This window comes from Limnohabitans sp. DM1 (assembly GCF_001269385.1).
GTDB lineage: Bacteria > Pseudomonadota > Gammaproteobacteria > Burkholderiales > Burkholderiaceae_C > Limnohabitans_A.
This window is the reverse complement of the sequence record NZ_CXOO01000023.1, coordinates 1-84,721: the sequence shown is the minus strand read 5'-3', so window position 1 is coordinate 84,721 and position 84,721 is coordinate 1. Positions and strand designations below refer to the sequence as shown.

Here is an 84,721-nt window from a genome sequence, read left to right as displayed (position 1 = left end):
TGTGGTTTTGGGTGGTGTGGGTGTTTCTGTCTAGTCCCGATATTGGGGCCCTTTATAGCTGGCCCAGTTGTTCTGGACATCGCCACGCATGGCATTAATTTTGGCTTGCAGAGCGACCCAAGGTTTCGGGTTGACTTCAAAGCTTTGTGTGGGCGCAGCAACGCCCATGGCTTGCCAGACGCTGTGGTTTGCGGCGTAGGAGGGGCTGGCGGGGGTGTATGTGCAACCGTCACAGTTACTGCCCGACTCTGGGAAAAAAGCGTCGGGGCCATCGTAAATGGCTTTGAATTTGACATCGCCATAAGCGCTGCTGCGCAGCACCAAAACCTCGTTATTTACGAACCTAAAAAACCCATCTTGGACTGCGGGTCGCCAACCCACATCTTTGCTGTCAACAATGCCTTTGTCGGTGGTGTATTGCGACACCGTCTGCGAGGCAAGCGGCTTGAGTTCATAGGTCAGGCTGCTGGCCAGGTTGCGAACGCTTGCAGCGGTGATCTTGAGGTCGCTGCCCGCTTCCAGGGTGGCACTGTCGTTGAGCACGTCGTTGGCCCGGCCTGTGGCCTGCCAGTTGGCGTCCAGCGTTCCACCAATGTTGATGGAGGCCATGCTGTAGATCAGGGCATTGTTGGTGTTTTTCAGATCCCTGATGCCTATGTCCAATCTTTCGCGTGCAGCGATGGTGGCAGCTTTGGTCACACCGTCGATGGTTTCGTCCGTGTTGTTCAGGGTGTTGGCACCCATGGCCAGCCGATCACCATAAATACGCCCAGTGCCCAGATTGCTCAATGTGTCGGCCCGCAGTTGGGTGTCCGCGCCGTCGATCACCCCCCGGTTGGTCAGTTGATGGTTGGCCAGCAACCGTGTGGTGCCTGTGCTGATGAATTGACCATTGCTGTTGTTCAATATGTTTTGCGCCTGCGCCGTGAGGTGACGCCCAGCTTGCAGCAGCCGATCATTGCTCAGGGTGCCGGTCACCTTGAGACTCATGTCTCGCCCGGCTTGCAAAGTCCCATCGGTGCGGTGGTCTCCCTGCAGGTCCAGAATCACATCTCTTTTGGAGATGACCTGACCTGAGGCGTTGTTCAGTTGGCCAGCCCGGATGTTGACCTCGCTGTTGCCCACCACCAGACCACGGGTGTTGTTCACGGCCAGTTGTGGCGCGCTGGCTTGTCGGGCACCCATTTGCAGTTGTGCGCCAGCGTTGAGCAAACCGTCGGTGTTGTTGATTTGACCGTCGGACAACAGGGTCAAATTGTTGGCTGTGCGAACGGCCCCTTGCGTGTTGTCTATCTGGTCGCTGACCAGCTTGACGTTGTCAGCCTCAATGCCTTGATCGACGCCCGTGGTCTGGGTGTTTTGGATGCGCGAGGAGGTCACGCCCAGTTCACTACCCGCACGGAGCAAACCTTTTGTATTGGTCACTGTGTCGCTGGCCTGGAGGGTCAATGCACCGACGGCCAGGATTTTGCCGCCGTTGTTGTCCAGATTGCGCAATGTCAAGGTGCTGTCTTTGGCACTGAAAATCAAGGCGTTGGGCGCATTGTTGCCCACGTCATTGGCTTGAACATTGAGGGTGCCTTGCGTTTGAATGAGGCCGCTGCGGTTGTTGATGTCTGCCGCCTGGATGCGCAGGTCGCCCGTTGCAATCAGCCCCAGTGGACGCGTGCCGTCGTTGCTGTGGCTGTCTTGGTTGGTCAGGGTTTGGCCATGGGTGTCGATATGCAGTGCGCCACCTGTACTGATCAGGCCAGCGCTGTTGTCCAGCGCGCCTGAAGAGATGTGTGCCTGTCCGCTGATCGACTGGATTTTTCCGCCCGTGTTGCGCAAACTGTTGCCGTTGCCCTGCAAGGTCAATGTCAGATCTTTGGCGAGCTGGATACGCCCATCTCGGTTGTCCAAACCGCCTTGTGAGGTGGACAGTTGCAAATTGCCTTGTACTGCAGCCAGGGTGCCTTGTTGGTTGTCAATACTCCAGGCCTGGATGTCCAAGTCTTGTGCAGCGGCCAGGAGGCCTTGATTGCGTAGCGTGTTTGCGCTGACCGTGACCTTGCTTGTTTGGCTCTGGATACCGGTGGCGGTTTTGAGCGTGCCGCTGCTGGTGTTGACCAGGTCTGCGCTGCTGAGGCTCAGTTGGCTGGTGGCCGAGAGCAGGCCGTCTGCATTGGTGACGTTGCCGCTGCTGCGGATGTTGACGGACCCGTTGCCCACCCATTGGCCCCGGGTGTTGTCCAGGCTCGCCACGGTGGCGCTGAGCGTGCCCGTGCCTGCGTGCCCGATGCGGCCATCGGTGTTGTTGAATGCGCCGGTTTGCAGCGTCAAGTCCTGGGCGTTGGTGGTGATGCTGCCCCCGGTGTTGTTGAGCGCGCCGGTGCGCAGGCTCAGTGGGGTGGTGCCTGTTTGTTCCAGCGTGCCTCGTGTGTTGTTGATTTGCCCCACGCTGATGTCCAGTTGCCGGGCGCTGATGTGGCCTTGGGTGTTGTCCAGGGTTTGCAGGGGCGTGTTGTTGGCCGTGATGCGCAGTTGGCCTGGGGTGCTGATTTGGGCCAGAGCTGTGCGTATGTCGCCGCTGCTGGCGGCCAGGCGCACATCGGCGATGGTGCTGCCTGTGGTGCTGCCGCTCAGGTCCAGGCTGGCGCCGTTCAGCTGCACCAGGCCTGTGGCCAGGTTCTGGCCTGCGCTTTGCAGTGCGCCTGTGGCGTCGACCGTCAAGGCACCCGTGCCCGTGAGCTGGCCATTGGCGGCCATGCTGGCGGCCAGTACGCCGGTGCTGCTGCCACTCAGGCTGGCGGTGCTGATCGTGAGGTCTTTGGCTGCGGCAATGGTGCCGCTGTTGCTGAGGGCTTTGCTCAGCCTCAGGCTTTGCTGGCCGGCTGCATAGAAGCTGCCTGCGTTGTTGACGTTTTGAGCGGTGGTGCGCAAGTCTTGGGCGGCATAGATGCTGCCGGTGTTGCTGAGGTTTTGCGCATTGAGCTCGACATGGCTTGTTTGGCTCTGGATGCCGGTGGCGGTTTTGAGTGTGCCGCTGCTGGTGTTGCTCAGGTCTGCGCTGGTGAGGCTCAGTTGGCTGGTGGCCGAGAGCAGGCCGTCTGCATTGGTGACGTTGCCGCTGCTGCGGATGTTGACGGACCCGTTGCCCACCCATTGGCCCCGGGTGTTGTCCAGGCTCGCCACGGTGGCGCTGAGCGTGCCCGTGCCTGCGTGCCCGATGCGGCCATCGGTGTTGTTGAATGCGCCGGTTTGCAGCGTCAAGTCCTGGGCGTTGGTGGTGATGCTGCCCCCGGTGTTGTTGAGCGCGCCGGTGCGCAGGCTCAGTGGGGTGGTGCCGGTTTGTTCCACATGGCCTGCAATGTTGCTCCAGTTGCTGGCGAGCAGATCGAGTTGTTGGGTTTGAATCTTGGCGCCGTCTGTTTGCAGGGTTTGTGGCGTCATCAATTGCAGGGTTTGGGCGATGTTGATGTCACTGCCGTTGGCCCGAAGATCACCTTGACTGGCTTGTAGCTGTGCTTGCTGTGCAGTGATTTTTCCTTGAGAAACATCTACGGCTGCACCGTTGATTTGCAGTTGCTTGGATGCCAGTGTTTGGCCATTGAGTTGGACCTGGCCTTGGGCTTGTATTGTTAAATTTTGTCCTGCGACGAGGACGCCATCCGTCTGGATGCCTGCGGCAATGAGTGCTTGCCGCGTGGATTCAATGCGGGTTCCAGCTTGCACAAGGACCTGACCCAGGGCTGCGGCTGTGCCGCTGTGTTGCTGATCTGTGCCACTGGCAAGTTGCAGTTGGCCGCTGGCGTACACGGTGCCATTGTTGCTCAGCGTTTGCCCCGTTTGCACGACCACATCACCGCTGGCCTGCAAGGTTCCGCTGTTGCTCAGCCAGCCTTCATGGTTGAGGGTGAGTGCCCCGGCGTTGGATTGCACCGACCCGGCATTGCGCACCCCCACGCCAGCCTCGGTGCCCAGAAGATGGATCTTGCCTGCGTACATGCCGCCGAGTTGGGCCACATCAAGCGCATAGCTTGGCGCAGCGCCCGCACCATCAATTCGGCTGGTTTGTGGTGTGCTGTCTGGCCCGAGACTACCGGCCTGGATTTGGTTGGCACCGGTGACCACTTGCAGCTGTTGCGCCCAAATGCCTGCATTGACCTGGAGTGCTCTGCTCAGGATGGCGGTGTACGTCATGCCTCTGGTGTCCAAGCCTTGTCCGTCAATTTGGATGGCTCCGCCTTGGACGCGATAGCTGTCCAATGATCCCGCGTTCATGATGGGTGTGCCGGTTGTCAGGGTGACTTTGCTGGCATTGATGAAGCCGCCCCCGTTGACAGCAATGCCTGCCGGGTTGGCCACAATGACTTCGGCTTTAGGGCCTGCGACCTCCACATAGCCTTGCAGGTAGCTGGGTTTGGTGGAGTTGACTTCGTTCAGGATGACCCGCGCACTGCCTGTGGCCAACCAGGGGTTTGCTTGCACCCATCCGCCTTGTTGGGTTTGCACGCTGGTACGGCTGTTGTTCAGGATGGCACCTTCACGTCCCACATCGAATTGACTGTACGTGTTACGGCTGACACCTGCAGCGCTGGGTGTCTGAATGTCAACTTGCACCGTGCCATTGGATGTGCGCACCACGGTTGCTTGCTGAGCTCTGTTCGCATTGGGGTCTGCTGCAATGCGTGTGGCCACGGTTTGTGCGTGCATAGGCGTTATCCACATGAACGTCCCCAGCAGCAGTCCGTAACTCATCCACTTTGAGGCCATCGCTATGTCACTGAACGACTTCATCACGCTAACGTGTGACACGGTGACTTTGCGGCGGCTGCCCGTGCATTCCCCTTTCGCACTTTTGCCGTTGGATGTGGTGGCCTCGGCCACAGCCATTAAGCAGCCCCTGGCTGCATTGAAAATGATGCGGTAGGTATTCTTGTTCATGCCCTTATCCCCTTGTTGTCACTGTCAAATAGTCAATTCAATGGCGAACGCGAATTTCGTGTTCGCCTTAAAAAATGGATGCCGTCACCGATGCTTGTCAAAAACTCAGGCTGGCATTGAATCCCGCCGTATAAGACGCAGAGTTGAATTGCTCTGGTTTTGACAAGGGTTGGCCAATGAATGCGTCGTACTGGAGTTTGTGGAATTGCCCTCGCAAACCCAGGACAGCGCCTGTCAACCGAGTACCGACCAATTTGTCTGCCGTTGCGCCACCGACTTGTCCGTGATCAATGCCCAGATAAAACTGATGGCCTCGGACAAGGGGGGTGACCATTTCGTTGCGCAGCACCCAGCCGCGCTCAGCACTGAGCACGCTCAAGCCATCAAACCCGCGCACGCTGAATCGACCACCAATGGCCATGCGGTCTTGCGGGGTGAGGGGGGTGTTGTTGTATTGGGCGCGCAACTGGCCGTTGTAGTTCCAGGCTCTGCCGCCCAGCATGAGTGGGTGCTGCAAAGTGCCTTCTGCCAGCCAAAGCCGCATGCGTGAAGTGCCTTCACCAAAAGCTTCTTCTGGCGCCGGCAATGAACCCCAGTCGCCTGTGCCCTGTCGGTAGCTCAAGCTGCCTTCTGCACTGCCTTTTCCGATGGAATGCTTATGACCCAAGCTCCATTCAAAGCCACCCACAACACGTCGCTGAACCTGGACTTCTGTGTCGTCAATGAAGTTTCTTGATTGACGCTGAAATCCTTTGACACTGATTGTGGTTTTTCCCACCGCGTCGCGATGAATGATGCGAGAAAGTTTGACTTCAGTGTTTCGACTGGTTCCGCTGTACAGGTAATCCTGTTGAGCGCCTGCAACGGTCTGGTGATAACGGTTGTAGCTTTGGGTCGTTGAGAAAAGCCAATAGCCCAAGGGCAATGAGTAATGCACGGTGTATCCCTTGGTGCCGCGTGCGCCAGGCTCCGCCCCACCGAGATCACGGTTCAAGGTGACGTAAAACAAATCACTCAGGGTCCACCAGTTGTCGTAGCTGAGGGTTGTGCTGCCTTGGTATTTGCCTGTGCTCGGCATGCCGCTGTCATCGGCAGAGATGTTGAGGCGAAACGGAAAGGGCTGGCTGTGTTGAATGCGAATATCGCTGTAGCCGGGTTCTGAAGCAGGTGCAATTTGTATGTCTGCTTCGGCAGTTGGGACGCGCTTGAAATTCTCCAAAGCTTGCTCGATGTCTCGCAAGTTAAGAATGTCACCGGGTTGTATGGGAACCGTATTCCATTGTGTGGCTCGGTGTTGGGCACCCGCTTGAGGGTCTTGCCACTGGATGCTGTTGACCTTGCCATAGACCAATTGAAGTGCCAACGTGCCGGTTTGCAGATTTTGCGGGCTGGCCAGAATGCGGCTGGTCACAAAGCCTTTGGCGATCAATTGGTTTTGAAGTCGGTCAATGATCAGTTGGATGCCTTTGGCACCTATGCAACGCCCCACCGGGTTATCCGGCACGCCATGGGCGGTTTTTTCAAGGCCATGCATCAAGCTCAATGCAAGTGGGTCCAGCCCGGCATCGAGGGTGATGAGTTGAATGTTAAAGCAGGGACTTTCATCTGTCGGCAACAACGCCTCTGGCAATGACGCTGGAGCAGGGAGCTTCACATCCCTTGTTTTTTCCTGGGCCTGCCTTTGTTGCGTGATTCGGTCTTGTGCACGCCGCTCTTGTTCGGTCGATAAATCATTGACTGCAGGGGGAGCTATTTGCGCATGGGCCCAAATGCAGTGCAAGGTCAAGAGCGCCGAGCTTGTTAATTTTTTTGCCGCTGAATTATTTTTTGTGTGCTTGATTCGCATTGCTTACTCTTCGTGATTTCTGACCAAACGTCTGCCAGAAAATGGAAAGATGGTAACGAAAAAAATTACAAAAAAAATCTAAATTTTAATTAAAAATTAATTTAAATGTTTACATTAGAAAAGCGTAGAACGCGTATCGCCTGAGATGTTTGATGGGCTTGCGCAGTCGACGTCTTCACCTTGTCGCATGGACAAGCATGGCGCCTTGACTCAAGGATGTTCGTCATGGCAACGCGCCTTTCCCGTCATTGCTCAGCCACTCGCGTCATTGAGATCGAAGCGTGTAAATCCAGTTGATGTGGTCGATTGGTCACCCAAGTGTTTGGCTGCAGCAATGGGCAAAAACCAAACAAGCCTTCATCGACGGAAAGCCCAAAACCGGCTGAAGACAAAGGTCTGTCCTGCCGCGATCACCATGGCCAGAAACAACGCCAGCAGTGAAGGCCAGTTCAGCAGTCGGTAAAACAGCACAAAGGCGGCTTCATTGCAGGCAAAACCCGCCAGGGCCGTGAGCGCAAAGCGGCGAAAGCTTTGCCCCAGGGTGGTGGCGCTGCCTGCAAAGCTGAGCCAGCGGTGGCCTACAAAGCTCAGGCCAAAAGCCACCACAAAGCCCGCCACATTGGCCAGCTCGGGCCACCAGTGATGGCGCAAGAGCGCAAACACGCCCATGTGGGTCAGGGCGGCGCCGGCACCCACCAGCCCAAACCAAACGCCCGAGTGCAGCCCATCTCGCCTCACGCCGCGTCCTGTCCAGGGGGGGCCTGCAAGCCAGCGCCTGTGCGGTCCTTGAGTAAATAGTTGGGGCGGCGCTTGACCTCGTCATAAATGCGCCCCACGTATTCGGCCATGAGGCCCAGCGAAAACAGCTGGATGCCGCTGAAAAACATGACGCTGACCACAATCGTGGCGTAACCTGGCACCCGTATGCCCCATAAAAAATACTCGGCCACCACCCAGGCGCCATAGCCCATGGCCGTGAAGGCCAAAATCAAGCCCACCGTGGTCAGCAAGCGCAAGGGCACCGTGGAAAACGCCAGCATGCCCGTGAGCGCCAGCGAAAACGCCCCGCGCAGGCCAAAGCTGCTTTGCCCGGCTTGACGCGGCAGGGGCTCGTAATCGACCGCCACACTGGGAAAGCCCACCCAGGCATAAAGCCCCTTCATGAATCGGTTGCGCTCGGGCAAGGCATTGAGCGCCTGCACCACCCGCTGGTCCATGAGCCGGAAATCGCCCGCATTGGCCGGAATCTCGACCCGGTTGCCCCAGTTGATCAGGCGGTAAAACCAGCCGGTCAACCAGCCATGCAAAGCCGATTGGTCCTCGCGGGTACGGCGCACGGCATAGACCACATCCAGGCCTTCGCGCCACTTTTGCAGCATCAGGGGCACCAGCTCCACTGGGTGCTGGCCGTCGGCGTCCATCAGCACCACCACGTCGCCACGGGCCGCTTCCAGCCCGGCAGTCAGGGCCGCTTCCTTGCCAAAATTGCGCGACAAGTCGAGCAACACCACCTCGGGCCATTGGGCACACAGGTCTCGGGCCACCTGGGCCGTGTTGTCACGGCTGCCATCGTTGATGAGGATGATTTCGACCCGCGCCGCCAAGGTCTTGAGCACTTGCAGCACGGCGGGCACCACCTGGGGCAAGTTGCGGGCCTCGTTGTAGGCGGGCATGACGCACGACAGCGTCAGCGAATCTTGGGTGCGGGCCAGACGGGACATGCCACATTTCTCCAGAATTGACAAAAGACCGAACGGCGCCCGTTTCCACCAGAAACGAACCCCATTGAACGCCGCAAAGCATAACCCCAGAACGCCGACGCAAATGCCAGGGTCTTTGACCACAGACAAATACCACCCCGTAGGTCGGCACTCGAAGAGTCCGACATTACCGGATACCGCCACACGCCCCGTAAAATGGCCGTCTATGCTTTCTGTCAAACAACATCTGCTCGCCGCTTTGTCGGCTGAACTTGAAAAACTCCAAACCGGTGCCGGTTCGCGTGCCGCCTTTGAATCTCCCAAAGTGGCCGCCCATGGCGACCTGGCCTGCACCGCTGCCATGCAGCTGGCCAAAGCCCTGAAGCAAAACCCCCGGCAACTGGGCGAAACGCTGCGTGCCGCCTTGCTAACCACCCCCGCCTTTGAGCGTTGGGTGGAAGCCATCGAACTGGCGGGTCCGGGCTTCATCAACATCCGCCTGAAAAACACCGCCAAGCAGGCCGTGGTGCACGAAGTGCTGCAAGCGGCCGACTGTTTTGGCCAGCAGCCCGCTCAATCGGGCAAGGTGCTGGTCGAATTTGTATCTGCCAACCCCACCGGCCCTTTGCATGTGGGCCACGGCCGCCAGGCGGCATTGGGCGACGCCATCTGCAACTTGCTGGCCACGCAAGGCCAGCAGGTTTACCGCGAGTTCTATTACAACGACGCGGGCGTGCAAATCGGCACGCTGGCCAAGAGCACACAAATGCGCGCCCGTGGCGTCAAGCCCGGCGACGATGGTTGGCCAATTGACCCCGAAAACCCCGAGAGCAAAGCCTTCTACAACGGCGACTACATCCAGGACATCGCTAACGACTTTCAGGCCAAAAAGACCGTCAAGTCCGACGACCGAGAGTTCACCGCCAGTGGCGATGTGAACGACCTGGATGGCATGCGCCAGTTTGCCGTTGCCTACCTGCGCCACGAGCAGGACCTGGACCTCAAAGCCTTCGACGTGAAGTTCGACAACTACTACCTGGAGTCGAGCCTGTACACCAGCGGCAAGGTCGACGCGGCCGTGCAAAAACTCAAGGACGCAGGCAAGACCTACGAGCAAGACGGCGCCCTGTGGCTCAAATCGACCGACTACGGCGACGACAAAGACCGCGTCATGCGCAAGGGCGACGGCACTTACACCTACTTTGTGCCCGATGTGGCCTACCACATCACTAAGTGGGAGCGCGGCTTCACCCGCGTGGTGAACATCCAGGGCACCGACCACCACGGCACCATCGCCCGCGTGCGTGCAGGCCTGCAGGCGGCCCATGTCGATATTCCCGAGGGCTACCCCGATTACGTACTGCACACCATGGTGCGCGTGATGCGTGGCGGCGAAGAAGTCAAGATCTCCAAGCGCGCAGGCAGCTACGTGACCTTGCGCGACCTGATCGAGTGGACCAGCAAGGATGCGGTGCGTTTTTTCCTGCTGTCGCGCAAGCCCGACACCGAATACATCTTCGACATCGACCTGGCGCTGGCGCAAAACAACGACAACCCGGTGTATTACGTTCAGTACGCCCACGCACGCATCTGTTCGGTGCTGAATGCCTGGGGGGGGGACACCGCCAGCCTGACGCATGCAGACCTCTCTGCCCTGCAAAGCCCGCAAGCCCACGCGCTGATGCTGGCCCTGGCCAAGTACCCCGAGATGCTGACGTCTGCCGCCAACGACTTCGCGCCGCACGACGTGACCTTCTATTTGCGCGACCTGGCCTCACAGTACCACAGCTACTACGATGCCGAGCGCATTTTGGTGGACGACGAAGCGGTTAAAAAAGCACGTCTGGCGCTGGTGGCGGCCACCGCGCAGGTGCTGCGCAATGGTTTGAAGGTTTTGGGCGTGTCTGCGCCCGTCAAGATGTAATTCACGATGAACACACACACTCAACGCGGCGGTACTTTTCTGGGCTTCATCATGGGCCTGGTGCTCGGTCTGGGCCTGGCCCTGGCCGTGGCCATTTATGTGACCAAGGTGCCCACGCCCTTTTCCAGCAAAAACCAGCCCCGCACCACCGAGCAGGACAACGCAGAAACCCAGAAAAACAAGGACTGGAATCCCAACAGCGTATTGCAGCCCAAGCCTCCGGCTGAGGTGCCCGCCACACCGGCCACACAGCCCCCTCGCGCCGAAGACAACCCCAGTGACAAAGCGGCCGAAAAACCCGTGGAAAAAACAGCAGACAAATCGGCAGAAAAATCTGCTGACAAGCCCCACAGCGACAGCGCCAAAGGAGAACCCCGTCCAGCCGTTACCGCTGACCCGCTGGGCGATCTGGCCAAATCCAAGGCAGGCTTGTCCACACCTGCGGCGACCAGCACGCCTGCCAACGATCCTTTTGACTATTTCGTGCAAGTCGGCGCTTACCGCACCAGTGGCGACGCCGATGCCCAAAAAGCCAAACTGGCCCTGATGGGGCTGGACGCCAAAGTCTCTGAACGCGATCAGGCAGGACGCACCGTGTACCGGGTGCGCTTGGGCGCCTTTGCCGACAAAAATGCTGCTGAGCGCGTGCGCAAGCAGCTCGACGGCGGTGGCATTGAAAACACCTTGGTGCGCGTTCAGCGCTGATTTCCGTAGAGCCCCTTCATTTTTTTGGAGCCCCCCATGAAACGCCGTCTCTTTTCTTCCGCCCTGTTCGCCGCCGGCACAGCCCTCAGCACCTCTATCGCCTGGGCGCAAGCCGCCTTGTTCAAGTCGGGCAAGGACTATCTGACGCTGGACCGCCCACTGCCTACCGAAGTGGACAAAGGCAAGATCGAGGTGATCGAGTTTTTCTGGTACAGCTGCCCGCACTGCCATATGTTTGAGCCCAGTTTTGCCCAATGGGTCAAAACCGCCCCCAAGGACGTGGTGGTGCGCCGCATCCCCGTGGCTTTTCGGGAAGACTTTGCCCCACAGCAACGCCTGTTCTTCACACTCGAAGCGATGAACCTGCTCGATAGCCTGCACGCCAAGGTGTTTGTGGCCGTGCATGCTGAAAAGCAAGCCCTGAACACGGACGCCAGCATCCTGGCCTGGGTCGAAAAACAGGGCGTGGACAAAGCCAAATTCAGCGAGATTTACAAATCTTTTGGCGTAGCCAGCAAGCTCAAGCGTGCCGTCCAGCTGCAAAACGATTTCAAGATAGAAGGCGTGCCTTCGCTGGGTGTGGCCGGCCGCTACTACGTGGACGGCACCCTGGCCGGCAGCATGGAGCGCGCACTGAAAGTGGCCGAGTCCCTGATCGCGCAGACCCGTCAGGCGCGCTGAGCCCCTGGTTTCAGGCCTCAAGGCCTGTGCGCTGTGCGCAAAGCTGCTGCAGGGTGGGCTTGTCGGTCGGCACTCGAAGAGTCCAACGTTGCTGGCTTCGGCACACGCCCCTTGTCGGGGTCTTCGACCGCCGACCTACGAAAATGACGGGCTTGCCTAGTCGGTCGATGGCTTCAGCTCCGACATACCTGGCTTTTTTTCGGCTCCGAGCCCCTCTGAAGGCCTGAATCCAGACCCTTGCGCCTACAATCAAAAATTGTCACGAGCAAGATTCATGCCCTCAAAGTCCACCCTCCACCCCATGTGCCTCCTGGCCTTGAGCCTCGGCCTGCTGTGTGCGCCCGTCTGGGCCGAAAAGGCCGACCGGGACAAGCCCATGCACATTGAGGCCGACACCATGCGCCACGATGAAACCAAGCAGCTGACCCAGTTCAATGGCGGGGTGGTAGCGGTCAAAGGCACGCTGGTGCTGCGCGCTGACCGCATGGAAGTGCAACAAGACACCCAAGGCAAACAAGTCGCCAAACTCTGGGCTGCACCCAATGAACGGGTGTTTTTTCGCCAAAAACGCGAAGGCCTGGATGAGTTCACCGAAGGTGAAGCCGAAATGGCCATCTATGACAACCAGGCCGATGTGGTGACCCTGATCCAGCGCGCCGAAGTGCGCCTGTTGCGCGGCGCCCAGTTGGCCGACCAGATCCATGGCGAAAAAATCGTCTTCAACAACACCACCGAAGTGATGACCGTGGACGGCCAGAAACAGGTCCGCCCCACAGCTGGACAAACGGCCGGGCAAGCGACCGAGCGCAACCAACGCGTGCGCGCCGTGCTCACCCCGCGTCAAAACGCCGCCACACCACAGGCAGCACCCACAGCGCCCACCGCACCCACACTGCGCACCAGCCCGAGCGTTGGCGAAAGCAAAAAACCATGAGTGATACCGCCCCTGCCAGCCGCCTGGAGGCTCGCCATCTGAAAAAAGCTTATGGCAGCCGCAAAGTGGTTCACGATGTCTCGCTGCAAGTGGACAAGGGTGAAGTGGTCGGCTTGCTGGGCCCCAACGGCGCGGGCAAGACCACCTCGTTTTACATGATCGTGGGCTTGGTGCGCGCCGACGGCGGACAGATCCTGATCGACGGACAGGACGTGACGCATTTGCCCATCCACAAACGGGCACGCATGGGCCTGTCTTATCTGCCGCAAGAAGCCTCGATTTTTCGCAAGCTGTCGGTGGCTGACAACGTGCGCGCCATCCTTGAATTGCAAACCGACGCCCAAGGTCGCCCCTTGAGCGGCGACGCCGTGGAACAACGCCTGAGTGAATTGCTGGCCGATTTGCGCGTAGACCATTTGCGCGACTCGGCAGCGGTGGCCCTGTCCGGGGGTGAGCGCCGCCGGGTCGAAATCGCCCGGGCGCTGGCCACTGACCCGCGTTTCATCCTGCTCGACGAGCCTTTTGCAGGCATCGACCCGATTGCCGTGATCGAAATCCAGCGCATCATCGCCTTTCTCAAGCAACGTGGCATTGGCGTGCTGATCACCGACCACAACGTGCGCGAAACGCTGGGCATTTGCGACCACGCCTACATCATCAGCGAGGGCCGGGTGCTGGCCGAAGGCACACCTGACGAGATCGTGGCCAACGCCGATGTACGCCGGGTGTACTTGGGTGAACACTTCCGCATGTGATGCCCGGCATGCTGTGTCCTGACATGAAAGCCCCGGCATGAAACCCAGTTTGTCGCTGCGCATGTCCCAGCACCTGGCGCTTACGCCCCAGCTGCAACAATCCATCCGCTTGCTGCAGCTGTCCACGCTGGAGCTGTCGCAAGAAGTCGACCAGATGCTGGACGACAACCCTTTTTTGGAACGCGCCGCAGAAGAAGCACCGCAAGAGGCCTTTGGGATTGACCAGGCCGATGCGCGGGTGAGCCTGGGTGACCGCGTGAGCGAAAGTGCCAGCACCGCCAGCAGCAGCGATGACAGCGCCAGCGAAACCCGTGACGAAGCCGTGACCGACGTGGCCGAAAGCTGGGACGGTGACGGCAGCGTGGACATGCGCCCCGACGACAGCGAATGGGGCGGTGACGCCCCCGCCCGCCACAACAAGGGCGAAGAAACCGCCGACGCCGTCGAGCTGGCTCGCAACACGGGCTCACTCACCGACTTTTTGCACCGTCAGGCCTTGTCATTGCGCCTGTCCGAGATTGACCGGGCGGCGCTGCGCTTTTTGATCGAATCACTCAACGACGATGGTTATTTGACCGACTCCTTGCCCGAGTTAGCTGCCAGCCTGGCCGGTGAAGAAGACGTCGAACAACGCGATGAATTGGTACACCGCTTCACCGTGGCCCTGGGCTTGCTGCAATCGCTCGAACCGGTGGGCGTGGGCGCCCGCGATCTGGCCGAATGCCTGCGCATCCAGATCAAGGCCCGGCTTGCCGACGAACCCGGGGAGGAAGTGGCCCACACGGCCTTGGCCGTTTGCACACACCCGCTGGAATTGCTGGCCAAACGCGACTTCAAACGGCTGGCCGTCTTGTGCGGTCTGAGCGAAGCGCGCATCAAAACCGCCATCACCTTCTTGGCGCGGCTCGAACCCAAACCGGGCAGGCCGTTTGCGCTGGCCGAGCAAAACATCATCATCCCGGACGTGCTGGTGGTGAACACCCGCAAAAGCGGTGCCCCCCAATTTCGCATCCAGCTCAACCCCGACGTGATGCCCAAACTGCGCGTGCACGACATCTATGCCAACGCCCTGCGCGGCGGCAAGGGCGACAACCATGCGGGCTTGCAGCAGCGCCTGCAAGAGGCCCGCTGGTTCATCAAGAACATTCAGCAGCGCTTTGACACCATCTTGCGCGTGTCCACCGCCATCGTGGAGCGACAAAAGAACTTTTTGACGCACGGCGAACTGGCCATGCGCCCGCTGGTGTTGCGCGAGATTGCCGACGAGCTGGGCATGCACGAGTCCACCATCAGCCGGGTGACCACGGCCAAATACATGACCACGCCGCAAGGCACCTTCGAGTTGAAATATTTCTTTGGCTCGGGCCTGGGCACCGACAGCGGCAGCGCCGCATCCAGCACCGCCGTGCGGGCCCTGATCAAACAGTTTGTCGCGGCCGAAAGCACGGCCAAACCACTGTCCGACAACCAGATTTCGGAAATGCTCAAAGAGCAAGGCATTGACTGCGCTCGCCGCACCGTGGCCAAGTACCGCGAAGCCTTGCGCATTGCCCCGGCCAATTTGCGCAAAAGCATGAGCGGCTGAAACCGTCAGGGTCTTCGACCCCCGACCTACAACGGATGCGCCTGGGTAGACATCCAGGGTCAGTGAAAGTGCCCTTCAAAGCAGTGCCGAACCTCATGGCCTAACACTTCATACGGGGCATGCGGCTCGGTAATGATGGTGCAGACATTGGTTTTGACATTCCACACGGCGCACGCCTGACTCATGCGGGCGCCCGTGGACAAGTCACACAACAAACGGCTGTTGGCCATGCGCCGGTGCTCGATCTTTGGTGCAGCCAACACGCGGTCTACTGGCGCAACCGGAATAAAACTCTTGTGCGGTAAGAGTAGCGGATTGTCCACCGCACAGCCCATCAGGCTCGCGCAGCAGCACAGTGCCCATTTCTTAAGCACGCAAGCCCCGCTGACAGGCTGAAAAAAGAACACCCAACACATGGTGCGAGGCTTTGTCCGGTTTGGTGACCAGCGTGCAGCGCCGCTCTTGCTGCACCCAGTAGCTGCAGGCATCGGCTTCTGTGTGCGTACCATCTTTGCTGGCCCGCGCGCACAAACCGGCGGGATTGTCATTCAAAACCCAATTGAATTGCGGCCCCTTGGCATCAAAAGGGTTCTGCGGCGTGTCTTGTGCCAGCACAAGCCCTGCCGACAAGCACAGCGCCAGCAAGGCGGCCATCACCTCGCAAGCCAACCGTCCAAACAGAACCACTGTGCGCCGTGTCACCCATTGGAATGTGCCGCTGGACATGAATCAACCTTTTTTGAGTCATTTGATTTTCAAATGTAACCTTTATTTGAGTGCTTTTTAACTTATGGTGAACCATGAGATTTGCAAAACAATCACGTCTCTTCGTCAATCCGGCACCAGTAGAGGAAAATCACCGATTCTTTTCTCGTTTGGACTGCTTTGAACGCCTTGACACTTTTTCTTCCCTGCGCCGCCGGCATCGAGGGCATCCTGGCCGATGAGGTCCACCACATCACGGGCCTGACGGGCCACGACCTGATGAGCGGCCGAGGCGGCGTGATGGCCCGCGCCTCGTGGCGCGACGCCCTGCGCATCAACCTGCACAGCCGCCTGACCCAGCGCGTGCTGGTGCAGCTGTCGGTCACCGATTACCGCAATGAGAACGACCTGTACAACGCCGCCAGCGAAGTGGCTTGGGAAATCTGGTTCACGCCCAAGCAAACTTTCAAGATCGACATCACGGCGCAGCACAGCCCGCTCAACAGCCTGAACTTTGCCGCGCTCAAGATCAAGGACGCGGTGGCCGACCGCTTTCGCGCCAAACGCGGCGAGCGCCCCAGCGTCGACACCGCCTGGCCCGATGTGCGCATCTACGCGCACCTGACGCCCGAAACGGCCACGCTCTACATCGACACCTCGGGCGAGCCGCTGTTCAAGCGTGGCTGGCGCACCGACAAGGGTGACGCGCCTTTGAAGGAAACCCTGGCCGCCGCCATGATCGCGGCCAGCGGCTGGGACGCCACCGTGCCCCTGTACGACCCCTGCTGCGGCAGCGGCACCATCCCGATCGAAGCGGCGCAAATCGCCTGCGGCATCGCGCCCGGTTTGCAGCGCCGCTTTGGCTTCGAGAAATTACTACCCTTCCAGAACCACGTTTGGCAAGGCCTGATCGAAGAAGCCCGCGACCACGAACACGAACCCACCGCGCCGATCTTTGGCAGCGATGTGGCCTTCCGCATGGTCGACTTTGCCGAGCGCAATGCCGAACGCGCAGGCGTGTCGGGTGTGATCGAGTTCCGGGGCGGCGACGCGCTGCAACGCATGCCCCCCAGCGAGACACCAGGCGTGATGCTGCTCAACCCGCCTTATGGCGAGCGCATTGCCGCAGCGGGTGTGGCCGGGCGTGGGCGTGACAACTTCCAGCCGGGTGCCCTGGCCAGTTCCCGAGCTGCCACCCCAAGCCACCACCGCGAGACTGCCCAGACCGACGACGGCGGCGACTTCTTCGCCCAACTGGCCAGCCACTGGAAGAAAAACTACAGCGGCTGGAGCGCCTGGATGCTCACGCCCGACCTGAAGCTGCCCAGCAAAATGCGCCTGAAAGAATCGCGCCGCGTGCCCATGTGGAACGGCCCCATCGAATGCCGCCTGTTCCGCTTTGACATGATCAAAGGCAGCTTGAAGCGCGTGGCTGGCGACGGCACGAGCAGCCCAGCGGGCACGCCCGGCACCGACACATCGGGAACATCTGCACCATGAGCCTGGAGGTGGGCGCTCAGGGGCGCATGGAGGTGGCCGCGGCCTTGAATGAAGGTCCGGGCGCAGACTTGGCCCAAGCCCCCGTGCGCCGCGTGCTGGACACCAACATCGTGCTCGACCTGTGGGTGTTTGACGAGCCCCAAGCCGAGGCCCTGCGCACCAGCGTGGAGCTCGGCAGCACCCAGTGGCTGGCCACAGCCGCCATGCGCGAAGAACTGGCCCGCGTGCTGGCCTACCCGCAAATCGCCAAACGCCTCATGCACCGCCAATTGCCCGCCAGCGCCGTGCTGGGCCACTTTGACCGCTGGGCCCAACTGCAGCCCGACGCGCCCAAAGCCCCCTACGCCTGCAAAGACGCCGACGACCAAAAGTTCATCGACCTGGCCGTGGCTCACACCGCCACCCTGCACAGCAAAGACGCGCAAGTGCTCTGCATGAAAAAACGCCTGGAGCGCTGCGGCGTGGTGCTGAACCCCCACCTGCCATCCCTGGCTTAACCCCTCTGTCAGTCTCAACCGGATCAGGGGGCCATGCCTTCGGCTGTTGTGCCCCCCCATCTTATTGATTCGGCCCTGAGAAGTTTTCAAGGCTCAACAAAGATGTTGTAGGTCGGCGGTCGAAGACCCCGACATGAGCCTGCGGCGAAACCCATCATGTCGGACTCTGCGAGTGCCGACCTACGAGATGACATGTCGCACACATTTCAAACTTCAGCGTGCCGGATCAATAGTAGCCCCTCACGCCGCCACCCACACCACAAAGCGCTTGCGGCCCGCCGCCAGTTGCGGGTACCACACGTCCCAATAGCGCACGCGGCAATGGGGCTGCAAACCTTCGCGCCATGCGGTCCACACTACAGACTGAAGGTTGAAGCCGCCCGGCGCATGCACGCGCACGGAACGCACGCCATCCCACGCCAAGGCTATGCAGGTGTCGCGCACCGCCCGAACTGAATCGATCTGCCCCATCGGACCCTCCTGAAAATGAAAGGCCGCTCACCCGAGCGGCTCAATACGATTTTCAGAATGCCCAAGACATCTTGCGTCGCAGAGGGGCAAGTTCACATGGCGTGTCTGGAACTTATTGGCCAGCCTGCGTGGCTCAAGATGCCGGAGCGATGGAAATTTTCAGGCCCGTGGCTTTGAGCACAGCGGCCAAAGTTTTGATGGTGGGATTGCCCCGGGCTGACAAGGTGCGATAAAGCGTTTCTCGCGACAGCTGCGTCTGCGCAGCCAACGCCGTCATGCCACAACGCGCCTCCACCACCTTGCGCAAAGCGGCCAAATACGTCTGGGGATCGTCATCCTCATTGGCCGCATTCAAATACTCGGCAGCAAATTCGGCATCCTGGAGCTGGGCAAAAAGCCAGTCATCATGTTTTACGGGTTGGATCATTCGAACTCCTTGTTTGCCAGTCAATCCATCGCTCCACGGCCCGGTCGATATCGGCTTGCTGCGAGCGCTTGTCGCCGCCTTCGCAAAGCAGCACCACTTTTTTGTCTGCCAATGCGTAATAAACACGGTAGCCAGGGCCCCAATCGATACGCAGCTCCCAAACACCCGCCCCCACAGGCTTGCAATCGCCAAAATTCCCGTTTTGCAATCGCAGCATGCGTGCCGAAACTTTGGCTCGGGCTTGTTTGTCGCGCAGCGCATTCAGCCACAAACCAAACAAGTCCACCCCCTGTGGGCTGACATAGTGCTTCAATAGAAACATGTTGATTGTAGCTTTAAAGCTACCCTCCTGATGTATTTTTATCCCGCCAAGTGAGCCACTGAATGCATCAAATATCAAGCCCTTGATGAATCGGGCCGCTTGGCCTGTCTAGGCAAAGCCAACCTCCGCGCATACAGCCCATCAAACACCCCATCCAGCCCCGGGTGCACGCCGCGCAGGCCTGCGACCACGGCGGCGGCCCAGTCGAAGTAAGCCTGTTTGCGCTCAGGCGACCAATCGGCGGGTGGCGAGGCCAGGGTGTCGCGCACATTGCTGATCTTGTCGGCCAGCTTGACCAACTGGGCCTGGGGCGAGATGTGCGGCGCGTGCTCGATCTGCAGCTGCTTGCGCAGCAGCACAGCCACGCGGGTCATGTCGCGCTTGAGCTTGTCGGCACTAGGCAGCGAAATTATGGGTTTGACAGGCTTAGCGGGAACGGGGCACATCACAAGCTTGACGCTCTCTGTCGTGCGCTTGTTTGAAAAACGATTGAATCATGTGGATGAATGACCAAGATACCGACCCAGACCAGCAACACCAACAAATTTCATTAATTGGTTGTTTTTAACGAATTGCATCAAAAATAAGATGCTTTTAAGCCGAATATAACAACCAGAAATTGCAATAATGTGTACAGAAAATCACAAAAAAACTTACCGGAAATCACGCCGCAGCGCCCAAGCGCTGCACCGTTTTCAGGTCATCACTTTCAACCCATTTCCAAGCTGCTTACCCCATGTACTTGACCGTCAAACAAGCCTGCACTCTCAACGAAGGCGCATTGCACATCCGCATCAACGACGCCATTGAACACATCGGTCAAGAAACACTGCAAGAAGAAGAGGGGCGCAAATTCCTCAAGCAGTCTTACCTCACACACGGCATGCAAGAGCTGGTCAAGGAAGGCTTCAAGCGCTTGTCGGGCACCAAAGGCGGTCACCCGGTGTTCAGGCTCAAGCAGGCCATGGGCGGCGGTAAAACCCACCTGATCAAAACCATGGCCTTTCTGGCCCGCCACCCGGTTTTGCGGTCTGAGTTTTTCAGCGCCACCACCAGCCAGTACAACTTTGGCGCGGCGCAGGTCACCTTTTTTAACGGGCGCGAACAACCCAACGACTTCTTTTGGGGCCGCATCGCCAGCGAGCTGGGGCATCCGCAGTTTTTTGCAACTGGCGCACAAGCGCCCGGCCTGAACCACTGGAACGAGCTGTTTGCCAAACTCACCGGCCCGGCGCTCATCATGCTGGACGAAATGCCGCCGTATTTCGCCTACTACCGCACCCAACAAGTGGGTGCAGGCACCATCGCCGACGTGGTGCAAACCGCGCTGTCCAACTTGATGGTCGCCGCACAAAAGTGCGCCAACGTCTGCGTCATCATCACCGACCTCGACGCCTCACACGCCGACGGCACGGCCATGATCAACTCGGCCCTTGAGAACGCCAAGCTGGAGCTGGGCCGCACCGCCTTCAACATCACCCCGGTGGACCTGGCGGGCGACGAAACCTACGCCATTCTGAAAAAGCGTTTGTTTGCCGAGCTGCCCGACGAAAACCAGGTTCGCAACCTGGCCCAGCAATTTGCCAAAAGCGTGGAGCAAGCCCAGCGCTCGCGCCAAGTCAACCAGCAAAAAACGCCCGAGCAAATCGCCGCCGAAATTGAGCAGACCTACCCGTTTCATCCGCAGATGAAACACATCTTCTCGCTGTTCAAAGAGAACAAAGAATTCCAGCAAACCCGGGGTCTGATGGAGCTGGCCTCGCGCCTGCTCCATTCGGCTTGGACCCGCAAGGCCGACGACGTGCTGCTCATTGGTCCGCAGCACTTTGACTTGTCCATCGAAGAAGTGCGCAGCAAAGTCTAGCAAATCTCCCGCCTGGAGATCGCTGTCTCCCGCGACATCTACGGCACCGACGGCAGCGCCCATGCCCAAATCATCGATGCCAACACGGGCAACGACGCCGCCACCCAAGTCGCCAACCTGCTGCTGATCTCCAGCATGTCCACCGCGCTCAACCCGGTCAAAGGCCTCACCAAATCCGAAACGCTGGAATGCCTGGCTGCCCCCAACGTGGACCTGAGCTTTTTTGAAGCCGCGCTGGAAGACCTGCAAAAGTCGGCCTGGTACATGCACAAAACGGGTGAAGGCCGCATCTACTTCGACAAGCTCGAAAACCTCACCAAGATGCTGGCGGGCTTGGCCGAACGTGCACCCGACCCCAAAGTCAACGAGCTGATCGCCAACCGCTTGACTCAGATGTACGAGCCTCGGCGCAAATCGGCCTACAGCAAAGTGCTGGCCCTGCCCAAGATCGACGAAATCCAAGCTGCCGTGGCCACGCACCGCGTACTCGCCATCGTGCCGCCCAACTCCAACCTGCCGCCCGAAGAAATCGGCAACATCTTCAGCGACGGCATCACCCGCCGCAACAACCTGCTGGTGCTCTCGGGCGAGCGCTCGTTTGAAATGGGCAAACTCCAAGAATCTGCCCGCATGGTCTACGCCGCCGAGCAAGCCATTGCCCAGCGCAAGATCGAACCCACAGGCCCGCAGTGGGCAGACTTTCAGGAGCTGCAAAAACAGTTCGAGCTGAGCTTCACAGGCGTCATCAAAACCCTGTTTGACAAACTGCTCTTCCCATTTCAAGTGGGCCAAGGCAAACCCATGCTGCAGGCCAAAAACCTGGAGCAGGCCGAAAACTCCAGCGACGGCGAAGCCCGCGTTGAACTCACCCTGACCAAAGACCCCGTCAAGCTCTACCTCGACTGGCAAGATGCGACCAAATTCAACGCCGTGCGCAGCCGCATCGAGCGCCTGTTTGGCCAGCAAGACGAAGCCTCCTGGGCCGACATCAAGGACAAAGCGCAGACCGATTGCTCCATGTACTTTTTGCCTGCGGGTGATCTGGAGCGCATCAAAACCCGTGCCTGCACCGAAGGCAAATGGGAAGACCTGGGCAACGGCCATGTGACCAAAAAACCCAAGCCCAAGCAAGCCAGCGTGCAAGTCAGCCCCGTGGGCCGCATGGACGACCAAGGCGTCACCACCTTGTCGGTCAGCGTGTTGAACGCCAAAGCCGCCACCACCCGCATCCACTACGCCGAAGACGGCGAAGTCTCCGACGCCAGCCCGCGCCTGACCGACGACACACTCAAAACCAGCGCGTTGCGCGTGGCCTTCTTGGCCATAGACAGCTCTGGCCAGTGCCCATCAGCCCCGCCCTACATCTGGACCAATAAGCTGAACATCCAGTGGCACTTGTCGGAACCCGTGCAAGGCCAGCGCACCGTCACCCTCAAGGCGCTGCCACGCACCGACGCGCTGCGCTACACCCTCAACGGTGTGGAGCCACGCAACGGCACCGACTACAGCGCCCCCTTCCAGGTCGGTGCCGAAGGCTGCAAGCTGCTGGTGTTTGCGCAGGCCGACAACATCGAAGCCAAAGGTGACTTCACCATCCCCAAACTGCACACGGGCACTGGCACCGACACCACAGAGACAGACACCCTGCCGCTCACGCAGCCCGTGGCCTGGCCCACCCAAAACAACGCCCAATTCAACGCCCGCGACAAGGTGTTCGCCGCGCTCGACAAAGCCAAAGAGCGAAACATCGTCTTCACCGAGGTGGAACTGCGCATCAGCGAAGGCAACGCGTTTGGCCAGTTCGCCATCGCGGGCCAAGACCTCAGCGCCGAGCAAGTCACGCAGGCGCTGCAAAACCTGGTGCAAAACTTCCAGCCCACCACCGCCATAACCATGGGCTTCCGGGCGCAATTCCAAAGCGGCCAAGACCTCAAAGACTTTGCCCAGGCCTTTGACTTCAACTACACCGGGCAGTGCAGAGCCATATGAACACCCCCACCAGCAGCACCCACAGTGCCGGCCTGCAAGCCCCGGCCCCCTTAGGGCGAAAAATCCTCACGGTGCGCAAAGTGGCCAAAACCCAGCCAACACCGACCACCACAACAGTGGCAGCCCCCAAGGCTGCGACCACCACGGCACAAGCCAGCCAAGGTGAACCTGCTGCCAACAAAATCGCCACCCCGCGCAAAACCACCGTGGCCCCCACCATCAAGCTCACAGGCTTTGGGGCCAGCGCCGCCTTTGGTGCGCATGTGTTCAAGTTGGACCTGCCCGCAGGCAATGCGGGTGATGTGGTCCTGACCGAAGAATTTGGCTACCTGGCGGGCCTGAACGGCATGCCCGAGCGCGAAACCCGCGCCTGCTTTCCCCGCAGACACTGGAAGCCCTTGGGTGAAGCTGCGCTCAAAGACTTCAACGCGCGATTGCGTGAACGCAAGGCCAGTATTGGCAAATGGAACATCGGCGAAACCCTGCTCGACCGCATGTTGGGCAAAGAGTTGTGCGTGTTGCTATGGGCTGCCGAACACGCGCATCCAGAACAACTTGATGCCATCTGCCTGCGGTGGACTACGCTGCGCCCCGAAGAACGCTGGTGGTTGTACGCCATGACCGCCGCCCAAGGCGGCCAGGCGCAAGACGGCGAACGCGGCTGGCGCAAAGCCTTGTTCCACGCCCTCTCCGACATCGGCATGAGCGGCCAGCGCCAGCTCATGGACACGCCGCAAACCTTCAGTCTTTTTGACACGCCACGATGAACACCCAAGCCAGCCCAACGCCAGCCGCGCACAACGTCACCCCCTTCAGCCTGCAACACGCCCCCGCCCTGATCGAACAGCTGCTGCCCGTGCAGCGCTTGTCCATCGACGTGTACAAAGAGCGCATGGCCGGATCGGGCCAAACGCTGACCGCGTTGGGCTCTTACTGGAAAGGCCGCAAACCCCTGGTACTCAACCGTGCCTGCGTGCTGGGTGCCCTGTTGCCCGCCACCGACAACCCCAAAGCCGACCTCGAAATTTTCGAGCTGCTCATGGCCATGGACGACACCAGCTTGTCTAAACGCAATGGCCTGCCCAAGCCCAAAGACATCGTGGCGCAACTGGACATCGACGATGTCTGGCAATGGTTCACCACCAACCCCGAAGAGGCCCGCAGCGGCCTACCCACATCAGCGCCCTTTGATCTGGACGATTACGAATACGAAAACGACAAAGGCAAGACCGTCCCCATCCGCTTGAGGTGGCGCAATGACCTCACCGAAGACCAAAAACACGCCCTGGCAGTCCAGCTGTTGCCCCAGCAGCCTTACCGCCAAACCGCCAGCAACGTCCTGCGGGCCGAAGAAATCGCCGACACCGTGCACACCCACATTTGGCCCCACGTGAACGCTCACTTGGGCACACAGGCCAGCAACTTCCCCGAGTTGGTGGAGCAGCTGGGCATCATGCGTTTTGGCCGCCGTCCCAAGGTGGGAGACACCTTTTCGGGGTCTGGCCAAATCCCTTTTGAAGCCGCCCGCCTGGGCTGCGACGTGTACGCCTCCGACCTCAACCCCGTGGCCTGCATGCTCACCTGGGGTGCCTTCAACATCGTGGGGGCCAGCCCAGAAAAGCGTCTGCAAATCGAAGCCGGGCAAAAGGCCCTGGTCAAAAAAGTCAAAGAAGAGATCGACGCCCTGGGCATCGAGACCGATGGCGCACCAAAAGGCAAAGGCTGGCGTGGCAAGGTGTACCTGTATTGCCTGGAAGTCACCTGCCCCGAGACGGGCTGGAAGGTGCCCGTGCTGCCCACCTTGGTGGTGAGCAAGGGCAAACGCGTGGTGGCCAAGTTGGTGCCCGACGCTGCCCACAAGCGTTACAAGATTGAGCTGACCAGCAACGCCAGCGATAAACAAATGAAAGCCGCCGAGAAAGGCAGCTACCAAGATCAGTGCGTGGTGCACACCGTCGATGGTGTGGAGCACCGCACCAAAATCAGCACAATCCGGGGCGACTACAGCGAAGTGGTGGACGGTGTGCGCGTCAACAAAAACCGCCTTCGCCAGTGGAGCGTGTCAGACGTGGTGTTCCGCGACAACGACATCTTCAACGAGCGTCTGTACGCCGTGCAATGGATCAAGGACGACGGCAGCAGCCGCCCCGAAACCGAATTCCGCAGCGTGACCCCCGAAGACGAAGCCCGCGAGGCCAAGGTCACAAATTACATACAAAAGCACCTAGCCGAGTGGCAAGCCAAGGGCTGGCTGCCGGACATGCGGATTGAAAAGGGGGATGAAACCGAACGGCTCTATCGGGAACGCGGTTGGACGCATTGGCACCATTTGTTCAATCCAAGGCAGTTGTTGCTTGCAAGCTTAATCAATGCAAACAGTACTGCAATTGAAAAAATCAGCATGGCTAAGAGCCTCAATCAAAACTCAAGACTAAGCCGATGGGATAACGGTAGCGGCGGTGGTGGCTGCGTGCAAGCGGTTTTTGACAACCAAGCACTCAACACGCTTCTAAATTACGGAACACGCTCAAGCACATACACACTGAATAGTCTTGCAAGCAAAACAGCAAATTTTCCTACTCTATCGGAACATTTCATCAAACCACTGCCAGCAGCCAATATTGACTTCAATGCCGATATTTTTGTAACTGATCCGCCATACGGTGACGCTGTTAAATATGAAGAAATCTTAGAGTTTTTCATTGCATGGCTTAGAAAAAATGCACATCCTGAATTTGCCAATTGGGTGTGGGACAGCCGGCGCAGCATGGCCATCAAAGGCGAAGACCATGATTTCAAAATCAGCATGGTGGACGCTTACAAACGCATGGCCGAGTGCATGCCCGACAACGGCTTGCAGATCATCATGTTCACGCACCAGTCCGAGTCGATCTGGGCCGACATGGCCAACATCGTCTGGGCCAGTGGCCTGCAGGTCACGGCCGCTTGGTACGTGGTGACCGAAACCGACAGCGCCCTGCGTGATGGCCAGTACGTGAAAGGCACCATCTTGCTGGTTCTGCGCAAGCGAACCCAGGCGCAGGACACCGCCCGCGACGAACTGGCCTACGAGCTGGCCGACGAGGTGAAGAACCAGGTGGCTTTGCTAACTGGCCTGAGCAAGGACGTGAAAGACCTCTACCACGACGAAAACCTGTTTGAAGATGCCGACCTGCAAATGGCCGGCTACGCCGCCGCGCTGCGCGTGCTCACCCGCTACCAGACCATCGACGGCAACGACATGCCCAGCGAAGCCCTGCGCCCCCGCATCAAGGGCCAGAAAACCATGGTCGATGACCTCATCGAGTTTGCGGTGGACATCGCCAACGGCTACCTGCTGCCCGAGGGCATGAACGCCCGGGTGTGGGAAGCCTGCACAGGCATCGAACGCTTCTACCTCAAGATGCTCGACATGGAAGCCAAGGGCCTGCATGTGCTGTCCAACTACGACAACTTTGCCAAGGCCTTCAAGGTGCGCCAGCGCGACGAAGTCATGGGCGAAGTGCGTGCCAACAAAGCCAGCCTGAAAAGCGCTGCCCAACTGGGCCAGCGCGGTATGAACGCCACCGACGAGTTTGGCCCCACCGTATTGCGCAGCGTGCTGTATGCCGTGCACCTGCTGCAAGCAGGCAAGGTGGAACCGACAGACGTGTTGCACCAGCTGCGCGATCTGGTGCCCCGCTTCTACCCCGAGCGCGACCGCATGGTGGCCATGGCCGACTACATCAGCCAAAAAACCGCCGCCCTGCGCCCCGAAGAAAGCAGCAACGCCCGCGTGCTGCGCGATTTGATCCGTCAAGAAGGTACTTAAAGGAAAACCATGAGCAGCCCATTTACAACAAAACTCTTTGCACCTTCTGGTTCGTCGGATGGTGTCATCGTGGCTTCACGCGACGATTGGACAGGTCGCGCCATCATCTTCCCGCGTGAACTGGTGGGTGAAGTCAAAGGTCGCAAGGAATACTCGGAACCTGCCGTTTACCTGCTGGTCAGCGCCCGCAAGATGTACATCGGCGAGGGCGACCCTGTGGGTGCACGGATTGATAGCCATGTGGCCAACAAAGATTTTTGGCGCCGTGGCTTGATCTTTACGGCTGAAGGTCGGCGTCTGAACAAGGCGCACATTCAGCATCTCGAAAGCCGCCTGGTCAGCTTGGCCAAAGAAGCGGGCCGTGTTGAGTTGATGAACGGCAACCAGCCCAAGCCACCTGTGCTTTCTGAAGAGGAACTGGCATTTTGTGAAAACTTCTTGCAGCAAATGTTGCTGACTCTGCCGCTCCTCGGCTTTTGGCAATTCAGAAATGAATTGGAAGTGGATGAGGATGAAGAGGAGGCAGCAGCAATTCAAGAGGAAAAAGCGCTGGCCGAGGCATCTGTTGGTAAACGTGCTCAGCTTTATGCCAGCTTGCCACAGGGAATTCAATTCAACTTGAACACTAAAGGGATTAAGGCCAAGCTGGTTACCACCGAAAACGGTGTCACCGTCTTGAAAGACAGTCAAGCCGTGAATGACATCACTGCCAGTTTTGAGCTGCACAACCCAAACTACGCTGCGCTTAGAAAGCAGCTGCAGGATGCTGAAATCCTTGTTGTGATAAATGGTCAATTGACTTTTTCGCAAGACCAATTTTTCTCGTCTGGTTCGGCCGCCGCTGCCATCGTGCGTGGCGGTGCCAGCAGCTCAGACTGGTGGAAAGCGGATGTCGGCAGTAAAACCCTTGGCGATTACATCCGGGAAGTCAAAGATAAACCGTGACTTCCATTCAGCGCTTTTCTTCGTTGCGCCAGCCTCTGGGCAAGGTGTTTCTTGCCGATCGCTTGCAAGGTGCCAAGTCCTACAAGCGCATCGCGGGTTATTTCCGCTCGTCTATCTTGGAGTTGGTGGGCGAGCAGATTGAAAACATCCCCGACGTGCGCATCGTCTGCAACAGCGAACTGGACCCGCAGGATGTGCTGGTCTCGCAAGCGGCCCGCGACGTGGCCCTGAAAGAACGCTGGAACCAGGAGCCGGTTGAAGGCGAGGCGTTCTTTCACGCCGAAAAGTACAGGCGCCTGTACGCCTTGCTGACCAATGGCCGGGTGCAGATTCGGGTGGTCCCAAAAGACAAGGTGTTTTTGCATGGCAAGGCGGGCGTGATCACCCTGGCAGACGGCAGCCGCACCAGCTTTTTGGGCAGCATCAACGAGAGCAAGTCGGCTTTTTCCAGCAACTACGAAATCCTTTGGGAAGACACCTCGCCCGCTGGGTGCGACTGGGTGGACGAGGAGTTTGAGCTGCTGTGGAAAGAAAGCATTCCGCTGCCCGATGTGATCATTCAGGAGATTGGCCGCATTGCCGAGCGGCAGGTGGTGACGGTGGCGCAGGTGCCTGCCGCCGATGTGCCCGCTGCGGCCATGGTGGAGTCGCCCATTTACCGGGGCGGCGAGCAGTTGCAACCATGGCAGCGTTCGTTTGTGTCCACGTTTTTGCAGCACCGCGAGATCTACGGCAAAGCCCGCTTGCTGATCGCCGACGAAGTGGGTCTGGGCAAAACCCTGTCGATGGCGACGGCGGCGCTGGTGGCCTCGCTGTTGGGCGATGGCCCTGTGCTGATTTTGTGCCCAGCCACATTGACCCTGCAGTGGCAAACCGAACTGAAAGACCGCTTGGGCATTCCGAGCGCGGTGTGGGTGAGCAACCAAAAGCTTTGGCTGGACCCAGAAGGCCGCAAGATCATGACGCGGGGAGCAGAAGACATTGCCCGTTGCCCGTATCAGGTGGCGATCGTGTCCACGGGTTTGATCGTGCACCAGTCGCCCGAAGCCCAGGTGCTCAAAAAACTGCGGCTGGGCACTTTGATACTGGACGAGAGCCACAAGGCCCGGCGCAAAGGGCAGCTGGGTGCACAGACGCCGCCGCCCAACAACTTGCTGGCCTTCATGCTGGAGATGGCACGCAATGCCCAGCATGTGATTTTGGGCACGGCCACGCCGATCCAGACGCAAGTGAGTGAGCTGTGGGATTTGCTGGCCATCCTGAACCAAGGTGCCGACCATGTGATGGGCCGCGACTCGGCTTCGCGCTGGCGCTTTTGCGATGAGACGCACCCATTTGTGACTGGCGAAGCCAAGCCAGCGGATGAGTTTCTGGCTTGGGATTTGTTGCGTGCGCCCTTACCCGCCAAAGACACGCCCATGATGGACGCGGCTTGCAACCAACTGGTGCGCAGCGTGCGCAACGAACTGAACCTGGCCGACAAAAAGTTTCTTGTGACCGAATCGGTGACCAGCCTCGGGCCATTCACCCGCCGGGATGTGCAGCGCACTACGCAGACGGATTTTTTCAGGCGCAACAACCCCTTTGTGCGGCATGTGGTTCTGCGCAAACGCCGTTCGCTGGAAGACTTGAACCTGCTGGACCGAATAGCAGTGAATGTGCACCCGGACCCGCAGTTACCGCTGGGCAGCTACAGAGGCGTGACCTTTGAGGGCAAGGGCTTGATGACCAACGCCCCCTTTCGTGTGGCCTACAAAGAGGCCGAGCACTTCATTGAGCTGCTGAGCCAGCGGGCACGCGGTGCGCAGTTGCTGCGCTCGGTGTTTTTGCAGCGCATTTGCTCGTCCTTCATGTCGGGCCTGATGACGGTGGAGCGCATGCTGGAGCGGCGCGTGGATGACACCGCCGACGATGAGCAGGCCGAGAAGCTGGAGCTGGGCGTGCTGCAAACCTTGACGGACGACGAAGTGGAGTGCCTGGAAGCGATCCGCGATGAGCTGGCCCGCAAAGCGCTGGTGGACCCAAAGCTGAACGCCGTGCGCTGGTTTTTGAGCCAGTACGAAAGCGATGGCAAACCCTGGCACGAGCTGGGTTGCATCATTTTTTCGCAGTATTACGACACGGCGCACTGGGTGGCGAGTGAGCTGACCAAGGACTTTCCGGACAAGGTGGTGGCGCTTTACGCCGGTGCCGATCGCAGCGGCATGTTCCGAAACGGTGTGTTTGAAAGCTTCAAGCGCGAAGAAATCAAAAAGCGGGTGAAAAGCCGCGAAGTGCAACTGGTGGTGGCCACCGACGCAGCCTGCGAGGGCTTGAATTTGCAAACGCTGGGCACGCTGATCAACATCGACCTGCCGTGGAACCCTTCTCGCCTGGAGCAACGTCTGGGCCGCATCAAGCGCTTTGGCCAGGCCCGCACCAGCGTGGACATGCTGAACCTGACCTACCACGAGACTCGGGACGAGGACGTTTACAACACCTTGTCAGAGCGGATGCAAGACACCTACGACATCTTCGGCGGGCTGCCCGATTGCATTGATGACGACTGGATCGAAGACATCACCGCCTTCCAAACCATGGCGCAAACCCACCTGCACATGCGGGACTTAACCGGCAACATTTTTGACGAGACCTGGGGCCGAACTGTGACCGACGCCACCCCAGTTTGGGATCAATGCACGAGAGTGCTCTCGCGCAAGGACATTGAGTTGGTGATGGCTAAACCTTGGCGAGGGTGAGCGCGTGGACTGATTTCATAAGGAGGAATCAATGGCGGTTTTGGTTGAAGGTATTTCGGTCATCGTGCGTATCGATGCGATAGACACTTTGCTCCACGGCGGGTGGGATCATTTTTTAACACTTGTGCCCAATGACACGCTGTGCCATGACGATCATTTGGCACGGGTCGGATTCATGGCTTCCGCTGATGTAGAGCGATTTGTCATTGAACTGCAGTCTTGCGGATTGAAGTTCATTGACGCGGGCAAAGCTGTGCACATGGTTGTCGTCGATCAACACCAGGGGACTACGGTGCCAGCCAACTGGCTGCAATTTGCGCGATTCAAATTGGAATCCCCGCCAGTTTTGGTTTCCACTTGTTGGCTGGTGACTCCGAATCTTTTCTCCAACAAGCCTCCACACAATCTGTTTGTGGATGTTGTGACGCCCGACAACTGGGAATACGCCAGTTCGCTTTCCTCCAGCTCTAATTTCATCCCAAATCAACAGATTTCTGAAAATCTGACTTTTGTTCGGCATGAGAACGGCAATGACTTTTACATAGATCAACGTACTGGCCATGAAGTCGTGATCTCCAGGTCTTGAGCGCCCAAATAATGCACTAATAACTTATCAATACAAAATGACAAATAATATTAAATGGGATAAATTAAGAGAACTTCAAAATAAGAGCAAGCATGGAATTGATCCAGCTTTAGATGCACGCTTAACCTTGGATCAATCGAGCGCGCAATACTGGGACCACGGGGGTGATTGGTGGGCAAATAGAATTCACATGGCCGATCAATGGATCGACATCATTGATACAAGAATAATTCAGTTAAATAAACGTGAACTTGGCCAAGTTATTCCAATTTGGCAACATGATAAAAACAAAGCCTCCCACACAAACCGAAAGCAATCAATTTCATTAGACAGCTGGCTTGTCAAGTACACCAATAAAGTCAAGGGACTACAAATAAAATGGAAGAGTTTTAAAAAGACAATTTTGTTTTCAGAAACATCTCAAGATAAAATAAATCAAGGCAAAAAAGAATTTTTAATCATATACAAGCAAAGCCTTGATTTAATTTATGGCCCCGAAAACCAATTTGAAAAACACATTTTTTAATAGTACTCGGGGGCCAAAATAAGCGGTTTACTCCCACCGCTTACGCAGTGTGCCAATTCGTGCGTCCGACCTAAGCGGCTGCTTGTCTGGGCCACAAAGTTGAACCGAGCCTTCTGGTAGGCCAAAGATGGTTTCAATCGTTTGCCGTATAGTGCCCACTGAAGCCGTCTTTCTGGCCGCACGCATGCGCAAAGGTCGTGTCACTTTTTGTATTTCAGCGATATCCCCTTCGTCTTCTAAGTCTGCATGATATTCGTCATCGGCTTGGAGGTCATCAGCTGTTTCAACCTCTTGATTATTTTCCGCTGAGCCTAGTGACTCCAATTCATTAATGGCCATCCAGACGCCATCCCCCTCATATTTCCAAATATCATCTTGTTCAAGGTGGATCATTTTTTTGGAATGACTTGCAGGAATAAATTCGCCAAGCCGAACTTGCACATCTTGTATTTTTCTAAAGTGTGCAAATAGTACATCCAATGCATTAATCGGACCTGCCACCCCAATAAACAACGAATTGCAACAATCCCCAAAATTAATGCTGACGGACTCTCTCAAATAGACAGTAATTTGTTTTTTCGTAGTTCTTTTGAACTTCAATGCTTCACAAATTTCATCCAGGTAAAAGTTTTTTCCAGCTTTTTCCAGGCTGTCCAAATTTACTTCGACTGTTGGGAACATACCATTGCCTTGCACAAATGACAATTCGTTTTCCATTTTGGTTTTTTTATCCATACTTTCTCCTTTTATAGGTTAATAAATGCTTCAAGGCGATGTCAAGCGTCCATCGGAACTTTTTCGACGTGTTGAATTTGCCCACCAAAGCTGTTGATCCGCAGCGTATGCACCACGGCGGCGGTGATGTGGTTGCCGTCGTCGTCGTAGCGGGCCCCGTCAAAGTCGGGGCGCGCGAAGGTGAGCGTGCTGGCCTTGGCGCTGTGGTCGCGGTACAGAGCCATGACGCGGTGTTGTTGGCGCTCTTCTTTGGCCTTGGTTTGCTTATCTTGGTTGAGGTTCATGGTTCCACCTCGTTCAAATCACCGTCATTCACATCCAACGCCAAACCATCACGCCCCGTCCAGCCTTGCAGACGTGCAGCAATTTGCTCAGGGCTGGGCAGGTCGGACTGGTAGCTGGCGGGCAGTTGCGGGGTGACGGTGTAGGTGGCAATGCCCAGTGCATGGCTGGCTGTGCGCAGGGCGTACTCGACCATGGTTTTGGTTTTGCTGCGGCAAATGACGATGCCAATCGGCGGGTTTTCACCTTCCAAGCGGTGTTGTTGGTCCAGCGTGTCCAAATAGAACTCGATCTGGCCTTTGTGCTCGGGTTTGAAATCGCCAATCTTCAACTCAATGGCCACCAGGCAACGCAAGCGACGGTGAAACAGCAGCAGGTCAACGAAATAGTCTTTGCCATCCACCTCCAGCCGGTACTGGTTGCCCACAAAGGTGAACGCGCCCCCCATTTCAATCAAAAAGCCGCGCAGGTTGCGCACCAGGGCTTGCTCCAGCTCGCGCTCGGAGTGCTGTTCGGACAGACCTACAAAATCAAAGGTGTAGTGGTCTTTGACGGCCAGCATCGCCTGGGCCTTGATGCTGTCGGGCACAAGCGCGTCAAAGTTGGTCTGCCCCAGCAGGTATTGGCGGTAACTGTGGTTGTCCAATTGGTGCTGCACCACACTTTTGGACCAGCCGAAACGGGCGGTGGCCCGCAGGTAAAACTCGCGCTCCAGGTCGTCTTTGCAGCGGGCCATGATGAGCAAGTTTTTAGACCAGCTGATTTCTCTAACCAGTGGTTGGAGTTTTGGCTTGTCACGGTATTCGTTGTAAAACTGGCGCATGAACCACAGGTTTGGGGCTGAAAACCCGTTGCGCCCCGGGAACTCTGCTTGCAGGTCTCTTGCCAGGTTTTCGACCACGGCCTTGCCCCAGCCGAGTGCGTTTTGTCTTTGGCTGATGTTTTCGCCCAGCCACCAGTAGAGCGCCAACAGTTCGTTGTTGACAGCTCGCAGGGCCTGGAGCTGCCGCTGGCGTATCTGGGTTTTGACTTCTATCAGGAAGTCGGTGTAGCCATTTGGAGCCAGTGAAGCCGTTTTCTGCTCAACACTCATTCCTCACCCCCCTCGGTTTTTTGGATCTGTCTTTTCAAGAGACCGGACAACTGTCGTGGCTGAGGTGGAGGCTTCGATGTGCGCCCCCACGGCTTGCGAGTGGTCGTGCATGGCTTCGGCCTCGGTCATGCGCCCGCCGGAGTTTTTTGCATGTTCTGGATCTGCCCACCAAAGCTGTTGATCCAGCGGTTGAGCAGCAGCGTTTGCACCACGGTGGCGGTGACTTCGTAATGGGTGTCTTTGTCCACCACGGTTTGGTCGGCCGACAGGGGTGACTCCAGCAGGTGCAGGCCGGGGCGTTTTTCGATCTGAAAGCTCAGACGCACCTTTTGGCCGTCGCCCACGCCAAAGCGACCGTCGGCGTCGTAGCGGGCCAGGTCGAAGTCGGGGCGCTCGAAGGTGAGCGTGCTGGCCTTGGCGCTGTGGATGCGGTGCAGGGCCATGCTGCGTTCGTTGTCGTAGCCCTCAAAGCGGCACACCAAATAGATGCGCGGGCCTTGCTGGGCCAGGCCCAAGGGCATGACGCGGTGTTGTTTGCGCTCTTCTTTGGCGTTGGTGTAGTCCAGCTCCAGCCATTGGTTGTTGTAGAGGGCTTGGCTGGTTTGTTCCAGTACGCCTTCGGCAATTTGGGGCGGCAGCAGGGGCTGGGTTTCGCTGACGACGCGCACTTTTTGGAGCCACTGTTTTTCGAGGGTGGCGTTTTGGTGCGGGGCGAGGTTGGCACGGGCTTGTTCAAAAAATCCGTTCATCGATTGCATGACGCTGGGCGGCAGCAGGGGGCGCAGATGTTGCTCGGCCAGCGTGAGCATGAGAGATTCTTGTTTGCTGAGGGCGGGCAGCATGAAGCCGGCAGCTTTGCTTTTCCATTCGTAGCCGAAGGGGATGCTGCGCTCGTCGCGGTCGATGTCGAATGCCTCGCTCAGGGTTTTGAGCAGGCGCTGGATGCTGCGTTCGTCGCGCTCAAAGCCTTCGGCGGCCAGGGCTTCGCGCAGTTCGCGGCTGTTGACTTTGCGCCCACGCGGGATGCGCCGCAGCAAAGCCAGGGCCAGCAGCGTGGTCTCCATGGTTTTGGGTTTGGTCTTGGGGCTGGTCATGGTGGGCGGGCGGTTAAAAAAGCAGTGACAAAGTATCACTTGCAAATGTGTACTTCCTGGGGATGGATATCCCTTATTTGATGCAATTTGGACTTTTTTATGGGCGGGAGTGGGGCGTGTGCCACGCCCTTTCGCCCACGGGCTGGGCTCCTACGAGGAGGGGGACCCGTGGGGGAATGGGCGCGGCTCAGGCGATGAAGCCGATGCTGCGGGTTTGTGCGCCGGGTTTGAGGGCGCACTCTTCGGCCAGGGCTTGCACCATGTGGCTGGCGCTTTGGATGGGGCGCAGGCGGCTTTGGCGCACCACGGCAGCGTAGTCTCCGGGGGTGAGTTGGCCCAGCGAGGCCAGGGCCTGGCGGTCTTGGGGCGTGGGTTCGCCCAGGCCCATGTGTTGGCAGTGGCGCTGCAGCAGTTGCAGGGCTTGCGGGGTTTTGAGGTAGTCAAACTTGAGCTTGAGGTCAAAACGGCGCAGCGCGGCGCTGTCGAGCCCGGCCATCAGGTTGGTGGACGCGATGAACACGCCGCCAAAGCTTTCCATTTGTGTGAGCATTTCGTTGACTTGGCTGACTTCCCAGCTGCGCTGGGCGCCTTCGCGGTTTTGCAAGAAGGTGTCGACCTCGTCAATCAGCAGCAAAGCGTCGGCTTCTTCGGCCTGGGCGAAGGCTTTGGCCAGATTTTTTTCGGTCTCGCCCACCCACATGCTGATGAGGTCAGAGGCGCGTTTGACGTGCAGGGGTTTGCCCAGTTCTAGAGCCAGCCAACGGCCGTAGGCGGTTTTGCCTGTGCCGGGCGGGCCGTACAGGCAGATGCGCCCGGTTTGGTGTTGGCGCATTTGGGCGGCCATGGCCAGAAGGTCGGTGTCGGTGTTAACGAAGGCGGGGTCGTACACCTCGGGCAGGCTGTTGGGGTTGTGGCGGGCCAGTGTGGGGTGGCTTTGTGCTTGCAGGGTTTGGTTGATGAGCAGTTCCAGGGCGGGGGTGACCTGACCATCGGGCAGTTGCGTGGCGATGCTTTGGATGACGCGGCTGGTGCGCGTGACCACAGCAGGGGCCAGGGCTTCGGATTGGGCGATGCGCTTGACGGCGGCTTCGCTCAACAGGCCACCACTGGCGCTGCGGATGATGCGTTCGCGCTGGGTCTGTGGGGGCACGGGCATTTCCAGCACCACGTCGAAGCGGCGAATGAAGGCGGCGTCCATGCCCATGAGCGAGTTGCCGATCCAGACAGTGGGCAGTTGGTTGGTTTCGAGTAGGCGGTTGATCCAGCCTTTGGTTCGGCCGGGGGAGCGCTTGAACATGTCGCTGAGCTTGGTGTCTGTCTCATCGGGGCTGTTGAAGGCATCTTCGATTTCGTCAAACATGACGAGCGCTTGACGCCGCGCAAACAGGCTGTGCGTGGCGCTGAGGGCTTTGATGCGTTTGCGCCCCGAGATGGGTTCCTCGTCTTCGTCTTCGGTGGTGACTTCAAACAGCTCGCAGCCCAGGTCTTTGGCCAGCAGTTTGACCAGCTGGGTTTTGCCTGTGCCGGGCGGGCCGTACAGCAGCACGTTCACGCCGCGCTGGCCTTGGTCCAGCGCCTGGCGCAGGTAGGGGCGCAGCACCTGCAGGGCTTTGGCGCAGTGGACGTAGTCGTCAAAGTCCAGGTGGCCGGGGCCGCTGGGCACGATCATGTCCTTGAGCCAGTCGGTGGGCTGCATCTCGGACTCGATCAGGCGGTGAGGCAGTTTGTTGCAGAGCAGGTCAAATTTGCAGTCCAGCGAGCGGCCGGACCGCATGTCCACCGTGACCAGGCCCGTCTTGGCGAGCAAGCCGTCGCTGCGCAGGGCCTGACGAATGTCTTCAGAGCTTTGACCCAGAATGACGCCCAAGGCGTGCGCCAAGCTCGGGGTGTCGAGGTTTTTAACGTGTTCGCAGGCTTGGTTCAAATGCTGGTTGCCGCGCATGAGGAGGACAAACTCCAGCACGCGGCACTCGACATCCGACAGGCCAACCAGCGCGGCGATGCGGGCCACGTTGCTCGCCAAGGTGGTCGGCACTTGAATCTGATGGACGCGGCGCTCGGCCTGCGCCAGCATGCGGGTCAGGGTGAGGCGGGTTGGCGTGGGTTTTGGGGCTTCGTCCTCTTGCTCTTCGGTCAAGGTGTCGAGCAGCCCAAGCCAACGGGCCAGCTCTTTTTCGTCGAAGCCGTAAGGCGTGATGAAGGTGCGGTGCCCCTTGAGCGTGACCAAGAGGCGCAAGACCCACAGCCGCGCGATGCTGAAATCTGCGTCGTAGTGGTCGGTTGTGCTGGCGTGGGTGGGGGTGTTGAGGCGTGTTTGGGTTGACATGTTTTCCTCCTTGTTGTGAAGAAAAGATTGTCCGGATCAGAGCGACAAATGGTGTCGTGGTGGCGCTCCAGTCAGGGCAATTTGAGGCTCTCAAGCTGAATCCTGCGCGCTTCGACACTGGCCCTATGTCGGGGCTGAAGCCACCCACCTACAATCTCGGCCTGCAAAACAGGAACACCCCATGAACACGACCGCTGGCTTGGAAGCCGAAGACTTTGACACCCTGGACAACATCCTGGACGACCTGCGCGAGCGTTTTGAAGAGACGCCGCAGTGGGAATTTTGTGAGGGCTTCATGGCCGCGCTGGTGTGCTGCCGCCGCGCCATTCCCGACAGCGAGTGGCTGCCCATGCTGCTGGGCGTGGATGAGGACGAAGAAGGTGGCAGCTTTGCCGACGACGCCCAGCGCCAGCAGTTCATGGCTTTGTGGCAGCGCCGCTTTGACGAAATCAAGCTGGCTCTGGACACCCCTGTGGAAGCGCTGGACGACGACAAAGCCTATGCCCCCGAAGTGATGGACGTGCGCGGTGCGATTGCATCGCTGCCCCCCGAAGAGCGCGAAGAAATTGAAGACAGCGAGATCCCCTCGTTTGCGCAGGTGTGGGCCTTGGGCTTCATGTTCGCGGTAGAGAACTGGCCCGACGAGTGGGCCACGCCCAAAGACAAAGACGCCGCCAAGTGGCACGACTTGTCGCTCGAAGCCATCGTGGCCTTGACCGAAGACGACACCGATGAGCCCACCTTGTCGGCCCTGGCCGAAGACGGTCCACCCAGCGTGAGCGAAGAGCGCCTGAACGCCTTTGGCGAGGCGCTGTGGGCGGTGTACGACCTGCGCGAGATCTGGCGCAACATCGGTCCGCGTGTGGCGCAAGTCATCAAAGCCGCCACGCCCGGCCGCAACGATGCATGTTCTTGCGGCAGCGGCAAAAAATACAAAAAGTGCTGCGGGGCCTGATCACCCAAGGGGTGGGCTCGACATCCGCCGACTATTGATCAGGCACGCTGAAGTTTGAAATGTGCGAGGAGTGTCATCTCGTAGGTCGGTACTCGCAGAGTCCGACATGAGGGGTTTCGCCGATCGGCCCATGTCGGGGTCTTCGACCGCCGACCTACAACATCTTGAGCCTTGAAAACTTCACAGGGCCGAATCAATAGGCGGGCGTTTGTGTTCTAAATCCGAGCCCGTTTCAGCGCCCGGTGATGTGCAGCACCACGCCTTGCACGCCGGTCTTCACGCCCGGCAGTTCCACCTGAAAATCACCCGCTTGCTTTTGCGCCGAACCGGTTTTGGAAATGCGGGCCACCAAGCGCACTTGCGCCAGCGATGACAAGACCGGCGGTGCGCCCATGCCCATGCTGTCGCTCAATGCAAAGCGCACCGGCCACGATGTGGGCGTGCCGCGCCAGATGGCCACGGGGCGGCGCGAGCCCTCTTCGGCCAGGGCGTAAACAAACAGGGTCGAACCTGCCGCGATTTGGCTTTGCACCTCGGGCGAGACACGGACCTCGCCCTGAATCAGGGGCTTGGCGTCGCCCGCCGGCGTCGCCGCCGACAAGGGCCCGGCCCCCGCTGCTGCGGTTGCTCTAGGTGCCGCCGCCATCGCGGCCACCATCTCGGCCGCTTTCGCCAGCGCCTGCTGCAGGCCTTGGCCCGCCTCACTGTCAGCAGGCACCAAAGCCAAGGCACGCTTCCAGTAGTCTTGCGCTGCGGCGTGCCGTTTTTCAGACAAGGCTGCGCTGCCCGCGAGCACCAGCGCATTCAGGTGCTGGGGCTGATCGCGCAGCACGTCTTGAATCCACTGCCAAGGCTCTCCGGCGTAGACGCCGCCTGCACTCAAGGCTTTCATCTGCGCCCGCTCGATCCACAGATCGGGCTCGGGCGACAAGGCCAGCACACGCGCCAGGGCCTGCTCGGCCGGGGCATGGGCGTTTTGGGCGGCGTGCAACCGCGCCAAGGTCAACCAAGCCTGGGCATCCTTGGGCCGCTCTTGCGTGGCTTGTTGCCACACGCGGGTTTGCGCGGCCAATTGCTCGGGCGTGGTGGCGCTGATCTTGACCTGCTGGCTCAAGGGCACAGGCCACCAGCTTTGCGGTGCGCCCAGCTGCCAATAGCTCAGGCCACTGAGCAAGACCAAGGCCCCCACCAGCCAGGCCCACCGCACCTTTTCCAGACCCTCAGCCCTTGCCTGATCACGCCTGGCGCCGCCAGCCTTTGCGTGCACCACGGGTGTTTTCTCATCGGGCTGCGCCAGCGCCGCATCCTCCAGCACAAGGCGCATCAACTCGTCACGGGCCGCTGCATGTTGTTGGGCATTCAAACGGCCTTCGGCCAGGGCGCGGTTCAGGTCGGCCAGGTGCTGCTGGTGAATGCGGCGGTTGGTGCGGGATTGAACATCGACGCCCAAGCCTTGGGCTGACGCAGCAGCCAAGGGCTCATCCGGCAGGGCTGACGCATGATTTTTCAGGCCACGCTTCAAGACCCCCGCCGCCAGCGCCCCCAAGGCCAGCAGCACCCACAACAAACCCAGCCAAGGCGGCAAAAAGGACATCAGGACTCCAGCAATTGGCGGGCGCGCTCGCGCTCGCGGTCGGTCAAAGGCGCGAGCGCGGCAGTCGTGCGGCGCATCAGGCGCAGCGCCAGGGCCAACGCGCCCAACAACAATACAAAAGGACCGAACCACAACAGCCAGGTCACAGGTTTGACCTCGGGCTTGTAAAGCACAAAGTCACCGTAACGGCTGACCAGAAAGTTGCGGATGTCGGCATCGCTTTGGCCCTGCTCGATCAGGCTGCGCAGCTCGCGGCGCAAGTCCAGTGCCAGCTCGGCATTCGACGAAGCCAGGGATTCGTTTTGGCACACCAGGCAACGCAACTCGGCCGCGATGTGGTCCCAGCGCGCCTGCACAGCGGCCGACATGGGCGCATCGGTTTGGAGTGCGGCTGCGGCCTGAACCGCTGGCAATGCAGCGGGTGCCGAGCCCGACACGGCTTGCGCAAAGGGGCTTGCTTGAACGGCTGTTGAGGGACTTTGAATGGCGTTGACCGGCAAGTTGGGCGAGGCCACCGCCGCCCCCGTGACCAGGACAGCCATACCGATCGGAACCCAGGCCCACACCAAGGCGCGCAGTGCCATGTGAGTGTCAGTCATGCCACCGTCCTTGTCCCTGTAGGAGCCCACCCCGTGGGCGATGGGCGTGGAACACGCCCATCGCCCACGGGGTGGGCTCCTACCAAAAATGTCGCGCGCATCAGTTCACCCCCCGCAGCAAGGGCAGCAGTTTTTGCTGCACCACATCGGGCGTCAAAGCCCCTGCGTGCTTGAAGCGCACCACACCTTCGCGGTCAATCAAATAGGTTTCGGGCAAGCCGTACACGCCAAAATCCATGCCCACCCGGCCGTCCATGTCCAGCAGGTTCACGCCAAAAGCCTGGCCGTGTTTTTGCAACCAGGCCTGGCTGCGGGCCGTGGCTTTTTGCACCGATTCGGCGCTCAGCGGGTCTTGGCCCGGCAGCTCAGAAGCCTGCAGTTCTTTGTAGTTGATGCCCACCATCTTCAGGCCGGGCTGGCGGGCCAGCGCCATCAAAATCGGGTGCTCTTCTTTGCAGCCCGCGCACCAGGTGGCCCACAGGTTGACCAGGGTGCGCTGCCCCTTGAACTGCGCCGCGTTGAACACGCCCGGCCCGCCCACCACCGGCAATTCAAAAGCCGGTGCGGGCCGCCCAATGAGTGGCGAGGGGATCTCTTGCGGGTTGCGCGTGAGGCCCACCGCCAAAAACACCACCATGCCCAAAAACAGCGCCAGCGGCACAAACACCCAACGCGGCATGCGGCGGCTTGGGGCCTTGGCAGACAGCGCGCTCATGACACAGCACCTTTGACCACAGACACAGGCGCTGCAACTCGCACACCAGACGCACCCATGCCCATGTCAGCCTGAGCGCCAGGCGCACGCGCTGCCGATGGCACCTGCCGATAGCGCCGATCAAACGCCGCCAAGCCACCGCCCAGCACCATGAACACCGCACCCAGCCAGATCCACGACACAAAAGGCTTGTGGTAGACCCGGAAACTCCACTGCGGCGGCTCGCCCGCCAAGGGCTCACCCAAAGACACATAGCGGTCACGCCACAGGTTGCGGTCAATCGCCGCCTCGGTCATGGGCATGGCGCTCGACACATAGCGGCGTTTTTCAGGCTGCAGGGTGCCCACCTGGCGCTCGTCGCCAGGCTCGCCTTCAAACATCTTCATCTGGGCACGCAAGGCGAGGTAGTTGGGCCCCAGGTGCTGGTCCACGCTGAGCAGTTGGTAACGCACACCGGCCACTGTGACCGAGTCGCCCAAGCCCAGACGCACATCGCGCTCGACCTGAAAGGACTTCACGCCCGTGATGCCCAGCACCAGCACCGCCACGCCCCAGTGCGCGACCTGCATGCCCCACCAGGCCAATCCCGGCGATCCGGGCAGGCGCAGGCGCTGCACGATTTGCCAAGCGCCCGACAGCACGATCCAGCCGCCCAGCGTGCAGCCCATCACCGTGAGCCAGCCGCCAGCCGTGGTCGTGCTGCCCTCCCCCATGGGTGCCCCGCCCCAAGTGGCCCAAGCACTGGCCAGCAAAAGCGCCAAAGCCCCTGGAACCAGCACCGAGCGCACCGCCGCCCAGCGTGCCACATGCCAGGGCACCACCGTGCCCGGCACCATGGCCAGGAGCAGCGGCACCATCAGGGGTACGAACACGCGGTCGAAATACGGCGGGCCCACCGAGAGCTTGCCCAAGTTGAGAGCGTCGATGATCAATGGGTACAAAGTGCCCAGCAGCACCGCCGCCATGGCCACCACCAACAGCACGCTGTTGAGCAGCAAAAACGATTCGCGGGAACCGGCCACCGGCTGCGATGCATTGGCCCAGTGCGGCGCGCGCCAGGCAAACAAGGCCAACGACACACCCACCACCACGACCAAAAACAGCAAGATGAACACGCCCCGCCCCGGGTCGGTCGCAAAGGCGTGCACCGAAGTCAGCACGCCCGAGCGAACCAGGAAAGTGCCCAGCAAACTGAGTGAAAACGCGCCAATGGCCAGCAGCACCGTCCAGGCCTTGAACTGCCCGCGCTTGTCGGTGACCATGAGCGAATGGATGAGCGCCGTGGCCACCAACCAGGGCATGAGCGAGGCGTTTTCCACCGGGTCCCAAAACCACCAGCCGCCCCAGCCCAATTCGTAATACGCCCACCACGAACCCAAAGCGATGCCCAGCGTCAAAAAGCCCCAAGCCGCCACCGTCCAGGGCCGCGCCCAACGCGCCCAGGCGGCATCGAGCCGCCCTGACAGCAGCGCCGCCATGGCAAAAGCAAAGGCCACCGACAAACCCACATAGCCCATGTAGAGCATGGGCGGGTGGATCACCAAACCCGGGTCTTGCAACAAAGGCGTCAAATCACGGCCCTCGGATGGAGCCGGAAACTGCCGTGCAAACGGGTTGGACAACGTGAGGATGAAGGCCAAAAAACCCACCGACACTGCGCCCATCACGCCCAGCACCTGCGCCACCAGGGCCTGCGGTAAACGTTTTGAAAACGTGGCCACCGCCAACGACCACAGCGCCAGCATCAAGACCCACAAGAGCAGCGAGCCTTCGTGCCCAGCCCAGATGGCGGACAAACGGTAGGGCGTGGGCAGCAAGGTGTTGGAGTGGTGGGCCACGTACTTGACGCTGAAATCGTGCACATAAAACGCATGCCACAAAGCGCCAAAGGCCAGCACGATCAGCGCCAATTGCAAGACCGCCAAAGGCCTTGCCAGCGCTTGCCAGCCCGCACGCCGCGCCGACAAGCTGCCCCACAACGGCAGCACCGCCTGCGCCAAGGCGACCCAGGCCGCCATGATCAAGGCCAAATGGCCAGCTTCAGGCCACATAGACAGCTCCGATCCATTCGTTCTCGCGACCGTGCCCATTTGTCGTTGGCACCTCAGGCATGCCACGGCACTGGTCCTTGTAGGAGCTCACCCTGTGGGCGAAGGTTTGCAGGGCGTGTGCCACGCCCAATCGCCCACAGGGGTGGGCTCCTACAGGAAGAGGGTTCAAGGCAGCTTCGGACAGATCGTCAACCGTCCTGGTGTAGGAGCCCACCCCGTGGGCGAGGGTTTGCAGGGCGTGTGCCACGCCCAATCGCCCACAGGGGTGGGCTCCTACAGGAAGAGAGTTCAAGGCAGCTTCGGAAAGATCGTCAACCGTCCTAGTGTAGGAGCCCACCCCGTGGGCGATGGTTTGCTTCATCGCACCACCGCCGCGCCCATGCGGGCTTTGGCCGCCTCGTCCAGCGCGTGCTGGGCTTCGGGCGGCATGTAGTTTTCGTCGTGCTTGGCCAGCACCTCGCTGGCCACAAACAGGCTGCCTGCGTCCAGGCGGCCTTGCGCCACCACGCCCTTGCCCTCTTTGAACAAATCGGGCAGCAGGCCCACATAGCGCACCGGCACCTCGCGCTGCGTGTCGGTCACCACAAAGGCCACCGCCATGCCGTCGCGCTGGATGCTGCCTTCCTTGACCAAACCGCCGACACGAAAGTGCCCCTCTTTGGGCGCTTCGCCCGCTGCCACTTGCGTGGGCGTGAAGAAAAAAACCAGGTTGCTCTGGAAGGCATTGAGCACAAAAAACAGCGCACCACACACGAGCAGCAAGCCCAATGAAATGCCAAATAGTCGCTGATGGCGGCTTTTCATGACGCAGCTCCTGGGGTGAAATGAACGGGGCGCGATGGCCGGGCTGGGCTGGCCTGTAAAGCGCCTGGGGTTTCGGTATCCAGGGCTTGGGCGTCCATGGCCTCGCACACCGCGTCCAGCGCTTGTCGCCTGCCCACGCGTGCGAGCAGCACTTCCAAAGCCAGCAAAGCCGCACTCACGCCCATGCTGCCCCACACGAAAACGCCATAGCCGCCCATGGCCCAAAACTCGGCAGCGCTTGTCCACATCATGCGGCACCTCTCAATGCGCTTTGCGCGCGGTGCGCCAACACTTCGGGCAGTTGATGCACCCAAGCGGCGTGGCTGTCGCGCACCAAAATCAAACTGCGCACGCGCCACAAAGCGATGGCCGCCGCGTAGAGCCACACCGCCAAGCTCATGAGCAGCATGCCGGTCAGCATGATGCTGGCCATGCGCGGCGACTGGGTGAAGGACACCGAGGCGCCTTGGTGCAAGGTGTTCCACCACTTGACCGAAAAATAAATGATGGGCACGTTGACCGCCCCCACCACCGCCACCAAGGCGCCGGCCCGGTCCGAGCGGCGCGGGTCTTCGATGGCCGAGGTCAAGGCGATGTAGCCCAAATACAAAAACAGCAAGATCAGCATTGAGGTCAAGCGCGCATCCCACACCCAATAAGTGCCCCACATCGGCTTGCCCCACAAGGCCCCGGTCCACAGCGACAAAAACGCCAGCAAAGCCCCGGTGGGCGCAAGCGCACGGGTCATCAGACCCGACAAACGTGTGTTGAACACCAGGCCCAGCACGCTCCAGAACGCCATGGCCAGGTAAATGATCATGGCCATCCACGACACGGGCACATGGATGTAAATGATGCGGTAGGCCTGGCCCTGCTGCGCGTCAGACGGCGCGACCATGAAGCCCACCCACAAACCCGCCAGCGCCAGCACCGTGGCCAGCAGCGCCAGCCAAGGCCAGATGCGCCCGGCCAAGGGGTAAAAGTGCTGCGGCGCGGCGTAGTGAAAGAGCTTCATGGTCCGTTCCTCTTCATTCCAGCGCCAAGCGCAAAGCCGCTGCACAGGCCCAGGGGCTGAGCGCCGCCGAAGCCAGCAAGAGCGCCAACAAAATGGACACATGCGCCTCGGCCCCGAGGCCGCGCATCTGCGCATCGACCGCGCCCGTGCCAAACACCAGCACCGGCACATACAAAGGCAAGAGCAAAAGCGACTGCAGCACCCCGCCGCCGCGCACGCCCAAAGTGAGGGCCGCGCCAATCGCGCCCAGCAGTGACAGCACGGGCGTGCCGATCAAGAGCGTGAGCGCCAGCATGGACAAGGCCTCTGGCCCCAAACCCAACTGCAGCCCCAAGAGCGGCGACAGCAGCACCAAGGGCAAGCCCGAGATCAGCCAATGCGCCAGCAGCTTGGCGCTGACCAGCCAAGGCAGGGGCGCGGCCGACAGCGCCAGCTGCTCCAGGCTGCCGTCCTGGTGGTCGGCTTCGAACAAACGGCCCAGGCTCAGCATGCTCGCCAGCAAGGCCGCCACCCACAACACCCCCGGCCCGATCAGGCGCAGCGTGCCCGGCTCGGGGCCGATGGCCAGCGGAAACAAAGCCGCCACCAACACAAAGAAAAACACCGCACCCAACCACTCGGCCTTGCGCCGCAGGGCCAAGCGCAGGTCGCGCCGCAGCACGCCGCCCATGGCTTGCCAAGGGCTGGGCAGCATGGGCTGAGCCGCAAGCGCTGACACAGGGACGGTCATGGCGGGGGTGTTCATGCGCGGCCCAACTGCAAGCGTGCACCCAGGCCTTGCAGGCCCACGTCGTGGTGGCTGGTCATGACCACAGCGCCACCCGCATCCACATGCGACTGCAGCAAGGCGCGGGCCGTGGCGGTGGCCTGCACGTCCAGGCCCACCAGGGGCTCGTCCAGAATCCAAAGCCGCGCCGGGCTGGTGCGCAAACGCGCCAAGGCCACGCCTTGCCGCTGGCCTTGCGACAAGACCCGCACAGGCAAATGCGCCCGGCTTTGCAGACCCTGCGCGGCCAGCGCTTGCACGGCGTGCTCGCGGCTGAGCGCCAAGCCGCTGACCTCGGCATCGGCGCACAGGTTTTCACAAGCGGTTAGTTCAGGCTTGAGGCCCAGCGCGTGGCCGATGTAATGCAGCACCGAACGATCGGGGCGCGAAAGCGAAGAAGAAGAAGAAGAAGAAGAAGAAGAAGAAGGCCACAGCACCTGGCCGCGTGCCGCCGGGGACAGGCCGCACAGGATGCGCAGCAAACTGGTCTTGCCGCAGCCGTTGCCGCCTTCGATGTGCAACCAGCTGCCTTCGGGCACGGAAAAGCTCACGCCCTCGAACAAGGTCCGCTGGGCCTTTTGGCAGGCCAGGTCCATCGCTGTGAGCACCCAAGACGCCATAAAAGGGCTTTCCGGTCGGTTGAAGACAAGGCAAAGTGTAACGATGGATTGACACTTTGTGTGTTCAAAGCCTTGATTCAGACTGGTAAATCAGGGTATGCCCTGAGTTTGGGGTCGGAAATGGGCGCAAAAAAACCGCCCGACGGCGGTTTTGGGGGTCTCAGCGGGGTGAACCCCGCTGGGATCGACTGGACATTAAGCCTTTTTGGCCCAAGCAGAGCACCAGCCCTTGGCGGCCACTTGCTTGCTTGCAAACAAGGGGCAGCCACCGGCGGCAGCACCGGCCTTGGCCTGGAACAGGGCGCAGTTGGCGCAGTTTGAACCGGCTGCGAACTTGGGGTTCTTGGCTTTGTCGACCTTGCTGGCGTCGGCCTTGTAAGCCAAGCCCACAGCTTGCGGGTCTTTTTCATCGACCATGGCCTGAGCGGAGGCCTGGCTCATCACCAGCAAGGCGGTAGAGGCAGTGGCCACTTGCATCATGAACACACGGCGAGTCGAAGACTGGGAGGAAAAACGTGACATGGGGAGCTCCTTGAAGAGATGGTCAGAAAATACTGAGTAGTTCATTGTGCGCCACAACAGTCACCTTGTCATGCGGCCTGGGATACTTGAGCAAATCACACAGGAAAGCCCTGGTTTTTGAATGTCAACCGCGATGGACATGCCCGTGTCAGAATGCGGCTCAAACTCACACCTCACTTGCAAAGGTTTAGACATGCTGCAACTGCTGATCGGCTTGGCACTATTTTTAGGCATCCACTCTCTGCAAAGCCTGGCCCCGCAGATGCGCCAAAACGGCATGGCCCGCTGGGGTGCGTTGGGCTTCAAGGCTGTTTATGCAGCGGTGGCGGTCCTTGGCCTGTACCTGCTGGTTCAAGGTTACGGCCAGGCAAGGCTGGACCCGGTGGTCCTGTGGACACCACCTCGCGGCATGCAACACGCCACCATCTTGCTGATGTGGGTGGCCATGGTTTTGCTGGTGGCCACCTATGTGCCTGGCAACCAGATCAAAGCCAAACTGCGCCACCCCATGACCTTGTCAGTCAAGGTCTGGGCGCTGGGGCATTTGTTATCCAACGGCAACCTGGCCGATGTGCTCTTGTTCGGTGGTTTCCTGGTCTGGTCGGTACTGGTGTTCCGCGCCGCCCGCAAACGGGACCGCCAAAGCCTGCACTCCGCGCCCGAAGGCAAGCTGCTGGGCACTTTGCTGGCGGTGGTGGTGGGCACCGGCGTTTGGGCGGCTTTCCTGATGGGCGGCTTGCACGTCTGGCTGGTGGGCGTCATGCCTTTCACCCGCGCTGGTTGATGGCCGACTGACGTGCAAGCCACTGGCTCGCCTTCATCCTTAACGGCTGCTGCTGCGGCACCCGCTCGCAAGCTCTGCACCGACTGCGGCCTCTCGCGCACGGATGACCCCAAACGCTGCGGCCAGGCCTGTCAGTTCATCCAGCCCGATTACCCGGGCTTGGAGCAGCGGGTCCACGGCCGCGTGCGCCGACAGGGCAGTGCCACGCACCCAGCCCAGCCCGACGAGTTGTTCTTTGGGCCTTACCAACAGATCCTGAGCGCACGCCTGGACCTGCCCACCCAAGGCGCGCAGTGGACCGGCATCACCACCCGCCTGGCCGAGGTGCTGCTCGAACAAGGCCTGGTGGACGCCGTGATCGCCATGGCCGCCGACCCGCACGACCGCTGGCGCCCGCGCCCGGTGCTGGTCACCCGCGCCGAGGACATGGCGCAGTGCCGGGGCATGCGCATGGGCTACGCGCCACTGCTCAGCCTGGTGGAGCCCGCGCTGGCCCAAGGCCACAAGCGCTTGGCGGTCATCGGCATCCCCTGCCAGATTTACGCCCTGCGCGCCATCCAGCCGCAGCTCGAACGCGAGCAAGGCCTGGAGCAGCTCTATGTGATCGGCACGCCGTGTTCGGACAACACCACCACCGAAAACTTCCACCAGTTTTTGGGCCTGATTTCGGACCGCCCACAAGACATCAGCTACGTCGAATTCCGCGCCGATTACAAGGTCGAGGTGCGCACCGACCAAGGCGACCAACGCCTGATCCCATTTTTGAACTTGCCGCTGTCCACCCTGCCGCCCGACTTTTTCCCACTCACCTGCCGCACCTGCGTGGACTACACCAATGTGCTGGCCGACATCACCGTGGGTTACATGGGCGGGCACGGCCAGCAGTGGTTGCTGGTGCGCAACGCACGCGGGCAAGCGGTGCTCGACGGCATTCAGGCGCAATTGGTCACCAGCGCGCCCATCAGCCAAGGCAAACGGGATGGCCCGGTGCGCGGCTTCATGGCCAACACCGAGCGCGCCGCCGGCGGCCTGCCGCTGCGGCGCATGCCCGCCTGGATCAAGCCGCTGGTCAACTGGCTCATGCCGCGGGTGGGCCCGCGGGGCCTGGAGTTTGCGCGCGCCCGGGTCGAGATGAAGGCCATCGAGTCCATCTTGCACCTGCGCCGTGAGGCGCCAGCGCGCATCAAAAACATGCTGCCGCAGCATGTTTGGGATTTGGCGGCGCGTTACGGCCTGAAGCCGGAAGCACGACCCGAATCTGACCCAGTGGACAGCGCCACACGCAAAAGCTGAACGCAAGAGTCCATTTAAAGTGTAAATTTAACTTGACACTTTGACTCGTCTTTTGGATGATGGGCCGAGAACAGTTTTCGGAACGCCCCATGGCATTGACCTTCCCTTTCGCGGCCATCGTTGGTCAAGATGAAATGACCCTCGCCATCCAGGTGGTGGCGGTGGACCCGTCCATTGGCGGTGTGCTGGTCTTGGGTGACCGGGGCACCGGCAAATCGACTGCTGTGCGGGCTCTGGCCGACCTGCTCCCTCCTATCCAGGTGGTCAAAGGCTGCCCTTACCGCTGCGACCCGGCCAAGCCAGCAGGGGCCTGCCCAGTCTGCCAAGCCCGCGACCCCAAAGCCAAAGTCGTGACCGAGCGACAGCCCGTGGCCGTGGTCGACCTGCCTTTGGGTGCGACCGAAGACCGCGTGGTCGGCGCACTCGATTTGGAAAAAGCCCTGTCGCAAGGCGTGAAGTCCTTCGCCCCAGGCCTGCTGGCCCAGGCGCACCGGGGCTTTTTGTACATCGACGAGGTCAACCTGCTGGACGACCATTTGGTGGACCTGCTGATCGACGTGGCCGCCTCGGGCGAGAACCTGGTCGAGCGCGAAGGCCTGAGCGTGCGCCACCCGGCGCGCTTTGTGCTGGTGGGCAGCGGCAACCCCGAAGAAGGCGAGCTGCGCCCGCAACTGCTGGACCGTTTTGGCCTGTCGGTGCAGGTGCGCACGCCGCAAGACCTGGCCTTGCGGGTGAGCATCATCAAACGCCGCGATGCCTTCGACAAAGACCCCGCCGCCTTCAAAGCGCTGTGGCACAAGGACAACCAAAAGCTGCAAAAACGCATCCTCAAAGCGCGTGACCTGTTGGACGAGGTCGAGGTGAGCGACGACATGCTGATGCTGTGCGCCCGCCTGTGCCAACAGCTGGGCACCGACGGCCTGCGCGCTGAACTCACCCTGCTGCGCGCTACCCGCGCTTATGCCGCGCTGCAAGGCCACAAGGCGGTGAAGGCCGAGCACCTGCAAAGCATGGCCCCGCTGGCCCTGCGCCACCGCCTGCGCCGCAACCCGCTGGACGACACCGACTCGGGCGCGCGCGTGCAGCGCAGCTTGCAAGAAGTGCTGGCCGCCTGAATTGGCTGCACGCATGGCCCGCGAAGCCCCAACACCGTCCACGCCTTCGGACCCGCTGGAGCGCTGGAACGATGCGCTGACGGCGCTGCAACTGTTGCAGCTCGACCCCTTTGGTTTTGGTGGTGTGTGCTTGCGCGCACCGCACGGGCCGGTGCGCGAGCGCTGGCTGCAAGCGCTGGCGGGGCTGGGCATTGGCTTGGTCAAAGTGCCTGGCTCGGTGGACAGCGAGCGGTTGCTGGGCGGCATCGACCTGGCCCACACCCTGCAAACCGGCCAGCTGCACAGCCAAGCGGGCTTGCTGCAACAAGCCGACCAAGGCTTGGTCTGCCTGCCCATGGCCGAGCGCCTGTCGCCCGCCCTGCTCGCGCCTTTGGTGCAAGCGCTGGAACAAGGCCAGGTGCCCCCCACCCGCCACAACGCAGCCCCCACACCCACCCGCTTTGGCGTGGTGGCACTCGACGAATCCTTGCCCGACGAGCCCGGCGTGGGCGCGGCCCTGGCCGAGCGCCTGGGCGTGTGGCTGGACCTGCACGAACTCTCACCCAGCGACATCCACGCGGCGTGGCAGGGCGACAGCGAATCGGACGGCCTGCAGATCCGTCTCAGCCCCGGTGCTTTGGCCCGCGCCCGCGAACAGCTGCCGCAAGTGCAAGCGAGCGACGAACACATGCAAGCGCTGTGCGCAGCCGCTTTGGGTCTGGGCATTGGCTCATTGCGCGTGCCCAGCTTGGCGCTGCGTGTGGCCTGCGGCCATGCGGCGCTGAACGGTCGCAGCACGCTGGACGCCGACGATCTGGGCTTTGCAGCGCGCTGCGTGCTGGCGCCCCGCGCCACACAGTGGCCGGCCGAGCCGACTGCGCAAGAATCAGAAGCAGCGCCACCGGAGGACGCCACACCACCGCCAGATCCGCCAGAACCCCCAGAAAATTCTGGCGAAGCACCTGACAACGACGCTGAAAAAGACAAGGAGCCGGACACGGCTCCACCACCCGAACAGAACGCCGAACAGAACACTGAACCGAGTGCCGAAGACCTGCAAGAGATGATGGTCGCCGCCGCCCTGGCCAGCTTGCCACCGCACATGCTCGACGCGCTGATGACGCGGCAGGGCGCGGCCAGCCACAACACCTCGGGCCGCAGCGGCCAAACCCGCACTGGTTCACAGCGCGGCCGCCCCCTGCCCCCACGCCCGGGCCGCCCCGGCGGTCAGGCGCGCCTGCATGTTCTGGCCACCTTGCGCGCCGCCGCGCCCAAACAGCGTTTGCGCCAAGCGCACAGCACCGGCCGCGTGGCCATCCGCGCCGAAGACTTCCACATCCAGCGCTACCAAGAGCGCGCCTCCAGCTGCCTGATCCTGGCGCTCGACGCTTCGGGCTCGGCCGCTTTGCAGCGCTTGGCCGAGGCCAAAGGCGCGGTCGAGTTGTTGTTGCAGCAATCCTATGCCCGGCGCGACAGCGTGTGCATCGTGGCCTTTCGGGGCGCACAAGCGCAATTGCTGTTGCCCATGACGCGTTCGTTGGTGCGCGCCAAACGCGCCATGACCGGCCTGCCCGGCGGCGGCGGCACGCCCTTGGCCCTGGCCCTCAAAATGGCGCACGAACAAGCGGCGCAGCTGCAGCGCCAAGGCGTCACGCCCATCTTGGTTGTGCTGAGCGACGGCCGCGCCAACGTGACGCTGCAAGGCCTGGGCGGCCGCGCCCAGGCGCAAACCGATGCACAAAACTGGGGCATGCAGTGGCGCGCCAGCGGCCACCGCGCCTTGTGGATCGACACCTCGATGCACCCCGACGCACAAGCGCAGCAACTGGCGGCCACCATGGGCGCGAGCTACCTGCCCATGCCGCAGGTGCAGTCGCAGCGCATGGCGCACGCCATCGAACGCGTGCGCAGCCCGCAGGCTTGAGCCGCCATGTTTGAACACTTTTACCCCGGCATGGCTTGGACCGAGCACCAAGCCACTTGGCCACACGCGCAGCACAGTCGCTTCGTGCAAGCAGGCGGCATCCAGTGGCATGTGCAGCAAATGGGTCAAGGCCCGTGCATGCTGCTGCTGCACGGCACGGGATCGGGCAACTTCAGCTGGCGTGGCTTGCTGCCAACTTTGGCCCAGCACTTCACCATGGTGGCGCCCGACCTGCCCGGCCACGCCTTCACCAGCCGGGGCCCCGAAGGTGCGCTGTCGCTGCCCGGCATGGCCGAGGGCTTGCGCGCACTGATGCTGCAACTCAATCTCACGCCGCAGGTCATCGTGGGCCACTCGGCAGGCGCGGCCATTGCCGCGCACATGGCGCTGCACTTTGACAGCGCCTCGCGCAGCACCCTGATCGGCCTGAACCCGGCCTGGTTGCCGCTGCCGGGCGTGGCGTCCTGGCTGTTCGGCCCGGCGGCCAAACTGGCGGCGCTCAACCCGCTGTCCGCCTGGGCCACCGCCAAGCTGGCGGCCAAACCCGGTGCGGTGGCCGAGTGGATCGCACGCACCGGCTCCACGCTCGATGCGCAAGGGATCGATCTGTACACCCGCGTGCTGTGCGACTCCGGCCATGTGCACGGCGTGTTGTCGATGATGGCAGCATGGCGGCTCAAGCCCCTGGCCGCTCGCCTGCACGACATCCGCAACCCGGTGTTCATGCACATCGGCGCACAAGACAAGACCGTGCCCCCGGCTTTGGCCAACGACGCCTGCCAGCGCTTGCCGCAAGCGCGCCTGCACCTTCAAGCGGGCCTGGGCCATCTGGCCCACGAACAGGACCCGGCGGGCACGGCGTCATTCATCCTGCGCAGCTGCGGCATTTGACGCAAATCCACACGCGCTTTGCGGCGCCGAGCCTGTGGTAGCTTCAATGCATGGTGTTGTCGCTCGATTTTTTGTCTTTGCCTTTGTTGGCGGCTGCGGCGCTGGTGTTCATCAGTGTGCTGGCCGGGGTGTTTTCCGCCCGCATCGGCTTTTCTTTTCTTCTGATTTTTCTGGTGGTCGGCATTCTGGCGGGCGAAGATGGCCCGGGTGGCCTGGCTTTTGATGACTTTCGCTTGAGCTTTTGGGTGGGCAACGTGGCGCTGGCCGTGATTTTGCTGGACGGCGGCTTGCGCACGCAGATGAGCACTTTCCGCACCGGATTGCGGCCCTCGCTCTGGCTGGCCACGCTGGGCGTGCTGCTGTGCACGGCCATCACGGGCTTGGCTGCCCATTGGCTGCTGGATTTGTCCTGGCCTTTGGCCTTGCTGGTGGGGGCCATCGTCGGCTCAACCGATGCGGCGGCGGTGTTTTCCCTGCTCAAGTCCTCCGGCGTGCAACTCAAGGAGCGCGTGGCGGCCACGCTGGAAATCGAGTCGGGCATGAACGACCCCATGGCGGTATTCCTGACGATGACCTTCATTGCAATGGCCTTGTCTTCAGGAACTGCGCACACGCTGGAGGCCCAAGACGTGGTCTTGTCACTGGTGCAACAACTGGGCTGGGGCAGCTTGCTGGGTCTGGGTTGCGGCTGGGGATTGGCCGAAATGCTCAAGCGCTTGGGCCGTGGCGTGGATGGCGGTGGCGGCATCCGGGCGCTGCTGGTGGTCTCCGGCGGATTGACGGTGTTCGCATTCACCACATGGTTTGGCGGTTCAGGGTTTTTGGCGGTTTACCTCATGGGCGTCGTCGTCGGCAACCGCGCTCGGCTTCAGGTGCGCGCCATCCTGTCGGCCATGGATGGTTACGCCTGGCTGTCGCAAGCGAGCATGTTCTTGTTGTTGGGTCTGTTGGTCACACCGACCGATATGCTGCGCACGCTGTGGCCTGCGATCGGCGTGTCTTTGGTGTTGATGTTCGTGGCGCGCCCGCTCTCGGTATGGGTTTGCTTGGCACCGATGCGCTTTTCCGGGCGGGAAATTGCGTTCATTTCCTGGGTGGGTTTGCGTGGCGCGGTGCCGATTGTGCTGGCCGTGTTTCCGGTCATGGCGGGGGTCGAGGGCGCGCGCATCTACTTCAATGTGGCCTTCGTCGTGGTGCTGACTTCATTGGTGCTGCAAGGCTCCACCATCGCCTTGAGCGCACGCCGCCTGCATGTCGTTGAAAACGATCAAGGGCCCGATCAATAAGTGGAGCGAACCAAACGCTTGACGGCGCCCACGGCCTCCCGTGCATCCGTGAAGATGCCGTCCGCGCCCAGTGTTTGTGGACTGAATTCCTGCAGCAGGAAAATGGGTCCACCCAGCACCACCCGCACTTGCGGGTTGCCCGAACTGGCGCGCAAGTGCGCAATCAAGTCGGGCAAAGTTTGCAACTGCGCCTGCAGGGCGACCGAAATGCCCACCACGTCAAACCACTCGTTGGCCACCGCCCGCAACAACTCGGACTCGGTGGAGGAGATCTCGAGCACCACTTCTGAGCCTGCTTGTCGGAAAAAATCGGCCACGATGGTCAGGCCCAAAAAATGCTGCGAACCCGGTGCACAGGCCAACATGACCCGTTCACGCTCGCCCACATCAGGCTGCCCGGCGGGCGACTCATAACCCAGCCGGTAAATCATCTGGTGCATCATGGCCAAGCCGCAGGTGACTTGGGTGAAATCGCACAAATCCTGCTCCCACAAGACCCCCAAATGGCGGGCCGCAGGGGTGATCAGCTCCAAAAAAATTCGGTCATGTGCCAAACCCCTGTCACTCAAGGCATCCACGATCTGGTTGGCCTTCAAGGCATCACCACTGAGGCAGTGCTGAGTGAAAGCCTTGAATTCAGGCTGCTCATCGACAGACTCGGTTTCGCTTCTGGCCAGAGCCTTTTGGGCCTTGACTGGAAAAAATTGCTGCACATTGAGCAATCGGGGAATGATCTGCTTTTCAATCACGGCCAGCAGGGATTCTTTGCAATCCTCCGGCAGACTGTGAGTCCGCTTCAACCCATTCGATGGACCACCCAAGTCATTGAACTCAGACATGCACATTCCTGGCAACACGAGCGTGTCACCCTTTTGGAAGGTGAAAACCGGGGCGTCAATTCGCCAGCGACATAGCTTGCCGGTCCGCTGTTGCTGTTGGGTTTATAAATTCATTGACTTGCATCAACAAGCCTGAGAAACCCTAGGATTGACACGCTTGGAATTCTTTTTTTGGTTTGTGGGGCTCGCCCCACGCCCATCGCCCACAGGGTGGGCGCCTACCCCAAGATGGCCCAGAGGCCTTGCGCGCACGCCATGAGGCCTCGTTCATTGGGTGTCAAAACATCACAAAACCCCAGTAAAAGGCCCATTGAGTTGTACGGTTTGCAGGTTCAAAACTGCGGCGATGCTGACCCAGACCCAATAGGTGAGCAATAGCAAACTGGCCCAACGCGACAGCCGCCACAGGCCCACCATCAAGGCCAGGATGGACAGCCACAAAAACACCACCTCCAGCAGCGCCCAGTCCGGGCGCTGCAATTTGAAGTAAAGCGCACTCCAAAAGATGTTGAGCACGGCATTCACGCCAAACAACCACGCCACGCGCATGCGCAACACGCGGGTGTGAGCCGCTTGCCAGGCCAGCCAGCCGCTGATGGCACACAAGGTGAAGATCGTGCTCCAGATCACACCAAAGGCGGCGTCGGGTGGCTTCCAGGGCGGATGGCGCAGCGCAAAATACCACGGTCCCAACTCGGTCAGTGCGGCGCCAATACCAGCGGTGGCGTAACTCAGCACGAAAGCGACAAGCAGTCGGCTCAGGGCTTGCGGTATCCGGGGAAGATTCATGGACTTGATTGTCCGTCAGGCCTGAGCGCGGACTGTGCAAGCGCACGCACAGAAAAAGTGCACGGCCTTCGGGTTCGCAGTCTTCAGGTGCGCCATCTTCACGTTCGTGCCAAGCCCAGCAGGTGGGCCATGTCCTTGATGAAGATACGCACATGGGCCATCGGGTCCTTACGAGCGAGTTCCTTGTTCATGTAGGACTCAAACGTCAAGCGCTGCACATCGCGGTCTTCGCAGATCTTGACGAACTTTTCGCGGCGTTTGTCGTTTTGGTACCAGAAGTACTGCATCACGCCCAAGATCCAGAACACGCGGCCGTGCTGCTTCATGAAGCTCTTGCGGCCTTGCTTCAGGCAGGCGCTGTTGCCGGTTTTGAGGGCCTCATGGGCTGCCTTGGCCACGCGCCGGGCACAGTCCATGGCGTAGTAAATGCCTTCGCCCGACGACGGCGCCACCACGCCTGCAGCGTCGCCAATCACCACCACGTCGCGGCCGTTGTCCCACTGGGGCAAGGGCTTGAGCGGGATGGGTGCACCCTCGCGGCGCAAGGTGGGCGCATGGGTCAGTCCCGCAATCTCGCGCAAGCGCGCCGTGGCACTGCGCAGCGAATACCCTTTGTCGGCGCTGCCCATGCCCACGCTCATGGTCTTGCCGTGCGGGAAGACCCAGCCATAAAAGTCTGGCGAAACCTCGCCTTGGTAATACACGTCGCATCGCGCCGCGTCGTAGCCGGGCTGGCCCACAGGCGACTCGATGATCTCGTGGTACGCAAAAACATACTTGGTTTTGTGCGCATTGGGAATGGCTTGGCGCGCCACTTCAGAGCGCGCACCGTCGGCCCCCACCACCATGCGGGTCGACACCTTGACGGGTTGAGCGTGCTCCAGCGCCGCGTGTTCTTTGGGCGTGACCGGGGTGTAGTGCACCCACAACTGGCCGCTGTCGTCGTGCTGCAGCTTGTCAAAAATCGCCTGGCAACGCACCGCACCCGACTGGGCGGCGCGATCGCGCAAGTACTCGTCGAATTCGTCGCGGTCCACCATGCCGACAAAGCCGTTGTCGATCGGGATGTCGACTTTGTTGTCGGTGGGCGAGATCATGCGGGCACAACGCACCTTGGCCACCAGCAGGTGGTCGGGAATGTCAAAGTCCTGGATCAGGCGCGGCGGGATCGCGCCGCCGCAGGGTTTGGTGCGGCCCTGGCGGTCGAGCAACAACACGCGCCAGCCTTGGCGCACCAAATCGTGTGCGGCGGTCGCGCCCGAAGGCCCTCCGCCCACCACCACAAAGTCGTAATCGGTTTGGTTCATGAGCTTGACCCACCTTTGAGCAATACGGGACCGTCAAAACGCAAAGGCGCTCGCTGCCTTGCTGGCCCGGTGCGCAGGCGCGAAGCCACCGCCGCCGAGACCGCAAACATGAGCGCTTGCATGCCAAACACGGCTGCATAGGCCGTGCGTTGTTCCCCCAACAAGGCATGGGCCAGGTCGCTGGCAGCGGTGCCGAGCAATCCCCCCAAACCAAAGGCCGCAGCTTGCGCAGCGCCCCACAAACCCATGCGTGTGCCTTCACGGCCCGGGCCGCCTTCACCGGCCAGGCGCATCATGGTGGCAATCGCCGCGATCGAGAACGCGCCGTTGGCCACACCCAGAAACACCACATTGGCCTTGAGCGGCCAATCGACCGACAGCGCCGAGCTGACCAAACCCACCGTGGCCAGCGCCGACACGAGGCACCCGCCCACCATCCAGGCCTGCACCGAGCCCAAGCGCCCCGCGACCCAACGCGAACCGGCCCCGGCCACCGCCAGCATGCCCACCAGCACGCCCATGTGGTGCCAGCCCGACAGCTGCGTGGTCTGCCCCGGCGTGAAGCCGTGCACCGCGCCCGCGAAGGGCTCCAGAATCAAATCCTGCGCGCTGTAAGCCAGCATGGACATGAACACAAACACGGTGAAGGTGCGCGCCGCAGGCTCGGCCCACACCTCTTGGAAGGCCTCTTTGAAATTTTGTTTTTGCAGGCGCTCGGTGCTCACGCTCGGCGCCACGGCCCCTGAGGGGTCGCCGTCTTTTTCCAGGCCCCACAAACACAGGGCCGTGATGCAGGCTGTGACCAGGCTCAGCCCCGCCGAGACCTGCAGCAGCACCTGAGGGCTGTAAGGATCGATCAGCTTGCCCACCACCCCGGCAGTGACGGCAAAGCCCACAATCATCATCAGCCACACGGTGGTGGCCGCGGGCGCCCGGCGCTCATCGGGCACGCGTTTGGCCATCAGCGCCAGCAGCGATGTACCGCAGGCGCTCACGCCCAAGCCAATCAGGCTGAAAGACAACCAGGCCAGCAGTGCGCCATAAAAAGGCTGAGAGGCCATCCACACCGTGGCCCAAGCGGCCATGACGCCGCCCACACCCAGCACCAGCATGCCGCCCATCATCCAGGGCGTGCTGCGCCGCCCCTTGTCGGAACCAAAACCCATGCGCGGGCGCACCATTTGCACCGCGTAATGCCAAGCCACCAAAAAACCCGGCAGCAAGGCGGGCAGCGCCAGCTCGACCACCATGATGCGGTTGAGCGTGGACGTGGTCACCACCACCACCGCGCCCAAACAGGCCTGGATCAGCCCCAAGCGGATGATCTGGAACCAGCCAAAAACCTGTGCGTTCATCGGTGTGTTCATAGAACCCCCACGCTGCTGTGCAAGCCGCTCAACTGGCGCAAGCCCCAGGCGCTGACCATCATGCCGCTGACGAACAGCGGCACACCAAAGGCCGAGACATGCAAGGCACGCTCAATGGGTTGGCGCAAAAATTTCAGCATCAAAGGCCCTTGCAAGACCGCCAAAGCCAAGACAGCTGTGGCGTGCCATGGCAGCTGCCAGTTGAGCAACAAAACCGCCACCACCCCCTGCGGCACCAGCATGAACACACAAGCCATGCGCGCTGCACCGTGCGCACCCAGCTGCACCGGCAGCGAGGCCACGCCCATACGCCGGTCGCCCTCGATGGCCTTGAAATCGTTGAGCGTCATGATGCCGTGTGCCCCCACGCTGTAGAGCATCGCCAGCGCCACCGAATGCGACCCCGGCCAAGCCCCACCCAGCATCACGGCCGTGCCCGTGAGCCAGGCCAGTCCTTCGTAACTCAGGGCGCAAGCTGCGTTGCCCCACCAGCCGTTGTTTTTCAAGCGCACGGGTGGCGCGCTGTAGGCCCACGACAGCGCAATGGCCAGAGCGCAGGCCACAAAGCCCCAAGGCCCCATGAGCGTGGCCCAGAGCAGCGAGAACGCGGTCCATGCAATGGCAATGCCCAAACCCCAGCGACCAGGCATGCGGCCCGAGGGGATGGGGCGGTTGGGTTCGTTGATGGCATCCACATGCCGGTCAAACCAGTCATTCACCGCTTGGCTGCTGGCGCACACCAGCGGGCCGGTCAACACCAAACCCAAAAGCAACAAAGCCCAATGGGCACCGATGTCCTGGCCCGAGGCCACCACGCCGCAGGCAAAAGCCCACATGGGCGGAAACCAGGTGATGGGTTTGAGGAATTCGGCCACCGTGCGCAAAGCAGGCCGGTTCAGCGGTGGTGCTGTGGCCTGGGTGTGTGGCGAGTGGGCCAAGGGTGGGGTGTCCATGCCCCCATTGTGAAGAGAGTTTTTGAAATGTCAATTGGGATTGACACTTAATGTCAATCCAGCGTGACAACCCTCAAGGCGCGTCGGCTTCGGCCTCGGCCACCATGCCAAAGCGGCGCAGCTTGACGTACAGGCTCTGACGCGACAAACCCAGCATTTCCGCCGCCGAGGCGCGGTTGTTGTGGGTCAGCTCCAGGGCCGCTTCGATGCACAGGCGCTCGATGGTGTCCACCGTCTCGCCCACAATGTCCTTGATCGGGCGACGCCCCACCAACTGCGACAGGTCGGCAAACGGGTTGCTCTGGCTTTGCGCCACCGAGGCCCCGCCTTGCAAACGGCGGTCCATGTCGCGCACAAAAAAGGCGTACATCGGCTCGGGGCGCGCCAGGCACACGGCCGACACCTCGACCGGCAAGGTCATGCCCGACAGGGTGCGCACTTCGGTGGCGAAATTGCGCACCGGCAATTGCTGGCGCAAGCTGGTGTTGAGCACCCCCCAGTCCACCGCACCGCGCAACAACCAGCGCTCCAGACTTTGGCCCACCACTTGGGACGAGGCCGTCAGGCCCAACAAAGCCATGCCCTCTTCGTTCACGCTTTTGATCAAGCCCGAGGTATCGGTCAACAGCCAGCCATCCGGGAAGCGCTCCATGGCCTCGCTCAAAGCGGCTGAAGATCCGGCATCGTGCAGCGGGGCCGATGCAGCCTCGCGGGTGACCAGGCGCACCAGAAACTGTGCCCCGCCCTCCTGACGAAACACCGTGGCCGACACCGTCCAGGCCGAGGGCAAGCCCGCCACGCGGGCCGAGCACATCTCGATGCGGCCAGTGGCCAGCGCCATGCGCAGCAAAGACTGCACTTCGCCCTGGCTTTCGCCTTCAAAACATTCGCGCACATCGCGGCCCACCAGGCGTTTGCCCGCGTCTTTGAGCAAGGCTTGTGCGCCCACATTGGCTTCGAGCACGCGCTGAGTGGCGGCATCCACCATCAAGACAGCCTCAGACGAGGTATCAAACAGGACGCGGTAACGTGCCTCGATGTGGCGCAAGCGCAGGTAGTCACGCTCCATGGATTGCTGGGTTTCCACCAGGCGGCGCTGCAATTCAGCCAGACTTTCCAGGTCGCGGCCCATGGCCAGCAATTTGCCCCCGCCCAGCGGCAAGACCACATATTGCAAAGCCACCTCGCTGCCCAAAGCGGACAGATGGTTCACATGCCGCCAGCGCATGACGTCGGACACGCCTTGGGACTGCAGCATTTCCTGGATCTTGATGCGGCTTTCGCTGGTCACGGTGTCGATCCAGCGGCGGCCCACCCAGGCCTGGCAGCCCAAAGCGGCCAAGGTGTCTCGCCCGGTTGACACATCCTCGATCACACCTTGCGGGTCCATGACCAAGGTGAGGTCCGACACCACCCCCAGCAATTGGGAGAATGTGGACGGGTCCAGAGAGGGGAGCTTCATGTTGTAAAACAAACGGGTTGGATCATCAGGAAGTTGACACTTTAATTTGTCAAATAAGTATAGGGCGATGTCTGCCTGACAGCCCCAAAACCCCGGGAATTAAATGTAATAAAAGTATCTGAATTGTCATTTTATGTCACGCTTGCGGATCACAAAACCAGCAGTTGTGTGACACAGGCCACGGTTTTGGGCGCATCTTCGGCCACGAGTTGGGCGGCCAAGCCCTTGAGCGAATCGGGGGCCATGAATGCCATGGGGCCGCCCACGAACACCTGCAAATTCAGGTTATCCGACGCCTCACGCAATGGTGGCAACAGATGGGTCAGTGTCTGCAAGTGCCTGTCGGTGGAAACAGAAATACCGGCGGCATCGAACCAGTCCGACAAAAACAGATGTTTGAATTCGGCCACATCCTGAGGGACACCCACCGTCACAGCCCAACCGGCACGTTTGAAAAACTCGCTGAGCATGAACAGTCCCATGCTGTGCTGAGCGCCGGGCTCGGTCAATAACAGCAGACTCAGACCATTGCGCTGCTGGGGCGATTCCAGCAGAAACTCCGCACTGAAATCGTGCAACAGCTGCTGTAAATGGGACGACGCGATGGTCGTCATGGCGAAATCCAGCCGATCCGAACACCACCATTGGCCCAGCAAACGTGCACACGGGGTGATGCCCTGCAGATAGATGTCTTCGAGCGATTGCCCCTGGCGCTGCCAGCCAAACACCACGCGCCTGGCGGCGTCCAGCCCTTGCAAACAGGCCTGCGCCAAGTGCTGCACCTGGGCCAGGTCAAGCGCAGACTTGCCCGCGAAAGAAGTTCCGCCGACCAAACGGGGCCCAACAGGCACGCCCCGCCTCAAGGCTTCAGGCAACTGCGTCGCCAATCCGGCCGCCTGCGGTGGGAACTGGGAGTTTTCGACATTGAATTGCGCCATGACAAGCACCGATCATCTGTGGGATACACCAGCGGCAGGCTCCAACAGCTCGGAGTGTTCGTCGCAAGAGTTGCATTGAGCGGGACATCGCAATGCGCCTGCAAAACACAAACTTGAGTGTGCAGGGAATTCAATATCTTGCCTTCAGTGTAAACCCTTGAATCAATAAAATATGTCAATTTATGTTGACACACAGCAGGGCGCCCACTTACATTCATTCCAAGACGTCCACACCACAAGGTCCTCATGCCCGCATCCAGCCCCCAGGTTTTGTACACGCCAGCGCAACGCGCCCGGCGTGACGCGACCGCCTGGACGATGGTGCAAGGCATATTGGCCCCGGTGCAGTTCCTGATTTTTGGCATCAGCCTCTATTTGGTGATCAACAGCTTGCACACCGGCGAGCACACCGACTGGGCCCTGGCCTCGGTGGTGCTCAAGACCGTGGTGCTCTACGCCATCATGGTCACCGGCGCCATCTGGGAAAAAGTGGTGTTCGGCCAATACCTGTTCGCCCCCGCCTTCTATTGGGAAGACGTGGTCAGCATGGGGGTGATGGCCTTGCACACCGCCTATGTCTGGGCTTGGTGGCAAGGCGCTTGGAGCGCCAACGACTTGCTGTGGCTGGCCTTGGCCGCTTATGGCAGCTACGCCATCAACGCCGCGCAATACATCCGCAAGCTGCGCATGGCGCGGCTGCAAAAAACCGAAACCCCATCATTGCCCGAAACGGGCGCACAGGCCAGCACATGAGCACTGTCATCCCGATCCGCGCAGAAACATCCGCGCAAACCGCTGGTTGCACCGACGTCGTGCCCTTGGTCGAACGCGGCCAGCGCGAGGTGTTTTGCGGCTTGACCGGCATCATCTGGCTGCACCGCAAAATCCAGGACGCCTTCTTTCTGGTGGTGGGCTCACGCACCTGCGCCCACCTGATCCAATCGGCCGCGGGCGTGATGATCTTTGCCGAACCCCGCTTTGGCACCGCCATCATCGACGAGCGCGACCTGGCGGGCCTGGCCGATGTGCACGAAGAACTCGACCGCGTGGTCGGCCAGCTGCTGGCGCGCCGCCCCGACATCCGCTTGTTGTTTTTGGTGGGCTCTTGCCCGTCGGAAGTCATCAAGCTCGATCTGTCACGCGCCGCCGAGCGCCAAAACCAGATCCACCACCCCAAGGTTCGCGTGCTCAATTACTCGGGCAGCGGCATCGAAACCACCTTCACCCAGGGCGAAGACGCTTGCTTGGCGGCCATGGTCCCCGGCCTGCCCGCCAGTTCACCCGACACGGCCCCCGCCCTGATGGTGGTCGGCACCCTGGCCGATGTGGTCGAAGACCAGATGCGCAGCTTGTTTGATCGCATGGGTTTGCAGGTCAGCTTCTTCCCGCCGCGCAACAGCCAGGCCATGCCGGTGGTCGGCCCGAACACCCGCTACTTGTTGGCCCAGCCCTTCTTGGCCGACACCGCCCGGGCGCTGCAGTCGCGCGGCGCTCAGCATTTGCCCGCGCCCTTCCCGCTGGGCGTAGAAGGCACCACCGCCTGGCTGCAAGCGGCCGCCGCCGAGTTTGGCGTGGCCCCCGAGGTGTTTCAACAAGCCACCGCCGCGCCGCGCCAGCGCGCCGAAAAAGCCCTGGCCGTGCAACGCCAGATGCTGCAAGGCCAACGCATCTTTTTCTTCCCCGACTCGCAGCTCGAAATTCCGCTGGCGCGCTTTGTGCACCGCGAACTGGGCATGGATTTGGTGGAAGTGGGCACGCCCTATTTGCACCGCCAGCACATGGCCGCCGAACTCGCGCTCATCCCCACAGGCACCCGCATCAGCGAAGGCCAGGACGTGGACCTGCAGCTCGACCGCTGCATCGCCGATGCGCCCGATCTGGTGGTCTGCGGCCTCGGTTTGGCCAACCCCCTGGAGGCCCAAGGCATCACCACCAAGTGGGCCATTGAACTGGTCTTCACGCCTATTCAAGGCTACGAACAAGCGGCCGATTTGGCCGGCCTGTTCAGCCGCCCCCTCAAACGCCGCCTGAAGCTGGCGGCATAAGGCGCAGGAACACCCCATGCAACTGACGCTCTGGACTTACGAAGGACCGCCCCATGTGGGCGCGATGCGCGTGGCCACCGCCATGACGGATGTGCACTACGTGCTGCACGCCCCACAAGGCGACACCTACGCCGACCTGCTTTTCACCATGATCGAGCGCCTGCCGCGCCGCCCGCCCGTCACCTACACCACCTTCCAGGCGCGTGATCTCGGCGGCGACACGGCCGAACTCTTCAAAGACGCTGCACGCCAAGCCATGGCGCGCTTCAATCCTGCGGCCATGTTGGTGGGCTCGTCCTGCACGGCGGAGTTGATTCAGGACGACCCGGGTGGTTTGGCCCAAGCTTTGAAGCTGACCATTCCCGTGGTGGCCCTGGAGCTGCCCTCTTACCAGCGCAAAGAAAACTGGGGCGCGAGCGAGACCTTCTACCAACTTTGCCGGCACCTGGTGCACAAGCCTGCCGATGACACCGCCAAGGCAGCCAAGGCCAGACCCACTTGCAACATCCTCGGCCCCAGCGCCCTGGGCTTTCGCCACCGTGACGACGTCAAAGAAATCACCCAACTGCTGAACCTACTCGGTGTGGACGTGGCCGTGGTCGCGCCGTTGAGCGCGAGTGTGGCCGATGTGCAAAAGCTGGCCGAGGCCGACTTCAACGTGGTGCTCTACCCCGAAATTGGCCTGGCCGCCGCGCAGTGGTTGCAGCGTCAGTTTGACCAGCCTTACACCAAGACCGTGCCCCTGGGCAGCCACGCCACACGCGACTTCATCGCCGAAGTCTGCACGCTGACCGGCCTGCCCCAGCCCGCACAAGACCCGAGCAACGCCCACGCCCATTGGTACGCCAAGTCGGTCGACTCGACCTACCTGACCGGCAAGCGGGTCTATATTTTTGGCGACGCCACCCACGTGGTGGCCGCAGCCCGCATCGCCAGCCAAGAGATGGGTTTTGAGGTGGTGGGCATGGGCACATACAGCCGCGAATTTGCCCGCGAAGTGCGCGACTGCGCCAAACGCTATGGCGTCGAAGCACTGATCACCGACGACTACCTGGAAGTCGAAACCCAGATCAACGCGCTGCAGCCCGAGCTGATTTTGGGCACACAAATGGAGCGCCACATCGCCAAGCGCCAGGGCATTCCCTGCGCGGTGATCTCGGCCCCTGTGCATGTGCAGGACTTCCCCGCCCGCTACGCGCCGCAAATGGGTTTTGAAGGCGCGAACGTGCTGTTCGACACCTGGGTGCACCCCCTGATGATGGGCCTGGAAGAACACCTGATCGGCATGTTCCGCGAAGACTTCGAGTTCCATGCCGGTGCTGCGCCCTCGCACCTGGGCAGCACGCGGCCTGCGGCTGAGAACGTGGCACCTGCAGTGGCCGCCCCCGTTGCTACACCCGTTGCCTCACCCGTTGTGGTTTCAGCAGCGGCTCCCGCCCCCACCGACACACTGACCACCGACAGCGTTCAAAAGGTCGCCGCCCCAGCCCAAGCCGCTTCGAACCAGGCCACCTGGAGTCCCGAAGCCGAAAAGGAGCTGGGCAAGATCCCGTTTTTTGTGCGGGGCAAAGCGCGCCGCAACACCGAGCGATTTGCCCAAGACCTGGGCGTGGCGACCATCACCGTGGAGACGCTCTACGATGCCAAAGCCCACTTCAGCCGGTAAGTCCAGCAACACACCAACACCGCGCATGAGCGTGGTGCTGCTGACCATGGACAGCCACCTGGCCAGCGCCGCCGAGAGCGCAGCCGAGCGCCTGGCCCGCGACCTGCCCGGCCTGCACCTGCAAACCCACAGCGCCTCGGCCTGGCGTGACAGCGACAAGGCCCTGGCCGCGTGCTTGGCCGCCGTGGCGCAAGCCGATCTGGTCATCGTCACCATGCTTTTCATGGAAGACCATTTCCTGCCGGTGCTCGACGCCCTGCAGGCGCGCCGCGAGCATTGCGACGCCATGGTCTGCATCATGTCGGCCCCGCAAGTCACGCAGCTCACCCGCATGGGCAAGCTGGTCATGGGCCGCGAGTCGAGTGGCCTGATGGCCTTGCTCAAAAAGCTGCGCCCCAGCGCCAAAAACAAAGACACCGGCTCTGACACGGGCGCACCGTCCAGCGCCGGCGCCAAGCAAATGGCCATGCTGCGCCGCCTGCCCAAGCTGCTGCGCTTCATTCCCGGCACCGCGCAAGACCTGCGCCTGTTCTTCTTGACCATGCGCTACTGGCTGGCGGGCTCCGAGCACAACATCGAGCACCTGGTCAAAACCCTGGTGCACCGCTACGCCCAAGGCCCACGCGAGCCGCTGCGCGCCTTGGCCCAGCCCGAAGACCCGATCGAATACCCCGAGGTCGGCCTGTACCACCCGCAGATGAAAAACCGCATCAGCGAACAGCTGAGCGACCTGCCAGGCCACGGCCGCAAAGACCAGCCCGCCGTGGGCTTGTTGCTGCTGCGCTCGTATTTGCTGGCCGGCAACACCGCGCATTACGACGCGGTCATCCATTCACTGCAAGCGCGCGGCCTGCGCGTCATCCCCGCCTTTGCCAGCGGGCTGGACGCCCGCCCGGCCATGGACCGTTTCTTCAAGCAAGGCACGGGCTCAAACATCCAATCCTTGGTGTCCCTCACCGGTTTTTCATTGGTCGGTGGCCCGGCCTACAACGACGCCAGCGCCGCCGAAGTGGCCCTGAGCGAACTCGATGTGCCGTACATCGCCGCGCACCCGCTGGAGTTCCAGTCCATCGAGCAATGGGGTGACTCCACCCGTGGCCTGCTGCCGGTGGAAAACACCATCATGGTGGCCATCCCCGAACTCGACGGCTCGATCTTGCCCATGGTCTACGGCGGCCGCCCCGGCCCCGCCGGTCAAACCTGCCACGGCTGCGACAAGCGCTGCACCTTCCCCAGCGGCCCGCGCAGCCAGGACATGTTCACCTGCAGCGAGCGCACCGAAATGCTCACCGCCCGCGTCGAGCGCCTGGTGCGCCTGCGCGATAAACCACGCGCCGAGCGCAAGCTGGCCATCGTGCTGTTCAACTTCCCGCCCAACGCAGGCAGCGTGGGCACGGCCGCTTACCTCTCCGTCTTCCAGTCGCTCTTCAACACCTTGCAGCGCTTGTCGCTCGAGGGCTACCAAGTGACCTTGCCGGACAGCGTGGACGACCTGCGCAACCGCCTGTTGCACGGCAACGCCAGCCAGTACGGCACGCAGGCCAATGTGCTGCACGCCATCGACACCGGCCACCACGTCAAACACGAGCGTTGGTTGAACGAGATTGAAGCGCAGTGGGGCCCCGCCCCCGGCAAGCACCTGACCAATGGCCAGTCCATCTTTGTGCTGGGCGCAGACTTTGGCCAGGTGGTGGTCACGGTACAGCCCGGCTTTGGCTACGAGGGCGACCCGATGCGCCTGCTGTTTGAAACTGGCTGCGCCCCCACCCACGCCTTCAGCGCGTTTTACCGCTACCTGCGCGACGACTACGCCGCCGACGCGGTGCTGCACTTTGGCACGCACGGCGCGCTCGAATTCATGCCCGGCAAACAAACCGGTCTGTCGGCCCAGTGCTGGCCCGACCGCCTGATCGGCGCACTGCCCAACGTCTACCTGTATGCCGCCAACAACCCGTCAGAAGGCGCATTGGCCAAACGCCGGGGCGCGGCCACGCTGGTGAGCTACCTCACGCCCTCGCTCACGCATTCGGGCCTGTACAAAGAATTGGTCAGCCTGCAGCAATCCATTGAGCGCTGGCAGCAAATGGGCCCCGACCAAGCGCAGGACCGCGAGAGCCTGACCACGCTGATCCGCGAACAAGCGCAGAGCATCGACTTGTCCGTTCCAGCCCATCAGGCGGCAGATACCACCGCCTGGATCGAGCAGCTGCAAAACCAGCTGCTGGAACTCGAATACGCCCTCATCCCCGAAGGCCTGCACGTCATGGGCCAAGCCCCCACCCGCGAGCAGCGCTTGGGCACCCTCAAAGTCATGGCCGATGCCATGGGTTTGACAGCCGCCCAAAACGCCGCTTTGATGGAAGCCTTGGTCGACGGTGCCAGCGAAGCGCAACTGAACGCACAGTTCAGCACCGACTTGCCCGCTGGCGACAAAGCCCAAGCCGAAACCCTGCGTCAGCTGGTGCGCAGCAACCGCCTGCTGGGCGAAGACCACGAAATGCAAGGCCTGATGCGCGCCCTCGACGGCCGCTACCTGCAACCCGCCCCCGGCGGCGACCTGATCCGCAACGCCAACGTGCTGCCCACCGGGCGCAACCTGCACGGCCTCGACCCCTTCCGCATGCCGTCTGCCTTTGCGGTGCGCGATGGCATGCGCCAGGCCGACAAACTCCTGGCTCGTTACCAGCAAGACCACCAAGCCCTGCCCGAGACCGTGGCCATGGTGCTGTGGGGCACCGACAACCTCAAGACCGAAGGCAGCCCCATGGCTCAAGCCCTGGCCTTGATGGGCGCCGCGCCTCGCTTTGACAGCTACGGCCGCCTGGCAGGGGCCCAATTGATCCCCTTGGCCGAACTCGGCCGCCCCCGCATCGACGTGGTCATCACCTTGTCGGGCATCTTCCGCGACCTGCTGCCCATGCAAATCCGCTTGCTGGCCGAAGCCGCGTTTTTGGCCGCCAGCGCCGACGAACCGGTGGAACAAAACTTTGTGCGCCAACATGCCTTGGCCTACCTGGCCGAGCACGAAGGCAGCAACATGGAGTGCGCCGCGCTGCGCGTGTTTGGCAACACCGAAGGCGCGTACGGCGCGAACGTGAACCACCTGATCGACAGCAGCTGCTGGGAAAACGAAAACGAACTCGGCGACGCCTTCACCCAGCGCAAAGGCTTTGCCTATGGGCGCGAAGGCCGCCCGGTGCGCAACACCACCGTGCTGCAAAGCGCGCTGGCCAGCGTCTCGCTCACCTACCAAAACCTCGACTCGGTCGAGCTGGGCGTGACCAGCATCGACACCTACTTCGACACCCTGGGCGGCATCAGCCGCGCCGTGCTGCAGGCCAAGCACCAGCGCGACGGCAACGCCGCCGAAGCCCCGCCTGTGTTCATTGGCGACCAGACCCAGGGCGAGGGCGTGGTGCGCAGCCTGACCGAGCAAGTGGCGCTGGAAACCCGCAGCCGCATGCTCAATCCCAAGTGGCACGAAAGCATGCTGCAACACGGCTACGAAGGCGTGCGCCAGATCGAAGCCCACCTCACCAACACCATGGGCTGGTCGGCCACCACAGGGCAAGTGCAGCCCTGGGTCTACCAGCAACTGGCCCAGACCTTTGTGCTGGACCCTGCCATGCGCGAGCGCATGGCCCAGCTCAACCCCACCGCATCGGCCAAAGTGGCCAACCGCCTGCTGGAGGCCACCCGCCGCCAGTACTGGCAACCCGACGCCGAAACCATGTCAGCTTTGCTGCGGGCCGGTGAAGAACTTGAAGACCGCCTTGAAGGCATACACGAAGGACTCCCAGCATGATCGAAACCACCAGCATCCCGGTGAACAGCATCCAGAGGGTACGCGGCGCAGACGGAGAAGGCAGTGTGCAGTTCCAGATGGACCCCACCGTCAAGATTGGCACCGCCAAGGTGTTTGCGGTCTACGGCAAGGGCGGCATTGGCAAGAGCACCACGTCTTCCAACCTGTCGGTGGCCTTCAGCAAGTTGGGCAAGCGCGTGCTGCAAATCGGCTGCGACCCCAAGCACGACTCCACCTTCACCCTGACCAAAAAGCTCATGCCCACCGTGATCGACGCGCTCGAAACGGTGGACTTTCATGCCGAAGAGCTGCGCCTCGATGACTTCGTCTTCAAAGGCTACAACGGCGTGATGTGCGTCGAAGCCGGTGGCCCACCCGCAGGCACCGGCTGCGGCGGTTATGTGGTCGGCCAGACTGTGAAACTGCTGAAAGAACACCATCTGCTCGAAGACACCGACGTGGTGATTTTTGATGTGCTGGGCGATGTGGTGTGCGGCGGTTTTGCCGCCCCATTGCAACACGCCGACCGTGCCCTCATCGTCACGGCCAACGACTTTGACTCCATCTTTGCGATGAACCGCATCGTGCAAGCGATTGGCGCCAAGGCCAAGAACTACAACGTGCGTTTGGGCGGCGTGATCGCCAACCGCAGCGACGCGACCGACCAGATCGACAAATACAACGCGGTCACGGGCCTGAAAACCATGGCGCACTTCCCCATGCTTGACGAGATCCGCAAGAGCCGTTTGCAAAAGTGCACCTTGTTTGAGCTCGAGCCCACACCTGCCGTCAAAGCCGTGCAAGACGAGTACATGCGCCTGGCCGCTGCCCTGTGGCTGGGGGCCGACCCGCTGCCGTCCATTCCCATGAAAGACCGCGACATTTTTGACCTGCTGGGTTTTGACTGATCCGCACGCCAAAACTCGCACAGAAAGCACGCCATGAATACCACCGCCTACGAACAACGCCGCAGCCAGATCGAGCACTACTTTGACCGCACCGCGGCCGATGCCTGGGCGCGCCTGACCTCGAACGAGCCGGTGGGCCGCATCCGCGCCACCGTGCGCGCCGGGCGCGACACCATGCGCGAAACCCTGCTGTCGTGGCTGCCTCAAGACCTGCGCGGCCTGCGCGTGCTGGACGCCGGTTGCGGCACCGGCGCTCTGGCCCTGCAAGCGGCCCTGCGCGGGGCCGAAGTGGTGGCGATTGATTTGTCACCCACCTTGGTCAAGCTTGCTGCCGAACGCATGGCCGCAGAGCACCCCTCCCTGCCCGGCTCGGTGGAGTTTTTGTCAGGCGACATGCTCAGCCCCGACTTGGGCCACTTCGACCATGTGGTGTGCATGGACTCGCTGATCCACTACGACAGTGACCAAATCGCCGAAGCGCTGGCCGGTTTGGCCCAACGCACCCGCGGCTCCATGGCCTTCACGTTTGCGCCGCGCACACCCCTCTTGGCCCTGATGCACAGCGCGGGCCGCCTGTTTCCGCGCAGCGACCGCTCACCGTCACTCTCGCCCGTGGCGCACGCTGATTTGCTGCAGCGCATGCAAAACCACCTGGATTTGCAGGGCTGGCAAGGCGCGCGCATGCAGCGCGTGGCCAGCGGCTTTTACACCTCACAAGCCTGGGAGTGGACCCGCTCATGAAACTGCGTGTCCCCATGCCCCGCTGGTTCACGGCCTACGGCACGCGCTTCATGCCGTTTGCCGGCGCGGCCTCGCCTGAGCTGCCGATGGCGCGCTTGCTGCGCCTGTCGCTGTTCCAGGTGGTGATCGGCATGGTGACAGCGCTCTTGGTGGGCACACTCAACCGGGTCATGATCGTGGAGCTGCAAGTGCCCGCCTGGTGGGTCGCCTTGGCGGTCGCCATCCCCATGGTTTTTGCGCCGCTGCGCACCTTGATCGGTTACCGCAGCGACACGCACCCCTCGGCTTTGGGGCTGCGCCGCATTCCGTATTTGTGGACCGGCACCTTGCTGCTGTTTGGCGGCCTGTCCATCATGCCGTTTGCCTTATTGCTCTTGTCCGAACCAGAAGCTGCCAACCTGTGGGTGGGTCAGTTGGGTGCTGGCTTGGCTTTTGTGATGGTGGGCGCGGGCATCCAGGTCACGCAAACCGCTGGCATGGCGCTCGCCCACGACTTGGCCACAGACGACAAACGCCCCCGCGTGGTGGCCTTGCTCTACAGCATGCTCTTGGTGGGCATGATCGCCAGCAGCGCAGTGTTCGGCCTGGTGCTCAGTGACTTCAGCCCGCAAAAACTCATCCAGCTGGTGCAAGGCTGCGCGGTCATGGTGGCGGTGATGAACCTGGCCTCGCTGTGGAAACAAGAGGCACGGAGCGCCAAGCGCGGACGCCGCGAAGCCGGGGGCTTTGCCAGCAGTTGGAAAGACCTGATCGCCCAGCCGCAAATGCGCCGCTTTTTGTGGACGCTGGCTCTGGGCACTTTCGCCTTCAACATGCAAGACATCGTGCTGGAGCCCTACGCTGCCGAGATTTTGAAACTTGACGTGGGCGCCACCAGCGCCCTCACGGCCTTGAGTGCCGGTGGCGCTTTGTTGGCTTTCCTGGTGTCAGCCCGCTGGTTGTCAGGCGGCATGCACGCCTGCCGCCTGGCCAGTCTGGGTGTGCTGCTGGGCTTGCCCGCTTTTGCCATGGTGATTTTTTCGGGCCCGCTCGAAGCGGCCTGGATGTTCCGCATCGGCGTGGGCCTGATCGGTTTCAGCGGCGGTTTGTTTTCGGTGGGCATGCTGGTCACGGCCATGGGTATGGCGGCGGACGGAAGCCCCCTGGGCCACCTGGGCGGTCTGGTCATCGGCACCTGGGGGGCTGTGCAAGCCACCAGCGCGGGCGCGGCAATGGCACTGGGCGGGGCTTTGCGCGACAGCGTGTCGGTGCTGGCCATGTCCGGCGCTTTGGGCGAGGTGCTGGTCACCCCCATCACCGCCTACAGCTTCGTTTACCACCTGGAAATGTATTTGTTGTTTGTCGTGCTGGTGGCCCTGGGCCCCATGCTGCGCGCGAGCCGTTTGGCCGCACGCGCAGAAGTCCCAAAAACCGGCCCCCCCCAACCCTTTGGCCTGGCGCAACTGCCGGGCTGATGCACCGATTTTTTGAAGGAGAACAGCCATGGAAACAGGCGCAATCACCCAGTACATCGATGTGGCCCAAATCGTGTTGTACATGTTTTGGGCATTCTTTGCGGGTCTGATTTACTACCTCTTGCGTGAAAACCACCGCGAGGGTTACCCCATGGATTCGGGCCGCGAAAACGGTCCCAAGATCGAAGGCTGGCCACCCGTGCCCGAACCCAAGACGTTCAAAACACAAGACGGCCACACTTACTTGTCGCCCGATTTGGCACGACCCGATGGTGAGTACAGTGCGCAGCCCACCCACGGCTGGAATGGCGCACCGCTGGAACCCGTGGGCGACCCCCTGCTGGCAGGCGTGGGCCCAGGCGCCTGGGCCATGCGCGCCGACATCCCCGATGCGGACCCACACGGTCACCCCAAAATCGTGCCCCTGCGCGTAGCGGCTGACCATTCGGTGGCCAAACAGGACGTGGACCCGCGTGGTTTGCCCGTTTGGGGCGCTGACAAGGTGGTGGCGGGCACCGTGGTGGACCTTTGGGTTGACCGCATGGAGATGATGTTCCGTTACGCCGAAGTGCAACTGGCAGGCTCAGATAAACGCGTGCTGCTGCCCATGACGTTTGCGCGCATCAAAAAAGACGGCACGCATGTGCAGGCCATTTTGGGCCACCAGTTTGTGAATGTGCCGCAAACCAAATCGAACGAGCAGATCACCTTGCTCGAAGAAGAAAAAATCACCGCCTACTACGGCGCGGGCACCTTGTACGCCACCCCTGAGCGTCAGGAACCCATCATATGAAAGCCACCCACGAACACGAGTGGGAAGCCGCCCCAGGCCTGCCCAGCGCCCTGCCCCCGGGCGAGCGCGTGGTCTGGCAGGGCGCACCCGACTGGAAGCGCCTGGCCATCCACGCCTTCCATGTGCGCAAGGTCGCGCTGTACTTCGCGCTCATGCTCGCGGTGCAGGCCATCAACCTCACGGCGCCCGAGGGACGGGTGGATTGGAAACCTCTGGTCGTGGCCGCCAGCCTCTATGCCCTGGCCTTGGCGCTCCTCTTGGGCACGGCCTGGATGTCGGCGCGCAGCACGCTCTACACCCTCACCAACAAGCGCGTGGTCATGCGCATCGGCATCGTGCTCACGCTGACCTTCAACCTGCCCTTCAAACGCATCGCGGGTGCATCACTCAAGACCCAAGGCGCGGGCACGGGAGACATCGCGCTGGCCTTGCACCCCGAAGACCGCATCGGCTGGGCCCACCTGTGGCCACACCAGCGCGCTTGGCATGTGACACAACCCCAGCCCACTTTGCGCTGCGTGCCGGACAGCCAACAAGTCGGCGAGCAACTGCTGAACCTGTGGCGTGCCGAACGTGCGGGCCAAAGCCTGCACTTGGGAGACGTTCCCGTCAGCACCACCCATACACCCAAGCACGGCATGCTGGCATGAACACCCTGCCCCAACACGACTGGCAGCCCAGCCGCAAAACGCCTCAGGCCCAGGGCCTGAACCGGCCCATGGCCTGGATCGGCGTGATGCTGCTGGCCATGCTGGTGGCCGTGGGCCTGGCCCGCTGGTCGGGCCTGGACCCGCGCACACCCGACGCTGCCGTGCAGTGGCAGCGCGACCTGCAGTTTCGCGACCTGCCCAGTGGCGACATCGCCGTGATGGACCACCGCACCGGGCAAAAAGTGGCTGTGTTTTCTGGCGAGCAAGGCTTTTTGCGCAGCACCTTGCGCGCACTGGCCCGTGAACGCCAGCGCGAAAGCCTGGGCAAAGAAGCCCCCTTTTTGTTGATCGGCCGCACCGATGGCCGCCTGACCTTGCAAGACCCCAGCACCGGCCAGCGCATTGACCTGGAGTCCTTTGGGCCCAGCAACGCGGCGGTGTTTGCCAGTCTGAGACTGGCCGGCCCAACAGCCCCCTGACCTTGAATTTTTCTGCACCGGAGAACCCCATGACCGCCACCGTTGTCCACACCATCGAAACCGCTGAAGACGCCAACAAAAAAGCCGTGCACGACGACATGATCAGTCCGCGCTTTTACACCACCGACTTCGCTGCCATGGACCGCATCAGCGTCGAGCCGGTGCGCGCCGAATGGGACAGGATGATGGCCGAGTACGAGGGCGACAACAACCACGACCACTTCCAGCGCGACGAAGCATTTGCGGGCGAAGTCGCCTCTGGCATGGCCAGCCTGTCACCCGAAATGCGCCAGGAATTCATGGACTTTCTGGTCAGCTCCCTCACGTCGGAGTTTTCCGGTTGTGTGCTTTACAACGAGATCCGCAAGAACGTCACCAACCCCGACATCAAGCAGCTGATGACCTATTTGGCACGCGACGAATCGCGCCATGCGGGCTTCATCAACCTGTCGCTGCGCGACTTCAACTTAGGCATCGACCTGGGCAACTTGAAGCGCACCAAGAAATACACCTTCTTCAAGCCCAAATACATTTACTACGCGACCTACCTGTCGGAAAAGATCGGTTACGCCCGCTACATCACCATCTTCCGCCAACTCGAAAAGCACCCCGAAAAACGCTTTCACCCCATCTTTCGCTGGTTCGAGCTGTGGTGCAACGACGAGTTCCGCCATGGCGAATCGTTTGCGCTGATCATGCGCGCCAACCCCAAGTTGCTCAGCGGCGGCAACAAGCTCTGGATTCGCTTTTTCTTGCTGGCCGTGTACGCCACCATGTACGTGCGTGACCACACCCGACCCATGCTGCACGAAGCCATGGGCCTGGATTCGAGCGAGTACGACTACCAGGTGTTCCGCATCACCACCGAGATCACCAAGCAGGTCTTCCCTTTGGCGCTCGACACCGACAAACCCGACTTCCGCCGGGGTCTGGAGCGCCTGTTTGCCCTGTCGCAAGCCATGGCCAAAGCCAAGACCCGCGGCGGCGTGGTGGGTAAATTGCAGCAAGGCGTGTGCGCTGTGAAAGCCGCCGCCACCTTTGCCCGCCTGTACTTCATGCCCGTGATTGCCCAAGACCTGTCGCCCCAGGTGCGCATGGAACCGGCATGGTGACTGAAGTCGTTTGGGCCTGCGTGTTCACGGCCCTGTGCTGGTGGCTCGGCACGGGCGTGATCCTGTGGCTCGACCGGCTGCCTGCGCGCAGCTTCCGTTTCAGCCTGGCCGGCTGGACGGTGCTCTTGGCTTTAAGTTTTTGGGGCGTCGCCCACAGCATGCAAGAGGTCAGCGTGTTCAACGCCTACCTCGCCTTTGGCAGCGTGATTGTCATGTGGGGTTGGCACGAGCTGGCCTTTTTGACCGGCTGGATCACCGGTCCGCGCAAAACCCCATTGGACCCCGGAACCACGGGATGGCCGCGTTTTGTGCAATCTGTGCAAGTCATGCTCTACCACGAGCTGGCCTTGCTGGCCAACTTCGCCGTGCTCTGGTGGATGCAAGAGCGTCAGCCCAGCCATGTGGCCATTTGCACCTTTGCGCTGCTGTGGTGCATGCGCCTGTCGGCCAAACTGAATTTGTTTTTTGGCGTGCCACAAAACGGCGCGCAATACCTGCCCGATCACCTCAAATACCTCGCCAGTTATTTCCGAACCACCAGCGGCATGTCGCTGTGGTTCGTGCTGTCGATGGGCGTGGCCATGGGCACCTGGTTCTGGTTGGTTTGGCTGGCGCAACAAGGCGCGGTGGCCATCACCACCGGCTGGGTCATGCTGGCCACTTTGCTGGGCCTCGCGATCGTTGAACACATCATCATGATTTTTCCTTGGCCACTGGAGCGGCTGTGGGGTTGGGCCATGGGCCAGACCACCAAACCGGCTTTGACCACACCCCCTTGAAGGCCCACCATGAACACCATCACACACGCTTACCGCTCTGAAGGTTTCGGCATTCCAGCCGCACCCACGGGCACGGATCTGAGCACACCCTCCACGCTGCGCCAGCGCCCGGTGGCGGTGGTCATTGGCAGCGGTTTTGGCGGCCTGGCTGCAGCGATTCGCCTGAGCGTCAAAGGCTACGAGGTCAAGGTCTTTGAAAAACTCGACGCCCCCGGTGGCCGCGCCTATGTGCACCACCAGGACGGCTTCACCTTTGATGCGGGCCCCACCATCATCACCGCGCCTTTTTTGCTTGAAGAGCTGTGGGCGCTGTGCGGCAAAAGCTTTGCGGGCGACGTGAAACTGGTCGCCATGGACCCGTTTTACCGCGTGCGATTTTCTGACGGCACTTGGTTCGACTACAACGGCGACCCCGAGCACATGCGCGCCGAAGTCGCCCGCTTTGAACCCGATGACCTGCCGGGCTACGAACGCTTTTTGGAAGAAGCCGAGCGCTGCAAGACGCTGGGTTTTGAAGGCATGGGGGACATGGCTTTTGACAAAGTCAGCGACCTGATGGCCGCCATCCCCGACTTCTTGCGCATGGGCGCTTGGCGCAGCCTGTACAGCCTGGTGGCCAAGCACATGCGCAACGACAAGCTGCGCATCGTGATGAGCTTTCACCCGCTGCTGATCGGCGGCAACCCCTTTGCCGTGACCTGCGCCTACGCCCTCATCAACTCGCTGGAACGCACCTGGGGCGTGCACTCGGCCATGGGCGGCACTGGGGCGATTGTCAAAGGATTGGTCGGCCTGCTGGAAGAACGCGGCGTGCCGCTGCGTTGCAACGCACCCGTCACGCAAATTCGCATCGAAAACGGCCGTGCCTGTGGCGTCGAACTGCAAAGCGGTGAGTTCGTGCCCGCCGACATCGTGGTCAGCAACGGCGACACCGCCTGGACCTACAAAAACCTGGTGGCCCCCCAGCACCGCCGCGTGTGGACCGACCGCAAGATCGCCAACGGCAAGTACTCCATGGGCCTGTTCGTTTGGTACTTCGGTACCTCCAAGCAGTACAAAGACGTGCCGCACCACATGATGGTGCTGGGCCCGCGCTACAAAGGCCTGCTGCAAGACATCTTCAACAAGCACAAACTGGCGGACGACTTCAGCCTGTACCTTCACCGCCCCACCGCGACCGACCCCTCTTTGGCGCCCGAAGGCTGCGACACCTTTTATGTGCTCTCGCCCGTGCCGCACCTGGACAGCGGCACCGACTGGCCCGCCTTTGCCGAGACCTACCGCGCGGCCATTGCCGAGAGCCTGGAGGCCAGCGTGTTGCCCGGTCTGCGCGACTGCATCGTGACCAGCAAGGTCAGCACACCGCAAGATTTTCAGGACAACTTGTGGTCTTACAAAGGCGCAGGCTTTGGTCTGGAGCCTTTGCTGCTGCAAAGCGCGTGGTTCCGTCCGCACAACCGCAGCGAAGACGTGCCGGGCTTGTTTGTGGTGGGCGCCAGCACGCACCCGGGCGCGGGCGTGCCGGGTGTGCTCATGTCGGCCAAAGCTTTGGAAACGGTGGTCCCCCATGTCAAGGTCTGAACGCACCCCCAACGCCGTGAGTTTGCAAGAACTCGACTTCGACTCGCAAGACCTGCAGGCCTGCGTGGCCATGATGCAGGGCGGCTCCAAAACCTTTTTTGCCGCCAGCCGCCTGCTGCCGCCGCGTGTGCGCACAGCGGCCATCGCGCTTTACGCCTTTTGCCGTGTGGCCGACGACCTGGTGGACGAAGCCGCTGCGGGCGACACCCCGCTCGATGTGCTGCAAGAGCGCCTGGACGCCATCTATGCCGGCACCCCACATGACCATGTGGAAGACCACGCGCTCAGCCTAGTGGTGCAGCAGTACAAACTGCCGCGCCATTTGCTGGACGCCCTCATCGAAGGCTTTGCCTGGGACGCCGGCGGCCGCAGCTACGACAGCATCGAAGACCTGCACGCCTATGGCGCCCGCGTGGCGGGCAGTGTGGGCGCGATGATGAGTTGGATCATGGGCCCACAAAGCATGGACACGCTGGCCCGTGCCTGCGAGTTGGGTGTGGCCATGCAGCTCACCAACATCGCGCGCGACGTGGGGCACGATGCCAGCATCGGCCGCCTGTACCTGCCGCGCCGCTGGCTGGTGGAAGCCGGTGTTCAGCCCGAAGCCTGGATGGCCCAGCCCAGCTTCACCCCCGCCATTGCACAGGTGGTGGCGCGTTTGCTCGACGAAGCCGACCGCCTGTACAAGCAAGCGCATTCGGGCATTGCCGCGCTGCCGCCCGACTGCCGCGCCGCCATTTGCGCGGCCAGCATGATCTACGCCGAAATCGGCCACCAGCTGCGCCGCGAAGGCCTGGACTCGGTCAACAAGCGCACGGTTGTGAGCACCACACGCAAGCTCATGCTGCTGGCCAGCGCCTGGACCCAGGTGCACTGGATCCGCGTGGCCGACCACAGCCCCGCGCCGCTGGCCGCCATCGTGGGCCTGGTGCAAGGCTGCCGCGACGCCGCCCAGCAAACCGGCAACAAAGCGTACTTTCCGAACCGGGCCATGCCCCAACGCGTGGCCTGGATGCTCAACCTGTTCGAGCGCCGCGAAACCGAGCGCCTGGACCGCAACGCACTGCGTCAAAACCCATGAGGGTGCCCAGCCACAGCATCAATGTGCGCCTGCTGTACGTGAGCCGCGCCGTCGGCCCACAAACCACCACGATGACCACCACCATCTTGGCGCAAGCCCAAGCCCACAACGCCGCGCAAGGCATCACGGGTGTGCTGTGCCAAGGTCAAGGCTTTTTCTTTCAGGTGATTGAAGGCGAGCGCAGCAAGGTCAACGCGCTGTACCGCCGCATCAGTGCCGACACACGCCATCAGGACGTGGACATCCTGCACTACGAAGAAATCCACGAACGCCGCTTTGGCCAATGGTCCATGGCCCTGGTGCACCTGTCGGTGGACGACCCCATGGTCAAACTGCACCACCCCGACTTCGACCCCTACTCCGCCTCAGGCCCCCAAGTCATGCAGCAGGTGCTGGACTTGCTGGAGTCGGGGCAGCCGATTCGGATGCCTGCTTATTGAACTGTTCTGAATCAACAAACAGTGCGGCAGGCGTCAACTCCCCATCCTCAAAAATGTGTTGGATGTGCTCGCTGAGCGTGCCCTTGGTCTGATCGAGCAGCTCGGTCAGCTGCTTGTTTGTCTGTCAAAGAGTGGCTTTTTCAGCACCACCGTGATCTGGGTTTTGCCCCCTCGGTCTGGTCAATCAACAACTCGCTCATCACAGGCTCCGCAAGGTTTTGCGCCCGGCCAGCTGGTGATGGGCCTTCAGTACGGAAGGCAACACTTCGAGAACCCGGTCTGTTCCTGCGTGACGGACAAACGTCACAGGGCCAGGGCAAAAATGTAAAAAACCCGATTTGTGTGTCCGTCGGGTTTTTCAAAGTCTTCAAGCCAATCCCGATGCTGGTTATGCTCATCCCCTCATGTCTTTGAGGGGGCGTTCCAATGATCCACTTGCTGTTGTTTGTCGCCGGGCTGGTTTGTCTGGTGGTGGGGGCCAATTTGCTGGTGCGTGGCGCGAGCAAGCTGGCGCTGTCGTTTGGCATTTCGCCCTTGGTGGTGGGCTTGACCATCGTAGCCTTTGGCACCAGTGCGCCCGAGGTGGCGGTGTCGGTGGCCTCTGTGCTGGAGGGCAAGACCGACATGGCCATTGGCAACGTGGTGGGCAGCAACATCTTCAACGTTTTGTTCATCCTGGGCTTGAGTGCTTTGATCGTGCCACTGGTGGTGCACCGTCAGCTGATCCGCCAGGAAGTGCCCATCATGTTTGGCGTGAGCTTGCTCATGGCCTTGATGGCGATGGACGGCCGACTGAATTTGGCAGAGAGCCTGGCGTTGGTGACCTTGATGGTGCTTTACACCGGCTTTTTGGTGGTTCAGTCGCGCCGCGAAACCGCAACAGACAAGGCCTCAGCCCAATCTTCGGCGCAAGGCATTGACGAGTTCGAGGCCGAGTTGCAGGCCTCGCCTGCGGGCGCGTGGGATGCCAAGCTGCCCGCGCAGTTGGCGCTGATCGCCGTGGGTTTGGCTTTGCTGGTGCTGGGCTCGGACTGGCTGGTGGGCGCGGCGGTGGTCTTTGCCAAGGCGCTGGGCGTGAGCGATGTGGTGATTGCGCTGACCATCGTGGCGGCGGGCACCTCCATGCCCGAGGTGGCCACTTCAATCGCGGCAGCCCTTAAGGGCGAGCGCGACATTGCCGTGGGCAATGTGGTGGGCAGCAACATCTTCAACATTTTGGGATGCTTAGGGCTCAGCGGTGTGGTGGCGGGCGGCGCGGGCCTGGTGGTGGCACCGTCTTTGCTGGCTTTCGACATCTGGGTCATGTTGGCCGTGGCACTGGCTTGCCTGCCCATGTTCATCACCGGGGGCGAGATCGCTCGCTGGGAAGGTGGGGTCTTTATCGGTTATTACGTGGCCTATGTCGCCTACCTGATTTTGGCGGCGCAGCAGCACGACGCGCTGGGCGCCTTCAGCAACGTGATGCTGAGTTTTGTGTTGCCGCTGACGATCATCACGCTGGTGGTGTCGGTCGTGCGCAGGCGTGCCTGATCCGGCATGAAAGTCTTGCTTGCCTCACCCGTTGAATGCCCGATACATGGGGGCACGGTGCATTCAGGCTGACACCCGCACTGTCACAACTGCTTACAAAAAAGACCGCCCTGTACAGGCTCCAAAGGCGCGGTTTCGCGGGTTTTCCTTGTTTGTTACCAGGCGGTGGCGCCTTAACTTGAAGTCCCTTGCCTTTTTTTTCAGGAGTGAATACATGGGTATGCAAGACAAGATCGGTGCCGTGCTTTCGCAGGGTGTGCAGCGCGGCGATGTGCCCGGCGTGGTGGCCCTGGTGGCCAACCGCGAGGGCGTGATTTACGAGGGCGCTTTCGGTGAGCGGGCCTTGGGCTCGGGTACGGCCATGACCACCGACACGGTCGGCTGGATCGCCTCCATGACCAAGGCCATCACCTCGGTGGCCGCCTTGCAGTGCGTGGAGCGGGGCTTGCTCAAGCTCGATGAACCGGCCAAAAACGTGTGCCCCCAACTGGGCCAGGTGGGCGTGCTCACGGGTTTTGATGCCAACGGCCAACCCACCACCCGCCCCCCCAAACGCGACATCACGCTGCGCCAGTTGCTCACGCACTCGGCCGGTTTCAGCTACGAAATCTGGAACACCGACATGCAAAAGGTGCAGGCCGCGCAAGGCATTCCCAGCGTGACCGAATGCAAAAACAAGGCGCTGACTTTGCCTTTGCTGTTCGATCCAGGTGAGGCCTGGGAGTACGGCATCAACATCGACTGGGCCGGCAAGATGATCGAGGCCGCCAGCGGCCAGACCCTGGGCCAGTACCTGAAAGACAACATCCTGGGACCGCTGGGCATGAACAGCACGGCCTTTCGCATCTCGGACGACATGCGCCAGCGCCTGGCCTCGCCCCATTTGCGTGGACCCGATGGGCAGTTGGCGGTGTTTCCCTTCGAGATTCCGCAGGAGCCCGAGTTCGAGATGGGCGGCGGCGGCCTGTACGGCACGGCCGGGGATTACCTGCGCTTTTTGCGCATGGTGCTCAATGGTGGACAGTTGGGCGGCGAGCGCATCATCACCCCCGAGGGAGCGGCCTCGCTGGGCGTGAACCACATGGGGGACTGCCGCGTCTACAACCTCAAAGCGGCCATCCCCTTGACCAATGACGCCGAATTCTTCCCCGGTGTGCCCAAGAGCTGGAGCCTGGCATTCCAGATCAACCACGAGGCCGCCCCCACCGGTCGCCCGGCAGGCGGCATGATGTGGGCGGGTCTGGCCAACTCCTACTACTGGATCGACCCCACAAACGGGCTGGCGGGGGTCTACCTCACGCAAATCTTCCCGTTTGCCGATCACAAGTCGCTGCCGCTGTACCTCGATTTCGAGAAAGCGGTGTACGACGCACGCTGAGGACCGCACGCTTAAATGACAGGGGCACACCGCCAGGTGTTGCCCCTTTTTTAATGGGGTGCTGGGTCAAGACTTGAAAGCCGATCCAACCCAATTCGCCAGCACCCTCGAGACGAATCCGCCGAATCACCCCGCCCCCAACCTCCGCGCATACAGCCCATCAAACACCTCCTCTAACCCCGGATGCACGCCGCGCAGACCTGCGACCACGGCAGCAGCCCAGTCGAAGTAGGCCTGTTTGCGCTCAGGCGACCAATCGGCGGGTGGCGAGGCCAGGATGTCGCGCACATTGCTGATCTTGTCGGCCAGCTTGACCAACTGGGCCTGGGGCGAAATGTGCGGCGCGTGCTCGATCTGCAGCTGCTTGCGCACGGCCTTGTCGAGCGACTTGTCGTCGGTCACCTCCAGCACCACAGACGCCACCTGATCGCCAAACAAGGCCCGCAGCTCGTCGGCCGTGGTCTCGGTGTCCTCGATGGTGTCGTGCAGCACGGCGGCGCAAAGCACCGTCACATCCTGCACGCCGCCCTCGTTGGCCAACACATTGGCCAGCGCAATCGGATGGTTGATATAGGGCGAAGCCTCGGCATCTTTGCGCCTTTGGTTGCGGTGCTTGTCGGCGGCAAAGGCCACGGCTTGGATCAGAGCGGCCAGGGAGTTGGGGGGAGTTTGCATGGGCTCATCTTTTCAAAATAGAGGCAAATCAATTGTCGCCACAACGTCGCGACAATCGCGGAAGCAATTCGCATCGGGGTTGAAATGTTTAAATTAATTCCCTTGACGGAATATTCCATGAAAGTTATGTTGACGCCATGAAATGGGAAGTTGAATACACAGACGAGTTTGGCGATTGGTGGGCTGGATTGTCTGAAGAAGAGCAGATCAGCGTGGCCAGGTGATGCTCGCTGGTATGTCGTGAATGTCCCGCTGGCGGATCGTCTTTATGACGAACACATCGAACAACTTCGAAAGGAAGGAAAGACCCATGGCTAAGAAATTTTCTGATCTTCGCGCACAGATGAAGCCTGAGGCGCTTCAACGCGCCGATGCTGTGGCAAAGACCATGTTGGCCGAAATGCCCTTGAACGAACTGCGTCAGGCCCGAGGCTTGTCACAAAAGATGCTCGCCGAAGTGCTGCATGTCCAGCAGCCCTCCATTGCCAAGATCGAGAAGCGTACCGATATGTACCTCTCAACCTTGCGCAGCCACATCGAGGCCATGGGTGGGGAGTTGGATATCGTCGCCCGCTTTCCGGACGGCTCGGTGAAGATCAGCAACTTCGCCGATTTGGGCAAAACTGCGGCCCTGTGATGCTCGTGGGGCGATGGCGCCTCTAGCTGCACATGGCATAAAACCGAACCGCATCATCGACTCACATACACATCTTTGCCATTGGTCTGCAAAGACACCACCAGCGAGGCCACCACATCGGTGGCTTGCAAGGCCAGCAGCAGCACATACCACCCGGTGCGCACTGCGGGCCAAATGACCACCTGAATGCTGCACGCCAGCAGCAGCACGATGGACAGCAATTGCTCGGCCACCGAGCCGCAGGCGAACAAAGCGGTTTTGATGATGTCGATGCACAGTAGCAACACGCCCACCAACACCAGCACACCGCCGCCCGTCAAGCAGCGGTGCTCGACAAGTCAAAAAAACTTCACGTCAATGAAGTCAATGCCCGCAAACACGAAGAAGTTGTAGATCACAACACACACCCGCAACACGGGCAAGCCAGTTGATGGGCCCCGACTTCTTTGAAGCGCAAACCCGTGTCCACGGGCTGGGCCGATTGCCGCCAATAAGTCACCAGCTTGCCGCCACACAGCACATCCTCCATCAGTCCGCAGGCGGGGCATTGGTGCAGATCACGGTCGCCCACAAAGCCGCCTTGGGCCTTGACTTGGGCGCGGATGGCAGCCAGTTGCGCAACCAAGGCATTCAGTTCTTTCATGTCGTTGGGCTCTAACATTGGCTTTCCTTGGTCGTTTCTTTGGTAGTTTCTTGGTGTTTTCTTGTGGTTTTCTGGATGTTTTCTTGTGGTTTCCAGGGTAGTCGCTCTGGTTTCTGGGGTAGTTCCCATTATTTCTGGGGTAGTTTTTTGTCCAGTCTTCCGGCCAGTCTTCTGGCTAGTTTCCAGGCCAGTTTTTAGGCTAGTTTTCAGACCAGTTTTTTTTGACCAGTCACTGCACGATGACCAAAGTCACTAGAACAATTCCACCAGTCACCAAATCAAGCCCATCACGGGCCGAATAAGCACATTCAATGAACAACCCATCGTGGTCTTTCATCCAATGGACAAGGTTGCTGGCCTGGCCAATCGGCCTCAAACAATCCGATCAAACCTCTTTTTGGGCTCTGATGAATTTCAAGTGGGTTGCCCAGCATGAGGATTGATAGCGTGGAAGTCGAGTCTCCCGGCGATCAAGAAGATGACAGTCTTGATCGTTGTGATTCGCGTAAACCCACGCGCACGACGCTTGGATGCCTGGAACAAACCGTTGATGGCTTCGAGGAATCCGTTGGTCTGGCGTGTCTGCGCCCAGGCCACGATGCCTTCCATATGAGCGCGGATCATCTTGGCAACGTCCTTCATCGGTTCGACCTTGGAGCGCATCACGCATGTGCACCAGTGWTCCAGCATGGTTCGCACAACGTTGATCTGCTTTCGATCAAGGATCTCACGCAACTGCTCTTTGTAGGACCACGCCCTGGCCGTGCGTTTGACGGTCATCTTGGCCAT

Annotated in this window: 77 protein-coding genes and 1 pseudogene; 41 read left to right on the top strand and 37 right to left on the bottom strand. The window is 61.0% G+C overall.

Features of this window, described 5'->3' with window-relative positions; translation table 11 throughout:
• Window positions 1-30: 30 nt before the first annotated feature.
• The 4 genes from AMM33_RS09505 to AMM33_RS09490 all read right to left on the bottom strand — a co-directional run bounded on the left by AMM33_RS09505 (window position 31) and on the right by AMM33_RS09490 (window position 8,493).
• On the bottom strand, window positions 31-4,926 hold the full coding sequence (locus tag AMM33_RS09505) for a two-partner secretion domain-containing protein (protein ID WP_090140723.1): 4,896 nt from the start codon (window positions 4,924-4,926) through the stop codon (window positions 31-33).
• A gap of 97 nt (window positions 4,927-5,023) precedes the next feature.
• On the bottom strand, window positions 5,024-6,460 hold the full coding sequence (locus AMM33_RS09500) for a ShlB/FhaC/HecB family hemolysin secretion/activation protein (protein ID WP_228768050.1): 1,437 nt from the start codon (window positions 6,458-6,460) through the stop codon (window positions 5,024-5,026).
• Between the two features lie 669 nt (window positions 6,461-7,129).
• Window positions 7,130-7,510, bottom strand: coding sequence for a GtrA family protein (locus AMM33_RS09495; protein WP_228768049.1), 381 nt, complete (start codon window positions 7,508-7,510; stop codon window positions 7,130-7,132).
• Window positions 7,507-8,493: a glycosyltransferase family 2 protein gene (locus AMM33_RS09490; RefSeq protein ID WP_228768048.1), complete on the bottom strand. Its 987-nt coding sequence runs from the start codon at window positions 8,491-8,493 to the stop codon at window positions 7,507-7,509. The genes AMM33_RS09495 and AMM33_RS09490 overlap by 4 nt, the downstream gene beginning before the upstream one ends.
• Window positions 8,494-8,698: 205 nt before the next feature.
• Between AMM33_RS09490 and argS the strand changes: the two genes are divergently transcribed.
• The 6 genes from argS (at window position 8,699) to AMM33_RS09460 (ending at window position 15,056) form a co-directional block, all read left to right on the top strand.
• Entirely contained in the window at window positions 8,699-10,396 is a 1,698-nt protein-coding gene (gene argS / locus AMM33_RS09485) for an arginine--tRNA ligase (protein WP_090140719.1), read from the top strand.
• A 6-nt stretch (window positions 10,397-10,402) separates the two neighbouring features.
• Window positions 10,403-11,101, top strand: a complete 699-nt coding sequence (locus AMM33_RS09480) for an SPOR domain-containing protein (RefSeq protein ID WP_090140717.1) — start codon at window positions 10,403-10,405, stop codon at window positions 11,099-11,101.
• A 36-nt stretch (window positions 11,102-11,137) separates the two neighbouring features.
• Window positions 11,138-11,782: a thiol:disulfide interchange protein DsbA/DsbL gene (locus AMM33_RS09475; RefSeq protein WP_090140715.1), complete on the top strand. Its 645-nt coding sequence runs from the start codon at window positions 11,138-11,140 to the stop codon at window positions 11,780-11,782.
• Window positions 11,783-12,083: 301 nt separating this feature from the next.
• Window positions 12,084-12,716 carry a lipopolysaccharide transport periplasmic protein LptA gene (gene lptA / locus AMM33_RS09470; RefSeq protein WP_228768047.1) on the top strand — a complete coding sequence of 211 codons (633 nt, stop codon included), beginning with the start codon at window positions 12,084-12,086 and terminating at the stop codon, window positions 12,714-12,716.
• Window positions 12,713-13,471, top strand: coding sequence for an LPS export ABC transporter ATP-binding protein (lptB, locus tag AMM33_RS09465; protein WP_090140711.1), 759 nt, complete (start codon window positions 12,713-12,715; stop codon window positions 13,469-13,471). The genes lptA and lptB overlap by 4 nt, the downstream gene beginning before the upstream one ends.
• 37 nt (window positions 13,472-13,508) lie before the next feature.
• On the top strand, window positions 13,509-15,056 hold the full coding sequence (locus AMM33_RS09460; RefSeq protein WP_090140709.1) for an RNA polymerase factor sigma-54: 1,548 nt from the start codon (window positions 13,509-13,511) through the stop codon (window positions 15,054-15,056).
• A gap of 59 nt (window positions 15,057-15,115) precedes the next feature.
• On the opposite strand, the gene AMM33_RS22410 is transcribed toward AMM33_RS09460, so the two are convergent.
• Complete coding sequence (locus AMM33_RS22410; protein ID WP_090140707.1) at window positions 15,116-15,319, bottom strand: hypothetical protein; 204 nt, start codon at window positions 15,317-15,319, stop codon at window positions 15,116-15,118.
• Window positions 15,320-15,422: 103 nt separating this feature from the next.
• Window positions 15,423-15,782: a hypothetical protein gene (locus AMM33_RS09450; RefSeq protein ID WP_090140706.1), complete on the bottom strand. Its 360-nt coding sequence runs from the start codon at window positions 15,780-15,782 to the stop codon at window positions 15,423-15,425.
• Window positions 15,783-15,941: 159 nt separating this feature from the next.
• On the opposite strand from AMM33_RS09450, the gene AMM33_RS09445 reads away from it, so the two are divergent.
• Together AMM33_RS09445 and AMM33_RS09440 are read left to right on the top strand one after the other, a co-directional pair.
• Complete coding sequence (locus AMM33_RS09445) at window positions 15,942-17,261, top strand: THUMP domain-containing class I SAM-dependent RNA methyltransferase (RefSeq protein ID WP_090140704.1); 1,320 nt, start codon at window positions 15,942-15,944, stop codon at window positions 17,259-17,261.
• Window positions 17,258-17,758: a PIN domain-containing protein gene (locus AMM33_RS09440; RefSeq protein WP_228768046.1), complete on the top strand. Its 501-nt coding sequence runs from the start codon at window positions 17,258-17,260 to the stop codon at window positions 17,756-17,758. Before AMM33_RS09445 ends, AMM33_RS09440 begins: the two co-directional genes overlap by 4 nt.
• Window positions 17,759-17,998: 240 nt before the next feature.
• On the opposite strand, the gene AMM33_RS09435 is transcribed toward AMM33_RS09440, so the two are convergent.
• The 4 genes and pseudogenes from AMM33_RS09435 to AMM33_RS09420 all read right to left on the bottom strand — a co-directional run.
• A complete protein-coding gene (locus tag AMM33_RS09435) occupies window positions 17,999-18,229 on the bottom strand; it encodes a hypothetical protein (protein WP_090140702.1) in 231 nt (76 codons plus the stop codon).
• A 133-nt stretch (window positions 18,230-18,362) separates the two neighbouring features.
• On the bottom strand, window positions 18,363-18,656 hold the full coding sequence (locus tag AMM33_RS09430) for an addiction module antidote protein (RefSeq protein ID WP_090140700.1): 294 nt from the start codon (window positions 18,654-18,656) through the stop codon (window positions 18,363-18,365).
• On the bottom strand, window positions 18,634-19,056 hold the full coding sequence (locus tag AMM33_RS09425; RefSeq protein WP_369802426.1) for a type II toxin-antitoxin system RelE/ParE family toxin: 423 nt from the start codon (window positions 19,054-19,056) through the stop codon (window positions 18,634-18,636). The genes AMM33_RS09430 and AMM33_RS09425 overlap by 23 nt, the downstream gene beginning before the upstream one ends.
• A pseudogene (locus tag AMM33_RS09420) lies at window positions 19,053-19,328 on the bottom strand (hypothetical protein); the annotation flags it as partial. The pseudogene AMM33_RS09420 and the gene AMM33_RS09425, both read right to left, overlap by 4 nt.
• 386 nt (window positions 19,329-19,714) lie before the next feature.
• On the opposite strand from AMM33_RS09420, the gene AMM33_RS09415 reads away from it, so the two are divergent.
• The 8 genes from AMM33_RS09415 to AMM33_RS09380 all read left to right on the top strand — a co-directional run bounded on the left by AMM33_RS09415 (window position 19,715) and on the right by AMM33_RS09380 (window position 31,437).
• Window positions 19,715-20,842 (top strand): DUF499 domain-containing protein, encoded by a 1,128-nt coding sequence (locus AMM33_RS09415; RefSeq protein WP_090140695.1) that lies wholly within the window; start codon window positions 19,715-19,717, stop codon window positions 20,840-20,842.
• A gap of 135 nt (window positions 20,843-20,977) precedes the next feature.
• The gene (locus AMM33_RS09410) at window positions 20,978-22,831 is read left to right on the top strand and encodes a hypothetical protein (protein ID WP_090140693.1); all 1,854 of its coding nucleotides are present in this window, start codon (window positions 20,978-20,980) and stop codon (window positions 22,829-22,831) included.
• Window positions 22,828-23,598, top strand: a complete 771-nt coding sequence (locus tag AMM33_RS09405; protein WP_090140690.1) for a DUF3780 domain-containing protein — start codon at window positions 22,828-22,830, stop codon at window positions 23,596-23,598. Before AMM33_RS09410 ends, AMM33_RS09405 begins: the two co-directional genes overlap by 4 nt.
• The gene (locus tag AMM33_RS09400) at window positions 23,595-26,642 is read left to right on the top strand and encodes an anti-phage-associated DUF1156 domain-containing protein (RefSeq protein WP_090140688.1); all 3,048 of its coding nucleotides are present in this window, start codon (window positions 23,595-23,597) and stop codon (window positions 26,640-26,642) included. The genes AMM33_RS09405 and AMM33_RS09400 overlap by 4 nt, the downstream gene beginning before the upstream one ends.
• A gap of 9 nt (window positions 26,643-26,651) precedes the next feature.
• A complete protein-coding gene (locus AMM33_RS09395) occupies window positions 26,652-27,587 on the top strand; it encodes a GIY-YIG nuclease family protein (protein ID WP_090140686.1) in 936 nt (311 codons plus the stop codon).
• Window positions 27,584-30,325, top strand: a complete 2,742-nt coding sequence (locus tag AMM33_RS09390) for a phospholipase D-like domain-containing anti-phage protein (protein WP_090140684.1) — start codon at window positions 27,584-27,586, stop codon at window positions 30,323-30,325. The genes AMM33_RS09395 and AMM33_RS09390 overlap by 4 nt, the downstream gene beginning before the upstream one ends.
• 31 nt (window positions 30,326-30,356) lie before the next feature.
• Window positions 30,357-30,911, top strand: a complete 555-nt coding sequence (locus tag AMM33_RS09385) for a hypothetical protein (protein WP_090140683.1) — start codon at window positions 30,357-30,359, stop codon at window positions 30,909-30,911.
• Between the two features lie 37 nt (window positions 30,912-30,948).
• Window positions 30,949-31,437 (top strand): hypothetical protein, encoded by a 489-nt coding sequence (locus AMM33_RS09380; protein ID WP_194945357.1) that lies wholly within the window; start codon window positions 30,949-30,951, stop codon window positions 31,435-31,437.
• Window positions 31,438-31,464: 27 nt separating this feature from the next.
• Here AMM33_RS09380 and AMM33_RS09375 read toward each other — a convergent pair whose 3' ends face one another.
• The 5 genes from AMM33_RS09375 to AMM33_RS09355 form a co-directional block, all read right to left on the bottom strand.
• Complete coding sequence (locus AMM33_RS09375) at window positions 31,465-32,172, bottom strand: hypothetical protein (RefSeq protein ID WP_090140678.1); 708 nt, start codon at window positions 32,170-32,172, stop codon at window positions 31,465-31,467.
• Between the two features lie 41 nt (window positions 32,173-32,213).
• Entirely contained in the window at window positions 32,214-32,456 is a 243-nt protein-coding gene (locus AMM33_RS09370; RefSeq protein ID WP_090140676.1) for a hypothetical protein, read from the bottom strand.
• Window positions 32,453-33,547, bottom strand: a complete 1,095-nt coding sequence (locus tag AMM33_RS09365) for a PDDEXK nuclease domain-containing protein (protein WP_090140674.1) — start codon at window positions 33,545-33,547, stop codon at window positions 32,453-32,455. Before AMM33_RS09365 ends, AMM33_RS09370 begins: the two co-directional genes overlap by 4 nt.
• Window positions 33,548-33,672: 125 nt before the next feature.
• Entirely contained in the window at window positions 33,673-34,641 is a 969-nt protein-coding gene (locus AMM33_RS09360) for a helix-turn-helix transcriptional regulator (RefSeq protein ID WP_090140671.1), read from the bottom strand.
• A gap of 187 nt (window positions 34,642-34,828) precedes the next feature.
• The gene (locus AMM33_RS09355) at window positions 34,829-36,967 is read right to left on the bottom strand and encodes an AAA family ATPase (protein ID WP_090140669.1); all 2,139 of its coding nucleotides are present in this window, start codon (window positions 36,965-36,967) and stop codon (window positions 34,829-34,831) included.
• Window positions 36,968-37,148: 181 nt separating this feature from the next.
• On the opposite strand from AMM33_RS09355, the gene AMM33_RS09350 reads away from it, so the two are divergent.
• Window positions 37,149-37,922 carry a YecA/YgfB family protein gene (locus tag AMM33_RS09350; protein WP_090140667.1) on the top strand — a complete coding sequence of 258 codons (774 nt, stop codon included), beginning with the start codon at window positions 37,149-37,151 and terminating at the stop codon, window positions 37,920-37,922.
• A gap of 232 nt (window positions 37,923-38,154) precedes the next feature.
• Here AMM33_RS09350 and ccmI read toward each other — a convergent pair whose 3' ends face one another.
• From ccmI to AMM33_RS09295, 11 genes are all read right to left on the bottom strand, one after another.
• Window positions 38,155-39,516 (bottom strand): c-type cytochrome biogenesis protein CcmI, encoded by a 1,362-nt coding sequence (gene ccmI, locus AMM33_RS09345; protein WP_090140665.1) that lies wholly within the window; start codon window positions 39,514-39,516, stop codon window positions 38,155-38,157.
• Window positions 39,516-40,115: a cytochrome c-type biogenesis protein gene (locus tag AMM33_RS09340; protein ID WP_228768045.1), complete on the bottom strand. Its 600-nt coding sequence runs from the start codon at window positions 40,113-40,115 to the stop codon at window positions 39,516-39,518. The genes ccmI and AMM33_RS09340 overlap by 1 nt, the downstream gene beginning before the upstream one ends.
• 100 nt (window positions 40,116-40,215) lie before the next feature.
• On the bottom strand, window positions 40,216-40,830 hold the full coding sequence (locus AMM33_RS09335) for a redoxin family protein (RefSeq protein ID WP_228768044.1): 615 nt from the start codon (window positions 40,828-40,830) through the stop codon (window positions 40,216-40,218).
• Entirely contained in the window at window positions 40,827-42,881 is a 2,055-nt protein-coding gene (locus AMM33_RS09330; protein ID WP_090140663.1) for a heme lyase CcmF/NrfE family subunit, read from the bottom strand. Before AMM33_RS09330 ends, AMM33_RS09335 begins: the two co-directional genes overlap by 4 nt.
• Window positions 42,871-43,173 (bottom strand): hypothetical protein, encoded by a 303-nt coding sequence (locus AMM33_RS09325; protein ID WP_194945356.1) that lies wholly within the window; start codon window positions 43,171-43,173, stop codon window positions 42,871-42,873. Before AMM33_RS09325 ends, AMM33_RS09330 begins: the two co-directional genes overlap by 11 nt.
• A gap of 65 nt (window positions 43,174-43,238) precedes the next feature.
• Window positions 43,239-43,685, bottom strand: a complete 447-nt coding sequence (gene ccmE / locus AMM33_RS09320; RefSeq protein WP_090140658.1) for a cytochrome c maturation protein CcmE — start codon at window positions 43,683-43,685, stop codon at window positions 43,239-43,241.
• A complete protein-coding gene (gene ccmD, locus AMM33_RS09315) occupies window positions 43,682-43,936 on the bottom strand; it encodes a heme exporter protein CcmD (protein WP_090140655.1) in 255 nt (84 codons plus the stop codon). Before ccmD ends, ccmE begins: the two co-directional genes overlap by 4 nt.
• On the bottom strand, window positions 43,933-44,700 hold the full coding sequence (ccmC, locus tag AMM33_RS09310) for a heme ABC transporter permease CcmC (protein WP_090140653.1): 768 nt from the start codon (window positions 44,698-44,700) through the stop codon (window positions 43,933-43,935). Before ccmC ends, ccmD begins: the two co-directional genes overlap by 4 nt.
• A 13-nt stretch (window positions 44,701-44,713) precedes the next feature.
• Window positions 44,714-45,394, bottom strand: a complete 681-nt coding sequence (gene ccmB / locus AMM33_RS09305) for a heme exporter protein CcmB (protein WP_090140739.1) — start codon at window positions 45,392-45,394, stop codon at window positions 44,714-44,716.
• A gap of 47 nt (window positions 45,395-45,441) precedes the next feature.
• Window positions 45,442-46,086: a cytochrome c biogenesis heme-transporting ATPase CcmA gene (ccmA, locus tag AMM33_RS09300; RefSeq protein WP_090140651.1), complete on the bottom strand. Its 645-nt coding sequence runs from the start codon at window positions 46,084-46,086 to the stop codon at window positions 45,442-45,444.
• Window positions 46,087-46,281: 195 nt separating this feature from the next.
• Window positions 46,282-46,608, bottom strand: coding sequence for a high-potential iron-sulfur protein (locus tag AMM33_RS09295; protein WP_090140649.1), 327 nt, complete (start codon window positions 46,606-46,608; stop codon window positions 46,282-46,284).
• A 193-nt stretch (window positions 46,609-46,801) separates the two neighbouring features.
• Here AMM33_RS09295 and AMM33_RS09290 point away from each other — a divergent pair, with 193 nt between their 5' ends.
• From AMM33_RS09290 to AMM33_RS09265, 6 genes are all read left to right on the top strand, one after another.
• Window positions 46,802-47,392 carry an NnrU family protein gene (locus AMM33_RS09290; protein ID WP_090140737.1) on the top strand — a complete coding sequence of 197 codons (591 nt, stop codon included), beginning with the start codon at window positions 46,802-46,804 and terminating at the stop codon, window positions 47,390-47,392.
• Window positions 47,393-47,404: 12 nt separating this feature from the next.
• Window positions 47,405-48,685 carry a Coenzyme F420 hydrogenase/dehydrogenase, beta subunit C-terminal domain gene (locus AMM33_RS09285; RefSeq protein WP_090140647.1) on the top strand — a complete coding sequence of 427 codons (1,281 nt, stop codon included), beginning with the start codon at window positions 47,405-47,407 and terminating at the stop codon, window positions 48,683-48,685.
• Window positions 48,686-48,774: 89 nt separating this feature from the next.
• Complete coding sequence (gene bchI, locus AMM33_RS09280; protein WP_090140736.1) at window positions 48,775-49,800, top strand: magnesium chelatase ATPase subunit I; 1,026 nt, start codon at window positions 48,775-48,777, stop codon at window positions 49,798-49,800.
• 13 nt (window positions 49,801-49,813) lie between these two features.
• Window positions 49,814-51,703, top strand: a complete 1,890-nt coding sequence (locus AMM33_RS09275; protein ID WP_090140734.1) for a magnesium chelatase subunit D — start codon at window positions 49,814-49,816, stop codon at window positions 51,701-51,703.
• A gap of 6 nt (window positions 51,704-51,709) precedes the next feature.
• Window positions 51,710-52,594 (top strand): alpha/beta fold hydrolase BchO, encoded by an 885-nt coding sequence (gene bchO, locus AMM33_RS09270; protein WP_090140645.1) that lies wholly within the window; start codon window positions 51,710-51,712, stop codon window positions 52,592-52,594.
• Window positions 52,595-52,644: 50 nt separating this feature from the next.
• Complete coding sequence (locus AMM33_RS09265; protein WP_228768042.1) at window positions 52,645-53,880, top strand: potassium/proton antiporter; 1,236 nt, start codon at window positions 52,645-52,647, stop codon at window positions 53,878-53,880.
• Here AMM33_RS09265 and AMM33_RS09260 read toward each other — a convergent pair.
• The 7 genes from AMM33_RS09260 to AMM33_RS09230 form a co-directional block, all read right to left on the bottom strand.
• Window positions 53,874-54,719, bottom strand: a complete 846-nt coding sequence (locus AMM33_RS09260; RefSeq protein ID WP_228768041.1) for a cobalamin B12-binding domain-containing protein — start codon at window positions 54,717-54,719, stop codon at window positions 53,874-53,876. The genes AMM33_RS09265 and AMM33_RS09260 overlap by 7 nt on opposite strands.
• 285 nt (window positions 54,720-55,004) lie before the next feature.
• Window positions 55,005-55,508, bottom strand: a complete 504-nt coding sequence (locus AMM33_RS09255; RefSeq protein ID WP_090140641.1) for a TspO/MBR family protein — start codon at window positions 55,506-55,508, stop codon at window positions 55,005-55,007.
• Between the two features lie 98 nt (window positions 55,509-55,606).
• Window positions 55,607-56,815, bottom strand: a complete 1,209-nt coding sequence (locus AMM33_RS09250) for a geranylgeranyl diphosphate reductase (RefSeq protein ID WP_090140639.1) — start codon at window positions 56,813-56,815, stop codon at window positions 55,607-55,609.
• Complete coding sequence (locus AMM33_RS09245) at window positions 56,812-58,182, bottom strand: BCD family MFS transporter (RefSeq protein ID WP_090140637.1); 1,371 nt, start codon at window positions 58,180-58,182, stop codon at window positions 56,812-56,814. Before AMM33_RS09245 ends, AMM33_RS09250 begins: the two co-directional genes overlap by 4 nt.
• On the bottom strand, window positions 58,179-59,135 hold the full coding sequence (gene chlG / locus AMM33_RS09240) for a chlorophyll synthase ChlG (protein ID WP_090140635.1): 957 nt from the start codon (window positions 59,133-59,135) through the stop codon (window positions 58,179-58,181). Before chlG ends, AMM33_RS09245 begins: the two co-directional genes overlap by 4 nt.
• Before the next feature lie 73 nt (window positions 59,136-59,208).
• Window positions 59,209-60,597: a transcriptional regulator PpsR gene (gene ppsR / locus AMM33_RS09235; RefSeq protein ID WP_090140731.1), complete on the bottom strand. Its 1,389-nt coding sequence runs from the start codon at window positions 60,595-60,597 to the stop codon at window positions 59,209-59,211.
• Between the two features lie 149 nt (window positions 60,598-60,746).
• On the bottom strand, window positions 60,747-61,535 hold the full coding sequence (locus AMM33_RS09230; protein WP_090140633.1) for a cobalamin B12-binding domain-containing protein: 789 nt from the start codon (window positions 61,533-61,535) through the stop codon (window positions 60,747-60,749).
• A 246-nt stretch (window positions 61,536-61,781) separates the two neighbouring features.
• Between AMM33_RS09230 and bchF the strand changes: the two genes are divergently transcribed.
• From bchF to AMM33_RS09145, 17 genes are all read left to right on the top strand, one after another.
• Window positions 61,782-62,288 carry a 2-vinyl bacteriochlorophyllide hydratase gene (gene bchF, locus AMM33_RS09225; protein ID WP_090140631.1) on the top strand — a complete coding sequence of 169 codons (507 nt, stop codon included), beginning with the start codon at window positions 61,782-61,784 and terminating at the stop codon, window positions 62,286-62,288.
• The gene (locus tag AMM33_RS09220) at window positions 62,285-63,580 is read left to right on the top strand and encodes a ferredoxin:protochlorophyllide reductase (ATP-dependent) subunit N (RefSeq protein WP_090140630.1); all 1,296 of its coding nucleotides are present in this window, start codon (window positions 62,285-62,287) and stop codon (window positions 63,578-63,580) included. The genes bchF and AMM33_RS09220 overlap by 4 nt, the downstream gene beginning before the upstream one ends.
• 16 nt (window positions 63,581-63,596) lie before the next feature.
• A complete protein-coding gene (gene bchB, locus AMM33_RS09215; RefSeq protein ID WP_090140628.1) occupies window positions 63,597-65,246 on the top strand; it encodes a ferredoxin:protochlorophyllide reductase (ATP-dependent) subunit B in 1,650 nt (549 codons plus the stop codon).
• Window positions 65,221-69,051 carry a magnesium chelatase subunit H gene (locus tag AMM33_RS09210; RefSeq protein ID WP_090140626.1) on the top strand — a complete coding sequence of 1,277 codons (3,831 nt, stop codon included), beginning with the start codon at window positions 65,221-65,223 and terminating at the stop codon, window positions 69,049-69,051. Before bchB ends, AMM33_RS09210 begins: the two co-directional genes overlap by 26 nt.
• Window positions 69,048-69,959, top strand: coding sequence for a ferredoxin:protochlorophyllide reductase (ATP-dependent) iron-sulfur ATP-binding protein (gene bchL / locus AMM33_RS09205; RefSeq protein WP_019429120.1), 912 nt, complete (start codon window positions 69,048-69,050; stop codon window positions 69,957-69,959). The genes AMM33_RS09210 and bchL overlap by 4 nt, the downstream gene beginning before the upstream one ends.
• A gap of 33 nt (window positions 69,960-69,992) precedes the next feature.
• Window positions 69,993-70,700, top strand: a complete 708-nt coding sequence (bchM, locus tag AMM33_RS09200) for a magnesium protoporphyrin IX methyltransferase (RefSeq protein ID WP_090140625.1) — start codon at window positions 69,993-69,995, stop codon at window positions 70,698-70,700.
• The gene (locus tag AMM33_RS09195) at window positions 70,697-72,154 is read left to right on the top strand and encodes a BCD family MFS transporter (protein WP_090140623.1); all 1,458 of its coding nucleotides are present in this window, start codon (window positions 70,697-70,699) and stop codon (window positions 72,152-72,154) included. Before bchM ends, AMM33_RS09195 begins: the two co-directional genes overlap by 4 nt.
• Before the next feature lie 28 nt (window positions 72,155-72,182).
• Entirely contained in the window at window positions 72,183-72,947 is a 765-nt protein-coding gene (gene puhA / locus AMM33_RS09190) for a photosynthetic reaction center subunit H (protein WP_090140621.1), read from the top strand.
• Window positions 72,944-73,597, top strand: a complete 654-nt coding sequence (gene puhB / locus AMM33_RS09185; protein WP_090140617.1) for a photosynthetic complex putative assembly protein PuhB — start codon at window positions 72,944-72,946, stop codon at window positions 73,595-73,597. Before puhA ends, puhB begins: the two co-directional genes overlap by 4 nt.
• On the top strand, window positions 73,594-74,076 hold the full coding sequence (gene puhC / locus AMM33_RS09180) for a photosynthetic complex assembly protein PuhC (RefSeq protein ID WP_090140615.1): 483 nt from the start codon (window positions 73,594-73,596) through the stop codon (window positions 74,074-74,076). The genes puhB and puhC overlap by 4 nt, the downstream gene beginning before the upstream one ends.
• 29 nt (window positions 74,077-74,105) lie before the next feature.
• The gene (gene acsF, locus AMM33_RS09175; RefSeq protein WP_090140613.1) at window positions 74,106-75,188 is read left to right on the top strand and encodes a magnesium-protoporphyrin IX monomethyl ester (oxidative) cyclase; all 1,083 of its coding nucleotides are present in this window, start codon (window positions 74,106-74,108) and stop codon (window positions 75,186-75,188) included.
• Entirely contained in the window at window positions 75,182-75,967 is a 786-nt protein-coding gene (puhE, locus tag AMM33_RS09170) for a putative photosynthetic complex assembly protein PuhE (RefSeq protein WP_090140611.1), read from the top strand. Before acsF ends, puhE begins: the two co-directional genes overlap by 7 nt.
• Before the next feature lie 9 nt (window positions 75,968-75,976).
• On the top strand, window positions 75,977-77,548 hold the full coding sequence (locus tag AMM33_RS09165; protein ID WP_228768040.1) for a phytoene desaturase: 1,572 nt from the start codon (window positions 75,977-75,979) through the stop codon (window positions 77,546-77,548).
• On the top strand, window positions 77,535-78,629 hold the full coding sequence (locus tag AMM33_RS09160; RefSeq protein WP_090140609.1) for a phytoene/squalene synthase family protein: 1,095 nt from the start codon (window positions 77,535-77,537) through the stop codon (window positions 78,627-78,629). The genes AMM33_RS09165 and AMM33_RS09160 overlap by 14 nt, the downstream gene beginning before the upstream one ends.
• The gene (locus AMM33_RS09155; protein WP_090140606.1) at window positions 78,626-79,069 is read left to right on the top strand and encodes a BLUF domain-containing protein; all 444 of its coding nucleotides are present in this window, start codon (window positions 78,626-78,628) and stop codon (window positions 79,067-79,069) included. The genes AMM33_RS09160 and AMM33_RS09155 overlap by 4 nt, the downstream gene beginning before the upstream one ends.
• A gap of 429 nt (window positions 79,070-79,498) precedes the next feature.
• Window positions 79,499-80,599 carry a calcium/sodium antiporter gene (locus AMM33_RS09150; protein ID WP_090140727.1) on the top strand — a complete coding sequence of 367 codons (1,101 nt, stop codon included), beginning with the start codon at window positions 79,499-79,501 and terminating at the stop codon, window positions 80,597-80,599.
• Window positions 80,600-80,813: 214 nt separating this feature from the next.
• The gene (locus tag AMM33_RS09145; RefSeq protein ID WP_090140602.1) at window positions 80,814-81,977 is read left to right on the top strand and encodes a serine hydrolase domain-containing protein; all 1,164 of its coding nucleotides are present in this window, start codon (window positions 80,814-80,816) and stop codon (window positions 81,975-81,977) included.
• 126 nt (window positions 81,978-82,103) lie between these two features.
• On the opposite strand, the gene AMM33_RS09140 is transcribed toward AMM33_RS09145, so the two are convergent.
• Window positions 82,104-82,652, bottom strand: a complete 549-nt coding sequence (locus AMM33_RS09140; protein ID WP_369802424.1) for an HD domain-containing protein — start codon at window positions 82,650-82,652, stop codon at window positions 82,104-82,106.
• A gap of 310 nt (window positions 82,653-82,962) precedes the next feature.
• On the opposite strand from AMM33_RS09140, the gene AMM33_RS09130 reads away from it, so the two are divergent.
• On the top strand, window positions 82,963-83,289 hold the full coding sequence (locus tag AMM33_RS09130; RefSeq protein WP_090140600.1) for an XRE family transcriptional regulator: 327 nt from the start codon (window positions 82,963-82,965) through the stop codon (window positions 83,287-83,289).
• 53 nt (window positions 83,290-83,342) lie between these two features.
• Here the strand turns inward: AMM33_RS09130 and AMM33_RS09125 are convergent, their stop codons facing one another.
• From AMM33_RS09125 to AMM33_RS09115, 3 genes are all read right to left on the bottom strand, one after another.
• A complete protein-coding gene (locus tag AMM33_RS09125; RefSeq protein WP_090140597.1) occupies window positions 83,343-83,609 on the bottom strand; it encodes a hypothetical protein in 267 nt (88 codons plus the stop codon).
• A gap of 74 nt (window positions 83,610-83,683) precedes the next feature.
• Window positions 83,684-83,950 (bottom strand): hypothetical protein, encoded by a 267-nt coding sequence (locus tag AMM33_RS09120; RefSeq protein ID WP_194945355.1) that lies wholly within the window; start codon window positions 83,948-83,950, stop codon window positions 83,684-83,686.
• A 396-nt stretch (window positions 83,951-84,346) separates the two neighbouring features.
• Window positions 84,347-84,721: transposase (locus AMM33_RS09115; RefSeq protein ID WP_194945354.1), on the bottom strand; the 375-nt coding region annotated here is incomplete at its 5' end.

What these genes read in the sequence shown, in the direction of transcription:
- AMM33_RS09505 (WP_090140723.1), bottom strand. Translation starts at nt 4,926, where the DNA reads ATGAACAAGAATACCTACCGCATCATTTTCAATGCAGCCAGGGGCTGC.
- AMM33_RS09500 (WP_228768050.1), bottom strand. Translation starts at nt 6,460, where the DNA reads ATGCATGGCCTTGAAAAAACCGCCCATGGCGTGCCGGATAACCCGGTG.
- AMM33_RS09490 (WP_228768048.1), bottom strand. Translation starts at nt 8,493, where the DNA reads ATGTCCCGTCTGGCCCGCACCCAAGATTCGCTGACGCTGTCGTGCGTC.
- argS (WP_090140719.1), top strand. Translation starts at nt 8,699, where the DNA reads ATGCTTTCTGTCAAACAACATCTGCTCGCCGCTTTGTCGGCTGAACTT.
- AMM33_RS09480 (WP_090140717.1), top strand. Translation starts at nt 10,403, where the DNA reads ATGAACACACACACTCAACGCGGCGGTACTTTTCTGGGCTTCATCATG.
- AMM33_RS09475 (WP_090140715.1), top strand. Translation starts at nt 11,138, where the DNA reads ATGAAACGCCGTCTCTTTTCTTCCGCCCTGTTCGCCGCCGGCACAGCC.
- lptA (WP_228768047.1), top strand. Translation starts at nt 12,084, where the DNA reads ATGTGCCTCCTGGCCTTGAGCCTCGGCCTGCTGTGTGCGCCCGTCTGG.
- lptB (WP_090140711.1), top strand. Translation starts at nt 12,713, where the DNA reads ATGAGTGATACCGCCCCTGCCAGCCGCCTGGAGGCTCGCCATCTGAAA.
- AMM33_RS09460 (WP_090140709.1), top strand. Translation starts at nt 13,509, where the DNA reads ATGAAACCCAGTTTGTCGCTGCGCATGTCCCAGCACCTGGCGCTTACG.
- AMM33_RS09450 (WP_090140706.1), bottom strand. Translation starts at nt 15,782, where the DNA reads ATGTCCAGCGGCACATTCCAATGGGTGACACGGCGCACAGTGGTTCTG.
- AMM33_RS09440 (WP_228768046.1), top strand. Translation starts at nt 17,258, where the DNA reads ATGAGCCTGGAGGTGGGCGCTCAGGGGCGCATGGAGGTGGCCGCGGCC.
- AMM33_RS09435 (WP_090140702.1), bottom strand. Translation starts at nt 18,229, where the DNA reads ATGGGGCAGATCGATTCAGTTCGGGCGGTGCGCGACACCTGCATAGCC.
- AMM33_RS09430 (WP_090140700.1), bottom strand. Translation starts at nt 18,656, where the DNA reads ATGATCCAACCCGTAAAACATGATGACTGGCTTTTTGCCCAGCTCCAG.
- AMM33_RS09415 (WP_090140695.1), top strand. Translation starts at nt 19,715, where the DNA reads ATGTACTTGACCGTCAAACAAGCCTGCACTCTCAACGAAGGCGCATTG.
- AMM33_RS09410 (WP_090140693.1), top strand. Translation starts at nt 20,978, where the DNA reads ATGTCCACCGCGCTCAACCCGGTCAAAGGCCTCACCAAATCCGAAACG.
- AMM33_RS09405 (WP_090140690.1), top strand. Translation starts at nt 22,828, where the DNA reads ATGAACACCCCCACCAGCAGCACCCACAGTGCCGGCCTGCAAGCCCCG.
- AMM33_RS09400 (WP_090140688.1), top strand. Translation starts at nt 23,595, where the DNA reads ATGAACACCCAAGCCAGCCCAACGCCAGCCGCGCACAACGTCACCCCC.
- AMM33_RS09395 (WP_090140686.1), top strand. Translation starts at nt 26,652, where the DNA reads ATGAGCAGCCCATTTACAACAAAACTCTTTGCACCTTCTGGTTCGTCG.
- AMM33_RS09385 (WP_090140683.1), top strand. Translation starts at nt 30,357, where the DNA reads ATGGCGGTTTTGGTTGAAGGTATTTCGGTCATCGTGCGTATCGATGCG.
- AMM33_RS09380 (WP_194945357.1), top strand. Translation starts at nt 30,949, where the DNA reads ATGACAAATAATATTAAATGGGATAAATTAAGAGAACTTCAAAATAAG.
- AMM33_RS09375 (WP_090140678.1), bottom strand. Translation starts at nt 32,172, where the DNA reads ATGGATAAAAAAACCAAAATGGAAAACGAATTGTCATTTGTGCAAGGC.
- AMM33_RS09370 (WP_090140676.1), bottom strand. Translation starts at nt 32,456, where the DNA reads ATGAACCTCAACCAAGATAAGCAAACCAAGGCCAAAGAAGAGCGCCAA.
- AMM33_RS09365 (WP_090140674.1), bottom strand. Translation starts at nt 33,547, where the DNA reads ATGAGTGTTGAGCAGAAAACGGCTTCACTGGCTCCAAATGGCTACACC.
- AMM33_RS09360 (WP_090140671.1), bottom strand. Translation starts at nt 34,641, where the DNA reads ATGACCAGCCCCAAGACCAAACCCAAAACCATGGAGACCACGCTGCTG.
- AMM33_RS09355 (WP_090140669.1), bottom strand. Translation starts at nt 36,967, where the DNA reads ATGTCAACCCAAACACGCCTCAACACCCCCACCCACGCCAGCACAACC.
- AMM33_RS09350 (WP_090140667.1), top strand. Translation starts at nt 37,149, where the DNA reads ATGAACACGACCGCTGGCTTGGAAGCCGAAGACTTTGACACCCTGGAC.
- ccmI (WP_090140665.1), bottom strand. Translation starts at nt 39,516, where the DNA reads ATGTCCTTTTTGCCGCCTTGGCTGGGTTTGTTGTGGGTGCTGCTGGCC.
- AMM33_RS09340 (WP_228768045.1), bottom strand. Translation starts at nt 40,115, where the DNA reads ATGACTGACACTCACATGGCACTGCGCGCCTTGGTGTGGGCCTGGGTT.
- AMM33_RS09335 (WP_228768044.1), bottom strand. Translation starts at nt 40,830, where the DNA reads ATGAGCGCGCTGTCTGCCAAGGCCCCAAGCCGCCGCATGCCGCGTTGG.
- AMM33_RS09330 (WP_090140663.1), bottom strand. Translation starts at nt 42,881, where the DNA reads ATGTGGCCTGAAGCTGGCCATTTGGCCTTGATCATGGCGGCCTGGGTC.
- ccmE (WP_090140658.1), bottom strand. Translation starts at nt 43,685, where the DNA reads ATGAAAAGCCGCCATCAGCGACTATTTGGCATTTCATTGGGCTTGCTG.
- ccmD (WP_090140655.1), bottom strand. Translation starts at nt 43,936, where the DNA reads ATGATGTGGACAAGCGCTGCCGAGTTTTGGGCCATGGGCGGCTATGGC.
- ccmC (WP_090140653.1), bottom strand. Translation starts at nt 44,700, where the DNA reads ATGAAGCTCTTTCACTACGCCGCGCCGCAGCACTTTTACCCCTTGGCC.
- ccmB (WP_090140739.1), bottom strand. Translation starts at nt 45,394, where the DNA reads ATGCTGCCCAGCCCTTGGCAAGCCATGGGCGGCGTGCTGCGGCGCGAC.
- ccmA (WP_090140651.1), bottom strand. Translation starts at nt 46,086, where the DNA reads ATGGCGTCTTGGGTGCTCACAGCGATGGACCTGGCCTGCCAAAAGGCC.
- AMM33_RS09295 (WP_090140649.1), bottom strand. Translation starts at nt 46,608, where the DNA reads ATGTCACGTTTTTCCTCCCAGTCTTCGACTCGCCGTGTGTTCATGATG.
- AMM33_RS09290 (WP_090140737.1), top strand. Translation starts at nt 46,802, where the DNA reads ATGCTGCAACTGCTGATCGGCTTGGCACTATTTTTAGGCATCCACTCT.
- bchI (WP_090140736.1), top strand. Translation starts at nt 48,775, where the DNA reads ATGGCATTGACCTTCCCTTTCGCGGCCATCGTTGGTCAAGATGAAATG.
- AMM33_RS09275 (WP_090140734.1), top strand. Translation starts at nt 49,814, where the DNA reads ATGGCCCGCGAAGCCCCAACACCGTCCACGCCTTCGGACCCGCTGGAG.
- bchO (WP_090140645.1), top strand. Translation starts at nt 51,710, where the DNA reads ATGTTTGAACACTTTTACCCCGGCATGGCTTGGACCGAGCACCAAGCC.
- AMM33_RS09265 (WP_228768042.1), top strand. Translation starts at nt 52,645, where the DNA reads ATGGTGTTGTCGCTCGATTTTTTGTCTTTGCCTTTGTTGGCGGCTGCG.
- AMM33_RS09260 (WP_228768041.1), bottom strand. Translation starts at nt 54,719, where the DNA reads ATGTCTGAGTTCAATGACTTGGGTGGTCCATCGAATGGGTTGAAGCGG.
- AMM33_RS09255 (WP_090140641.1), bottom strand. Translation starts at nt 55,508, where the DNA reads ATGAATCTTCCCCGGATACCGCAAGCCCTGAGCCGACTGCTTGTCGCT.
- AMM33_RS09250 (WP_090140639.1), bottom strand. Translation starts at nt 56,815, where the DNA reads ATGAACCAAACCGATTACGACTTTGTGGTGGTGGGCGGAGGGCCTTCG.
- AMM33_RS09245 (WP_090140637.1), bottom strand. Translation starts at nt 58,182, where the DNA reads ATGAACACACCGATGAACGCACAGGTTTTTGGCTGGTTCCAGATCATC.
- chlG (WP_090140635.1), bottom strand. Translation starts at nt 59,135, where the DNA reads ATGGACACCCCACCCTTGGCCCACTCGCCACACACCCAGGCCACAGCA.
- ppsR (WP_090140731.1), bottom strand. Translation starts at nt 60,597, where the DNA reads ATGAAGCTCCCCTCTCTGGACCCGTCCACATTCTCCCAATTGCTGGGG.
- AMM33_RS09230 (WP_090140633.1), bottom strand. Translation starts at nt 61,535, where the DNA reads ATGGCGCAATTCAATGTCGAAAACTCCCAGTTCCCACCGCAGGCGGCC.
- bchF (WP_090140631.1), top strand. Translation starts at nt 61,782, where the DNA reads ATGCCCGCATCCAGCCCCCAGGTTTTGTACACGCCAGCGCAACGCGCC.
- AMM33_RS09220 (WP_090140630.1), top strand. Translation starts at nt 62,285, where the DNA reads ATGAGCACTGTCATCCCGATCCGCGCAGAAACATCCGCGCAAACCGCT.
- bchB (WP_090140628.1), top strand. Translation starts at nt 63,597, where the DNA reads ATGCAACTGACGCTCTGGACTTACGAAGGACCGCCCCATGTGGGCGCG.
- AMM33_RS09210 (WP_090140626.1), top strand. Translation starts at nt 65,221, where the DNA reads ATGCCAAAGCCCACTTCAGCCGGTAAGTCCAGCAACACACCAACACCG.
- bchL (WP_019429120.1), top strand. Translation starts at nt 69,048, where the DNA reads ATGATCGAAACCACCAGCATCCCGGTGAACAGCATCCAGAGGGTACGC.
- bchM (WP_090140625.1), top strand. Translation starts at nt 69,993, where the DNA reads ATGAATACCACCGCCTACGAACAACGCCGCAGCCAGATCGAGCACTAC.
- AMM33_RS09195 (WP_090140623.1), top strand. Translation starts at nt 70,697, where the DNA reads ATGAAACTGCGTGTCCCCATGCCCCGCTGGTTCACGGCCTACGGCACG.
- puhA (WP_090140621.1), top strand. Translation starts at nt 72,183, where the DNA reads ATGGAAACAGGCGCAATCACCCAGTACATCGATGTGGCCCAAATCGTG.
- puhB (WP_090140617.1), top strand. Translation starts at nt 72,944, where the DNA reads ATGAAAGCCACCCACGAACACGAGTGGGAAGCCGCCCCAGGCCTGCCC.
- puhC (WP_090140615.1), top strand. Translation starts at nt 73,594, where the DNA reads ATGAACACCCTGCCCCAACACGACTGGCAGCCCAGCCGCAAAACGCCT.
- acsF (WP_090140613.1), top strand. Translation starts at nt 74,106, where the DNA reads ATGACCGCCACCGTTGTCCACACCATCGAAACCGCTGAAGACGCCAAC.
- puhE (WP_090140611.1), top strand. Translation starts at nt 75,182, where the DNA reads ATGGTGACTGAAGTCGTTTGGGCCTGCGTGTTCACGGCCCTGTGCTGG.
- AMM33_RS09165 (WP_228768040.1), top strand. Translation starts at nt 75,977, where the DNA reads ATGAACACCATCACACACGCTTACCGCTCTGAAGGTTTCGGCATTCCA.
- AMM33_RS09160 (WP_090140609.1), top strand. Translation starts at nt 77,535, where the DNA reads ATGTCAAGGTCTGAACGCACCCCCAACGCCGTGAGTTTGCAAGAACTC.
- AMM33_RS09155 (WP_090140606.1), top strand. Translation starts at nt 78,626, where the DNA reads ATGAGGGTGCCCAGCCACAGCATCAATGTGCGCCTGCTGTACGTGAGC.
- AMM33_RS09145 (WP_090140602.1), top strand. Translation starts at nt 80,814, where the DNA reads ATGGGTATGCAAGACAAGATCGGTGCCGTGCTTTCGCAGGGTGTGCAG.
- AMM33_RS09140 (WP_369802424.1), bottom strand. Translation starts at nt 82,652, where the DNA reads ATGCAAACTCCCCCCAACTCCCTGGCCGCTCTGATCCAAGCCGTGGCC.
- AMM33_RS09130 (WP_090140600.1), top strand. Translation starts at nt 82,963, where the DNA reads ATGGCTAAGAAATTTTCTGATCTTCGCGCACAGATGAAGCCTGAGGCG.
- AMM33_RS09120 (WP_194945355.1), bottom strand. Translation starts at nt 83,950, where the DNA reads ATGTTAGAGCCCAACGACATGAAAGAACTGAATGCCTTGGTTGCGCAA.